Origin of the sequence: Nocardia sp. CDC160 (assembly GCF_035818795.1) — a bacterium.
Taxonomy (GTDB): domain Bacteria; phylum Actinomycetota; class Actinomycetes; order Mycobacteriales; family Mycobacteriaceae; genus Nocardia.
Genome location: NZ_JAYKYT010000004.1, coordinates 1 through 112,530 on the forward strand (window position 1 = coordinate 1; position 112,530 = coordinate 112,530).

The 112,530-nt window shown below is 67.1% G+C and carries 115 protein-coding genes (1 of these 115 only partly in view); 69 read left to right on the top strand and 46 right to left on the bottom strand.

The features are described 5' to 3' along the window. Positions 1 to 586 precede the first annotated feature (586 nt). From VMT40_RS21265 to VMT40_RS21275, 3 genes are read right to left on the bottom strand one after another with little or no spacing between them, the layout of a single operon-like run. The gene (locus VMT40_RS21265; protein ID WP_326360288.1) at positions 587 to 1,849 is read right to left on the bottom strand and encodes an acyl-CoA dehydrogenase family protein; all 1,263 of its coding nucleotides are present in this window, start codon (positions 1,847 to 1,849) and stop codon (positions 587 to 589) included. Between the two features lie 11 nt (positions 1,850 to 1,860). Further along, a complete protein-coding gene (locus VMT40_RS21270) occupies positions 1,861 to 2,859 on the bottom strand; it encodes a phosphotransferase family protein (protein WP_326360289.1) in 999 nt (332 codons plus the stop codon). Beyond that, the gene (locus VMT40_RS21275) at positions 2,856 to 3,128 is read right to left on the bottom strand and encodes a hypothetical protein (RefSeq protein WP_326360290.1); all 273 of its coding nucleotides are present in this window, start codon (positions 3,126 to 3,128) and stop codon (positions 2,856 to 2,858) included. Before VMT40_RS21275 ends, VMT40_RS21270 begins: the two co-directional genes overlap by 4 nt. 202 nt (positions 3,129 to 3,330) lie before the next feature. Here VMT40_RS21275 and VMT40_RS21280 point away from each other — a divergent pair, with 202 nt between their 5' ends. Genes VMT40_RS21280 through VMT40_RS21290 form a run of 3 tightly spaced genes read left to right on the top strand, consistent with a single transcriptional unit; the run spans position 3,331 to position 5,938 of the window. Beyond that, positions 3,331 to 3,663 (top strand): YidH family protein, encoded by a 333-nt coding sequence (locus VMT40_RS21280; RefSeq protein ID WP_326360291.1) that lies wholly within the window; start codon positions 3,331 to 3,333, stop codon positions 3,661 to 3,663. Beyond that, positions 3,660 to 4,040: a DUF202 domain-containing protein gene (locus VMT40_RS21285; protein WP_326360292.1), complete on the top strand. Its 381-nt coding sequence runs from the start codon at positions 3,660 to 3,662 to the stop codon at positions 4,038 to 4,040. The genes VMT40_RS21280 and VMT40_RS21285 overlap by 4 nt, the downstream gene beginning before the upstream one ends. Continuing rightward, positions 4,037 to 5,938: an alkyl/aryl-sulfatase gene (locus VMT40_RS21290; RefSeq protein ID WP_326360294.1), complete on the top strand. Its 1,902-nt coding sequence runs from the start codon at positions 4,037 to 4,039 to the stop codon at positions 5,936 to 5,938. The genes VMT40_RS21285 and VMT40_RS21290 overlap by 4 nt, the downstream gene beginning before the upstream one ends. An 11-nt stretch (positions 5,939 to 5,949) precedes the next feature. On the opposite strand, the gene VMT40_RS21295 is transcribed toward VMT40_RS21290, so the two are convergent. Then, the gene (locus VMT40_RS21295) at positions 5,950 to 6,627 is read right to left on the bottom strand and encodes a GAP family protein (RefSeq protein ID WP_326360296.1); all 678 of its coding nucleotides are present in this window, start codon (positions 6,625 to 6,627) and stop codon (positions 5,950 to 5,952) included. Between the two features lie 71 nt (positions 6,628 to 6,698). Then, entirely contained in the window at positions 6,699 to 7,298 is a 600-nt protein-coding gene (locus tag VMT40_RS21300) for a TetR/AcrR family transcriptional regulator (protein WP_326360297.1), read from the bottom strand. Positions 7,299 to 7,503: 205 nt separating this feature from the next. On the opposite strand from VMT40_RS21300, the gene VMT40_RS21305 reads away from it, so the two are divergent. Both VMT40_RS21305 and VMT40_RS21310 read left to right on the top strand, forming a co-directional pair. Next, positions 7,504 to 9,579, top strand: coding sequence for an alkyl/aryl-sulfatase (locus tag VMT40_RS21305; protein WP_326360298.1), 2,076 nt, complete (start codon positions 7,504 to 7,506; stop codon positions 9,577 to 9,579). Between the two features lie 164 nt (positions 9,580 to 9,743). Continuing rightward, the gene (locus VMT40_RS21310; protein WP_326360299.1) at positions 9,744 to 10,766 is read left to right on the top strand and encodes an alpha/beta hydrolase; all 1,023 of its coding nucleotides are present in this window, start codon (positions 9,744 to 9,746) and stop codon (positions 10,764 to 10,766) included. On the opposite strand, the gene VMT40_RS21315 is transcribed toward VMT40_RS21310, so the two are convergent. Continuing rightward, positions 10,767 to 11,582 carry a DUF2127 domain-containing protein gene (locus VMT40_RS21315; protein ID WP_326360300.1) on the bottom strand — a complete coding sequence of 272 codons (816 nt, stop codon included), beginning with the start codon at positions 11,580 to 11,582 and terminating at the stop codon, positions 10,767 to 10,769. A gap of 44 nt (positions 11,583 to 11,626) precedes the next feature. Continuing rightward, positions 11,627 to 12,820 (bottom strand): XRE family transcriptional regulator, encoded by a 1,194-nt coding sequence (locus tag VMT40_RS21320; RefSeq protein ID WP_326360302.1) that lies wholly within the window; start codon positions 12,818 to 12,820, stop codon positions 11,627 to 11,629. 191 nt (positions 12,821 to 13,011) lie between these two features. Here VMT40_RS21320 and VMT40_RS21325 point away from each other — a divergent pair, with 191 nt between their 5' ends. Next, entirely contained in the window at positions 13,012 to 13,317 is a 306-nt protein-coding gene (locus tag VMT40_RS21325) for a hypothetical protein (RefSeq protein ID WP_326360303.1), read from the top strand. Positions 13,318 to 13,436: 119 nt separating this feature from the next. On the opposite strand, the gene VMT40_RS21330 is transcribed toward VMT40_RS21325, so the two are convergent. Then, complete coding sequence (locus VMT40_RS21330; RefSeq protein ID WP_326310618.1) at positions 13,437 to 14,330, bottom strand: PAC2 family protein; 894 nt, start codon at positions 14,328 to 14,330, stop codon at positions 13,437 to 13,439. A 163-nt stretch (positions 14,331 to 14,493) separates the two neighbouring features. Here VMT40_RS21330 and metH point away from each other — a divergent pair, with 163 nt between their 5' ends. From metH to VMT40_RS21350, 4 genes are all read left to right on the top strand, one after another. Beyond that, positions 14,494 to 18,072: a methionine synthase gene (gene metH / locus VMT40_RS21335; RefSeq protein WP_326360304.1), complete on the top strand. Its 3,579-nt coding sequence runs from the start codon at positions 14,494 to 14,496 to the stop codon at positions 18,070 to 18,072. Between the two features lie 80 nt (positions 18,073 to 18,152). After that, positions 18,153 to 19,853 carry a serine/threonine-protein kinase gene (locus VMT40_RS21340; protein ID WP_326360305.1) on the top strand — a complete coding sequence of 567 codons (1,701 nt, stop codon included), beginning with the start codon at positions 18,153 to 18,155 and terminating at the stop codon, positions 19,851 to 19,853. Positions 19,854 to 19,925: 72 nt separating this feature from the next. After that, on the top strand, positions 19,926 to 20,603 hold the full coding sequence (locus tag VMT40_RS21345; protein WP_326360306.1) for an HAD family hydrolase: 678 nt from the start codon (positions 19,926 to 19,928) through the stop codon (positions 20,601 to 20,603). A 53-nt stretch (positions 20,604 to 20,656) separates the two neighbouring features. After that, positions 20,657 to 21,016, top strand: a complete 360-nt coding sequence (locus VMT40_RS21350; RefSeq protein WP_326360308.1) for an MmcQ/YjbR family DNA-binding protein — start codon at positions 20,657 to 20,659, stop codon at positions 21,014 to 21,016. A gap of 45 nt (positions 21,017 to 21,061) precedes the next feature. On the opposite strand, the gene VMT40_RS21355 is transcribed toward VMT40_RS21350, so the two are convergent. Then, the gene (locus VMT40_RS21355; protein WP_326360310.1) at positions 21,062 to 22,186 is read right to left on the bottom strand and encodes an epoxide hydrolase family protein; all 1,125 of its coding nucleotides are present in this window, start codon (positions 22,184 to 22,186) and stop codon (positions 21,062 to 21,064) included. A gap of 118 nt (positions 22,187 to 22,304) precedes the next feature. Here VMT40_RS21355 and VMT40_RS21360 point away from each other — a divergent pair, with 118 nt between their 5' ends. After that, on the top strand, positions 22,305 to 23,264 hold the full coding sequence (locus tag VMT40_RS21360; protein ID WP_326360312.1) for a helix-turn-helix transcriptional regulator: 960 nt from the start codon (positions 22,305 to 22,307) through the stop codon (positions 23,262 to 23,264). A gap of 1 nt (position 23,265) precedes the next feature. On the opposite strand, the gene VMT40_RS21365 is transcribed toward VMT40_RS21360, so the two are convergent. Next, positions 23,266 to 24,039 carry a toprim domain-containing protein gene (locus VMT40_RS21365; protein ID WP_326360313.1) on the bottom strand — a complete coding sequence of 258 codons (774 nt, stop codon included), beginning with the start codon at positions 24,037 to 24,039 and terminating at the stop codon, positions 23,266 to 23,268. Positions 24,040 to 24,391: 352 nt separating this feature from the next. Here VMT40_RS21365 and VMT40_RS21370 point away from each other — a divergent pair, with 352 nt between their 5' ends. From VMT40_RS21370 to hisG, 6 genes are all read left to right on the top strand, one after another. Then, entirely contained in the window at positions 24,392 to 25,285 is an 894-nt protein-coding gene (locus VMT40_RS21370) for a HalD/BesD family halogenase (RefSeq protein ID WP_326360314.1), read from the top strand. 14 nt (positions 25,286 to 25,299) lie between these two features. Then, positions 25,300 to 26,106, top strand: a complete 807-nt coding sequence (locus VMT40_RS21375; RefSeq protein WP_326360315.1) for a class I SAM-dependent methyltransferase — start codon at positions 25,300 to 25,302, stop codon at positions 26,104 to 26,106. A 52-nt stretch (positions 26,107 to 26,158) separates the two neighbouring features. Beyond that, a complete protein-coding gene (locus tag VMT40_RS21380) occupies positions 26,159 to 27,541 on the top strand; it encodes an NAD(P)/FAD-dependent oxidoreductase (RefSeq protein WP_326360317.1) in 1,383 nt (460 codons plus the stop codon). A 172-nt stretch (positions 27,542 to 27,713) separates the two neighbouring features. Then, positions 27,714 to 29,516 (top strand): choline/carnitine O-acyltransferase, encoded by a 1,803-nt coding sequence (locus tag VMT40_RS21385; protein ID WP_326360318.1) that lies wholly within the window; start codon positions 27,714 to 27,716, stop codon positions 29,514 to 29,516. A 43-nt stretch (positions 29,517 to 29,559) separates the two neighbouring features. Beyond that, on the top strand, positions 29,560 to 29,823 hold the full coding sequence (locus tag VMT40_RS21390) for a phosphoribosyl-ATP diphosphatase (RefSeq protein ID WP_033085388.1): 264 nt from the start codon (positions 29,560 to 29,562) through the stop codon (positions 29,821 to 29,823). 92 nt (positions 29,824 to 29,915) lie between these two features. After that, entirely contained in the window at positions 29,916 to 30,767 is an 852-nt protein-coding gene (gene hisG / locus VMT40_RS21395) for an ATP phosphoribosyltransferase (protein WP_326360320.1), read from the top strand. Here the strand turns inward: hisG and VMT40_RS21400 are convergent. Continuing rightward, positions 30,764 to 31,636 carry a RecB family exonuclease gene (locus VMT40_RS21400; RefSeq protein WP_326360321.1) on the bottom strand — a complete coding sequence of 291 codons (873 nt, stop codon included), beginning with the start codon at positions 31,634 to 31,636 and terminating at the stop codon, positions 30,764 to 30,766. The genes hisG and VMT40_RS21400 overlap by 4 nt on opposite strands. Before the next feature lie 111 nt (positions 31,637 to 31,747). Here VMT40_RS21400 and VMT40_RS21405 point away from each other — a divergent pair, with 111 nt between their 5' ends. Beyond that, a complete protein-coding gene (locus VMT40_RS21405) occupies positions 31,748 to 32,581 on the top strand; it encodes a tRNA (adenine-N1)-methyltransferase (RefSeq protein WP_326360322.1) in 834 nt (277 codons plus the stop codon). Positions 32,582 to 32,670: 89 nt separating this feature from the next. On the opposite strand, the gene VMT40_RS21410 is transcribed toward VMT40_RS21405, so the two are convergent. Both VMT40_RS21410 and VMT40_RS21415 read right to left on the bottom strand, forming a co-directional pair. Then, entirely contained in the window at positions 32,671 to 33,096 is a 426-nt protein-coding gene (locus VMT40_RS21410; RefSeq protein ID WP_326360323.1) for a hypothetical protein, read from the bottom strand. Between the two features lie 43 nt (positions 33,097 to 33,139). Continuing rightward, a complete protein-coding gene (locus tag VMT40_RS21415; protein ID WP_326360325.1) occupies positions 33,140 to 33,586 on the bottom strand; it encodes a hypothetical protein in 447 nt (148 codons plus the stop codon). 242 nt (positions 33,587 to 33,828) lie between these two features. Here VMT40_RS21415 and arc point away from each other — a divergent pair, with 242 nt between their 5' ends. Then, positions 33,829 to 35,589, top strand: coding sequence for a proteasome ATPase (gene arc / locus VMT40_RS21420; RefSeq protein WP_326360326.1), 1,761 nt, complete (start codon positions 33,829 to 33,831; stop codon positions 35,587 to 35,589). Positions 35,590 to 35,658: 69 nt separating this feature from the next. Here arc and VMT40_RS21425 read toward each other — a convergent pair whose 3' ends face one another. The 3 genes from VMT40_RS21425 to VMT40_RS21435 form a co-directional block, all read right to left on the bottom strand. Beyond that, positions 35,659 to 35,862 (bottom strand): hypothetical protein, encoded by a 204-nt coding sequence (locus VMT40_RS21425; RefSeq protein ID WP_326360327.1) that lies wholly within the window; start codon positions 35,860 to 35,862, stop codon positions 35,659 to 35,661. A gap of 110 nt (positions 35,863 to 35,972) precedes the next feature. After that, entirely contained in the window at positions 35,973 to 36,383 is a 411-nt protein-coding gene (locus VMT40_RS21430) for a hypothetical protein (RefSeq protein ID WP_326360329.1), read from the bottom strand. A gap of 136 nt (positions 36,384 to 36,519) precedes the next feature. Beyond that, positions 36,520 to 37,059, bottom strand: coding sequence for a dihydrofolate reductase family protein (locus VMT40_RS21435; RefSeq protein WP_326360330.1), 540 nt, complete (start codon positions 37,057 to 37,059; stop codon positions 36,520 to 36,522). Positions 37,060 to 37,133: 74 nt separating this feature from the next. Here VMT40_RS21435 and VMT40_RS21440 point away from each other — a divergent pair, with 74 nt between their 5' ends. After that, positions 37,134 to 37,778 carry a TetR/AcrR family transcriptional regulator gene (locus tag VMT40_RS21440; protein ID WP_326360332.1) on the top strand — a complete coding sequence of 215 codons (645 nt, stop codon included), beginning with the start codon at positions 37,134 to 37,136 and terminating at the stop codon, positions 37,776 to 37,778. On the opposite strand, the gene VMT40_RS21445 is transcribed toward VMT40_RS21440, so the two are convergent. Next, positions 37,754 to 39,280, bottom strand: a complete 1,527-nt coding sequence (locus VMT40_RS21445) for an aminotransferase class I/II-fold pyridoxal phosphate-dependent enzyme (protein ID WP_326360333.1) — start codon at positions 39,278 to 39,280, stop codon at positions 37,754 to 37,756. The genes VMT40_RS21440 and VMT40_RS21445 overlap by 25 nt on opposite strands. Before the next feature lie 124 nt (positions 39,281 to 39,404). Here VMT40_RS21445 and VMT40_RS21450 point away from each other — a divergent pair, with 124 nt between their 5' ends. The 8 genes from VMT40_RS21450 to VMT40_RS21485 all read left to right on the top strand — a co-directional run bounded on the left by VMT40_RS21450 (position 39,405) and on the right by VMT40_RS21485 (position 47,278). Beyond that, positions 39,405 to 40,241: a nitrilase-related carbon-nitrogen hydrolase gene (locus VMT40_RS21450; RefSeq protein WP_326310639.1), complete on the top strand. Its 837-nt coding sequence runs from the start codon at positions 39,405 to 39,407 to the stop codon at positions 40,239 to 40,241. Then, positions 40,238 to 41,659 (top strand): dihydropyrimidinase, encoded by a 1,422-nt coding sequence (gene hydA, locus VMT40_RS21455; RefSeq protein ID WP_326360335.1) that lies wholly within the window; start codon positions 40,238 to 40,240, stop codon positions 41,657 to 41,659. The genes VMT40_RS21450 and hydA overlap by 4 nt, the downstream gene beginning before the upstream one ends. Before the next feature lie 29 nt (positions 41,660 to 41,688). Next, positions 41,689 to 42,726 (top strand): TIGR03842 family LLM class F420-dependent oxidoreductase, encoded by a 1,038-nt coding sequence (locus VMT40_RS21460; protein ID WP_326360336.1) that lies wholly within the window; start codon positions 41,689 to 41,691, stop codon positions 42,724 to 42,726. Further along, positions 42,723 to 43,673 (top strand): ABC transporter permease, encoded by a 951-nt coding sequence (locus tag VMT40_RS21465; protein ID WP_326360337.1) that lies wholly within the window; start codon positions 42,723 to 42,725, stop codon positions 43,671 to 43,673. Before VMT40_RS21460 ends, VMT40_RS21465 begins: the two co-directional genes overlap by 4 nt. 109 nt (positions 43,674 to 43,782) lie before the next feature. Beyond that, positions 43,783 to 44,637 carry an ABC transporter ATP-binding protein gene (locus VMT40_RS21470; protein WP_326360338.1) on the top strand — a complete coding sequence of 285 codons (855 nt, stop codon included), beginning with the start codon at positions 43,783 to 43,785 and terminating at the stop codon, positions 44,635 to 44,637. Between the two features lie 29 nt (positions 44,638 to 44,666). Beyond that, the gene (locus VMT40_RS21475) at positions 44,667 to 45,407 is read left to right on the top strand and encodes an ABC transporter permease (RefSeq protein ID WP_326360339.1); all 741 of its coding nucleotides are present in this window, start codon (positions 44,667 to 44,669) and stop codon (positions 45,405 to 45,407) included. Beyond that, positions 45,404 to 46,546 carry an ABC transporter substrate-binding protein gene (locus VMT40_RS21480; protein WP_326360340.1) on the top strand — a complete coding sequence of 381 codons (1,143 nt, stop codon included), beginning with the start codon at positions 45,404 to 45,406 and terminating at the stop codon, positions 46,544 to 46,546. Before VMT40_RS21475 ends, VMT40_RS21480 begins: the two co-directional genes overlap by 4 nt. Positions 46,547 to 46,597: 51 nt before the next feature. Continuing rightward, the gene (locus VMT40_RS21485; protein WP_326360341.1) at positions 46,598 to 47,278 is read left to right on the top strand and encodes a TIGR00266 family protein; all 681 of its coding nucleotides are present in this window, start codon (positions 46,598 to 46,600) and stop codon (positions 47,276 to 47,278) included. A gap of 287 nt (positions 47,279 to 47,565) precedes the next feature. Here VMT40_RS21485 and VMT40_RS21490 read toward each other — a convergent pair whose 3' ends face one another. Then, positions 47,566 to 48,084: an NUDIX hydrolase gene (locus VMT40_RS21490; RefSeq protein ID WP_326360342.1), complete on the bottom strand. Its 519-nt coding sequence runs from the start codon at positions 48,082 to 48,084 to the stop codon at positions 47,566 to 47,568. 131 nt (positions 48,085 to 48,215) lie between these two features. Between VMT40_RS21490 and VMT40_RS21495 the strand changes: the two genes are divergently transcribed. Beyond that, entirely contained in the window at positions 48,216 to 48,596 is a 381-nt protein-coding gene (locus VMT40_RS21495; RefSeq protein ID WP_326360343.1) for a nitroreductase family deazaflavin-dependent oxidoreductase, read from the top strand. Positions 48,597 to 48,614: 18 nt separating this feature from the next. On the opposite strand, the gene VMT40_RS21500 is transcribed toward VMT40_RS21495, so the two are convergent. Further along, a complete protein-coding gene (locus tag VMT40_RS21500; protein WP_326360344.1) occupies positions 48,615 to 49,118 on the bottom strand; it encodes a nitroreductase/quinone reductase family protein in 504 nt (167 codons plus the stop codon). A 166-nt stretch (positions 49,119 to 49,284) separates the two neighbouring features. Here VMT40_RS21500 and VMT40_RS21505 point away from each other — a divergent pair, with 166 nt between their 5' ends. Then, positions 49,285 to 50,838, top strand: coding sequence for a glycosyltransferase family 39 protein (locus VMT40_RS21505; RefSeq protein ID WP_326360346.1), 1,554 nt, complete (start codon positions 49,285 to 49,287; stop codon positions 50,836 to 50,838). 23 nt (positions 50,839 to 50,861) lie between these two features. Here the strand turns inward: VMT40_RS21505 and VMT40_RS21510 are convergent, their stop codons facing one another. The 3 genes from VMT40_RS21510 to VMT40_RS21520 all read right to left on the bottom strand — a co-directional run bounded on the left by VMT40_RS21510 (position 50,862) and on the right by VMT40_RS21520 (position 56,127). Next, entirely contained in the window at positions 50,862 to 52,922 is a 2,061-nt protein-coding gene (locus VMT40_RS21510) for a CocE/NonD family hydrolase (protein ID WP_326360348.1), read from the bottom strand. 200 nt (positions 52,923 to 53,122) lie between these two features. Continuing rightward, positions 53,123 to 54,352: a PucR family transcriptional regulator gene (locus VMT40_RS21515; protein ID WP_326360350.1), complete on the bottom strand. Its 1,230-nt coding sequence runs from the start codon at positions 54,350 to 54,352 to the stop codon at positions 53,123 to 53,125. A gap of 11 nt (positions 54,353 to 54,363) precedes the next feature. Further along, complete coding sequence (locus VMT40_RS21520; protein ID WP_326361712.1) at positions 54,364 to 56,127, bottom strand: AMP-dependent synthetase/ligase; 1,764 nt, start codon at positions 56,125 to 56,127, stop codon at positions 54,364 to 54,366. Positions 56,128 to 56,458: 331 nt separating this feature from the next. Here VMT40_RS21520 and glnA point away from each other — a divergent pair, with 331 nt between their 5' ends. Beyond that, on the top strand, positions 56,459 to 57,895 hold the full coding sequence (glnA, locus tag VMT40_RS21525) for a type I glutamate--ammonia ligase (RefSeq protein WP_326360351.1): 1,437 nt from the start codon (positions 56,459 to 56,461) through the stop codon (positions 57,893 to 57,895). Here glnA and helR read toward each other — a convergent pair. The 3 genes from helR to VMT40_RS21540 form a co-directional block, all read right to left on the bottom strand. Beyond that, positions 57,880 to 60,072, bottom strand: coding sequence for an RNA polymerase recycling motor ATPase HelR (gene helR / locus VMT40_RS21530; RefSeq protein ID WP_326361713.1), 2,193 nt, complete (start codon positions 60,070 to 60,072; stop codon positions 57,880 to 57,882). The genes glnA and helR overlap by 16 nt on opposite strands. Positions 60,073 to 60,249: 177 nt before the next feature. Beyond that, positions 60,250 to 60,723 (bottom strand): nuclear transport factor 2 family protein, encoded by a 474-nt coding sequence (locus tag VMT40_RS21535; RefSeq protein WP_326360352.1) that lies wholly within the window; start codon positions 60,721 to 60,723, stop codon positions 60,250 to 60,252. A gap of 10 nt (positions 60,724 to 60,733) precedes the next feature. After that, the gene (locus VMT40_RS21540; RefSeq protein ID WP_326360354.1) at positions 60,734 to 61,138 is read right to left on the bottom strand and encodes a carboxymuconolactone decarboxylase family protein; all 405 of its coding nucleotides are present in this window, start codon (positions 61,136 to 61,138) and stop codon (positions 60,734 to 60,736) included. 125 nt (positions 61,139 to 61,263) lie between these two features. Here VMT40_RS21540 and VMT40_RS21545 point away from each other — a divergent pair, with 125 nt between their 5' ends. Beyond that, entirely contained in the window at positions 61,264 to 62,043 is a 780-nt protein-coding gene (locus VMT40_RS21545) for a helix-turn-helix domain-containing protein (RefSeq protein ID WP_326360356.1), read from the top strand. A gap of 28 nt (positions 62,044 to 62,071) precedes the next feature. On the opposite strand, the gene VMT40_RS21550 is transcribed toward VMT40_RS21545, so the two are convergent. Together VMT40_RS21550 and VMT40_RS21555 are read right to left on the bottom strand one after the other, a co-directional pair. Then, a complete protein-coding gene (locus VMT40_RS21550) occupies positions 62,072 to 62,512 on the bottom strand; it encodes a PIN domain-containing protein (RefSeq protein ID WP_326360358.1) in 441 nt (146 codons plus the stop codon). Continuing rightward, a complete protein-coding gene (locus VMT40_RS21555) occupies positions 62,509 to 62,715 on the bottom strand; it encodes a type II toxin-antitoxin system VapB family antitoxin (protein WP_326360360.1) in 207 nt (68 codons plus the stop codon). Before VMT40_RS21555 ends, VMT40_RS21550 begins: the two co-directional genes overlap by 4 nt. A gap of 352 nt (positions 62,716 to 63,067) precedes the next feature. Here VMT40_RS21555 and VMT40_RS21560 point away from each other — a divergent pair, with 352 nt between their 5' ends. The 3 genes from VMT40_RS21560 to VMT40_RS21570 all read left to right on the top strand — a co-directional run bounded on the left by VMT40_RS21560 (position 63,068) and on the right by VMT40_RS21570 (position 66,680). Then, positions 63,068 to 64,900 (top strand): hypothetical protein, encoded by a 1,833-nt coding sequence (locus tag VMT40_RS21560; protein ID WP_326360361.1) that lies wholly within the window; start codon positions 63,068 to 63,070, stop codon positions 64,898 to 64,900. A 113-nt stretch (positions 64,901 to 65,013) separates the two neighbouring features. Continuing rightward, positions 65,014 to 65,376, top strand: coding sequence for an arsenate reductase family protein (locus VMT40_RS21565; protein ID WP_326360363.1), 363 nt, complete (start codon positions 65,014 to 65,016; stop codon positions 65,374 to 65,376). Between the two features lie 284 nt (positions 65,377 to 65,660). Continuing rightward, positions 65,661 to 66,680 (top strand): Rieske 2Fe-2S domain-containing protein, encoded by a 1,020-nt coding sequence (locus VMT40_RS21570; RefSeq protein WP_326360365.1) that lies wholly within the window; start codon positions 65,661 to 65,663, stop codon positions 66,678 to 66,680. Between the two features lie 476 nt (positions 66,681 to 67,156). On the opposite strand, the gene VMT40_RS21575 is transcribed toward VMT40_RS21570, so the two are convergent. Beyond that, positions 67,157 to 67,609, bottom strand: coding sequence for a nitroreductase family deazaflavin-dependent oxidoreductase (locus VMT40_RS21575; RefSeq protein ID WP_326360367.1), 453 nt, complete (start codon positions 67,607 to 67,609; stop codon positions 67,157 to 67,159). A gap of 127 nt (positions 67,610 to 67,736) precedes the next feature. Between VMT40_RS21575 and VMT40_RS21580 the strand changes: the two genes are divergently transcribed. Further along, positions 67,737 to 68,426 carry a TetR/AcrR family transcriptional regulator gene (locus VMT40_RS21580; protein WP_326360369.1) on the top strand — a complete coding sequence of 230 codons (690 nt, stop codon included), beginning with the start codon at positions 67,737 to 67,739 and terminating at the stop codon, positions 68,424 to 68,426. Positions 68,427 to 68,447: 21 nt separating this feature from the next. Here the strand turns inward: VMT40_RS21580 and VMT40_RS21585 are convergent, their stop codons facing one another. Both VMT40_RS21585 and VMT40_RS21590 read right to left on the bottom strand, forming a co-directional pair. Further along, positions 68,448 to 68,798: a DUF4873 domain-containing protein gene (locus VMT40_RS21585; RefSeq protein ID WP_326360370.1), complete on the bottom strand. Its 351-nt coding sequence runs from the start codon at positions 68,796 to 68,798 to the stop codon at positions 68,448 to 68,450. Further along, positions 68,795 to 69,715 carry an AurF N-oxygenase family protein gene (locus tag VMT40_RS21590; RefSeq protein ID WP_326360372.1) on the bottom strand — a complete coding sequence of 307 codons (921 nt, stop codon included), beginning with the start codon at positions 69,713 to 69,715 and terminating at the stop codon, positions 68,795 to 68,797. Before VMT40_RS21590 ends, VMT40_RS21585 begins: the two co-directional genes overlap by 4 nt. 94 nt (positions 69,716 to 69,809) lie before the next feature. Between VMT40_RS21590 and VMT40_RS21595 the strand changes: the two genes are divergently transcribed. Then, complete coding sequence (locus VMT40_RS21595) at positions 69,810 to 70,538, top strand: TetR/AcrR family transcriptional regulator (RefSeq protein WP_326310667.1); 729 nt, start codon at positions 69,810 to 69,812, stop codon at positions 70,536 to 70,538. A gap of 17 nt (positions 70,539 to 70,555) precedes the next feature. Then, on the top strand, positions 70,556 to 70,873 hold the full coding sequence (locus VMT40_RS21600; protein ID WP_326360374.1) for a hypothetical protein: 318 nt from the start codon (positions 70,556 to 70,558) through the stop codon (positions 70,871 to 70,873). 3 nt (positions 70,874 to 70,876) lie between these two features. Here the strand turns inward: VMT40_RS21600 and VMT40_RS21605 are convergent, their stop codons facing one another. After that, positions 70,877 to 72,094: a DUF418 domain-containing protein gene (locus tag VMT40_RS21605; RefSeq protein WP_326360376.1), complete on the bottom strand. Its 1,218-nt coding sequence runs from the start codon at positions 72,092 to 72,094 to the stop codon at positions 70,877 to 70,879. Between the two features lie 132 nt (positions 72,095 to 72,226). Here VMT40_RS21605 and dop point away from each other — a divergent pair, with 132 nt between their 5' ends. The 13 genes from dop (at position 72,227) to VMT40_RS21670 (ending at position 86,402) form a co-directional block, all read left to right on the top strand. Then, the gene (gene dop, locus VMT40_RS21610) at positions 72,227 to 73,726 is read left to right on the top strand and encodes a depupylase/deamidase Dop (protein WP_326360377.1); all 1,500 of its coding nucleotides are present in this window, start codon (positions 72,227 to 72,229) and stop codon (positions 73,724 to 73,726) included. A 380-nt stretch (positions 73,727 to 74,106) separates the two neighbouring features. Continuing rightward, positions 74,107 to 74,301: a ubiquitin-like protein Pup gene (locus VMT40_RS21615; protein WP_033089305.1), complete on the top strand. Its 195-nt coding sequence runs from the start codon at positions 74,107 to 74,109 to the stop codon at positions 74,299 to 74,301. Next, positions 74,298 to 75,158, top strand: coding sequence for a proteasome subunit beta (gene prcB, locus VMT40_RS21620; RefSeq protein WP_326360378.1), 861 nt, complete (start codon positions 74,298 to 74,300; stop codon positions 75,156 to 75,158). The genes VMT40_RS21615 and prcB overlap by 4 nt, the downstream gene beginning before the upstream one ends. Beyond that, a complete protein-coding gene (gene prcA / locus VMT40_RS21625) occupies positions 75,155 to 75,925 on the top strand; it encodes a proteasome subunit alpha (protein ID WP_326360379.1) in 771 nt (256 codons plus the stop codon). Before prcB ends, prcA begins: the two co-directional genes overlap by 4 nt. A gap of 202 nt (positions 75,926 to 76,127) precedes the next feature. Further along, positions 76,128 to 77,486: a Pup--protein ligase gene (pafA, locus tag VMT40_RS21630; RefSeq protein WP_326360381.1), complete on the top strand. Its 1,359-nt coding sequence runs from the start codon at positions 76,128 to 76,130 to the stop codon at positions 77,484 to 77,486. A gap of 225 nt (positions 77,487 to 77,711) precedes the next feature. Next, a complete protein-coding gene (locus tag VMT40_RS21635) occupies positions 77,712 to 78,704 on the top strand; it encodes a helix-turn-helix transcriptional regulator (RefSeq protein WP_326360383.1) in 993 nt (330 codons plus the stop codon). A gap of 170 nt (positions 78,705 to 78,874) precedes the next feature. Continuing rightward, entirely contained in the window at positions 78,875 to 79,834 is a 960-nt protein-coding gene (locus VMT40_RS21640) for a helix-turn-helix transcriptional regulator (RefSeq protein WP_442790050.1), read from the top strand. A gap of 26 nt (positions 79,835 to 79,860) precedes the next feature. Then, positions 79,861 to 80,880, top strand: coding sequence for a 2-dehydropantoate 2-reductase (locus tag VMT40_RS21645; protein ID WP_326360384.1), 1,020 nt, complete (start codon positions 79,861 to 79,863; stop codon positions 80,878 to 80,880). A gap of 64 nt (positions 80,881 to 80,944) precedes the next feature. Continuing rightward, positions 80,945 to 81,226: a Sec-independent protein translocase subunit TatA gene (tatA, locus tag VMT40_RS21650; protein ID WP_326360385.1), complete on the top strand. Its 282-nt coding sequence runs from the start codon at positions 80,945 to 80,947 to the stop codon at positions 81,224 to 81,226. 119 nt (positions 81,227 to 81,345) lie between these two features. Continuing rightward, positions 81,346 to 82,320 (top strand): twin-arginine translocase subunit TatC, encoded by a 975-nt coding sequence (gene tatC, locus VMT40_RS21655; protein WP_326361715.1) that lies wholly within the window; start codon positions 81,346 to 81,348, stop codon positions 82,318 to 82,320. Between the two features lie 3 nt (positions 82,321 to 82,323). Next, the gene (locus VMT40_RS21660) at positions 82,324 to 85,017 is read left to right on the top strand and encodes a DEAD/DEAH box helicase (protein ID WP_326360386.1); all 2,694 of its coding nucleotides are present in this window, start codon (positions 82,324 to 82,326) and stop codon (positions 85,015 to 85,017) included. 112 nt (positions 85,018 to 85,129) lie between these two features. After that, a complete protein-coding gene (locus tag VMT40_RS21665; protein WP_326360387.1) occupies positions 85,130 to 85,840 on the top strand; it encodes a DUF4333 domain-containing protein in 711 nt (236 codons plus the stop codon). Positions 85,841 to 85,991: 151 nt separating this feature from the next. Then, positions 85,992 to 86,402, top strand: a complete 411-nt coding sequence (locus VMT40_RS21670; protein ID WP_326360389.1) for a hypothetical protein — start codon at positions 85,992 to 85,994, stop codon at positions 86,400 to 86,402. 18 nt (positions 86,403 to 86,420) lie between these two features. On the opposite strand, the gene VMT40_RS21675 is transcribed toward VMT40_RS21670, so the two are convergent. After that, on the bottom strand, positions 86,421 to 87,389 hold the full coding sequence (locus VMT40_RS21675; RefSeq protein WP_326360391.1) for a 5'-3' exonuclease: 969 nt from the start codon (positions 87,387 to 87,389) through the stop codon (positions 86,421 to 86,423). Between the two features lie 256 nt (positions 87,390 to 87,645). Here VMT40_RS21675 and VMT40_RS21680 point away from each other — a divergent pair, with 256 nt between their 5' ends. Further along, positions 87,646 to 88,776 carry a M24 family metallopeptidase gene (locus VMT40_RS21680; RefSeq protein WP_326360393.1) on the top strand — a complete coding sequence of 377 codons (1,131 nt, stop codon included), beginning with the start codon at positions 87,646 to 87,648 and terminating at the stop codon, positions 88,774 to 88,776. A gap of 31 nt (positions 88,777 to 88,807) precedes the next feature. Here VMT40_RS21680 and VMT40_RS21685 read toward each other — a convergent pair whose 3' ends face one another. Together VMT40_RS21685 and VMT40_RS21690 are read right to left on the bottom strand one after the other, a co-directional pair. Continuing rightward, positions 88,808 to 89,965, bottom strand: coding sequence for a serine hydrolase domain-containing protein (locus VMT40_RS21685; RefSeq protein ID WP_326360394.1), 1,158 nt, complete (start codon positions 89,963 to 89,965; stop codon positions 88,808 to 88,810). A 75-nt stretch (positions 89,966 to 90,040) separates the two neighbouring features. Next, entirely contained in the window at positions 90,041 to 90,463 is a 423-nt protein-coding gene (locus tag VMT40_RS21690; RefSeq protein ID WP_326360395.1) for a PPOX class F420-dependent oxidoreductase, read from the bottom strand. Between the two features lie 67 nt (positions 90,464 to 90,530). On the opposite strand from VMT40_RS21690, the gene VMT40_RS21695 reads away from it, so the two are divergent. Together VMT40_RS21695 and cbiE are read left to right on the top strand one after the other, a co-directional pair. Further along, positions 90,531 to 91,292, top strand: a complete 762-nt coding sequence (locus tag VMT40_RS21695; RefSeq protein WP_326360397.1) for an SDR family NAD(P)-dependent oxidoreductase — start codon at positions 90,531 to 90,533, stop codon at positions 91,290 to 91,292. Continuing rightward, on the top strand, positions 91,289 to 92,548 hold the full coding sequence (gene cbiE, locus VMT40_RS21700) for a precorrin-6y C5,15-methyltransferase (decarboxylating) subunit CbiE (RefSeq protein ID WP_326360399.1): 1,260 nt from the start codon (positions 91,289 to 91,291) through the stop codon (positions 92,546 to 92,548). The genes VMT40_RS21695 and cbiE overlap by 4 nt, the downstream gene beginning before the upstream one ends. Here cbiE and VMT40_RS21705 read toward each other — a convergent pair. The 3 genes from VMT40_RS21705 to VMT40_RS21715 all read right to left on the bottom strand — a co-directional run bounded on the left by VMT40_RS21705 (position 92,545) and on the right by VMT40_RS21715 (position 95,027). Continuing rightward, the gene (locus tag VMT40_RS21705; protein WP_326360401.1) at positions 92,545 to 93,054 is read right to left on the bottom strand and encodes a hypothetical protein; all 510 of its coding nucleotides are present in this window, start codon (positions 93,052 to 93,054) and stop codon (positions 92,545 to 92,547) included. The two genes, cbiE and VMT40_RS21705, sit on opposite strands and share 4 nt — an antisense overlap. A 314-nt stretch (positions 93,055 to 93,368) precedes the next feature. Then, a complete protein-coding gene (locus VMT40_RS21710; RefSeq protein ID WP_326360403.1) occupies positions 93,369 to 94,283 on the bottom strand; it encodes an STAS domain-containing protein in 915 nt (304 codons plus the stop codon). A 303-nt stretch (positions 94,284 to 94,586) separates the two neighbouring features. Continuing rightward, positions 94,587 to 95,027 carry a MarR family winged helix-turn-helix transcriptional regulator gene (locus tag VMT40_RS21715; RefSeq protein WP_326360405.1) on the bottom strand — a complete coding sequence of 147 codons (441 nt, stop codon included), beginning with the start codon at positions 95,025 to 95,027 and terminating at the stop codon, positions 94,587 to 94,589. Between the two features lie 111 nt (positions 95,028 to 95,138). Here VMT40_RS21715 and VMT40_RS21720 point away from each other — a divergent pair, with 111 nt between their 5' ends. From VMT40_RS21720 to VMT40_RS21735, 4 genes are all read left to right on the top strand, one after another. Continuing rightward, positions 95,139 to 96,266, top strand: a complete 1,128-nt coding sequence (locus VMT40_RS21720; protein WP_326360407.1) for an NADH:flavin oxidoreductase — start codon at positions 95,139 to 95,141, stop codon at positions 96,264 to 96,266. A 202-nt stretch (positions 96,267 to 96,468) separates the two neighbouring features. Then, positions 96,469 to 97,236, top strand: a complete 768-nt coding sequence (locus VMT40_RS21725; protein WP_326360409.1) for an SDR family NAD(P)-dependent oxidoreductase — start codon at positions 96,469 to 96,471, stop codon at positions 97,234 to 97,236. 91 nt (positions 97,237 to 97,327) lie between these two features. Then, entirely contained in the window at positions 97,328 to 98,212 is an 885-nt protein-coding gene (locus VMT40_RS21730; protein ID WP_326360410.1) for an alpha/beta fold hydrolase, read from the top strand. A gap of 37 nt (positions 98,213 to 98,249) precedes the next feature. Next, the gene (locus VMT40_RS21735) at positions 98,250 to 98,807 is read left to right on the top strand and encodes an adenylate kinase (RefSeq protein WP_326360412.1); all 558 of its coding nucleotides are present in this window, start codon (positions 98,250 to 98,252) and stop codon (positions 98,805 to 98,807) included. A 7-nt stretch (positions 98,808 to 98,814) separates the two neighbouring features. Here VMT40_RS21735 and VMT40_RS21740 read toward each other — a convergent pair whose 3' ends face one another. Beyond that, positions 98,815 to 99,264: a MarR family winged helix-turn-helix transcriptional regulator gene (locus tag VMT40_RS21740; protein WP_326360414.1), complete on the bottom strand. Its 450-nt coding sequence runs from the start codon at positions 99,262 to 99,264 to the stop codon at positions 98,815 to 98,817. 114 nt (positions 99,265 to 99,378) lie between these two features. On the opposite strand from VMT40_RS21740, the gene VMT40_RS21745 reads away from it, so the two are divergent. The 3 genes from VMT40_RS21745 to VMT40_RS21755 all read left to right on the top strand — a co-directional run bounded on the left by VMT40_RS21745 (position 99,379) and on the right by VMT40_RS21755 (position 102,299). Beyond that, the gene (locus VMT40_RS21745; protein WP_326360415.1) at positions 99,379 to 99,717 is read left to right on the top strand and encodes a DMT family transporter; all 339 of its coding nucleotides are present in this window, start codon (positions 99,379 to 99,381) and stop codon (positions 99,715 to 99,717) included. A 38-nt stretch (positions 99,718 to 99,755) separates the two neighbouring features. Then, positions 99,756 to 100,076 carry a DMT family transporter gene (locus VMT40_RS21750; protein WP_326360417.1) on the top strand — a complete coding sequence of 107 codons (321 nt, stop codon included), beginning with the start codon at positions 99,756 to 99,758 and terminating at the stop codon, positions 100,074 to 100,076. Positions 100,077 to 100,268: 192 nt separating this feature from the next. Continuing rightward, on the top strand, positions 100,269 to 102,299 hold the full coding sequence (locus tag VMT40_RS21755) for a phosphocholine-specific phospholipase C (RefSeq protein ID WP_326360419.1): 2,031 nt from the start codon (positions 100,269 to 100,271) through the stop codon (positions 102,297 to 102,299). Positions 102,300 to 102,338: 39 nt separating this feature from the next. Here the strand turns inward: VMT40_RS21755 and VMT40_RS21760 are convergent, their stop codons facing one another. After that, entirely contained in the window at positions 102,339 to 102,770 is a 432-nt protein-coding gene (locus VMT40_RS21760; protein WP_326360421.1) for a hypothetical protein, read from the bottom strand. A 78-nt stretch (positions 102,771 to 102,848) separates the two neighbouring features. Further along, positions 102,849 to 103,418, bottom strand: a complete 570-nt coding sequence (locus VMT40_RS21765; RefSeq protein WP_326360423.1) for a hypothetical protein — start codon at positions 103,416 to 103,418, stop codon at positions 102,849 to 102,851. Positions 103,419 to 103,421: 3 nt separating this feature from the next. On the opposite strand from VMT40_RS21765, the gene VMT40_RS21770 reads away from it, so the two are divergent. Beyond that, complete coding sequence (locus tag VMT40_RS21770; RefSeq protein ID WP_326360425.1) at positions 103,422 to 104,186, top strand: lytic transglycosylase domain-containing protein; 765 nt, start codon at positions 103,422 to 103,424, stop codon at positions 104,184 to 104,186. A gap of 93 nt (positions 104,187 to 104,279) precedes the next feature. After that, on the top strand, positions 104,280 to 104,684 hold the full coding sequence (locus tag VMT40_RS21775; RefSeq protein ID WP_326360427.1) for a ribonuclease domain-containing protein: 405 nt from the start codon (positions 104,280 to 104,282) through the stop codon (positions 104,682 to 104,684). A 3-nt stretch (positions 104,685 to 104,687) separates the two neighbouring features. On the opposite strand, the gene VMT40_RS21780 is transcribed toward VMT40_RS21775, so the two are convergent. The 5 genes from VMT40_RS21780 to VMT40_RS21800 all read right to left on the bottom strand — a co-directional run bounded on the left by VMT40_RS21780 (position 104,688) and on the right by VMT40_RS21800 (position 106,675). Beyond that, positions 104,688 to 105,116, bottom strand: a complete 429-nt coding sequence (locus VMT40_RS21780; RefSeq protein ID WP_326360428.1) for a DUF4189 domain-containing protein — start codon at positions 105,114 to 105,116, stop codon at positions 104,688 to 104,690. 124 nt (positions 105,117 to 105,240) lie between these two features. Then, on the bottom strand, positions 105,241 to 105,567 hold the full coding sequence (locus VMT40_RS21785; RefSeq protein WP_326360429.1) for a PTS sugar transporter subunit IIB: 327 nt from the start codon (positions 105,565 to 105,567) through the stop codon (positions 105,241 to 105,243). Between the two features lie 133 nt (positions 105,568 to 105,700). Further along, positions 105,701 to 106,072: a DJ-1/PfpI family protein gene (locus VMT40_RS21790; RefSeq protein WP_326360430.1), complete on the bottom strand. Its 372-nt coding sequence runs from the start codon at positions 106,070 to 106,072 to the stop codon at positions 105,701 to 105,703. Then, positions 106,044 to 106,262, bottom strand: a complete 219-nt coding sequence (locus VMT40_RS21795) for a hypothetical protein (protein WP_326360431.1) — start codon at positions 106,260 to 106,262, stop codon at positions 106,044 to 106,046. Before VMT40_RS21795 ends, VMT40_RS21790 begins: the two co-directional genes overlap by 29 nt. Positions 106,263 to 106,315: 53 nt before the next feature. Beyond that, on the bottom strand, positions 106,316 to 106,675 hold the full coding sequence (locus VMT40_RS21800; RefSeq protein ID WP_326360432.1) for a hypothetical protein: 360 nt from the start codon (positions 106,673 to 106,675) through the stop codon (positions 106,316 to 106,318). 33 nt (positions 106,676 to 106,708) lie between these two features. On the opposite strand from VMT40_RS21800, the gene VMT40_RS21805 reads away from it, so the two are divergent. The 4 genes from VMT40_RS21805 to VMT40_RS21820 all read left to right on the top strand — a co-directional run bounded on the left by VMT40_RS21805 (position 106,709) and on the right by VMT40_RS21820 (position 109,978). Beyond that, entirely contained in the window at positions 106,709 to 107,668 is a 960-nt protein-coding gene (locus VMT40_RS21805; protein ID WP_326360433.1) for an acyl-ACP desaturase, read from the top strand. 79 nt (positions 107,669 to 107,747) lie between these two features. Then, a complete protein-coding gene (ppgK, locus tag VMT40_RS21810) occupies positions 107,748 to 108,497 on the top strand; it encodes a polyphosphate--glucose phosphotransferase (protein WP_326360434.1) in 750 nt (249 codons plus the stop codon). A 168-nt stretch (positions 108,498 to 108,665) separates the two neighbouring features. Continuing rightward, positions 108,666 to 109,247: a hypothetical protein gene (locus VMT40_RS21815; protein WP_326360435.1), complete on the top strand. Its 582-nt coding sequence runs from the start codon at positions 108,666 to 108,668 to the stop codon at positions 109,245 to 109,247. Continuing rightward, positions 109,244 to 109,978: a cobalt-precorrin-6A reductase gene (locus tag VMT40_RS21820; RefSeq protein ID WP_326361716.1), complete on the top strand. Its 735-nt coding sequence runs from the start codon at positions 109,244 to 109,246 to the stop codon at positions 109,976 to 109,978. Before VMT40_RS21815 ends, VMT40_RS21820 begins: the two co-directional genes overlap by 4 nt. Positions 109,979 to 110,003: 25 nt before the next feature. Here the strand turns inward: VMT40_RS21820 and VMT40_RS21825 are convergent, their stop codons facing one another. After that, positions 110,004 to 110,612 (bottom strand): TetR/AcrR family transcriptional regulator, encoded by a 609-nt coding sequence (locus VMT40_RS21825; protein ID WP_442790051.1) that lies wholly within the window; start codon positions 110,610 to 110,612, stop codon positions 110,004 to 110,006. A 119-nt stretch (positions 110,613 to 110,731) separates the two neighbouring features. Here VMT40_RS21825 and VMT40_RS21830 point away from each other — a divergent pair, with 119 nt between their 5' ends. Next, entirely contained in the window at positions 110,732 to 111,772 is a 1,041-nt protein-coding gene (locus VMT40_RS21830; protein ID WP_326360436.1) for a Rieske 2Fe-2S domain-containing protein, read from the top strand. After that, positions 111,769 to 112,530, top strand: partial view of an NAD(P)H-dependent amine dehydrogenase family protein gene (locus VMT40_RS21835; protein ID WP_326360437.1) — the 5' portion only. 324 nt of this gene lie beyond the right edge of the window; the window shows 762 of its 1,086 coding nt (coding positions 1-762); the start codon lies at positions 111,769 to 111,771; the stop codon falls past the right edge of the window. Before VMT40_RS21830 ends, VMT40_RS21835 begins: the two co-directional genes overlap by 4 nt.

Here is a 112,530-nt window from a genome sequence, read left to right on the forward strand (position 1 = left end):
GCGGATCGGGTGGATCGCACCACGCCACATCGACCCCACCGGCACACCGCGGATCAACGAATCTCACCACGCGCCAGAGCAATTGGCGCGGACGCTGGTGCGCGCGCGGACCGAGCGGTTGGAACAAATCCCACGGTTATAGCCTCCACACCGGTGGGGCCTCTCGGGTTGCGTGCTGCCCGGCTGCTCGTGCGCGGCTGGCGTGCGCAAAACAACGAGGAAGCGTGGTCACCTCGCCTGCCCTACCGGACTTGGGCTGACGCCAGGTTGGGAGCCGTCACCTCACCTCCCAGCCCACAGACTGCACGCATCACCTCTCGAGACAACCCAAGAAGAACAGACCCGGAAAGCTCGTCAGCTGCAAGGTCTTTGACAATTCCATAGAGACGATGAACGGCCGCACGATGAGTGGGCTGGAACGTAAGTGAGGTGCCGTAGATGAGGGGGCTGGTAGGTGCGGTTTTTGCGGAAGTGGGCTGGTAGGTGAGGGGGCCTCGCAAGCTCGGCCACCCTCTCTCCCTCCTCCTGGCGTCTTTTTTCTTTTCTCTCTTTTTCTTTTCCTCTTTTGGCTCTTGTTCTTTTGTTGTTAGACGCCCTTTGGCGCTTGCTGGTGCATGAAGCCGAAGAGATACCCAGCCACTCTCCGCATCTGGATTTCCTCACTACCCTCGGTGATCCGATACCGCCGGTGATGCCGGTAGATGTGCTCGAAGGGCGTGTGCCGTGAATATCCCAGCCCACCATGTATCTGCATCGCCCGATCCGCGGCTTCACAGCACAGCCGGTTGGACCAGTAGTTACACATCGACACCTGGGCCGACTGCGTGAACGCCCCGTATCGATCCATGGCCCACGCCGTCCGATGAATGAAGCTCCGCAGCATCTCGCACTGCGTGCTCAACTCCACCAACGGAAACTGGATCGCCTGATTCGCCGCCAGCGGTGTACCGAAGGTCTTGCGCTGCTTGGCATACGCGATCGACCGGTCGATGCAGTATTGCGCGGCACCCAGGCTGGATGCGGCCTGGCGCAGCCGGTTTTCGTTGAAGAAGTGCTGGACCACCGCCAGCCCACGGCCTTCCTTGCCGAAGATGGTCTCGGCGGGCACTCGTACGTCCTTCAGGACCACATGCGCGTGGTCGGTGGGCATGTTGAAAGTCCAGAGGAACTCGGCGATCTGGAAGCCGGGTGTTCCGACGGGGACCAGGAAGGCGGTGATGCCGACGCCGTCGCCCGGTTTGCCGGAGGTACGGGCGAAGATCAGGTCGGCGTCGGCTCGGTGCATGCCGGTGTTGAAGGTTTTCTCGCCGTTGATGATCCAGGAGTCGCCGTCTCGGACGGCGGTGGTTTCCATGTAGGTGGCGTCGGAGCCGTGGGCGGGTTCGGTGATGCCGAATCCGAAATATTTTGCGCCGGTGGCCAGGTCGTCGATCCAGTCGGCCTTTTGGGCGGCGGAGCCGTATTCGTGCATGAGAAGCAAGCCGATGTTGTTGGCTACCACCGCGTGTTCGGTTTGGAGGTCGCAGTGTAGGCCCAGGCCGCGGCGGGCCAGGTGTTCGCGGATGACGGCCATATCGAGGTTGCCGCCGTCGCGGCCGCCGTATTCGGCGGGGTAGGCGTAGCGGAGGTGTCCGGCGGCGTCGGCTCTTCTGCGCGACTCCGCCAGTAGGTCTTCCCATTCGGCGTTCGGTAGGCCGCCGCGGTGCCAGTCGGTGCGGGCGTCTTCGCGGCGGTGGTCGAAGAAGCGGATGTTGTCGTTCGTCTGTTCCAGCGGGACTATTTCTCGGTCTATGAACTCGTCCAGTTCGGCCAGGTATTTCTGGAGGTGGTCGGGGAGTTCGAAATCCATGGTGGTCACCTCTATTGGGTGGAGCGGATCTGCATGAGCAGGTCCCATTCGATTTCGGGGATGCGTCGGCCGCTGGCGGCCATGACGATGCTGGGGACCGTTCCGTCCAGGAATGCCTCGGCCTGGGCGGCGAGCATGGTGCCCCAGGCCAGGGTGCAGGCCACCTTCCACCAGCGGAAGCGGTCGGGGGCGAAAGTGCCACCGGCGGCGGTGTATCCACGGAGGAAGGGGGTGCGGGTGGAGAAGCCGCCAAATTCGCGGTCGTCCATACCGAAGCGCCACATGCGCAGGGCGGACCAGGCGGCATCGCGCATGGGGTCGCCGTAGCGTTGGGTGCCTTCCCAATCCAGCACCGCGCGTAGGCCTTCGGGGCCGATGACGAGGTTGCCGTTGCGAATGTCGGTGTGCACCAGCGTAAGACGGTCGGGAGGACAGGGGAGATTGCGGGTCAGCCAGCGTAGCGCCAGGGCGAAGACCGGGCGGCCGGAGAGAAGGCGCGACACCTGTGATTCTGCTTCTGCCAGAAGGGCTTCGGCAGGGTCGACGTCGGCGCGGCCCGGGAGATCGGGGGATGCCTTGTCGGGGTCGATGGCGTGCAGGCTGCCCATGGCTCGGCCGAGCTGTTCGGCGATCAGGTCGCCATTGCCGGATTCCTGGACCAGGCGCAGGACGCGGCGTGGCACGGTCTCGCCGTCGAGCCTCTCGGACAGCATGAATGGTTCGCCGATGTAGCCGGTGTCGGTACACACGGCCAATACGTGGGGGACCGGCACGTCATGTTCGCGGGCCAGGTCGCGCACTCCCGCTTCCACATCGACGGGCAGCAGTTGGATGCTCGGGGGAACAAGGGTGGCGACCAGTCTCAGCACGCATCCACCGAGGTCGGCGTCGAAGGCGATATTGCGTCGCCGCGCGCCCGCCGACAGTGGCTGCACATCCGACACCGGCACCGGTCGGCCGATGTCGTCGGAGAGGAAGCGGGACAATCCCGCCGCGAGGTCGCCGGTCATTCGCGCTCCCACGCGTCATAGCCGGGCTTGGCGATCGCCAGGTCGGCGCGGACGATCGGGACCAGTGCCGCCCACAGCGCCTCGTCGTCGGTGACCTCGGGCGGGTCGGGCGGGGCTTCGAGGGTCAGCTCCCGTTCCAGCATCCGTGCCAGATGCGCGCCGACACGCGCCTCATGACGCAATTCGGGCGGTAGCGCGGGCAGGAGGGTGGTCTCCAGCAAATCCGCGAGTGCCGTCAGCAACTCCGGTGCCGTGGGCCGATACTGCATGGCGTGCCTCCGGCAGGAAATCCGTTGTTCGGCAGGTAAACCGGGATGGTACGGGACGGGGAAGCACGGTGGCCGTGAATTGCGGACCATTGCCTGCAGTTGTGCGATGATCGAAATTGCTGACCAATTGCTCTGAACGGACCGCGCTCGCGACACCGGACGGGTGGTGACAGTGGAGAGGCAAGGCCAGGACCCTGGTGAGGTGGAGCGTCCGCCGCTCGATTACCGGTTCACCCTCGCGAACGAGCGCACCTTCCTCGCGTGGATCCGCACCGCTCTCGGTTTGCTGGCCGCCGGTGTCGCGGTCCACACGCTGGTGCAGCCGTTCCATCATGCGGGTGTGCGGCGGGTGCTCTCGCTCAGCTGCATTGTGTTGGCGGTGGCGCTGGCCTCGGGCGCGTACACGCATTGGCGGGACGTGCAGGATCGGATGGAAGCGGGCGAGCCGCTCCGCAATACGCCACTTGTCCCGATTCTCGCGGGTGGTATCGCGCTGGTCTCGGTGTTCGCCGCGATCGCGACGGTGTGGCCGTGACCGCGGCACCCACCTATCCCGGCGAGCGTACGGCGCTGGCGTGGCGGCGGACGGCGGTGGCTGCCATGGGTACCGCGGTGTTGTTCGCCAACCACGCGTCGACCAGCGGCTGGCGTCCGGCGGCCATCGCGCCCGCACTGGCGGCCTTCGTGCTGCTGTGCGTCGCGGGATTGAGCTATGCGCGCAATCGTTCGCTACAGCAAGGCCGTTGGGGGAATGGTCCGCTCGTCATCGCCATCACCACGGTCGCGATCCTGGCGGTCACCGGGGTCGCCCTCGCCATTGGTCTCACCGATCCCGGTAAGCGACAAGCCCTTTCGACAGATGCGGTCCCAATCTTGTCGGACATTCCGGCAGTTATAGGAGGTAGGCAGTGAGTGCGGTAACCGAGCCCAGCAAGTTCATTGTCGAGCAGAATCAGCGTGCCCTGAAAGAACTTCCGTTCGCCAATAACGCCGACCAGGAGGACGCCGACCGTGGCTTCCTCGCCAAATTGGAACCCGGAATCATCAAGAACGACAAGGGAGCTGTGGTCTGGGACGATGACTCCTACGCCTTTCTACAGGGTTCCTGCCCTAGCTCGGTGCACCCGTCGCTGTGGCGTCAGTCCGGTCTGGTGGTGAAACAGGGCCTCTACGAGGTGGTTCCGGGGATCTACCAGATCCGCGGACTCGATTTGTCGAATATGACGATCATCGAAGGCAAGACCGGTGTCATCGTCATCGACCCGCTGATCTCGGCCGAGACCGCTAAGGCGGGCATGGATCTGTACTTTGCCAATCGCGGTAAGAAGCCGGTCACCGGCATGATCTACACCCACTCGCACGTCGATCACTTCGGCGGCGTGCTGGGCGTGATGAGTGTGGAAGACGCTGAGTCGGGCCGGGTTCCGGTGGTCGCGCCCGCTGGATTCCTGGAACACGCGGTGGCCGAGAACGTCTACGCGGGCACGGCCATGTCACGTCGGGCGGCGTACATGTACGGCGCGGCGTTGCCCAGGGGTCCGAAGGGGCAGGTCGGCGCGGGTTTGGGGCAGACCACCTCGACCGGCAGCATCGGTCTGATCGCGCCGACGCACGATATCGACCACACCGGGCAGGAGATGACGATCGACGGGGTGCGCATCGTCTTCCAGGTCACCCCGGGTACCGAGGCGCCTGCGGAGATGAATTTCCACTTCCCCGACTTCCGGGCGTTGTGCATGGCCGAGAACGCCACCCACACCCTGCACAATCTGCTCACCCTGCGTGGCGCGTTGGTCCGCGACCCGCACGTCTGGGCCAAATACCTCACCGAGTCGATCAACCTCTACGGCCGCGAGTCCGATGTCGTCTTCGCCTCGCACCACTGGCCCACCTGGGGCACCGAACGGCTCGTCGAATACCTGGAGCTACAGCGCGACCTCTACGCCTACCTGCACGACCAGACCCTGCGCCGCCTCAACCAGGGCTATGTCGGCAGCGAGATCGCCGAGATGATGGACATGCCTCCGGCCCTGGTCGATTCGTGGGCGGCACACGGCTACTACGGTTCGGTCAGCCACAATGTGAAGGCCATCTACCAGCGTTACATGGGCTGGTTCGACGGCAATCCGGCGCACCTGTGGGAGCATCCGCCGATCGAGAGCGCCAAGCGCCACGTCGAATTCATGGGCGGCGCGGACGAGGTGCTGCGCAAGGCGCGCAAGTCTTTCGACGAGGGCGACTACCGCTGGGTGGTGCAGGCGGTCAATTACGTGATCTTCGCCGACGAATCCAACACCGCCGCAAAACAACTCCAGGCCGACGCCTTCGAACAGCTCGCCTTCGGCGCGGAGAACGGCCCCTGGCGCAACTTCTTCCTCTCGGGCGCCTACGAGTTGCGCAATGGCAAGTTCGGCACCCCGACCCAGGAAATGCCGCAGACCATGGTGGCGGCGCTCACCATCGACATGGTCCTTGACGGCCTCGCGTTGCGCGTCGACGGACCCAAGGCCTGGCACGAGAAGGTCACCAGCGACTGGGTTTTCACCGACGAGAACCGCACCGTCCGGCTGCAATTGCGCAATGGCGTGCTGGTGCACTGGGATCGCCGCGACGGCGACAAGCTGCCCGCCCCGGACGCCACCTTCACCCTGACCCGACCCACCTTCATCGGCATTCTGCTGGCCGGGCAGGACCTACAGGCCGCGGTGCAGTCCGGCGCGATCAAGATCGAGGGCGATCCGTCCGGCTTCGTGAAGCTCGCCGGGATGTTCGATAAGCCGGACCCGGACTTCAGCATCGTCACCCCGTAATGCTTTACGCCCTAGAGCAGTCCGTCGAGGGCGTCCCCGAGTGACTTCGCGCCCAGGATCAGGAACAGCGCGGCCATGATGCCCGCGTGGTTGCGGACGGTCCACTGCCGCCATCGGTCGAGGGTGGCGTGGGCCGTCGAACCGCCGAAGAATTGCACGGCCAGCGGTGCCAGAATGCCCAGGGACGCAATGAGAACGAAGATCACCACCGAGAGGGTGCGGCCCAGGGCACCGGTATCGCGCTCGACCACCGACAGGCCACCGGCCGCAGTCTGAATGATGTTCTTCGGATTGCTCAGCACCAGTATCGCTCCCAGTGCCGCACACCGGCCCGGCCGGAACTCGTCGAGGCGACGCAGCCGAGGCGGCAGCTCGCCCCCGGTCTCCCAGGCATTGTGAATCCGGAACTGGCGCAAGGCCATCAAGAGCAACAGTATGCCGAAGCCGAGCCGGAACCACGACACCCAGGTCGCCGGGCCACCGTCGGGCCGATGCGCACCCGCGGCCGACCCCAATGCCGTCACCCCGAGCAGCAGGACCGTCACGGTGGCGATCCAGCCCGCCACGAAGGCCAGCGCATTGGCGCGGCCGCGCGGGGCGGCCAGCATGAGGATGATGGCGATCAGGGCCAGCGGACTGATGGCCACACCCACGGCGTGACTGAGCACTTGTCCGGTCATGTGGTGCATGCGTTCTCCTGGCGTGAGCGGGACCTCACCAAGAGTAGCCAGAAGGTTGCTTGATTCAGCTCAAGGGCGGGTCAGCGCTCCAGCATGGCCGTGAGGGCGCGGCGGATGGCGTCGGAGGCGGCGCGCTTGGACAGGCCGCGGCGGTCCATCAGGTGGTGGCGGTAGGGCCAGCCGACGGTGGCGTCGATGAGGTCCAGGAGCTGCTCGCCCTCGTTGCGGGCCAGTTCGGGGGCGAAGGCGCGGCCCAGGGCGTCGCGAATGCGCTTGTCGGTCAGGCGCATTCGCTCGTCGACCGCCGGGGTGCGCAGGGATTCGATCAGACCCAGGACGCGCGGCTCGCGTTGCAGGGCGAAGATCGCCTCGCTCTGGCGCACCACGGCATCGATGCGCTGTTCGAGGGGTAGTGCAGGGTCGGCGTCGGTGATGAGTTTCTCCACCTCCTCGGACTGCTGGTCCACCGCCGCGGTGATGAGCGCGGTACGGGTCGGAAAGTGCACGAAGATGCTGCGTTCGGACACTCCCGCGCGGTCGGCGATGCCGCGGGTGGTCGGGTCGTACTCACCCTCGTGCACGGCCGACAGCAAGCCCTCGATGATGGCCCTGCGGGTCTGTTCGGGATTGCGCCGCCGCCGCGGGCTCTCGCTCTTGCCTTCGCCCTTGCCCTCGCTCATGGCAAGAATCCGATCACACGCGTCCCGGCCGCGTGCGCGCAGGTCCGGCGGACGGTGGTGGGGGCTATGAGCGACGTCATGCACCCACACTATTGCAGAGTGACTGCAATAGTGGTGTATCGTCGGCTGCAGGACAGAAGCGATAGCGAATATTTAGCTAGCGGCCGTTCTGTCGCCCCATCCATCGCATGACAGGAGAGCGCCGATGACCGACGAGGACCTCACGAACACCGGAGACGGCCGGAAGCCCGGCGGATTCCAGGTGTCCCGACGCGGGGTATTCGGGGTGGGCGCGGCCGTGCTCGCCGCAGTCGGGGTGGGGGCGGCGGTCGCGGGCTGCGACAGCGACTCCTCGGGCGGTTCGGCGGCCGAGCAGACCACGAAGAACTCGGTCGATCCCAGCGATCACATCGTCGATCAGCACAAGCAGGCCCAATCGTCGCTGCCGTTCAACGACACCCAGGACTTCGCCGACACCGACAAGGGCTTCATCGCCAAGCTCGAACCCGACGTCTTCAAGGATGCGAAGGGAAACACGGTCTGGGACAACGATTCCTTCGGCTTCATCCAGGGCAGCGGCCCCAACTCGGTGCATCCCTCGCTGTGGCGGCAGTCGCAGCTGGTGGTGAAAGAGGGCCTCTACGAGGTGGTTCCGGGCATCTACCAGATCCGCGGCCTGGACCTGTCGAACATGACGATCATCGAGGGCAAGACCGGCATCATCGTCATCGACCCGCTCATCTCGGTGGAGACCGCCAAGGCGGGCCTGGATCTGTACCGCGCGCACCGGGGCGACAAGCCGGTCACCGCCATGATCTACACCCATTGCCACGTCGACCATTTCGGCGGCGCGCTGGGCGTCATCACCGCCGAGGACGCCTCCTCGGGTCGCGTACCGGTTTACGCGCCCACGGGTTTCACCGAACACGCGGTGGAGGAGAACATCTTCGCCGGAACGGCCATGGCGCGCCGCTCGGCCTACATGTACGGCGCGGCCCTGCCGCGCGGCGAGAAGGGCATGGTCGGCGCGGGCCTGGGCATGACCACCTCCACGGGCACGGTCAGCCTCATCCCGCCCACCCACGACATCACCCACACCGGCCAGGAAGAGACCATCGACGGCGTCCGCGTCGTCTTCCAGGTCACCCCGGGCACCGAGGCCCCGGCGGAGATGAACTTCTACTTCCCCGACTTCCGCGCGATGTGCATGGCCGAGAACGCCACCCACACCCTGCACAATCTGCTCACCCTGCGCGGCGCGCTGGTGCGTGACGCGCATGTCTGGTCACAGTATCTGACCGAGACCATCAATATGTTCGCGGGCATCTCCGATGTCGCCTTCGCTTCGCATCACTGGCCCACCTGGGGCGGCGACAAGCTCACCGAATGGCTGACGCTGCAACGCGATACCTACGCCTACATTCACGACCAAACCCTCCGCCTGCTCAATCAGGGATACACCGGCATCGAGATCGCCGAGATGATCCAGATGCCGCCCGCCATCGAGCAGAAGTGGTACAACCACGGCTACTACGGTTCGGTCAGTCACGACGTGAAGGCCGTGTACCAGCGCTACATGGGCTGGTTCGACGGCAACCCGGCGCACCTGTGGGAGCATCCGCCGGTCGAATCCGGCAAGCGACACGTCGAGGCCATGGGCGGTGCGAGCGGTGTGCTGAAGGTGGCCCGCAAGGCCTACAACGACGGCGACTACCGTTGGTGCGTCCAGGTTCTCAACTACCTCATCTTCGCCGACCCGAACAATGAGAAGGCGAAGATGTTGCAGGCCAGCGCCTTCGAACAGCTCGCCTACGGTTCGGAGAACGCCACCTGGCGCAACTTCTTCCTCTCCGGCGCGTACGAGCTGCGCAACGGCAACTTCGGCACCCCCACGAAGGCCAACGCCGCCAGCATGATCAGCGCCCTGAGCGTCGACCAGGTCTTCGACTCCGCGGCCTTCCTGGTCAACGGCCCCAAGGCCTGGGACCTGAACCTGGTGGCCCACTGGATCATTCCCGAGGAGAACAAGACCTACCGGACCGAGCTACGCAATGGCGTGCTCATCCACTACGTGGTCCCGGAAGACTTCAAGGGCCCGGCTCCCGACGCCACCTTCACCCTCTCCCGCCTGGAGCTCATCGCGGTCATGACCGGGGCCAAGGACATCGTGAAGGAAGTCCAGTCCGGCGCGATCAAGGTCAGCGGCGACGCCCTGAAACTGAAGCAGCTCAAAGACGTCATGGACAAGCCGGACCCCAACTTCAATATCGTCACCCCGTAGTCCCGGCGAGACGTCGCGGCGTGGCGGAGTTACCGAGGGCGCCACGCCGCGACGCATATGAATAGACACCCGGGTTACAGCGGTCCCGCTATGGCAGAGTCGATCTCACCGTCGAATCGAGCTGGGGAGCGACTGTGCGGCATCGAATGCGGAATCTGTGTGCGATGGGTATCGTGCTCACGGCCGTCGCGCTACCGGTGACCGCCGCGGCCGATCCGTGCGATCCGATCGTCGAAACCGGTGCGCTGCTGGCGAATCCGGTGACCGCCGACGGCTCGACCGTGCACGGCGTCGACGTCGTCGACGACCGCGATCTCGACCTGCACGTCTACTCGGCGGCCATGGACAAGGAAATCCTGGTCAAGGTGCTGCGTCCCGCCGACACCTCCCGGCCACGGCCCACGCTGTACCTGTTCAATGGCACCGACGCGGGCCTGGACGAGAAGAGCTGGCAACACCAGACACCGGAGGTCTTCGACTTCCTGGGTACGAAGAACATCAATGTCGTTCAGCCCATCGGCGGCCTGGCCAGCTACTACACCGATTGGCGCGCACCGGATCCCAAACTCGGGGTCAACCGGTGGAAGACCTTCCTCACCGAGGAACTGCCCCCGCTCATCGACGCGGGCCTCGGCGCGACCGGGAGCAATGCGATTGCGGGCGTGTCGATGTCGGCCACACCCGTCCTCAACCTGTCCTTGGCCAAGCCCGGATTGTTCAAGGCCGCAGCCGCTTACAGCGGGTGTGTCCAGACCAGCGATCCGGTCGGCCAATCGTTCGTGCGGCTCGTCATCGGGCTCGAGGGCGGCAATGCCGACAATATGTACGGCCCGCCCGGCGATCCGCTCTGGGCCGAGAACGATCCGTATCTGCACGCGGACCGACTGCGCGGCCTCGAACTCTTCATCTCCAGCGGCAACGGCCTGCCCGGCCCCTACGACGGGCCCGACAGTCCCTACCTGGAGGGCGGAGGGCTGGACGTCTGGCTCAGCCACGTGATCTACGACGGCACGACCGAAATCGCCACCGGCTACTGCACCCGCAACCTCGCCGCCCGCCTCGCCGACCTCGATATCCCGGCCACCGTCGACCTGCTGCCCAATGGCATGCACTCCTGGGGCGTCTTCCGCGACGAGCTGATCAAATCCTGGCCGGTACTCGCCAAGGGCCTGGGCGTTCCCGCCTGATCAGGGCCGACGCCGGGTGACGATGCGCTCGGTGCGCTGCTGCGCGTTGCGCTCCTCCGCCTGCGCGGCCACGGCGGCACGCTCGACGGTCATGAGGCTCTCGGAGTGATGCTCGGCGTAGTACTTCGCCGCACCGCCATTGAGGCCGAAAAGCCGCTTGCTCCAGAGCAACCAGACAACGGCCGCCACATTGATCACCAGCGCGCCCGCCCGCAGGAAGGTGATCTTCTCGGTGAGCTCGTAGATCTCCAGCGGCAGGAAGATGGAGGTGGCGATGACCGCGAAGTACTCACCCCAGCGCTTGACCAGCCACAGGCCGACCGCCTCGATGAGTTCGATGGCCGCATAGGCGAACAGGCCCACCGCGATCCACACCAGAACATTCGGCGACAGCGTGAACGCCTTGTCGATGCCGCGAATGATCTTCGAATGATCCGGGTTGAACCCGATCTGATCGGCCAGCTGCCGGATCAGCGGAAGATCCTTGTCCCAGTTGGCCTTCCAATGCTCACGCGAACCGCGCAGCTTCAACACACCCGCGCCCAGCAGAATGAAGACGATGCCGCGAATTACCCGCTCCGCGGCCAGCAGTCGCATGATGATCCGGTCGCGCAGCAGATGCCCGCGCGGCACCTCGGGCGCGTCGTCGGCGGGCCCGCTGCGGCGCGGCTCGCCCGGCACGAAGTCGCCGCAGCGCAGGCAGCGCCAGGATTCGCCCGCCGGGGTGGCGACGTGGAGACGTGCCGCGAGCTCGGGCTCGGTGGGGGCATAGGTCTCGTGCCCTCGGGCAGCGCAGGTCCACAGACTGAAGTCCATGCGCTGGAGCGTACCCAACGGGGGAGACGGAAACCGGCTGGAACTCAGCCCGCCGCGAGCGACCGCAGCTGATCCAGATAGGTGCGGGTGCGCGGGTCACCCGGGAAGCGCTCGATCATCTCGCGCGCGGTCTCGCCCGCGATCCACATGAGCGACGGCAGCGAGCGGCGCTTACCGGTGAAGGCCCGCATGCCCTCGTCGAGTGCGAGCTCCAGATTGCGATCGCGCACCGCGACCACCGCCAGGGTCAGATGCGCCTCGGACACGCGCATGGGTTTGCGGATGCTGCCGTCGGGCCGGGTGGCGTTCAGGATCACCTGGCGGGCAAAGCTTTCCGCCCGACGATCGTCTCCGGCAACCCGACAGCAGTCCATGGCGTAGAAGTCGAACTTCTGCGGATCGACGACGAAATGATTGTCCAGATTGGCGGGATGCTCGATGGTGTCCAAGATCGAACGACCCTGCGCCAGGGCCTTTTCCACCTCGCGGCGATCCCCGAGCCGAGCCCACGCCTTGGCGCGCTGGGCGGCCAACTGGACGCCGACGCCCAGGCGGCCGGTGGTGGCGTGCGCGGCCTCGGCCGCCTCGATCGCGCCCTTGTAATTGGCCTGCGTCAATGCGAACCAAGCGGCCATTTCGGCTCCCCAGCCGATGATTTCGGCGTGCTCGGCCTCCTGGCCCAGCGATAGCGCGGCCCGCCGGGTGGCCTCGGCCGCGGTCCGCCACCCCAGGTCGTAATCAACGCAACCGACCAGTAGGGCAACCCATCCCGCGAGGACGAGGACTTCCCGATGCTGCGCCAATGTCAGTCGGCCGTCCAATAGGGACGTGATGCGGCGCAGCCATGCCGTGCCCTCGGCATGCAACTCGTGTGGATCCGCGCACGGATACTCCGAACACAGCCTATCTGCGGTGATGCGTATGGCATCGAGCGTGGAACCCGACACATCGGACATGCGCAGTCGCCCAATGAATTCCAGCGTGTCCATCCCGGTCGCCGAGAGCATCTCGTCATCGCGATTGGGCCGGGACTTGGGGAAGAACGCCGCCGTCACCGTGTCGAAAGCGGCCGCGATGATCGGGGCGTAGAAATCATCGGGCCGCGACTCGCCCGACTCCCACCGCCGCCAGTTGCGCAGAAGTGTGCTGTCGGTTGGCAGATTGTGACTCGACTTGGCGCGCATGGCCCGGACCGCATCGGCCTGTGACCACCCCCGAGCATCCCGTTCGGCACGCATTCGGACAGCCCAGACAGGTCGATCGTCACCGGCGGACACGCTCTGTAGTATCTCACCAGTTAACGCCGGATGGACCCGGATAGGGCATCTGGATGTCAGTGGGTTGACATCTGCAATTGCATTCGTGATTACGCCAAGCTGTTCCACAGGGCACACTTCATGACAGCGATCCCAATCCAACGGAGGTTCGGGTGGAAGCGTTGATCTATGGGTACGTGCGTGACGATCTGGCCGATGGCTGTGGCGAAGAGCTGGAGAACGCGATGTGCGGGCTCGCGCAGTCGGCCGGACTCTGCTTCGCCGCCACGTTCCATGAATCGACCCCGGGCGATGGCACCGCGTTCGCGGAGTTGACCGCCGAACTCAAGCGTGCCGACGCCCATCATGTGGTGGTGCCGTCGCTCGATCATCTTGCGGGCCAGACCATTCCGCGCGATCTCCTGATCGCGAAGCTGGCACACGAGGCCTCAGCGCAGGTCTGGACCGTCGAGCACTAGCTCGGCGGCCGCCCCTCGAACCCCGAAGAAATGCCGCACCCGCGTCGAGTACGCGGGTGCGGCAATGGTTTTCGGGACAATTCGGGACAATGGCCCCGAATCGGACTGTCGGGCTTCGCTCAGAGGCCGAAGCCGCCGCGACCGCGACGGCGCAGGTACTTCTCGAACTCGGCCGCGATGGCGTCACCGTCGATCTTGGCCATGGCGTCGTTGATATCGACCTCGGCGTCGCCGCGCTCCTCCAGCGAGCGCACGTACTCCGCGATTTCCTCATCGCCAGCGGTCATTTCATTGACCGCGCCCTCCCACTCCTCGGCCTGCTCGGGCAGCCCGCCGAGCGGCACCTCGACATCGAGCACGTCCTCGACCCGGTGTAGCAGCGCGATAATGGCTTTCGGATTCGGCGGCTGGGATACGTAGTGCGGCACCGCGGCCCAGAAGGAGATGGCCGGGACGCCCGCGCGCACGCACGCGTCCTGCAACACCCCGGTAATACCGGTCGGTCCCTCGTATCGGGTCTGCTCCAGGTTGAAGCGTTCCGCGGCTTCCTTGCTGTATGCGGTCCCCGTCACCGGAACCGGCCGGGTGTGCGGGGTGTCGGCCAGGAGCGCGCCGAGGATCACCACCGTCGACACGCCGAGCTGCTCGACGAATTCGAGGATGTCGTTGCAGAAGCTGCGCCACCTCATATTCGGTTCCACTCCGCGCAGCAGCACGACATCGCGATCACTGCCCGGGGGCGAGCACACCGACAACATGGCCGACGGCCACTGAATCTCGCGGGTCACCCCGTCAACCTGGCGCACCGTCGGCCGGTTGACCTGATAGTCGTAATAGTCCTCGGAGTCGAGCTCGGCCAGCGGCTGCGCGTCCCAGATCAGTTCCAGATGCTCGACCGCGCCACTGGCGGCGTCGGCGGCATCGTTCCAGCCTTCGAAGGCGGCCACGAGCACCGGATCCCGCAGCGTAGGCAGGTCCGATTCGGGTGGCACCGGGGATTCACTGGCGTTCACCCGGTCAGCCTACGGTGTGCCACCGGCCGGTGTGCATGCGACGCGCAATCGCGGTGCGGGCGGCGCCGCGCCCGCTTCACCCGCCGGTATCGAACCGGACGACAAAGTAGATACGGCCACACCGACGCGGGGATTGTCCTAGGTTCCCACTACTCTTGAGTACATGTCTGTACGCAGCCGCGCCGAATTCGACACCACCCTTTTGGACACGCTCAGGCGGCGTGTCGTGATCGGGGACGGTGCGATGGGCACGATGCTGCAGGCTGCGGATCTCACCCTGGACGATTTCCGTGGCCTCGAGGGATGCAACGAGATCCTCAACGAAACCCGCCCCGACGTGCTGCGGCACATTCACCGGTCGTACTTCGAGGCCGGTGCCGACGCGGTCGAGACCAATACCTTCGGATGCAACCTGCCCAACCTGGCCGACTACGACATCGCGGATCGGATTCGCGATCTGTCCGAGCGCGGCACCCGCCTCGCCCGCGAGGTCGCCGACGAGATGGGCAAGTCCGCGGACGGGACTCCCCGGTATGTGCTGGGGTCCATGGGCCCGGGCACCAAGCTGCCGACCCTGGGTCACGCGCCCTACGCCGCGCTGCGCGACGCCTACACCGAGGCCGCGCTCGGCATGCTCGACGGCGGCGCGGACGCCATTCTCATCGAGACCTGCCAGGACCTGCTGCAGGTCAAGGCCGCGGTGACCGGTAGCCACCGGGCCATGCAGGCCGCGGGCCGCCGGATTCCGATCATCACCCACGTGACCATGGAGACCACCGGCACCATGCTGGTCGGCTCCGAGATCGGCGCCGCGCTGACCGCGCTCGAGAAGCTGGGCATCGACATGATCGGGCTCAACTGCGCGACCGGTCCGGACGAGATGAGCGAGCACCTGCGGCATCTGTCCAAGCACGCGCAGCTGCCGGTGTCGGTGATGCCGAACGCCGGTCTGCCGATTCTGGGCGCGAAGGGCGCGGAATACCCGCTCACCGCCGAGGAACTGGCGGTCGCGCTCTCGCAGTTCGTGTCGGAGTTCGGGCTGTCGCTGGTCGGCGGCTGCTGTGGCACCACCCCCGAGCACATTCGGCAGGTGGCCGAGGCGGTGCGCGAGGTCGAGCAGGCCAAGCGCAACCCGGTGCACGAGCCGAGTGTCTCGTCGATCTACAGCGCGGTGCCGTTCGAGCAGGACGCCTCGATCCTGATGATCGGTGAGCGCACGAATGCCAACGGCTCCAAGGCCTTCCGCGAGGCCATGCTGGCCGGTGACTGGCAGAAGTGCCTCGACATCGCCAAGGATCAGACCCGCGACGGCGCGCACATGCTCGACCTGTGCGTGGACTACGTGGGTCGCGACGGCACCGCCGATATGGCCGAGCTGGCCTCGCGGCTGGCAACCGCGTCGACCCTGCCGATCATGCTGGACTCCACCGAAACCCCGGTGCTGAAGGCCGGTTTGGAGCATCTGGGTGGCCGCTGCGCCATCAACTCGGTGAACTACGAGGACGGCGACGGCCCGGATTCGCGCTTCCAGCAGACCATGGCGCTGGTCGCCGAACACGGTGCGGCCGTGGTGGCCTTGACCATCGACGAGGAGGGCCAGGCGCGCACCGCCGAGAAGAAGGTGGAGATCGCCGAGCGGCTCATCGCCGATATCACCGGCAACTGGGGTCTCGACGAGTCCGACATCATCATCGACACGCTGACCTTCACCCTGGGCACCGGCCAGGAGGAGTCGCGTCGCGACGGCATCGAAACCATCGAGGCCATCCGCGAACTCAAGCGCCGTCACCCGAATGTGCAGACCACACTGGGTCTTTCGAACATTTCCTTCGGCCTGAACCCGGCCGCGCGGCAGGTGCTCAACTCGGTGTTCATGCACGAATGCGTCCAGGCCGGACTGGATTCGGCCATCGTGCACGCCTCGAAGATCCTGCCCATGGCCCGGATTCCGGAAGAACAGCGCGAGGCGGCGCTGGATCTGGTTTACGACCGCCGCACCGAGGACTACGACCCGCTGCAGAAGCTCATGGCCCTGTTCGAGGGTGTCTCGGCGGCCTCGTCCAAGGCCTCGCGGGCCGAGGAGCTCGCGGCGCTGCCGCTGTTCGAGCGGTTGGCCCGGCGCATTGTGGACGGTGAGCGCAATGGCCTCGAGGCCGATCTGGATGCGGCCATGAAAGAGGTTCCGCCGCTGCAGATCATCAACGAGACGCTGCTGTCGGGCATGAAAACCGTTGGCGAGCTGTTCGGTTCGGGTCAGATGCAGCTGCCGTTCGTGCTGCAGTCGGCCGAGGTCATGAAAACCGCTGTGGCGCATCTGGAACCGCACATGGAGGCCACCGACGACTCGGGCAAGGGTCGCATCGTGCTGGCCACCGTCAAGGGTGACGTGCACGATATCGGCAAGAACCTGGTCGACATCATTCTGTCCAACAATGGCTACGAGGTCGTGAATCTCGGTATCAAGCAGCCGATCTCGGCGATCCTGGATGCCGCGGTGGACAAGAAGGCCGATGTCATCGGCATGTCCGGGCTGTTGGTGAAGTCCACGGTGGTCATGAAGGAGAACCTCGAGGAGATGAACGCCCGCGGCGTGGCCGCGCAGTTCCCGGTGCTCCTCGGTGGCGCTGCCCTGACGCGCGGCTATGTCGAGAACGATCTGACCGAGGTCTACGAGGGCGATGTGCACTACGCGCGCGACGCCTTCGAGGGCCTGCACCTGATGGACGAGATCATGAACCGCAAGCGCGGCGGCGGTCTGGACCCCAACTCGCCCGAGGCCATTGCCGAGGCCGAGAAGCTGGCCGAGCGCAAGGCCCGCCACGAGCGGTCCAAGCGGATCGCCGAGGAGCGCAAGGCCAAGGAGGTGCCCGTCGAGGTGCCCGAGCGCTCCGATGTGGCCGCGGGCCTGCCGGTGCCGACGCCGCCGTTCTGGGGCACGCGGATCATCAAGGGCCTGGCGGTGAACGAGTACTCCGGGCTGCTCGACGAGCGCGCGCTGTTCCTGGGCCAGTGGGGCCTGCGCGGCCAGCGTGGCGGCGACGGCCCCTCGTATGAGGAGCTGGTGGAGACCGAAGGCCGTCCGCGCCTGCGGTATTGGCTCGATCGCCTCATCGCCGAGGGCGTGTTGCAGCACGCCGCGGTTGTCTACGGGTATTTCCCGGCGGTTTCCGAGGGCGACGATGTGATTGTTCTCACCGAACCGAAACCCGATGCGCCGGAACGCTTCCGATTCACATTCCCGCGTCAACAGCGCGACCGGTTCCTCTGCATCGCCGATTTCATTCGCTCCCGCAAGGAGGCGATCGAAACCGGTCAGGTGGATGTGATGCCATTCCAACTGGTCACCATGGGTCAGCCCATCGCCGACTTCGCGAATGTGCTGTTCGCCGAGAACAACTACCGCGACTACCTCGAGGTGCACGGCATCGGCGTGCAACTCACCGAGGCGCTCGCCGAGTTTTGGCACCGTCGCATCCGGGAAGAGCTCACACTGGAAGGACATTCGGTCGCTGACGAGGATCCCGCCGATGTGCTGGATTACTTCAAACTCGGATACCGTGGCGCACGGTACTCGTTCGGTTATGGCGCCTGCCCGAACTTGGAGGATCGGGCCAAACTCGTAGAGCTGCTGGACGCCGGTCGGATCGGCGTGATCCTGTCGGAGGAACTGCAGCTGCATCCGGAGCAGTCGACGGATGCGTTCGTTCTGCTGCATCCGGAAGCCAAGTACTTCAACGCTTAATATCTTCACCAGGGTTTCCGGGCTTTCGCGCAGAGTTGCAGGGCGCTCGGCGCGAAAGCTTGCAGGAGGGGCATAACCACATGAGCTCAGACCGGCTGATTGCGGGGCGGTACCGACTAACGGATCCGATCGGCACCGGTGCGATGGGGGTCGTGTGGCGCGCGACCGATGTGCGACTGCGGCGCACCGTCGCGGTCAAGCAGCTGCTGCTGACACCGGGGCTGACCCGGTCGCAGGCCGTGGAGGCCAGGATGCGGGCGATGCGTGAGGGGCGCATCGCGGCGCGCCTGCATCACCCCAATGCCGTCACCGTGTTCGACGTGGCGGAGGAGGACGGCCAGCCCTGGCTGGTCATGGAGTACGTGGACGCCGTGAGCCTGGCGGCGTTGATGCGGGAGAAGGGCAGGCTCGCACCGACCGAGGTGGCCCGCATCGGGGCCAAGGTCGCCGAAGCGCTTGCCGCCGCGCACAAGGCCGGGATCGTGCACCGAGATGTCAAGCCCGCCAATATCCTTGTGGCCGACGACGGCACGGTGAAGATCACCGACTTCGGCATCTCGCGGGCCACCGGGGATGTCACCGTGACCTCGACCGGGTTCCTCGCCGGAACGCCCGCCTATCTCTCGCCGGAGGTGGCGCGCGGGGAGAACCCGGAACCGGCATCCGACGTATTCGCCTTGGGCTCAACGCTTTACGCCGCCGTGGAGGGCAAGCCGCCGTTCGGTGAGGGTGACAACCCGCTCGCGGTGCTGCACTCGGTGGCGCGGGCGCAGGTGCCGCAGCCCGTGCACGCGGCCGCGCTGGGGCCGGTGCTGATGGATCTGTTGGCCGCCGAGGCGGGGGACCGGCCGACCATGGCGCAGGCCGCGGACCGGCTGCAGGCGGTCGCGGAGGGCCGTGCGCCCGCCGCGCCGATCCCGGCGACCAAGGTGCTGCCGTCGGCGGAAGCCGCTGCGGCCGTGGACAGTTCGGCCAAGACCACGGTGCTGTCGACCTCGCGGACCGGTGCGCCGAGCAATGCCGAGGACGCGACCGTGCACGTCACCATGACCAAGGGCGCGGCGGGCGGGCCGCGCGGGACGGTGCCGAACGTGCCGCCGACCGGCCCGGCAGGCGTGAAAATCGGTGGCGGGGAGCGGAATCCGCGCCAGCTGGTGCTGATCGCCGCGGGTGTCGTCGGCGCGCTGATTCTGGCCACGGTCATCGCCATCGCGGTGAGCCGCACCGGTGGTGGTGATCACACCCAGGCGGGCGGAGGCAGTGTCACGACTCCGGTCTCCGCGCCGGTGACCTCCGCGCCGGAGAACCAGGGTCCCGCCGACGTCGGCACCCAGCAGCCCAGCCGGGAGGGCCAGGCGGGCGGTGCGACCCACGCACCGACCACGACCACACCGCCGCCGTCCTCGTCGGCGGCTCCCAGCTCGTCGGCGCGACCGACCACCACGCCCCCGGCGTCGACCACGCCGTTCGGTCCGCCCCCGGCGGCCTCGGTGACCTCGTTCATCCAGAGCTACTACGGCATGCTGCCGGGCAATGTGAGCGGCGCGTGGTCCATGCTGTCGCCCAGTTATCAGTCCGCCACCGGCGGGTACAACAGCTACGCCTCGTTCTGGGGCAGCATCTCCTCGGTCAGTGTGGGCGCGGTCACCGCCCAGGGCGAGAACCGTGCCGTCGCCACGCTCACCTATGTCTCCAAGAACGGTCAGGTCAGCACCGAGAACCGATGGTTCCAGGTGGATTCCTCGACCGGGCGGCTGCTGATCGCCGCGTCGGGGGTCTGACTCCGAACCGATAGTCTGAACCGGCCCCGTCACGGCGGGGCCGGTTCGGGTGTCTGTGGAAGGAGTGCGCGGGTGGTGGCGCGGTTGGATGCGGTGTTGTGGGACATGGACGGCACGCTGCTGGACTCGGAGAAGCTCTGGGACTTGGCCTTGCGTGAGTTGGCGGGCGAATACGGTCGCGACCTGACCGACGAGGTCCGCCACGCCCTCATCGGAGCCTCGGGCCCGAACGCCTTCCGCATTCTGTTCGAGGGACTGGGCATCGACCACACCCCCGACACCGTCGCCCACGGTGAGGCCTGGATGGAGCGCCGCGTCACCGAGCTGTTCCACGGCCCGGTCCCGTGGCGGCCCGGTGCCCGCGAGGCCCTCGAAATGCTGCGCGCCGCGGGCATTCCCATGGCCCTGGTGACCAATACCAAGCGCTCCCTGACGGAATTCGGCCTCAATACGATCGGCCGCGAGTTCTTCGGTGCGACCGTGTGTGCCGACGAGGTGCCGCACGGCAAGCCCGCCCCCGACCTGTATCTGCGCGCCGCCGAGCTCCTGGGTGTGGCACCGGAAAACGCTGTGGCGATCGAGGATTCGCCCACCGGGTCCATCGCGGCGCAATCCGCCGGATGCACCCTGCTGGTGGTCCCGTGCGAGGTCCCGGTCCCCGACGCCCCGGGCCGCACCTTCCGTGAGAGCCTCGTCGATCTGACCCTCGCCGATCTCGAAGACCTCCTGGTCACCCGCGCCGTCTCCTGACCCGCTTCCCATTCGTCCAAGTGCGGTCCGGCCGGGTGGCTTAACCTGCGCATATGGACAGCGTTCTGGAGCGACTGCGCGGCGTGTGCGTCGGACTGCCCGAAGTGACCGAGCGGCTCAGCCACGGCGAGCCGTGCTGGTTCGCGGGCGGTAAGAAGATGTTCGTCATGTTCGCCGACCATCACCATGACGATCGCCTCGGATTCTGGTGCGCCGCACCGCCCGGCGTGCAGGAGGAACTGGTGGCGGGTGAGCCGGAACGGTTCTTCCGGCCGCCGTACGTCGGGCATCGCGGATGGTTGGGCGTCTACCTGGACGTGCCCGTCGACTGGGTCGAGATCGGCGAGATCGTGACCGACGCCTATCGCACCGTCGCCTCGAAAAAGCTGGTGGCGGCCCTCGATACGAAATAGAACCGGCCCGGCGAGTGGGCCGGGCCGGTCGGGGATTTCCAGGGATCAGCGCAGGGGAGTGAAGAAGGTGCGCAGGTCGGCGGCGAGGTTGGTGGGGTCTTCCATGGCCGGGAAATGCAGGCCGCGTTCGAATTCCGTCCAGTGGGCGTCGGCGGGGGCCGGGACGACGCGGCGGACGGTTTCGTCCGCGCCGAAGATGGCGAAGCCCTGGGGGACGGCCGGGGGTGCGCCCCATTCGGTGGAGTGGGACTGTTCGTAGAGGGTGTGGGCGGCGCTGACGCCCGACGCGGTGAACCAGTACAGGCTGACCGTGGTGAGGAGTTGGTCGCGGTCGATGGGGAGATCGGTCCAGCTCTCGAATTTCTCGGCGATCCAGGCCGATTGGAGCAGCGGGGAGTCGACCAGGCCGTAGCCGATGGTCTGGGGGCGAGAGTTCTGGATGGCGAGGTAGCCGGAGCCCTCGCGGCGGAAGGCATCCATGCGGTCGAGGATGACCTTGTCGATGGGGTCGTTGGGGTCGAGGCGGTCGGCCATGCCGGGCAGGAAGGTGGCGACATTCGCGGCGGTCATGGGGTCGGTGACCACGTGGACCCCGGTCACGTGCTCCCCGTCGAGTGCCGCCACCAGACCGGACACCCCGCCGCCGACATCGCCGCCGTGCACGCCGTAGCGGTCGTAGCCGAGGCGGGCCATGAGTTCGATCCAGGCTCGGGCGGTGCGGGCCATGGTCCAGCCGGTGGCCGAGAGCGGGGTCGAGAGGGTGTAGCCGGGGAGCGAGGGGGCGATCACGTGGAAGGCCTGGCCCTCGGCCGGATCGGTGAGCAGGGGGATCAGGGTCAGGAACTCCGCGATGGAGCTGGGGAAGCCGTGGGTGATGAGCAGCGGCTGGGCGTCCGGGCGCGGCGAGCGGACGTGCAGGAAGTGAATGGTCTGACCGTCGATCTCGGTGGTGAACTGGGGGAAGGCATTGAGCTTGGCTTCCTGTGCCCGCCAATCGAATTCGGTGCGCCAGTAGTCGGCCAGCTCACGCAGGTTCGACTCGGGGATGCCGCGCTCCCAGCCCGTGCCGGGGAGCTGGGCGGCCCAGCGGGCACGGGCCAGGCGGTCGTGCAGGTAATCCAGCTCGGACTGGGGGACATCGAGGCGGAAAGTGCGAATCTCGGTGCTCATCAAGGTATTCCGTTCACTAGGAAGAATCTCTCCCGAGGCTCTTCATCTTGCGCTTGATAGCAAAGGTAGGAGCCATTGCGGAACGGTTCGTTCCGCAATTCCCGAATACGATCGAAGAATGTTGGAAACCTCCGCCCGCCTGCTGCGGCTGCTGTCGCTGCTGCAATCGCGGCGCGACTGGACCGGGGCCGATCTCGCCGCCCGGCTCGACGTCACCCCGCGCACTATTCGCAAGGACATGGACCGGCTGCGGGAACTCGGCTATCCGGTGGAAGCCCGGCCCGGCGTGGATGGTGGCTACCGCCTCGGGACGGGTGGGGCGCTGCCGCCGCTGCTGCTCGACGATGACGAGGCGGTGGCGGTCGCGGTCGGATTGCGCACCGCCGCAAGCGGTTCCGTGCTCGGCATCGAGGAGACCTCGCTGCGGGCGCTGACCAAACTCCAGCAGATTCTGCCGTCTCGGCTGCGGCATCGGGTGAGCGCGTTTCAGCATGCTCTACCCGTTCCCGTGCGCGGACCGCGCGTCAGCCCGGACATTCTGACCGCCGTCGCGGCTGCCTGCCGCGACCATGAACGACTGCGGTTCGACTACCGCACCCACGCGGGTTCGTCCGCGCGGCGCTCGGCCGAGCCCTATCGTCTGGTCAATCACGCTCAGCGCTGGTATCTGCTGGCCTGGGATCTCGACCGCGGCGATTGGCGCACGTTCCGGGTGGATCGCATGGACCCGCGGACTCCGACCGGTCCGCGCTTCACGCCGCGCGCACTGCCGCCCGATCGGGAGATCGCCTCGTATATCGAACGCGGAGTCGGCGAGGCGACGTGGCGGTTCCGTGCCCGCGTCATCGTTCACGCCCCCGCCGCTCACGTCCGCGCCCGCATCCCGATCCCCATCGACGTCGAAGAACTCGGCGACGACCACTGCGCGTTCACCCCCGGCTCCGACCATGCCGAGATGCTCGCGCTGTACCTGGGCCTGCTCGACGCCGACTTCGAGATCGTCGACTCACCGGAATTGGTCACGGCCCTACGGACTTTGATCGGCCGCTACCAGCGCGCCGTCGCCAGTGCGCCCTGACTCACATCGCGCGGTAGTGCGCGTCCAACACCGGCACGGGATCCAACTCCGAGATCTGATGCCCGGCATTGCAGTGATCGCTGAGATCCTTGCCATCGCGCGCCTGCACGATTCGCAGGTCGTCGACGACATCGCACAGGGACTCCGCCACCTTGGCCGCGTGCCGATACCCCGGCGCGTCCCGATCGGCCACCACCCACACCCGCCGCGCACCGCGCAGCCACTCGGCGTGATCCCGGTGCCACCCGTTCGCGCCACCCGCATTGCAGGTGGCCGTCAGCCCCGCGTGCGTCGCGGTCAGTACGTCGGCCTCGCCCTCGCACACGAAAATGTCACGCCCAGCGCGCACCGCGTCGATCACCTCCGGCAGATGGAACGGCACATGCGCGAATCCACCGTATTCCCAACCGTTCTCGGTCCGCCGCTGCTGATAGAAGCTCTTCACGTAGCCTTGCCGATGCAGGGTCTGCACCCGGAAGACACATCCGGCCGCGCTGCCATCCGGCCACCGGTAGATGTACGCGGCAACCCGCCGCGGCCTCCCGATCGGCGGCCCGAAATCCGGCTTGTGCACCGAAAGCGGCAGTCCCGCAGCCAGTATGGCCCGATCCGCCAACCCGGGCTCACTCGTCTCCCGGGTGAGCGCTCCGCGAGGCACCGGCGGCCCATCGAACAGATCCCGCACCCGAAGCCCCAACCGCTCCAACACATCCTCATCCGAGCACCCGGCAAAACACCGCACCACGGTCCGCTGCCGCTGGCGGTTGTAGACCACCCCTAGCGAGGGTCGATGGTGCCGCCCATCCGCCTCGTGTACCGGACACAAGTAGGTGGTCCACTCACCCCCGCGCTTCCCCGGCCCGGACACTCGATTCAATGTCCGGGTAATTGTCTCCCAAGACCCCTGACCATTCATGCGCCGGTCCTCTCACTACCGGTGTACCCGCATTGACGCAATTGTCAAACTGCGCGAATTCGCCTGTGGCGGTGCATATTCGGATGCAAGAACGGATGCGCGAACGGCCCGTGTGACACACGGAAACTCACGGCTCGCAGGAAAAGTGAGTGTTCACAATTCGAGGAAGAACCCGGGCGTGTCGCGGCGCGTGGCGGCAACAATGGGCGGCATGGTTGCGGTTGGGGGTTGGGCGGACGCGTCGGATGTGGATGGAACCGGGCAGTCGGTGCCTGGGGTGGATGGGGCGCGATATCCGTTGAACTCACCGGGGAGCGCGGGGTGGGAGGCCGCGGTCGCGGCGGCCCGGGCCGAACTCGCCGCGGACGGGTGTTGCGTCCTGCGTGGCTTCATTCGACCGGAGTTGTTGCCCACCTTGCGAAGTGAGGGCGTGGCGCTGGCTCCGCACGCGTACTACACGGTCGAGGACGTCAACGCCTACAACATTCCGCTGGATTCGCCACTGCCCGAGGATCATCCGGGACGCATCGTGCTGCGGCGCGGAAACGCCTTCGTGGCAAGGGATCTCATTCCCCGCGACGCGCTGATCCACCGGCTGTACATGGACGAGCGGTTTCAGCGGTTCGTGGCCGACTGCTTCGGGCTGGCGGAACTCCACGAGTACACCGATCCGCTGGCGGGGTTGTGCCTCAACGTCGTCGCGCCGGGCAACTCGCATCCCTGGCACTTCGACACCAACGAGTTCACCGTCAGCATGCTCACCCAGGCACCGGAAAGCGGTGGGGTGTTCGAGTATTGCCCGGGGATCCGGTCTCGGGAGGCGGAGAACTTTTCGGACGTGAAGGCCGTGCTCACCGGGGAAGGGGAGCGCTTCGTCAAGCGGCTGGAGCTGCGACCCGGTGATCTGCAGCTGTTTCAGGGGAGATTCTCGCTGCATCGGGTCGCACCCGTGGGTGGGTCGGTGCAACGACATTCGGCGATCTTCGCCTACAGCGATACGCCCGGACTGATCGGCACGGCCGAGCGGACCCGGCAGCTGTTCGGGCGGGTGACGCCGGATCATGTGGCCGTCGGCGAGGTCCGCGGCGACTCACTGCTCGACTGAGAGGGGACCAGCGCGTGCCGGTTTCGTTGCACAGCTCCACCGGGAAAGCCTCGTTCGACGACATCTACGACCGCGACGATCCGCGCGAGTATTACGCGCGGATGGCCGAATTGGATTATCAGATACCGGAATTGGCGAAACCTCATTTTCAGCGACTGCTGGCGGAATATCGAACCGCGACCGGCATCGCCGCACCCACCGTGCTGGATATCGGCTGCTCCTACGGCGTGAACGCGGCACTGTTGCGCCTCGACACCGGCATGGCCGAACTGGCCGAGCACTATCGCAGCACCGGTGACACCGAGAAACTCATCGACCGCGATCGAGAGCTGCTGGCCTCCGACGACCGCCTGCCCGGTGTCCGATTCGTCGGTATGGACGCCTCCCGGCCCGCCCTGGACTACGCGCGCGCCGCGGGCTTCCTCCAGGACATCGTGCACGCCGACCTGGAATCCGGCGACCCCACCGAGGCGCAGCGCCGCACCCTGGCCGGGGCCGATCTGATCATCTCCACCGGCTGCGTCGGCTACATCACCGAGCGCACACTCTTACGGGTCGCGCACGCGCACGGCGGAAAACTGCCGTGGATGGCCCATTTCGTGCTGCGCATGTTCTCCTACGATCCCATCGCCGCCGCCCTGGCCACCCTGGGCTATCGCACCGAACGCGCGCCCGGAATGTTCCGTCAGCGGCGTTTCGCCTCGGCGGACGAGCAGGCCCGGGTGCTGAACGCCTTGGCGGACAAGGGCATCGACACCACCGAATACGAATCGGACGGTTGGCTGTACGCGCAGCTCCACATTTCCCGTCCGAAAAAATGAAAAGACATGCCGGATTCACCTGCGAACAGCGCCGAATTGTTACGGTGAGGTCGTGGCACCAGCGAAGATCGTAATTGTCGGCGGTGGTTTCGCGGGCGTGGAGTGCGCCCGCTATCTGGAACGCCGCGTCAAGCCCGACGAGGCGTCGGTCCAACTCATCACGCCCGATGCGGGCCTGCTGTATCTGCCGCTGTTGCCGCAGGTCGCCTCCGGCACGCTCAATCCGCGCTCGGTCTCGGTGTCGCTGCGGCGGGTGCTGCGGCGCACCGAGGTGATTCCCAGCATGGCGGTCGGCGTCGATCCGAAGACCAGGCAGGTCATCGTGCGGCGGCACTCCGGTGAGGAATGCGCCTACGAATTCGATCACCTGGTCCTGGCCCCCGGCAGCATCACCCGCATCCAGGACGTGCCCGGGCTGAGCGAGCACGGATTCGGGATGAAGACGCTGTCGGAGGCCATGTACCTGCGCGACCACGTGCTGCGCCAGCTCGACGTGGCCGCCGTCACCGGGGAGGAGGATATCGACCGCGAGCGCCTCAATTTCGTCACCATCGGCGCGGGCTACGCGGGCACCGAGACCACCGCGGTGCTCAACAAGGTCTGCCAGGCCGCCGCCCGCCGCTACTTCCCGCAGGCCGAATCGACCATGGTGCGCTGGCATCTGGTCACCCACGGCGACCGGATCATGCCGGAGCTGGGTGAGCGACTGGGCCACGACGCGAAAAAGATTCTGGCCGAACGCGGCATCGAACTCATTTCGGGCGCCTCGGCGCAAGAGGTCACCGCGCGCGGTGTCACGCTCACCAATGGCCGATTCATTCCGACGCGCACGGTGCTATGGACGGCCGGGGTCGCGCCCAGCCCGCTGGCCGGACACCTCGGGGCCGACACCGATCACGGGCGCATTGTCGTCCACCCTGATTTCAGCGTGCCCGGATTGCAGGGGGTGTGGGCGCTCGGCGACGCGGCCGCGGTCCCCGATCTGGCCTCGGGCCCGGACAAGGTATGCCCGCCCACCGCGCAGCACGCCATGCGCCAGGGCAAGCACATGGCCAAGAATCTGCTCGCCACCCTGCGCGGGGGAGAGGTGAAGCCCTACCGGCACACGGACCTGGGGCTGGTGGTCGACCTCGGCGGCCGCGATGCCCTCGCCCGCCCGCTCAAAATCGGATTGCGGGGCATCCCAGCGCAATTCGTGACCCGCGGCTATCACCTGGGCGCGCTGCGCACGATCGTGGCGCGCACCCGGGTCGCCTTCGACTGGACCGTGCACGGACTCAGCGGCGACGACTTCCTGCGCATCGGCTACGGCGACTACCCGGTGCACACCATCGGCGGATTCGAGCAGACCGGATGCTATCTCAGCCCCGACGAGGTGGACGTGCGTTTGAAGACCCTGTGCGAGCCGGGATCCTCCGGCACCTGGCTCGCATGAAAACTGTTGTGGCGCAGTAAAGCAGCTCCCGTTCCCGGCGTGTCAGGATTCGCTCGAATCGCTGGCGCGCCGACCGGTTCGATGGCAAGAATGGGGGCGGTGACCGCTCGGGGGGCGGTCGCCCGTGTGCAAAGCCAGGCCACCCCTGACCCATCGACACCGAGGACACCCCTTGAGCGACAGCACCTTCGCATACGACGAGCAGCTGCCCCGCGTCCCGCTGCCCACGCTGGAGGAAAGCTGCACCCGATTCCTGCACTGGTGCGCGCCGCTGCTGACCTCCGACCAGTACGCCGCCACCGCGGCCGCCGTGGAGGACCTGCTGCGCCCCGACAGCCCCGCCCGCACCCTGCAGGCCGACCTGGAACGCTACGACCGCACCCCCGGCGTCGGTAGCTGGCTCGACGAGTTCTGGCCCTCGCGGTATCTGGGCCGCCGGGACCGAATCGCGTTGAACGCCAACTTCTTCTTCCTCTTCCGCGACGACACCGTGCTGGCCGCCTCGACCAGCGCCGACCAGAGCGAACGGGCCGCCGCGCTGATCTCGGCCGCGGTCAACTACAAGCTGCGCCTGGACAAGGAAGAAATCCCGCCCGCCACCCAGCGCGGGATCCGACTCAATATGGCGCAGAACAAGTTCCTGTTCTCCGAGACCCGCATCCCGAACACGCCGCAGGACACCGTGCGGGTGCCCTACAGCGAGGAATGGCCGGGACATTCGGAGGCGCGGCACATCGTTGTCTTCTACCGCGGCAACATGTTCCGGATGGACGTTATCGGGGCGGGCGGTGCGCCGTACACGCCCGAGGATCTCGTCGCCGGGCTGCGCGCCGTCATGAAGGCGGGCGCGCGCCGCGCGGCCACCAATGCCGCGCCCGGGCATCTGACCACCCTGGCCCGCGCCGACTGGGCCCCGGTGTACGCGGCGCTGCGGCCCACCAATGCCGCGGCCTTCGACACCATCGAGACGGCGCTGTTCTGTATCTGTCTGGAGGACTTCGCCCCTCGCGACACCCTGCACGCCTGCGATCAGCTGCTGCACGGCGACAGCGGCAATCGCTGGTTCGACAAGTCGGTGTCGTTCATCGTCTTCGCCGACGGCGAGGCGGGCATCAATGTCGAGCACTGCGGGCTCGACGGCACCACCATCCTGTCCTTCGTCGACACCCTGCTCGAAGCGCCGGTGACCGCGCACGCCGAGCAGTCCGGGGCGCAACCGCAGGGCCTGCCGGCCACCGAGCCCATCGAATTCGTGCTCGGTCCGGAGGCCAAGACCGAGATCGCCTCCGCCGCGGCCTCTTTCGCGCAGTACGCCGCCGACAACGCCACCACCACGGTGTCGTTCGACTTCGGCACCCAGCGGGCCAAGAGCCTGGGCATCTCCCCGGACGCCCTGGCGCAGCTGAGCTATCAGCTCGCGCACAAGCGCAGCAAGGGCCTCAATGGCGCGACCTACGAATCCATCGCCACCCGCCAGTTCCGCAATGGCCGCACCGAGGCCATGCGCGTGATCACCCCGGAAATGCTGGAATTCGTTGCGGCCATGGAGGATCCGGCGGTCGACCGCGATCGCAAACTGGTGGCCGCCCGCACCGCCGCCGAGGCGCACGTGCGCCGCGCCCAGGAATGCCAGCGCGGTGAGGCACCCGAGCAGCATCTGTGGGAGCTGCAGTGGATCCAGCGTCGCCGCGGCGCGCAGCTGGGGGCGACCGCGCCCATGGCCTTCTATGACAGCCCCGGCTGGATCATCACCCGCGACGACTACCTGAGCACCAGCTCCGCGCCGTCGGTGAACATCCGGTTCTTCGGTTTCGGCTCCACCAGCCCCAAGTGCATCGGCATCGCCTACGTGCTGTTGCCCGACCGCTGGAACCTCTACCTGGCCACACCCAAGCACGTCGCCCCGGCCATGCACGAGTTCGCCGAACAGCTGCGCGGGGCGGTGGCCGAACTGACCGAACTGCTCACCGTATAACCGATTGCGGGGAGTGTGCGCCCGTCTGAGAGAATCACTCCCCGTGAAATCTTTCGAAGCCCTGTTCGCCGAGCTGCAGGATCGTGCCGCCAACCGCCCCGAGGGGTCGGGCACCGTCGCCGCCCTGGACGCTGGCGTGCATGCGCAGGGCAAGAAGGTGCTCGAGGAGGCGGGTGAGGTCTGGATCGCCGCCGAGTACCAGAGCGATGAGGAACTGTCCGAGGAGATCTCGCAGCTGCTCTACTGGGTGCAGGTGCTGATGGTGGGCCGCGGCCTGCGGCTCGAGGACGTGTACCGACATCTGTGACGCGCCGGTGCGCCGCGCTCCCCGTGAGCGCGGCCGCCGTCGGATCGTCCCCCTGTCGTCACAGTCTTCCCTCCGTTCCGAAAGGACCTCCCATGCTTCGCGTCGCCGTCCCCAACAAGGGCGCACTCTCCGAATCCGCCGTCGGCATCCTCTCCGAGGCGGGCTACCGCAAGCGCACCGACTCGCGTGAGCTGAGCGTGCTCGACCCTGCCAACCAGGTCGAGTTCTACTTCCTGCGGCCCAAGGACATCGCCATCTACGTCGGCTCCGGCGAGCTCGACCTCGGCATCACCGGCCGCGACTTGGCGCTGGATTCCGGTGCGCCCGTGCAGGAACGGCTCGCGCTCGGCTTCGGCCGCTCCACCTTCCGCTACGCCGCCCCCGCCGGGCGCGACTGGAAGGTCGAGGACCTCTACGACAAGCGCATCGCCACCTCCTACCCGAACCTGGTGCTGCGGGACCTGGCCGCGCGCGGCATCGAAGCCGAGGTCATCCGCCTCGACGGCGCGGTCGAGATCTCCATCCAGCTCGGTGTCGCCGACGCCATCGCCGATGTGGTCGGGTCCGGGCGCACCCTGCGCCAGCACAATCTGGTCGCCTTCGGTGACTCGCTGTGCGCGTCGGAGGGTGTGCTGATCGAGGCCAAGGGCGCGGATCAGCACGACAAGGCCCGCAACCAGCTGGTGGCGCGCATTCAGGGCGTGGTGTTCGCCCAGCAGTACCTGATGCTGGACTACGACTGCCCCAAGGCGCTGCTCGAGGAGGCCGTGAAGATCACCCCGGGTCTGGAGTCGCCGACGGTGTCGCCGCTCACCGATCCCGAGTGGGTCGCCGTGCGCGCGCTGGTGCCGCGCAAGAACGGCAACGAACTCATGGATCAGCTCGCGGACCTCGGTGCCAAGGCCATCCTCGCCACTGACATCCGCTCCTGCCGCGCCTTCTAGTCCTCCGGTAGCAGGGCGGGCTCCGGACGGGGCTCGTCCTCACCGGACGGGAAAGGCGGTGGGGTGCCGCCGAATTCCGGGCATAGTCGCTTGAAATCGCAGTACTGGCACATCCACCCCGGACTCGGCGGGAACTCCCCGGTCTCGGCGGCGGTCACGATCGCCGCCCAGAGCGCGGAGAGGATCCGCTCGAAACGGAACAGCTCCTCGGGGTCGGGTCGGTAGGTGAGGGTGACACCGTCGGCCAGGTACATCAGCCGCAGTTCGGCCGGTGCCCGGCCCTGGGTGCGGAGCAGGACCAGCGCGTAGAACTTCAGCTGGAACAGCGCCCTGGTCTCGTAGGCCAGGCCCGGGGCGCGACCGGTCTTGTAGTCGATGACGGTGAGCTCGCCCGCGGCCGAGCGGTCCAGCCGGTCCACGATCCCGCGCAGGGGCGTGCCGTCGGGCAGCTCGGCCTCGATGAAGGTCTCGCAGGATTCGGGATCGAACCCGGTCGGGTCCTCGAGCCGGAAGTAGACGCCGACCAGCTTGCGGACCTCGGCGAGGAAGCCGTCGAGCTCCTCGGCGGGGACCAGGCCCGCCACCTCGGGCCGGGAGTCACGCACACCGGCCCAGGCGGGCTCGATGAGCGCGAGGGCCGCCTCGACATCGCGTTCGGCGGCGGGCAGGCCGAACAGGGCCTCCAGCACGGCGTGCACCACGGTGCCGCGCACGGCGGCCAGCGAGGGCGGCTCCGGAATCTGATCGATGACGCGCAGCCGGTACTTCAATGGACACTGCTTGAAATCGATTGCCCGCGAAGGAGACAGCGCGGGGCCCCGCGGGGCGAAGCGCTCTGTCTCCGGGGTACCGATCACGTCAACCGACATACCTGGCAGGCTAAACGCAGGCACCGACAAGGTGCGTGCGATCGAGCCGCAGCAAAATCGCGGCAACGCACGACGACGCGAATTCGCGACAACCACGCAGAACGGAGAAGCATGACGGCCAGACGGACCGGTCCTTTCGAGATCGGTGACCGGGTACAGCTGACCGACGCCAAGGGGCGCAAGTTCACGGTGATCCTGGAGGAGGGCAAGGAGTTCCACACCCACGCCGGGCACATCAAGCACGACGACCTCATCGGCGCCGACGAGGGCTGCGTGGTCACCTCCGCCAAGGGCACCCCCTACCTGGCACTTCGTCCCCTGCTCACCGACTACGTGCTGTCCATGCCGCGCGGCGCGGCGGTCATCTACCCGAAGGACGCCGCCCAGATCGTGCACGAGGGCGACATGTTCCCCGGCGCGAAGGTGCTCGAGGCGGGCGCGGGTTCGGGCGCGCTGACCTGTTCGCTGCTGCGCGCGGTCGGACCCGAGGGCAAGGTCATCTCCTGGGAGATCCGCGAGGACCACGCCGAGCACGCGGTCAAGAATGTCGAGCGCTTCTTCGGCGAACGCCCCGCCAATTGGGAACTCACCCTCGGCGATGTCGCCGACTACTCCGGCGAGCAGGTCGACCGGGTGATCCTGGACATGCTCAAGCCCTGGGACGCCCTAGAGACGGTTTCCAAGGTCCTCATCCCCGGCGGCGTCTTCCTCGCCTACGTGGCCACCACCACCCAGCTCTCCGAAGTGGTGGAAGCCCTGCGCCGCCAAGGCTGTTGGACCGAGCCGACCGCCTGGGAATCCATGGTCCGGCCCTGGCACGTGGTCGGCCTGGCGGTGCGCCCCGAGCATCGCATGCAGGGCCACACCGCGTTCCTGGTGAAGGCGCGCCGCCTCGCCGACGGCGTCACCGCCCCCAAGCCGCAGCGGCGTCCGTCCAAGGGCTGACGCGAAACATATCTCTCGACGCGAGAACCCCCGCCGAAGCTCGACGGGGGTTCTCGCGTATCAGCTTGCGCGCGGGCGGTTTTCCCCGCTCAGCAGGGCGCCTTGCCCATCGCCAGGATGGTGCAGGCGGTGCTTTCGGACAGCTGCCAGCCCGCGTCGGTGTGCTGCCAGGTCATGGGCACGCCCGGCATGGTGCCGTGCGGGGAGGAGATGGCGACCGAGGCATCGGCGTTGTCGCCGTTGGCCGCAACGCCCGAGACGGTCCAGCCGATGGTGCCGTAGTTGGCCAGGCCCTGGTTCATCTTGTCCAGGTTGGCGATGCGCGCGCCGCCATTGACCATGAGGTTCGCCTTGTCCGCAGCGGGAACCGACGGGTCGGTGAAGCGGGTCAGGGTCGACTGCAGTTCCTCGGCCGAGGGCGCGGGGGTGTCGGCTCCCGCGAGACCCGCGCCCGCGGTGAGCGCGACGGCGGCCGTGGCGACGGCCAGAGACAGACGAATCGAGCGAGCGAGCATGAACGAACGTGCCTTTCGTGAACTTTCGTGAATCGAGCGGTTGTTACTGGCAGGCCGCGCGGGCCATGCCGAGGATGGTGCACGCCCCGGCGTCGGACAGCTTCCACGCGCCGTCGCTGTAGGCGAAGGCCATCGGAACGTCCGGCATGGTGCCGTGTGGCGAGGTCACCGACACTTTCGCGTCGGCCTTGGTGCCGTCCTGTTTGATTTCGCCGACGGTGAACCCGACCTGGTAATGCGCCAGACCCTGGTTCATGGTGTCGATATTTCCGAGACGCTTGTCCCCATCGACGACTAACTTGGCCTTGTCGGCAGCCGGTTTGGCCGGGTCGGCGAAGGCCGTGAGGATGCCCTGCAGTGTCTCCGCGGTCGGCGCGGGCGCGGCGGCGGCCGTCGATGATGTGGTTTTGGAGGACGAAGAACCCTTGTCGTCCGAGCTGCAGCCGGTCAGAGTTGCCGTAACGGCGGCGAGGGCCGCGACGGTAGCCACGGAAACATGTAGCGTCCGCGTGACGTTGCGCATACCAGGGGTACGACTGGTGGGAAGGAGCATCAACGGCACCTTTCGGCTCGGTCCGGTGTTAACTCACCGGAAACAGGTTAGGGCAGGCTAACATGCCTGCTCGGCAGGTCGGCCGCAGCCTAGATGTGATCACGACGAAACCATGTCGGAAAGCGGGAACGGTTAGAGCCCGGTAGCGTTGATAGACCGGGACTGGGAGGAGCAGCATCATGAGCCCCATCGAACATTCGGATTCGGCAGCCTGGAGGGAACTCGAGGCGGTACGTGCCGAGGCCGCTGCACTCCGGAGGCAACTCGCCGACACGCCGGATCGCACACGGGAATTGGAAGCGCGCATCGATTCGCTGACGATTCGCAACACCAAACTGATGGACACCTTGAAGGAAGCGCGCCAGCAACTGGTCGCTCTCCGTGAGGAAGTGGATCGCCTCGGCCAGCCACCTTCGGGCTACGGCGTCCTCATCGGCGTGTATGACGATCAGACGGTCGATGTGTTCACTTCGGGGCGCAAGATGCGGCTGACGTGTTCGCCGAATATCGACACCACCACCCTGACTTACGGTCAAACCGTGCGCCTCAACGAGGCGTTGACCGTGGTCGAGGCGGGCAGCTTCGATGCCATCGGCGAGATCGGCACGCTGCGTGAGATTCTCGACGACGGGCGTCGCGCCCTGGTCGTCGGGCATGCCGACGAGGAGCGGGTGGTCTGGTTGTCCGGACCGCTGGCCGCGCTGGTCGACGTGGACGATCTGGAGGATCCGGATCGCCCGATTCGCAAACTGCGGCCGGGTGATTCGCTGCTGGTCGACACCAAGGCCGGATTCGCCTTCGAGCGGATTCCCAAGGCCGAGGTCGAGGATCTGGTCCTAGAAGAGGTGCCCGACGTCAACTACGAGGACATCGGCGGCCTCTCGCGCCAGATCGAGCAGATCCGCGACGCGGTCGAATTGCCGTTCCTGCACAAGGATCTGTTCCGCGAGTACGCGCTGCGGCCGCCCAAGGGCGTGCTGCTCTACGGCCCGCCCGGTTGCGGTAAGACGCTGATCGCCAAGGCCGTCGCGAATTCCCTCGCGAAGAAGATCGCCGAGGCGCGCGGTGAGGATGCCAAGGAGGCCAAGTCCTTCTTCCTCAACATCAAGGGTCCCGAGCTGCTCAACAAGTTCGTGGGCGAGACCGAGCGCCACATTCGGATCATCTTCCAGCGGGCTCGCGAGAAGGCGTCCGAGGGCACTCCCGTGATCGTGTTCTTCGACGAGATGGACTCGATCTTCCGCACCCGCGGTTCGGGTGTCTCCTCCGATGTGGAGACCACCGTTGTGCCGCAGCTGCTCTCGGAGATCGACGGCGTCGAGGGCCTCGAGAACGTGATCGTGATCGGTGCCTCCAACCGCGAGGACATGATCGACCCCGCGATCCTGCGGCCCGGCCGCCTGGACGTGAAGATCAAGATCGAACGCCCGGATGCCGAAGCGGCGATGGACATCTTCTCCAAGTACCTCACGGAGACGCTGCCCCTGCGCTCGGAGGATCTGGAGGAGTTCGACGGCGATCGCAGCAAGTGCGTGCAGGCCACCATCGAACGCGTGGTGGACCGCATGTACGCCGAGAGCGAGGACAACCGCTTCCTGGAGGTCACCTACGCCAACGGTGACAAGGAAGTCCTGTACTTCAAGGACTTCAACTCCGGCGCCATGATCCAGAACATCGTGGACCGGGCCAAGAAGTACGCCATCAAGTCCGTCCTCGAAACCGGCAACCCGGGCCTGAGTATCCAGCATCTCTACGATTCCATCGTTGACGAGTTCTCCGAAAACGAAGACCTCCCCAACACCACGAATCCCGATGACTGGGCCCGCATCTCCGGCAAGAAGGGCGAACGCATCGTCTACATCCGCACCTTGGTGACGGGCAAGAACGCCAGCGCCAGCCGCGCCATCGACACCGAGTCCAACACCGGCCAGTACCTGTAGGCCGGGAAACTACAAGGGGCTCGCATCCTTTCGGATGCGAGCCCCTTGCTTGTCGCCAGTGCTGTTGCCCTAGCGGGTGAACCCGCCAGCGATGCCCTGATCAGTTTGCGTTGCCTGATCCTGTGCCTGTTTGGACTGGTCGATCTGTTGTTGCTGTTGCTGCTGAACCTGGTTCAGATCGTCGGAGATGTCCGCATGTGCGGTTACAGCGCCGAGGGAGATCGGTGCGGCAACGGCGATGAGCGCTGCCGCAAAGCTCGTTCTGATGTTCATTCCCACCCTGCTTTCACATCGAGTTTCGTACTTGTCGATCTCGTGCGTCGAGTCATGGACTCTCGAAAACCGTAGAGCGCCAAGGTGATAGAAAGCAACGGGTGCGTCGGTCAGCTGATTCCGGGGATGAAGCCGGGGTAGACCCAGTGGCTGACGCCGCCGCCCGGGGCGCTGGAGCCGGTGATGTTGGGGAAGTTGGCCTGCAGGCGCTTGAGCTTGTGGGGGTTGCCGTCGGCGTCGGCCTGCCAGCAATCGGTGTCGACACCGTGGAATCCCGCGCAGACGACCCGGGTGGAGTTGCCGTAGGGCGAGGTCAGGCGAGGCTGGTTGACGAAGGGGTTCCAGTAGTCCAGGTCGGAGGGCGTGAGGAAACCGGTCGCGTCGTGGACGTAGATCGGGCTACTCGGCGACTGAACCGGCCAATCGTCGGCCGCGGCGGTTCCGGTGCCGAGAGTGAAAGCGGTGCCGACGGCGGCCGCGGCGAGTGCGAATCGGGTAGTGCGTCGGGCGAGCGTATTCACATATCCCTCCAAACAACGTCGATTGATGTATCGCATCGATGAGCCAATCGCTTGGCCCCGGGCGACTGTAACCGACTCTGTGGTATCGGTGATGGTGATCACATCGCCATCACCGTGAGTTTGGTTGGGTCGGTTGTTATTTGGCGGGGGTGTAGATCTGGTTGATCACGCCGGTGGTGAAGGTTTCGGCTGAGGTGAGCTTCAGGTCGATGGGGTTGTCGAGGTTGTCGAACCAGCGGGCGCCCTTGCCGAGGATGACGGGGTGGACGAAGAGTTGGAGTTGGTCGAGGAGGTTGGCGCGGAGGAGGGACTGGACGAGGGTGAGGCTGCCGGTGATGGCGATGTCGCCTCCCTCGGAGGCTTTGAGGGCTTTCAGTTCCGTCGGGATGTCGCCGGTGATGATTTCGGTGTTGTTCCAGGTGGCTTCGGTCAGGGTGGTGGTGACTACGTACTTCTTCTGGTTGTTCATGAATGCGGCGAACTCGTCGTCGCTGGTGGGCCAGTGGGCGGCGAATTCCTCGTATTGCACTCGGCCGAGGAGCATGGCGTCGGAGGTGGCCATGGCTGCGCCGATGGCGGCGCCCATTTCGTCGTTGAAGTAGGGGAAGTGCCAGGTGTCGGGTGCTTCGGCGACGCCGTCGGCGGAAACGAAAAGGCTGGAAATGATTTTGCGCATGGGATTTCTCCATCAGGCGTGAACCGTACAGTACAGTTCTGTGGTGAACTGAACAGTACGGTACACTCTGGAGCGTGTCAATCGAGAGCAGTGCGGCCGAGCAGGCGCGTCAGCGCATTATGGAAGCCGCGATGGAGGTGTTCCTGCGCGACGGGTACGTCGGCGCGAAGACGGACGAGATCGCCGCTGTCGCAGGGTCTTCGAAGCAGACGATCTATAAGCGGTTCGGCAGCAAGGACAAGCTGTTCGAACACATTGTGCTGGATCGGCTCGAGGGGATCGACAAGATCTTTCGCGAGGCCATCGGTGAACTCGCCGCCACCGACGATGTGGAGTCGACGCTGCGCGATGTCGCCCACCGATTCGTCTACCTGCTCACCAGAACCGCGCAACTGCGCGTCCGGCGATTGGTCATCGCCGAGGCCGGACGTTTCCCGCACCTGGGCCGCGCCTATTTCGACGCGGGGCCCGAACGCGTGCACGCCATGCTCGCCTCCTGTTTCGCACAGCTGACCGAGCGCGGCCTACTGAACGTCGACGACCCGGACCTGGCGGCGAATCACTTTACGTGGCTGGTGGTTTCGATCCCGGTCAACAAGGTCATGTTCTGCGGTGACGACACCGAGTTCAGCGCCGCGGAACTCGACCGATACGCCGATTCTGGGGTCGAGGTCTTTCTCGCCGCGTACCGGCCTCAGGGGCGACGGGCACGGCGGTAGGTCGGTCTCGCCTCGGCGGCCGTGGCGAGATGGTGTGCGACCTCGGGGATTTCGGCGTCGCGGAGGGCGGCGACGGTGAGGCGGAGGTGGTCGGTGTGGGGGTGATCGGTGACCTCGAAGGGGCCACCGGGGGCGGCCTTGATGCCCGCGGCGGCGAGGGAGATGAGGGCGGCGTTCTCGTCGGCGACGGGGAACCAGAGGTTGATGCCGTCGCCGGTGGGGAGATGAATATCGTGGCGGGACAGGGACTTTCGGAGCGACTCGGCGCGGGCGCGGTAGATGGTGCGGGCGGTGGTGACGGTGGCCCGGGCGGCGTCGTCGGTGAGCATGTGGAGCAGGACGCGTTGAAGCAGGCGAGAGGACCAGCCGGGGCCCAGCATGCGGCGTTCGAGGAGCGGGTCGAGGTAGGCGGCGGGGCCGCCCACGGCCGCGAGTCGCAGGTCGGCACCATGAGATTTGGAGTACGAGCGGATGTGGACCGTGCGGGCGGGTAGGCGGGTGGCCAGGGAACGCAGCGGGGCATGGGTGATGCCCGCGCTGTGATCATCCTCGATGATCAGGGGTGCGGCACCGGCGACCACGGCCGCGTCGGCCAGGACGTCGGCGAGTTGGCGGACGCGTTGGGCCGTGAGCGAGGCCCCGGTCGGATTCTGCGCCCGAGGTTGCAGCAGCACCGCGACGGGGGCGTGGGCGGCCAGCGCGGCGGACAGGCGGTCGGCGAGCATGCCGGACCGGTCCACCTCCACCGGCACGGGGCGGGCGGCCAGGCGGGCGAGCATGTCCAAAAAGGGTGGGAAACACGGGTTTTCGACGATCACGGCATCGCCGAGGCGGACATGGGCGGCGAGCAGCCGGTCGACGGCGTCGAGCGCGCCGTCGAGCACGGTGAATCGCTCGGCGCGCGCGGGCCAGTCGGCGCGCACGGCGGCCTCCAGTTCGGGCAGGACGGCCTCGCCGAGATAGGTGGCCGAGAGATCGTCGCGGCTTTCGCCGCCGAGCGCGCGCAGGGCCGAGGTCAGATCGGGCAGCAGCGCCGGATCGGGGGTGCCGCGCGAAAGATCGATGCGAAAAGCGTTGTCGGACTGCGGATGCAGCCGCTGATAGCGGCCGACGGAGGGTGTGGTCCACAGGTGCGGCAGGTCCTCGACAAACGTGCCCGCTCGACCCCGGGCCACAATGGCCCCGGCCGCGGCCAGCGCGCGCCACGCCTGATTGACGGTGGCGGGGGAGACCCGCAACTCCCGCGCCACCTCGCGGACCGTCGGCAGGCGGGTACCCGGCGGGAGCGCGCCCGAGCGAATCCGGTGGCTGATCACCGCGGCGATGCCGGTGGCGGTGCGGTCGTGCACGGCCCTCGCCAAGGCGGCCGCGGCATCGTTGGCGGCGGTGTGGTGCACGGCGACGGCGGGATGCGCCGGGGCCGTGGTGTCGGTCGGGTCGGCGGTGTCGTTGGAGATGGCATCGTCCCCGGCCGCGTGGGGTGGTCCGAGTTCGGTTGTCACAGTGCGATTCTGCGTGCCTGGTCGGAGGGTTCGTCAGATCCGGGTCGGAGGATTTACGGTCACGAAATCGTTTCCATCAACTTGTAACACAAGCGGATTCGTTTCAGGTGCAGTATCACAAGGCATGGCGATTGTTCGAGCGGCGCTGGTGCAGACGAGCTGGACCGGCGATAAAGAGTCGATGATCAAGGCGCATGAGGACTATGCGCGGCAAGCGGCGGCGGCCGGGGCCAAGGTGATCTGCTTCCAGGAGCTGTTCTACGGACCGTATTTCTGTCAGTTGCAGGACACCAAGTTCTACGACTACGCCGAATCGGTGCCGGGGCCGACGGTGGAGCGGTTCGCGGCGCTGGCGCGGGAGCTCGGGCTGGTGATGATCTTGCCGGTGTACGAGCAGGAACAGCCGGGGCTGCTGTACAACACGGCGGCCGTGGTGGATGCCGACGGCACCTATCTCGGAAAGTATCGAAAACACCACATTCCACATGTGAACGGTTTCTGGGAGAAGTTCTACTTCCGGCCCGGCAATCTCGGCTGGCCCGTCTTCGATACCGCGGTCGGCAGAATCGGCGTCTACATCTGTTACGACCGGCATTTCCCGGAGGGTTGGCGCGCGCTCGGACTGGCGGGCGCGGAGATCGTTTTCAATCCCTCGGCGACCTCGCGCGGTCTGTCGAGTTATCTGTGGAAGCTGGAACAGCCCGCCTCGGCCGTCGCCAACGAGTACTACATCGGGGCGATCAACCGGGTCGGCATCGAAGAGTACGGTGACGACGACTTCTACGGGACCAGCTATTTCGTCGATCCCGAGGGCAAGTTCGTGGGCGAGGTCGCCTCAGACACCGCACCCGAACTGGTGGTGCGCGACCTCGACATGGACCTGATCAAGGTGGTGCGCGACCGCTGGGCCTTCTACCGCGACCGGCGACCGGACGCCTACGGAAAGCTGGTGGAGCCGTGAGCCGGACCTTCATCCACGGCGGAACAGTGGTGTCCGCCACCGGATCTCAGCCCCTCGACGTCCTGATCGACGGCGAAACCATTGCCGCCGTGGTGCAACCGGGCTCGACCGCGCTGGGCACCGACCTGGCCGCCGCGGCCGACACCGTCATCGACGCCACCGGCAAATACGTCATCCCCGGCGGCGTCGACGGCCACACCCACATGCAGCTGCCCTTCGGCGGCACCGAGGCCTCCGACACGTTCGAAACCGGCACCCGCGCGGCCGCGTGGGGCGGGACGACCACCATCGTGGACTTCGCGGTCCAGAAGCCGGGGGAGCGGGTCCAGGACTCCCTCGCGCTGTGGCACGAGAAGGCCGCCGGAAAGTGCGCCGTCGACTACGGCTTCCATCAGATCGTCGGCTCGGTGGACGCCGAATCCCTCAAGGGCATGAGCGAATTGGTGTCCGAGGGCGTCACCAGCTTCAAACTGTTCATGGCCTACCCGGGCGTCTTCTACTCCGACGACGGCCAGATCCTGCGCGCCATGCAAACCGCGGGTGATCTCGGCGCGGTGCTCATGATGCACGCCGAGAACGGGATAGCCATCGATGTGCTTGTGGAACAGGCGCTTTCGCGGGGCGAGACCGCGCCCTACTACCACGGCGTGACCCGGCCCTGGCAGATGGAAGAGGAGGCCACGCACCGCGCGATCATGCTGGCGCAGCTGACCGGCGCGCCGCTGTACGTCGTGCACGTCTCGGCCAAACAGGCCCTCGAACAGATCGCGGAGGCAAGGGGCAAGGGGCAGAACGTCTTCGGCGAGACCTGCCCGCAGTACCTGTACCTCTCCCTCGAGGAGAACCTGGGCGCACCGGGTTTCGAGGGCGCGAAATGGGTGTGCTCGACCCCGCTGCGCGCCCGCGCCGAGGGCCATCAGGACGAGCTGTGGCGCTACATCCGCACCGGCGACGTCACCACGGTGGCCACCGACCACTGCCCGTTCTGCATGAAGGACCAGAAGGAACTCGGCATCGGCGATTTCAGCAAGATCCCCAATGGGATCGGCGGCGTCGAACACCGCATGGACCTGATGTTCCAGGGCGTCAAGGACGGCCGCATCTCGCTCGAGAAGTGGGTGGAGGTGTGCTGCACCGCGCCCGCGCGCATGTTCGGGCTGTACCCGCGCAAGGGCGTCATCAGCCCGGGCGCGGACGCCGACGTGGTGATCTACGACCCCAACGGGCACACCAGCATCGGCCTGGGCAAGACCCACCACATGAACATGGACCACTCGGCCTACGAGGGCTTCGAGATCGACGGCCACGTGGACACCGTCCTCTCGCGCGGCCGCGTCCTCGTCGACGATGGGCAATACCTGGGCAGCGCCGGACACGGCCGGTTCCTCAAACGCGGCCTGTCCCAGAACCTCATCTGATCACCCGAGCAACGAGGGGAGAGTGCCACATGGATATCGGTGTGGTGCTGCAGTGCACACCGCCCGCCTCCCGGGTGGTGGAGCTGGCGAGAATCGCCGAGACGCACGGGTTCTCGCACGTGTGGACCTTCGATTCGCACCTGCTGTGGCAGGAGCCGTATGTCATCTACAGCCAGATCCTGGCCGCCACCCGCAAGGTGGTGGTGGGGCCGATGGTGACCAATCCGTCCACCCGGGATTGGACGGTCACCGCCTCCACCTTTGCGACGCTCAACGACATGTTCGGCAATCGCACGATCTGCGGGATCGGGCGCGGTGATTCGGCGGTGCGGACCTTGGGTGGGCGGCCCGCCACCCTGGCGACCCTGCGCGAATCCATCGGGGTGATCAAGGAATTGGGCAATGGCCGCAGTGCGCGGGTCGGCGACACCATCATCCGATTCCCGTGGGCGCAGCACTCGCGGCTGCCGATGTGGGTCGCCGGATATGGCCCGCGCGCACTGGATCTCACCGGCGAGGTGGCCGACGGGTTCATCCTCCAACTCGCCGATCCGGACATCACCGCCTGGACCATCGCCCGCGTGCGCGCCGCCGCCGAGCGCGCGGGCCGTGACCCGAAGGAGGTGACGATCTGTGTGGCCGCCCCCGCCTACATCACCGACGGCACCATCGGCGCGCTGAAACACGCACGCGAGCAATGCCGTTGGTTCGGCGGCATGGTGGGCAACCACGTCGCCGACATCGTCGCCCGCTACGGCGCGGACTCCGAGGTACCCAAGGCGCTCACCGATTACATCGCCGGACGCCGCGGCTACGACTACAACGAGCACGGCCGTGCCGGAAACACCCACGCCCAGTTCGTTCCCGACGAGATCGTGGATCGCTTCTGCCTCCTCGGCACACCGGACGAACACCTCACCCGGTTGCGTGAACTGAAGGCCATGGGCGTCGATCAGTTCGCCGTCTACCTGCAGCACGACGCCAAGACCTCGACCCTCGAGGCCTACGGCGAATCCGTGCTGCCCCGCCTGGCCGACCCGATCGAGGCGACGGCGAGCACGCTATGACCGCCACGACGGTGACCCGGGCGGCGGATGCCGTTGAGGTGCAGGTACTTCCGGCCACCCGCAGGTTCGCGGGCGGTGGATCGCGGGTGTTGCGGCTGCTGTACCCGCTCGCGGCGTTCGCGCTGGTGATCGCGGCGTGGGAGCTGGTGAAGGCGCTGGTGCCCGCCAATGGCGTGAGCGTCGGGGGCCAGCGCGTGCTCCCGCGCACCACCGACGCCGCGCTACCGCACTCCTGGGCGGTGCTGACGGTGCTGGGGGAGCGGGACGGCAAGACCACGGTCGGTGCCACCCTGCTGCGCACGGCCGGTTTCACCCTCGAACTCGCGCTGCTGGCCCTCGGATTGGGCACGGTGGTCGGCATCGCGCTGGCCGTGCTCATGCAGCGGTTCTCGTTCGTGGAACGCGGGCTGCTGCCGTATGTGATCGTCTCCCAGACCGTTCCGCTGATCGCGCTGGCACCGCTGGTCGCGGGATGGGGCGGAAAGATCAATATCGCCGGACAGCCCTGGCAGCCGTGGATGAGCATCGTGGTGATCGCGTCGTACCTGGTGTTCTTCCCAGTAGCCATTGGTACCCTGCGCGGATTGCAGTCTCCGGCAAAGGCTTCGGTCGAGTTGCTGCACAGCTGCGCCGCCGGATGGTGGGCCACGCTGCTGCACCTGCGGTTGCCCGCGGCCGTGCCGCACATCCTGCCCGCGCTGCGACTCGGGGCCGCCGCGTCGGTGATCGGCAGTGTGGTCGCCGAGATCTCGACCGGTACCGCGGGCGGGATCGGGCGGCAGATCATCGTGTTCTCCCAGCAGTCCACCGGCAATGCCGCCCGGCTCTACGCGGCGGTCATCGCCGCGGCGCTGCTGGGCGTGGTGCTGACCGGGCTGGTCGCCGCGCTCGAAGGACTGCTACGCCGCTATGCCCGCCCGGGCCATACCTCGGGAGCGCGGCGTTGAACCGAGCTCGACCCCGAAACCCAGCCCTACCGCCCCGCACCCTCATCCTTGCCAGTGCCGAACGGGCCACGTGCCCAAGCGATATCGGCTGTTCGCCCGGAGGTACCCCGTGACCGTGGAGGCATCCGCGTCCCTACCGAAACCCGCCACCGACGCCGTGCCCGCCATCGAGCTGCGGGCGGTCGGCAAGATCTTCGGGGCGGGCGCCGTCACCGCCCTGCAAGACATCGACCTGACCGTCGCCGCGGGCGAATTCGTCTCACTCATCGGCCCCTCCGGGTGCGGCAAATCCACGCTGCTGCGCATTGTCGCCGACCTCGAAGAGCCCAGTGCGGGAACCGTGGTGGTGCACGGTAAGACAGCGCGCAAGGCCCGACTCGATCAGGACTATGGGATTGCGTTTCAGCAGGCCGGACTCCTCGACTGGCGGACCGTGCAGGAGAACGTCGAGCTGCCGTTGCAGCTGCACGGCGTGGGAAAGCAGGTAAGGCGTGCACGCAGCGCCGAACTGCTGGAGATCACCGGCCTGACCGAATTCGCCCGCCGCTTCCCGGCCGAACTGTCCGGCGGCATGCAGCAGCGCGTGGCCATCGCGCGGGCCCTGGCCCGCAAACCGCCCCTGCTGCTCATGGACGAGCCCTTCGGCGCACTCGACGAGATGACCCGGGAACGCATGCAGGGCGAACTGCTCCGCATTGCCGAAGAGACCGGCGCCGCGGTGCTTTTCGTGACGCACTCCATCCCCGAGGCCGTCTTCCTGTCCGACCGCGTCGTGGTCATGTCACCGCGCCCCGGCCGGATCACCGACATCCTCTCCACCGGCGGCTGGGACCGCGACAGCGACGACGATGTACGGTCCAGCGAGAAGTTCTTCTCCGCCGTGGCCGCCGTCCGCGCCGCCCTGCATGAGGGGCATGGCGGCGCGGGCACGCCGAAAAGCACTGCGGGACGGGACATGCGATGACCGGTGTCCTCAGAACCTGGTTGCCACCAGTGCTTTTCGGCGTTGTCCTGCTCGTCCTGTGGCAGGTGCTGACCGTCGCGGCGGGGGTGCCGACCTTCCTGCTGCCCTCACCCAGCGCGATTGGAAAAGCGTTCGGGGACAACCATCACGCGATCCTCGAAGCGGCCGTCGCCACCGGGAAGAACGCCCTCGTCGGTCTACTCGCGGGTGCGGTGCTCGGCATCGCCGCCGCCATTGTCGCGGTCCGATTCCAGGTCGTGAACGGCATTCTCGGCGCCCTGGCGGCCGGTGCCGCCGCCGTCCCGATCGTGGCCCTGGCCCCGCTGCTGAACTCCATGTACTCCACGACCACCGACCTGCCCCGCCGCCTGGTCGCCACCATCGTGGTCTTCTTCCCCGTTTTCGTCAGCACCGCACGGGGATTGCGGCAGGTCCCGCGCGTGCAAGCCGACCTCATGCACGCCTACGCCGCCACCGGCTGGCAGATCACCCGCACGGTGCGCCTGCCCGCCGCGCTGCCCTACCTGTTCACCGGGCTGCGCATCGCGGCACCCGGCGCGGTGATCGCGGCCATCATCGCCGAATACTTCGGCGGCCTCCAGCACGGTCTGGGCAGCCGAATCACCTCCGCCGCCGCCAATACCGCCTACCCACGCGCCTGGGCGTACGTCCTGGCCGCCATGCTCCTCGGCCTGGTGTTCCTGGCCGCCGTGCTGCTGCTCGAGCAGCTCACCCGCAGACCCCGCACCATCCTTGGGAGATCGAAATGAGAAGTACCGCACGCAGATTCCGTATCCGGGCCGTGCTGGCCGCCGCCACCCTGGCGGTGGCGGCACTGTCCGGATGCAGCACCACCGACAACTCCACCACCTCCGACGGACTCACCAAGGTCAAGCTGCAACTGCAGTGGTTCAAACAGGGCCAGTTCGCGGGCTATCTGGCCGCGGTCTCCCAGGGCTTCTACAAGGAGCAGGGCCTCGACGTCCAAATCCTCGACGGCGGAACCGATATCGTCCCCCAGACCGTCCTCGCCCAGGGGCAGGCCGACTACGCCATCGCGTGGGTACCCAAGGCCCTCGCGTCCCGGGAGGCCGGGGCGGGCATCACCGACGTCGCCCAGATCTTCCAGCGCTCCGGCACCAAACAGGTGTCGTTCAAGAGCGCGGGCATCTCCGGCCCGGCCGACCTGAAGGGCAAGAAGGTCGGAAACTGGGGCTACGGCAATGAATTCGAACTCTTCGCGGGCATGACCAAGGCGGGGCTCGATCCGTCGAAGGACGTCACCCTCGTGCAGCAGCAGTTCGACATGAACGCCTTCCTCGCCCACGACATCGACGCCGCGCAGGCCATGTCCTACAACGAATACGCCCAGCTGCTCGAGGTGAAGAACCCGGCCACCGGAAAGCTGTACACGGCAGATGATTTCGCCACCATCGACTGGAACGACCAGGGGGTGGCCATGCTCCAGGACGCCATCTGGGCCAATACCGAGAAGCTGAAGGACAGCAAATACGCCGACCAGACGGTGAAATTCATCGCCGCCTCGCTGAAGGGCTGGGCCTTCTGTCGCGACAATGTCGAGAAGTGCCGCGACCTCACCGTCGCCGCCGGATCGACCCTCGGCGCGAGCCACCAGCAATGGCAGATCACGGAAGTCAACAAGCTGATCTGGCCGTCCCCCAATGGAATCGGGATGATCGACAAGACCGCCTGGGACCGCACCGTCGCCATCGCCAAGACGACCCGCAACCAGGAGGGCAAGACCGTCCTCACCAAGGACCCCGACACCTCTGCCTACACCGTCGAATACGTGACCAAGGCGCTGGATCTGCTGAAGTCCCAAGGCGTGGACGTCACCGGAACCTCGTACGTCGCACAGCCGGTCACCCTCACCGAAGGCGGCAAATAGCGCGATCGTGAGGTTCGCCCCCGCGCCGGTCCGCGCTGTTAATCTCGCGGCATGAAGGTGGAGCTGCGGCACAATCCGTCGTCGACCATCGCTCGATGCTTCCTGGCCGGGGGCGAACCCATGCGCGTCGAAACCGGGGCCATGGTCGCCCATTCGGCGGGAGTCTCCTTGGCCGCCAAGGCCGAAGGCGGCATCCTGGCCGGGCTCAAGCGGTCGGTGCTGGCGGGGGAGTCGTTCTTCGTGTCCACGTTCACCGCACCGCCGCAGGGCGGGTGGGTGGATGTGGCCCCGGCACTGCCCGGCGACATGCTGGCCCTGCCGATCACCCCCGAGCGCCCCTTCTTCATCAGCCGCGGCGGGTGGATCGCCAACTCGCACGGGGTCACGGTGGAGGCCAAGTGGGGTGGCCTGGCCAACTTGTTCGGCGGCGAGGGCGGTTTCGGATTGCGCGCGCACGGGCAGGGTGAGGTGGTGCTCGGGGTATTCGGGGCCATCGATGTCATCGATCTGGGTCCGGGCGAACCGGTCACCATCGACACCGGGCACGTGGTCGCCTACGACCTGGCCATGACCTTCACCATTCGCCGCGCGGTGTCGGGCCGCTCGCTGCAATCGCTCAAATCCGGCGAGGGGCTGGTCTTCGATTTCACCGGACCGGGACGGGTGCTGCTGCAGACCCGTAATCCGGGAGCCTTCGCCGCATGGGCCGGTTCGAGTGCGTCATCCGGCTAGGTCTGTGATGTAAGTCACCTTGAAAAGCGCATTCGGTCGAATGTGACCCGTGCATGATTCACATGCCGACATGTCGTTGGTAATAGATGAGGAGTAGCACGTGGGAACTGGATCTGCTTCCGACTTCCTGGCCGAGGTTCTGATCAAGACCATCCAGGGACTGTTCTCGGGCAGTGGCGCCCCCGGTTCGGCCAGCCACTGACGTTCGATAGGCCGCTGGGCCACCGAGCTACGACAGCCCATCGAGTCGCGCGGGATTCGATGGGCTGTCGCCATGTTCGAGGTGGTTACCGCAGCAGGTCCGGGATGAGACTGCGGGTGTCGGGGACGAACGGCCAGGTCGGATCCTCGAGATGCGAGCGCAATTCCTCGTCGGTCCACCACCATCCGTCCACGATCTCCTCCGGCTGATGCCGGATCGGGCCGTCGTAGCGCAGTTCGTAGGCGAACAGATGACAACGCATCGGCCGCCCGGCCCACTCTCCGTCCCAGGACGCGCTGACCAGCGGCACTGGGCGCGCATCGCCCGGACCCAATTCGATGCCGAGCTCCTCGCCCAGTTCCCGCACCGCGGCCTCGGCCGGATCCTCACCCGGGCCCAGCACCCCGCCCGTCAGGCAGTCGTGCATACCGGCGAAGACGGCCTTGGTGTCGGTTCGCTTGTGCACGTACACCTTCGAACCATCGCGCGAACGCACCAGCACGCCCGCGCTGGCATGCCAGATGCCCTCGGCGTACACCACCGCGCGCTCCTGCGCGCCGATCTCGCGACCGGCGGCGTCGTAGACCGCGATCATCTCCGGCATGGGCCGGGTTCTCCTTCCCGTCGCGCCGCGTCACCCGGCGTCCTCGACGCCACCCTAGCGATGCCGAGCGTGGACGGCCGTGGCGGCGTAGCGTCAGGGACGCAACCGTTTTCGTCAGGGAGGACGAGACCATGCCGCTGCCCCAGACCCTCGCGAAGATCAATCGCAAGATCAGCAATCCGGTGTTGGGCGTGATGGCCCGCGTCGCGCCGTTCTTCGGCGTCGTGATCCACAAGGGCCGCAAGTCCGGGCGGGTGTATCGGTCGCCGGTCATGGTCTTCGAGCGCGACGGCGGCTACCGCATCGCGCTGACCTACGGGCGGGATGTGGACTGGCTCAAGAACATTCGCGCCGCGGGGACCTTCGAATTCGAGACCCGCGGGCAGACGGTGACGCTGGCCGATCCGGTGGTCGGGCACGACGCGTCGGCCTCGTGGGCCCCGCCGCTGGTACGGCAGGTGCTGGTGGGCCTGAACGCCGAGGACTACGTCCAGGCCCGCCGCGTCGACTGAAGCGCCGGTGGCGCGGGGCTAGTGCACCGTGAGCCGGATGATCACGGTGCCCTTTTGCCAGCTCTGGTAGGCGTCGGCCTTGTTCGGGTTGCCCTGGGCGTCCAGGCCGATGCCATTGAACTTGGCCCACTGCTTGTTGTCGCGCGCGATGACGTCCGAGAGCCGCACCACCGATTCGGCGTCGGTGAGCACCTCGGCGTCGGCGGTCCGCTTCGGGCCGCCGAAGGACACCGCGAGCGGGGTGCCCTTGCGAATGTTCTTCACCCACGCCCACTTGCCGGTACCGATGAGGATGTCGCCGTCGTGGCGGGTATAGGCGACCGGGATGTCGTAGACCTTGCCGGATTTACGGCCGACCACGTGCAGCACACAGAGCCGCTTACCGACCTGCGGGCCCAGGAAGGGCACCTTGAGCAGGGTGCGCATCACGGTATTGAGCTGCTTCTGATACGAGCGGAGCGGCTCCGGACCGCTCGTGGTCGGGGTGCCGTAGGGGTTGGTCTCCGGTGTTTGCTCGGTCATGCCGGGCCTCCTTCGCTGAAACGCGTTGCGCGGCAGTCACACCGGCATCGAGTATAGGCCGCGGGAACCGGCGACGAGGGCGGTCCGCGCCATATCGCCGGTTTGCCGAAAAGAAGCTGTAGATTCCCTTCTGTCCGGAGCGTGTCCCGCCGAGCAGGAGTGCGCAGTGACCGATGTGGTGGATCGCCCGGCCCCGCGGCCCGGTTCGGGGCGGCATGCCAAGGTCGAGGACCGCCCGCCCATGGCGTGGTGGACGGTGGCGGCGGTCGCGGTGCCCGCGGCGGTGGTGCTGGTGCTGTCGGCCTCGCGCTACGGCTACTTCGGCGACGAGCTGTACTTCCTGGCCGCCGGGCGGCGACCCTCGTTCGGGTACGCCGACCAGGGGCCGGTGCTGCCGCTGCTGGCCCGGTTGATGGACACCATCGCGCCCGGATCGTTCCTGGTGCTGCGGCTGCCGTCGGTCGCCTTGACCGTGACCGCGATCGTGCTGTGCGCCATGCTCGCCCGCGAATTCGAGGGCGGGCGCTGGGCCCAACTGCTGGCCGCCCTCGGTTACGCGAGTTCACCGTTCCTGCTGCTGCAGGGCACCATGCTCACCACCAATGCCGTAGACACCGCGCTGTGGGTGATCATCACCTGGCTGCTCGTGCGCTGGGTGCGCACCCGCGACGACCGGCTGCTGCTGGCCGCCGCCCTCGTGACTGCGGTGGACATGCAAGTGAAATGGCTGATCCCGTTCTTCTGGATCGCGGTCGCGGCGAGCAGTCTGCTGTGCGGGCCGCGCGAGCTGGTGCGGCGGCCGCTGCTCTGGGTCGGCGGGGCCATCGTGGTGGTCGCGACCATTCCGGAACTGCTGTGGCAGGCACGGCATGCGTGGCCGCAGTTGAAGATGGGCGGGGTGATCGGGGCCGAGCAGGGGATTCTGGGCGGGCGGCTGCTGTTCGTGCCGATGTCGGTGAGCCTGGCCGGGTACCTGGGGGCGCTGCTGCTGTTGTGGGGGCTGTGGGTGCTGCTGCGGTGGGAATCGTTGCGGCCGTATCGATTTCTGGGTGTGGCGTTGCTGCTGTTGTACGCGGCGTTCCTGCTCACGGGCGGACGGATCTACTACGCGGCGGGCATGTACGCGGTCATGATCGCGGCGGGGGCGGTGGGCGTGGTCGGGACGGCCGAGCGCGTGAAACCGCTGTGGCGGCGGATGCTCGTCGCCTTCGTCGCGATATTGGGCTTGGGCGCAACGGCTTTCACCCTGTACTCGACGCCGTGGCGGCCCGCCGACCAGGTGCGCCCGCCCAAGGACGACGCCGAGGCGGCCATCAATATCGGCGTCTACGGGTCCTTCGGCTGGCACGAGCTCACCGACGAGGTGATCCGCGCCTACCGCGACCTACCGCCGCCGGAGGCGGCGCACGCCGTCATCATCACCGACACCTATTGGCAGGCAAGCGCTCTCGACGAGCTCGGCCGCAAGGAGCTGCCGCCGATCTACAGTCCCAGCCGCGGCTTCGGCTATTTCGGCACGCCGCCGGACAATGCCTCGGCGGTCATCGCGGTCGGCGGCTACGAGGCGGTGCTGCGCAGCCAGTTCGAGCACGTGGAACCGGTCGGCAAGGTCAACACCCGGCTCGGGTTCAAGGGCAATACCCAGGACGTCACCATCTGGGTGTGCACGGGTGAGAAGAAGCCCTGGGCGCAGGTGTGGCCGAACTGGATGCACCTGTAGCGCAAACAGTTCGGCCGACACACTCAGTGGGTGAACGACCCTGCCGGTGCGAGCGGCACGACCAAGGCCGAGGGGTAGAGCGCGTTTCGCTGGATTTGCTGCGAGGTGCCCAGCAGGCGGCCCAGATCGGCGGGGTTCGGAATTGTCGAGGGGAAGGTGCCCGAGGTGATGCGCAGCCGCAGTGCGTGGCCCGGCTCGAGGCGGTGGAAGGCGGGGCGGATCTTGACCTCCATCTTCACCACGTCACCGGGGGTGAGCAGCTGTTCGTTCTCCTTCAGAACGGTGTGTTCGGGCGCGTAGACGGTGCCGTCGGCATCGCTCCAGGTCTTGGCCGGATCCAGGGTGCGCTGGCTCGCCAATTGCGAACCGCCCGTAATGTTCACGGCCGTGCCGTCGGGCGCGACATCGTCGAGCCACACCTGGAAGGCGGCGTCGGTGCCCGTCGAGTTGGCGTACAGGGTGACACTCGACGGCCCGGCCAGCATGGTCGGCTCGGTGACCGGGTCCATGGTGTAGCGCAGGCCCGCCGTCGGACCCTGCACCCATTCGGTGCACGGGTTGGAGACGGTGAAGACGCGGAAGACAAAGTCGAACAGGCCCGCCGCGTACTGGCCCAGGGACTCGCGGTTGCAGATGTTGTCGATGCCGGTGTAGTCCAAGTGATCCGAGGCATCGGTGGACCCGGGCTTGTCGGCGACCAGTCGGTCGCCGTCGAAGTAGCGCTGCTGGATGGCGGCCTGCTCGAACGGGTAGCGGGCCGTGTCGGCGGCATTGTTGTTCGTGTCGATCACGTGCAGCGGGTTGGCGGTCTCGTCGACACCGTTGTGAATGTCCTTGAGCCACCGGTCGAACCAGGCCAGGGTGATCAGATCGGTGTCCATGCGTGAGCCGGGGCCCAAGCCCAGGCCGACGTGATACCAAGGGCCCATCAGCAATTGGTAGCGCCCGTCGGCCTTCTGATTCGCGGCCATGGGTGCGAACTGGTCGCGTCCGGCCGAAAGGTTCTGCAGCTGCGCGTAATTGCGCACCGCGCCCTCCTGGTACAGGTCCCACCAGCCGTCGACCTGGTACATGGCGATGCCCTTGTCCACCAGGTTGTGCAGGTCGGTCTCGAACCGTCGGTCCTGCCACCAGGAGTTGTCGTAGGCGGTCGAGCCGCCGGTGTAGGCATCGAACAGCAGTTTCACGGTGCTGGTGTCCGGGCCGACCACCGCGGCCAGGTGATCGGCGAGGGACTTCAGGAACAGCTGCGGCGAGACGACCGCGCTCACGAACGGCCCGATCAGGCTCAGATAGGGGACCATCAGCGAGATGACCGTGAGCAGCAGCGGGCTCATCATGCCGTCGTGGTTGAGCACCTCGTCGAAGATGTTGTTCGGCACCGCGAACGGGACGATCGCCTTCAAGGGCGAATCGGGGCCGACGGTTTCGGCGGTCCGCATGGCCGACAGGCCCGGGAACGAATAGCCGTACATGCCGACCTTGCCATTGGAGCCGGGCAGTTTCGCCGCCCAGTCCACCAATTCCGCGCCGTCCCTGCCGTCCTGCTTGGACGCCGGACTCCACGCGCCGGTCGAGCCGCCGGTGCCGCGCACATCGGCGGTCACCTCGATATAGCCGTGCCGCACCAGCATGTCCTGCATGGAGGTGGCCTGGTTGATGATGCGACGGGCGTCCTTCAGCTGATCGGGCAGCTGAATGTGCAGCTCGTCGATGACGCTGGTGATCGCGGCGGTCAACGCGCTGGTGACCGCGCCGTAGGTGGTGAAGTTGACGACCACCGGGAAATCGCCCGCGGCGCGCTGCCCGGTCGCCGGATCGGTCGGATAGCGCACCTCGGCCTGCAACTGCGTGCCGTCGGACATCGGAACGATCTGTCCCAGTTGATATCCCACGCCGTACTTCTCCGGGGTCGGCTGATAGTCCGACGGGAGACCGAAATTCGCGGGCGCGTTCGGCACCGGCCCCCACACGGGCGCGGCCCCGGCGGGCGTGGTGGCGGTGACGGTCATGGCCAGGACCGAGAAACCGGCCACGGCCCAGGGCGCGAGACGGCAGCGGCGCGGCCGGATGGAGCTGTTCAACGATCTACCTCTGCGGATGTAGGGAGGCCGTGTGCGCGCCGACTGCGTCCCCATGTCAGGACTTTGATGCGAACCGCACGACCTCGTCGTCGGGATTGAGCACACCGCACAGCGCCGCCGCGTCGCTACCGGCAATAGCCAAGACTGTGCGATGGCCCATTGTGCATCCGACCAAACCGTCGGACGGTTCGCGACGCGGATTACGGTGCGAACGAAGCGGATTCCAGGCGGCGGGCAATGCGGGCCGCGGACAGGGTCATGGCATCGGTCGGGCGGTGCGGGTCCAGGCCGGTGAGCTCGTGCACCCGGGCCAGGCGGTAGGTGACCGTATTGCGGTGAATATTGAGCAGGCGCGCGGTGGCCAGCTGGTTGAAGCCGGTGTCCACGAAGACCTCGAGGGTCTCGGCCAGCAGCGGCTGCGCATCCAGCGGTGCGAGCACCGCCGCCAGGCCGACGCGGGCCGGACCACCCGCGGCTACCGTGTATTCGAACATCAGATCCGGGCGACGGCAGACCGCGTGCGGGCGATCCAGGCAGCGACCCAGTTCGGCGAGCACGCGGGCCTCGGCGAAGACCTCGGGCACCTCGGCGCGGGCACCGGCCACGGCGACCCCGACCCAGAACGGTGCGGGCGGACCGGTTTTGGGCAGCGGGGCCTCGCCCGGTTGTGCAGCCTGCCCTAGGGCGGGGCGGGTGCCGTGCACGGGGAGCCGACCCGAGAGCGCGGCCAGGGTGGCCGTGCCGTCGTCGCCGGGGTGCAGGGGGAGCAGGGCCGTCCAGCCGCCGCTGTCCAGTCGCAGGAACACGCCCGTGATGGCCTCGACGCGATGCCGCAGCTCGCTGGTGTCCACGCTCTTGGCCGCGCCGAGCCGGAACACGGCCACCAGGAACGCATCCGGCACGGCGATGGCCGGTTCCTCGGCCCACTCGATGGGATCGCGCCCGGTCAGCAGGGCATCGGCAATGGCTCGGCGACGCTCCAGCAATTCCCAGCGCGGATCGTGCGCCCGCTGCACGCAGGCGGTGGCGATGCGGGTGGTCATCAGGGTGACGTACTGCAGCAGTGAGATCGCCGCGTCATTGAGCAGCTCGCGTTCGGGCCCGGTGGCGGTCGCCTTCAGCTGCGACCAGATGTACTCCGCGCCCACGCTGTAGCGGCTCAGCACGTCCTCGAGGGTTTCGCCGTCGCGCACCCGGCTCAACGCGATCTGCACCAGTTCGTGGGTGTCCTCGGCGGAGGGCGTGCGTCCGGTGCGGATGTAATCGAAGAACAGGTCCACATTCAGCTTGGTACCGCGCTCGAAACCGCTGGTGACCAGCGGTTCGGGCAGGGTGCGGTAGGGGCCGACGGCCTCGGGGACGGACTCGCGCGCGACGACCGCGCGCCGGTACAGCTCCTCGAGCGCTCGGTCCCGCAATCGCGCGTGCATCAACTCTCCTACTACCCGTACAGCGATTCGATAGTAGCCGCGTAGTCGATAGCTATCGGTTTGCGCCTGAGTTTGCCGGTTGCCGTGAGGTGATCGCTGCCCGGTGCCCACACGTCCGGCAGCACCGCGAACTTCTTGATCTGTTCGACCCGCGAGAGCTTGGCGTTCGCGGCGTCGATGCCCTCTTGCAGGGATTTCAGCACCGTCGGGTGCTGGGCCAGGGCCGCAATGCTCCGGTCGGTTAGCTGGTGACGCTCGGCGAAGGCGGCGGCCAGATCGGGGTCCAGGCAGATGAGCGCGGTGTTGTAGGCGCGGCCCTCACCGATGGCGACCACCGTGCCCGCGAGCGGGGTGTTCTCGGTGATCGTGTTCTCGATATTGGTCGGCGACATGTTCTTGCCCGCCGCGTTGATGATGAGTTCCTTCTTGCGATCGACGATCTCGAGGAACCCCTCGTCGTCGAGCCTGCCGATATCGCCGGTGTGCAGCCAGCCGTCCGCGTCGAGGGTCTCGGCGGTCTTGTCGGGGGCATTGCGGTAGCCGCGCATGACCATCTTGCCGCGCACCAGCACCTCGCCGTCCTCGGCGATGCGGACCTCCGCGCCGGGCAGCGGGCGGCCGACCGTGCCGATCTTGATGCGGTCGGGGCGGTCGACGGTCGCGCCCGCGGTGCATTCGGTCATGCCGTAGCCCTCGCACAGCGGCAGGCCCAGGCCGAGGAAGAACTCGTGGGTGTCCCGCGGGATGGGTGCGGAACCGGTGACGGCGATGCGGAGGCGATCCATGCCCAGCTGGGTGCGAATGGTGTTGAGCACCAAGCGATCCGCCAGCCGGAACTGAAGGGTGTCGAGAATGCTCTGGGAGCGGCCGTCCGAGGCCGCGCGCGCTCGCTTGCGGCCGGTCTCGATGGCCCAGCCGATGAGTGCCCGTTTGACCGGGCTGGCCTCGGTGGCGAAGCGTTCCTCCAGCGCCGCTTTGACTTTCACCCATACCCGGGGCACGCCCAGAAAGACCGTCGGATGCACTTCGGTGAGCGCGGAGGCCACCTGCTTGAGATCCGGGCAGGTGGTGATCTGGCCGCCGGTCAGCATCGACAGGTAGTGCGCGAACCAGCGATTGGCGGCGTGCGCGTCGGGCAGGTAGGAGACCACCTTGTCGGCGGGGGAGCCACCGCCGAATTCGTCCACCACGCGGGCGTTCTCGAGGAAATTGGTGTGGGTCAGCTCCACGCCCTTGGGTGGGCCGGTGGTGCCGGAGGTGTAGACGATGGTCAGCAGATCCTCGGGATCCACGGCACGCCAGGCGGATTCGAAATCGAAGCCGTCGTTCTCGGTCGCCTCGATCTCGTCGAGCGTGACGCACCCCTCGAGCGCCCCGTCCACGCAGATCACCTGCTCGACCGTGATGCCCTGCGCGGCGGCCTTCGCGACCGCCTCGAGCACCTGTGGCGCGAACTGCCGCTCGCAGATGACGGCCTTGTTGCCCGCATTGCCGAACTGGTAGACCAGCAGATCCACCGGATTGGTGTTGTACACCGAGAACGGGGTCGCGCCGGTGTGCAGGATCGCGGTGTCGCACAGGTGGAATTCGGGCCGATTGGTCATCATCAGGGCCACGGTGTCGCCGCGTCCGATGCCGCGCGCCGCCAGCCCCGCCGCGATCGCGCGCACCCGATCGCCGTATTCGCGCCAGGTGATGGTGACCGCGCCGCCGAGCGTGCGCAGCGCGACCTCCCCCGGATAGCGGGCCACATTGGCCTGGAACGCCTCGACCATCGTGCGCGGGGCCGTTCCCGCAGCCGGTGTAGAACTCACGACAACTAGCACACCGCACAAAGGATGGCCGGGGCCATTGGCAATGACGAAGATCTGCGGCGGCTGATTTGTGCACAGTGACAAAAATGGGGGAGTTGGGAGGCTGGGATCGGGCGCGCGGGCCGCCGGGAGATCATCCGGGTCAACGGAAATTAACGAATGATCTTGTTGGACAAGCTCATTCGGGTCCGTGGGTTATGCCCGCGACGTATCGTGTTAGCACGAACAGGACCGCCGGACCCCGACCGGGCCGTCCGATCGGGTAGGCGTGAACGGCCACGAGGAGCGAGCGGTGATCACCCCTACCACCAGTGGAGTACAGGACTACATCAACGCCGAGGAAGTCGAATACGTCGACATCCGATTCTGCGACGTCCCCGGCATTCAACAGCATTTCTCGATCCCGGCCAGCATGTTCGGCCCGGATCTGGTCGACAACGGCATCGCCTTCGACGGCTCGTCGGTGCGCGGATTCCAGGCCATCCACGAGTCCGACATGCTGCTCCTGCCGGACCTGCGCACCGCGCAATTGGATTCGTTCCGGACCGCCAAGACCCTCAATATCAGTTGTTTCGTGCACGACCCGCACACCCGCGCCGCCTACAGCCGCGATCCGCGGAATGTGGCCCGCAAGGCCGAGGAATACCTGCGCTCCACCGGTATCGCCGACACCGCCTATTTCGGGCCCGAGGCCGAGTTCTACATTTTCGATTCCGTCGTGTACGACACCACCATGAACCGGGCCTTCTACGAGGTCGATTCGGCGTCGGCGGACTGGAATACCGGCGAGAAATTCAATGCCGACGGCACACCCAACCGCGGCTACAAGATTCGCCCCAAGGGCGGGTATTTCCCGGTCGCGCCCTACGACCACGATGTCGACCTGCGCGACCGGATGTGCACGAATCTGATGGCCGCCGGATTCGAATTGGAGAAGGGCCACCACGAGGTCGGTACCGCCGGACAGGCCGAGATCAACTACAAGTTCAATACGCTGCTGGCCGCCGCCGACGATCTCATGCTCTACAAGTACATCGTCAAGAACACCGCGTGGGAGGGCGGCAAGACCGTCACCTTCATGCCCAAACCGCTCTTCGGCGACAACGGGTCCGGCATGCACGTGCACCAATCGCTGTGGAAGGACGGGTCACCGCTGTTCTACGACGAGGCCGGATACGCCGGGCTCTCGGATCTGGCCCGCCACTACATCGGCGGACTGCTGCACCACGCGCCCTCGCTGCTCGCTTTCACCAACCCGACCGTGAACTCCTACAAGCGTCTGGTGCCCGGCTACGAGGCGCCGGTGAACCTGGTCTACAGCCAGCGCAATCGCTCCGCCGCCGTGCGCATCCCGGTCACCGGCACCAGCGCCGCCGCCAAACGCCTCGAATTCCGCTGCCCCGACTCCTCGGGCAATCCCTACCTGTCCTTCGCCGCCATGATGATGGCGGGCCTGGACGGCATTACCAACAAGATCGAACCCGCGCTCCCGGTCGACAAGGACCTCTACGAACTCACCCCCGAGGAGAGCGCCGAGGTCACCCAGACCCCCGGCAGCCTCGAGGAGGTCATCAACCGCCTCGAGGACGACCACGAATACCTCACCCAGGGTGGGGTTTTCACCGAGGACCTGATCGACACCTGGATTCGCCTCAAGCGCGAGTCCGAGATCGCCGAGATCAACGTCCGCCCCCACCCCTACGAATTCGAGCTCTACTTCGACGTGTAGGCCTCGAGGCGCTGGAGTCCGGCGAGGGACCGGGGGAGCGGGCCCTCGTGCAGGACGCCCAGGCGCTGGGTGGCGCGGGTCAGGGCGACATAGAGTTCGGCCGCGCCGCGGGGGCCGTCGGCGAGGATGTGCTCGGGTTCGACCACCAGGACCGCGTCGAACTCGAGGCCCTTGGTCTCCGAGGCGGGGACCGTGCCGGGCATGCCGGGCGGGCCGATCACGATGCTGGTGCCCTCGCGGCCCGCCTCGTCGCGGACGAAATCCTCGATGGCGGCGGGCATCTCGGCTCGCGGCAGCTGGCGCGACCACGGCTGGACGCCGCAGGCGCGCACCGACTCCGGCGGCTGCACATCCGGTGCGAACTCGGCCAGGACCGCCGCGGCCACGGCCATGATCTCGGCCGGGGTGCGGTAGTTCACGGTGAGCGAGCGGTACTGCCAGCGGCCGGGGACATACGGGTCCAGCATGGTGCCCCAGGAGACCGCGCCCGCCGCCGAACGGCGTTGCGCGAGATCGCCGACCACCGTGAAGGAGTGGCTGGGGCAGCGGCGCATGAGCACGCGCCAATCCATCTCAGAGAGCTCCTGGGCCTCGTCCACCACAATGTGGCGGTAGGTCCAATCCCGGTCCGCCGCAGCGCGTTCGGCGAGTTCGCGGGTGTCGCGTTCGACGAAACGCTCGGCCAGGTCCTCGCCGTAGAGCATATCGGTGGCGAAGAGGTGATCCTCGTCGTCCATGTGGTCGGCGCGGCTCACCAGCAGGTCGAGAACGCCTTCGGCATAGGCGATCTGCGCCTTGCGCTCACGCTCGGCGGCGGCCTCCTCGGCGGTGGTGTCGCGGCCGAGTAGATCGACCAGCTCGTCGAGCAGCGGGACGTCCGAGACCGTCCATGCCTCGCCGTCGGCGCGGTACAGGGCCGCGTCCGCACCGGCCGCGTGCAGGCGCTCCTGCGACGAAAGCAGTTCGGACAGCAGTTCTTCCGGCGTGATGGTCGGCCACAGCTCCTCGATCGCGGCCGCGAAACCCTCGTGCTCGGCCAGCTCGGCGCGCAGATCGGTGCGCATGTTCTCCCATGCCTCGCGGTCCTCGCGCGTCAACCAGCCCTTGCCGATGCGGGCGATGGCGCGTTCGGTCAGTGCCCAGGTGAGGACCTCGAGGAACACCGCGCGGGCCTCATTGTGGGGACGGCCGCTCTCGCGGGCCTCCTCGCGTGCCCAGCCCGCGATATCGGCGTCGATTCGCACTGTGACATCGGTCAATTCGAGTGCGATCGGGTCCTGCGGAACCCGTTGCCGGTCCGCGACAGCGGCTTTGAGCACATCGAGGATTTTCAGCGAACCCTTCAGCCGTGCAGCCTCGGGGGAGTCCTCGCCCGCGGCGTGCAGGCCCGGCACGAGATCGGCGGTGGTGGTGAACACCACATTCGTCTCGCCGAGTGAAGGCAGCACACGGCTGATGTGCTTCAGGAAGGCAGTATTCGGGCCGACCACCAGCACACCGTTGCGTTCCATCTGCTCCCGCTGCGTGTACAGCAGGTACGCCACGCGGTGCAGCGCCACCACCGTCTTGCCGGTGCCCGGGCCGCCCTCGATCACCAGCACGCCCGGATGATCGAGGCGGATGATGCGATCCTGCTCGGCCTGAATGGTTGCCACAATGTCGCGCATGCCCTCGCCGCGGGGTGCGTTGACCGCCGCCAGCAGCGCGGCGTCACCGCGCTCGTGGTCACCTGGGCGGCCGAACACCTCATCGGTGAAATCGACCACCTGCCGCCCGCGCGTATGGAATTGGCGACGCCGCCGCATGTGCTCCGGGCTCGCGGCGGTCGCGATATAGAACGCCTGCGAGGCGGGCGCGCGCCAATCCTGCAGCAGCGGTTCGAATTCGTTCTCCTCGTCGAAGATGCCGATGCGGCCGATGTAGGTGCGCGCACCGTCCACACCGTCGAGGCGGCCGAAGCACAGGCCATTGTCGGCCACACCCAGCCGCCTGATCTCCCGGGCCAGCGTCCGCGCCTCGGCATCGCGTTCCACCAGCACCGTCGCGTTGCCGCGCACGGTCAGGGTCTCGTTGTAGCGGCCCTGTACCCGCGCGCGCTCGGCGTCCAATCGCGCGTAGAGCCCCGCGACATACTCCTGCTCCGACCGCAGCTCGTTCTCATACCCCTGATCCAGCACCGGCACCACACCTTCCCAGTTCGCGATCCCCACCCGCGCGCCCCGCTGTTTGCGCAGGTTGCGGCCTTAGGACAGCGATTGTGCGCCATGACCCGGGCCTTGCGGCAAGCCCCCCGGTGTGTTATAAGGTTGAATGGGAAGGAAAGAGGTCCTTCCCATTCTTGTATCCCCGTTTTCTTACGCGGCTTCCGGGCGCTGTCCGCCCGAGGCGATCATGATGATGTCCTTGTTGCCGTCGGCCCACTGCGCCGTCATCACCACATTGTCGATTTTCCAGTCACCCTCGACCAGGTGCAGGCCGATGCGGTAGGTGCCACCCAGGGTCCAGCGCGGGGAGCCGAATCGGTTGGGCAGCAGGTGGATCGCCTGGAAGACCGCGGTCAGTTCGGCGCGGTCGCCGTCGACGGTCACCAGGTGATTGCCGAGCAGGTGCTGGGTGGCTTCGAAGGCACCGAGGAGCTTCTCCCAGTCGCGGCGGATCAGATCCGGAGTCACGGTCGCGGGCTCGCCACCCCAGACGCTCGAATAGTCGAGTGTCACTTCGTCGGCGAAGACGCTCGGGAAGGAATCCCAGTCCTTGATGTCGATGAACCAGAACAGGCGGGTGGCGGCCTCGATGATGTCGGCGCGCTGCTGAGCGGTGGCGGGCATGGCAATTCTCCTACTGTGCAATGGAATTGGCGGGAAGCAGATCGCGCGCGGCCAGGACGCCGCGGGCGATGGTCATGGCGGAGAGGACGCGGGGGAAGCCCGCGTAGGGGAGCGCCTGCAGGATCGCCTCGACGATCTCGCCGGGCGCGACACCGGCATTCAGCGCGGAACCGATATGCGCCTCCAGCTGTGGCCGGGTGTCGCCGAGAGCGATGAGCGCGCCCAGGATCACCAGCTCGCGGCGACCGGCATCCAGGCCCGGCCTGGAATGGATATCGCCGTAAGCGAATTCGACCGCGAATCGGTGCAGGTCCGGCGCGATATCGGCCAGTTCGTCATACACGCGGCTCCGAACCCCTCCCGCCCCGCCGAGTTCGGCCTGGCGGGCGGCACCCCGCTGGAATCTCTCGTTCATGACTCAGAGCCTGCGCGCGCCGCGGATCTCGAACCAGTGCACGCGGTGCCTCGTACTGTCAGGGCCACTCAGCGCTGCGGGTGGCAGTTCCGCCAAGGCACTCAGGCCCGTGTCAGAATTTCGGCATGGCGGTGCGTGAGGACCTGGCGGAGTTCTTGAAGTCTCGACGCGCCCGGGTCGATCCGCAAGAGTCCGGGCTCCCGCCGTCGGGTCTGCGTCGGGTGCCGGGGCTGCGACGCTCGGAACTCGCGCATTTGGCGGGCATCAGCGCCGAGTACTACCAGCGGCTCGAACAGCGCCGGGCCGCCAATCCCTCGGCGGAGGTGCTGGACTCGCTGGCCGCGGCGCTGCGCCTCAATCCCGTCGAAACCGCGCACCTGCACCTGCTGGCCCATCCGCCGCGCATCGTCGAAACCGCCGCTCCCACACCACGTCCCGAGCTACTGCGCATGCTCGACCTGATCGACAAGGCACCGGCGGTCGTCATCACCGACCTGTTCGACGTATTGGCCGCGAATCCTTTGGCGCACTACGTCTTCGGCGCGATGGCGGACAAGAACATGGCCCGCACCCTGTTCTTCGACCCCGCCGCCCGCGACTTCTACGGCGACTGGGACGCCGTCGCCGCCGCGACCGTCGCCCAACTCCGCCGCGTCGCAGGCCGCTACCCCAACGATCCGGCCACCACCGCCCTGATCGACGAACTCGCCACGGGCAGCCCCGAATTCGCCACCCTCTGGCGCAGCGGCGACGTCGAGATCCGCACCCACGGCGGCAAACTCATCCACCACCCCCACTCCGGCGACCTCAGCTTCTTCTACGAGAACCTCGAACTCCCCGGCGACCCCCGCCAACGCATCGTCACCTTCACCCCCGACCCCGGCACCATCCTCCCCGCGCTGTAGAACGACCGGTCGACTCCGACACTTCTGGTCAATCCACGGATCCGCGCGGCACGATCCAGCGGTGTCGCAATGCCGGGAACGCGTCGGCGATGAGTTCGAAATGTCTGTCGTAGTGGAGAACCGTGGCGTCATAGTGCACCGCGGTCGCGGCAATCAGAAGGTCGGTGGTCTGTGCCGAGCGGCCGTGGCCGCAGGCCCACAACTGACGGCGAATCGTGCGAACCAATCGGTCGATCGCGGGATCCATCGGGAGAAAGCGGAACACGCCCGTATAGATGGTGATGATGCGTTCCAGGTCCTCTGGGTTGCGGGCGCTGTAACAGGCCTCGTCCAGGGTGACGGCATTCGCGCACAAAACGCCGACCGCGGCGTTCACACGGTCGAAGGCGGCGCGCACCTCGGGGCACGTCTGAATGCGGGAGACCGCGCTGTGGTCGGCCAGATACAGCGCGAGGTTGGCGGCCGTCATCGCGGCTGCGACGACTCGGTCTGCTCGGTCTCGGTTAGGAAGGGGGCCGCGTCGGCGAACCAGGCGATGGCATCGTGCTGCTGACGTTGCTGAACCAGCAGGCGCAGCGCGGTGCGGACGGTCTCGGTTTTCGTCGCGCCGCCGGTCACCTTGCGGGCCTGCTCCATGAGATCGTCCGGGATGTCGATCAGGGTTTTCGTCATAGCCACCTCCCTGGATATACAAATCGCCTCCCAAGTATATCTCGCTGCTTGCGGGGCGGGGATGGCCGAAAGTGAAAAGGGCTTCGACGCGCCGGGGGCGGATGCGGGACTGCCGGGCGTGTTGTCGTTAGATTGGGGGCCGAACGGATCGTCCGCGACGCGAGAACTGCCCGCAGGGAGGCGGGTTCGCGAAGCGGTGCGGGAATACCGTTGTGACACAACGTGCCACGCGAGATTTCACGCGTGGTCATGTGGGGTGGGTTGAAACTATGACCTTGACCTCACTGGCCACGCGCGATGGTGGTGCGGTCATACGATCCGGGGCTGACATATGCGGGAAGGCGAGTAGGCCATGGATCGAAATGCGTTCGTCGAAGTGATGAACGACGCGAGCGGCATGCTGGAAGCCGGGCTGGCCGAGGAGGCGCTGGCCAGGTTGACGGCGTTCGACGACGGACTCGACGCCGCGCCCGAACCCAAGGACTACGGCTGGATCGTGTCCTACCGCTTCCGATCCGCCTTCGCCGCGGGCGATTACGCCCAAGCCCTGCACCTGGCCGAACACGGACCCGCGCGCTTCCCCGCCGACATCCCGCCCGCCACCCTCGCCACCATGTACTCGATGGCCGTCGAGGCCGCCACCCAGCAGGGGCTCGCCGACAGCGCCATCCTCATGGCCGACCGCTGCATCGAACTCAGACGCGGGCATGGCGAACACTCCGAGGTCCTGATGGCCGCCATGACCGCCTGCACCCTGCTCGGCGACCTCGAAAGACACGACCTGGCAAGCAGATACGCCCAGCTCCTCATCACCGAGGGCGTCGGCCACGACGACTACCGCGGCTACGGCTACTACGCCCTGTGCGCCGCCATCGAATCCGGCGTCGGCGCCCACCTCATCGACACCCTCAGAGCCGGACGCGAATGGCTCGAGAGCCAAGACAACGAATTCGCCCGAGTAGCACTGGAATACCTCGAAACCGCCCCGGCCCTCCGCGACCCCCTCGCCGTCAACACCGACCTGGCCGACCCGCTCGGCAACGGCCACCACCCCACCGACCCGCTCAGCGGCCGTGCGCCACAGCCGGAGTCACCAGGCGAGGAAAGACAACCCGGTCGACGAGGCGACATCGCGTCCCGCCCGCTGCCGAACGGCTTCCCGACGCGAGGTGGTGCGGCGCAAGATGCCTTCCCACCGCCGGGCCCGGGGTCGGATAGATATGGACCGGTGGGGGCGCGACCGGATCGCTTCGACCTGCAGCCTTCGTCGAACGGCTTCGTCCCGCTGGCCCCACCGGATGGTTTCGCGTCCCCGTCGGGGGAAGCCGACGACTTCGCGCCGACGCTGGCAGCGGATCACTTTCCCCCGGACACATCGGCGCAGGACGGCTTCCCGTCGGCGGTGCCGGACGGATCGCGGGGAGTGGGGGCGAACGACTTCGGGTCGCGGCCAGGGGGCGGGGAGGGCGGCGAGTCCAGACCGGGCGCGCTGGGTTCCGGTGGGTCGCTGGCGGATTCGGGCGGGGTGCTCGATTCCATGCAGACGCAGTACCTTCGGGTCGGGGATGGTGTGCCGCAGGCCACCGGCGGGGCGAAGCAGCCGCCTGCCGCGCAGCTCGCGGGTGGGGAGACCGCGGACGCGCTCATGGATGCGAATCGGCCCGGAATCGCGGCGGCGGCCTACCGGGCGCTCATCGACGATGCGATATCCACGGGGCAGCCGGATCCGTTGATCATGGGCAAGGCCACCCTCGGTCTGCTCACCGCGTTGATCTTCGACAACCGTGTGGGCGAGGCGCATTCGGTATGGGTGGATGAGCAGGGGCCCACCTATCTCGGCATCTGGTCGCTGGAAAATGGTCAGACCTCTGTCCATGATGCGATTGCCTACAACCTGGTCGCCGCCTTCCTGCACTCGCTGAGCACCGGCGATCCCAATGCCGCCAACCACGCCGTCGATGCCCTCATGACCCGAAACATCGAGTGGGCCTACGAGAACGACACCCAGGCCGTCCCCGCCATGATCAACACCTGGCGTCGCCACCTCCTGGAAATCCACAGTGGCGAACCGGCTCCCGAATACCGCTGGCAGCTCACCCAGGCCGAACAACGCTGGGGCCACCCCGTCCCCGAAGGCGGCCTCTACTGGATGCGCCCCTACCGCTGGATCGTCGACTGGGTCTGAACCGCGGTGGCCGGTCGGCCGCACCCGTCGGCGTGCGGAACGTGCGTGGCTTTCCGCGTCGGATTGCGGTGGCGGTGCGACCGGTCCTACTGGCCGCGCCCTAGGCTGGGCGCATGGCAGCGACCGAAATCTGGCACAACCCGCAGTGCTCCAAGAGCCGCACGGCCAAGCGCGTCCTCGACGAATCCGGCACCGACTACACCGAGCGCCGCTACCTCGACAACCCGCCCACGGCCACCGAAATCCGCGCCGCCCTCACCAAACTCGGCCTCGAACCCTGGCAGATCACCCGCACCGCCGAAGCCGAAGCCAAGGAACTGGGCATCTCCAAGTGGGCCAAAACCCCCGCCGACCGAGACCGCTGGATCGAGGCCCTCGCCACCCACCCCCGCCTCATCCAACGCCCCATAGTCTTCACCCCCGACGGCCGCGCCTTCGTGGCCCGCGACGACGACTCGCTCAACGAAATCCGCTGACTCGAGGATCGCTCGGGCAGCGGCTTGCCGGTGGGGCGCGCCTGCGGAGCGTCTTGCGCGCCGCGAAGGCCGGTTCCGAGTTGATCATGGGCCTGAGCGCGCCCCTGAGTCGGCGCAATGGCAGGAAACTGCCCTGCGGCGGCGATGCGGGCGTGGATAGGCCCATCACTCCCCCTGACCGGTAGCTTCGGCCAGTCCGAAACCGGCTCTGCCAGTGAGCCTTCCGGCAATCATACATATACTCTCGAGTTGTTAGTTGTCGTGTCACCCAGTAGTCTGGCCCGGTGATTCTGCGGCGTGAGAACCGAGACTTGGCCAAGCTGGCACGGGACCCGCGTGCCGACGAGTACCCGATGCCGATGGTGCCCACGGGCTGGTACGCCGTCCTGCGCAGTGCGCAACTGCGGCCGGGGAAGATCGTGAATCTGCACTATTTCGGTCGTGCGCTGATCGCGTTCCGGGGTAGCGACGGGCGGGCCACCGTGCGTGACGCGCACTGCCCGCACTACGGCGCCCATCTCGGAGCCGGGGGTCGAGTCGTGGACGGGCAGGTGGAGTGCCCCTTCCACGGCTGGCGGTTCGACGCGGAGGGTAGCTGTGTTTCCGCGCCTTTCGCGGCGCGCACGCCCCGGGTAACCCTCGGTGGTCTGCCCGTGCACGAGCACAGCGGGTTGATTTTCGTCTATACCGGTGCGGGAGAACCCGATTGGCGGGTGCCCGAGATTCCCGAGGCCGCCGACCCGGCCTTCGCCCGACCCATCGACGATTCCCGGCAGGCGCGCATCCACATCCAGGAGATGCGCGAGAACATCGTCGACGAATCCCACTTCCACTACATTCACGGTCAAACCGAGCCGCCCGTCCAGGAGCTGCTACCCGACGGCCCCTTCGCCGAAATCCACAGCCGCTTCGCCAAATCCATCCTCGGCTACCTGGTCGACAACAGCTTCGACGTGTTCATGTACGGCCCGGGCGTCATGGTGGTGCGCACGGCGGGGCCGATGATCACCTTGACCGCGATCGCCCTCACCAACCCGATCGACGACATCACCAGCGAGCTGCGAATGCTGTACTACATCCGCCGCCCCACCGGAATCCCGCTCGGCACAACGGTTCTCAAGCTGGCCTTCCGGCTGGTTGCACTCCGGGAGGTCCGTGAGGAACTCGCCATCTGGGACCACAAGATCCATCGCCCCCGCCCGGTCCTGCTTCCCCACGAGAAGGGCATCAAGACGCTACGCCGGTGGTACGCGCAGTTCTACCAGTCGCAACCAGCGGACGAGGTGGCCTCCGCGCCGTCATAGCCCGCGACGAAGACTCCCTCCGCGAACCTGGCGGCCCGAGTTGATCATGGGCCAAAGCCTGCACAAAGGCGTCGACGCGGGCAGGAAACTGCCTTCCTGTCACGCTTTGTGCAGGAATCGGCCCATCGCGTGAATCCGACACGCCCGGATGCCAAGCGCACGCGGGCACGGCTGCCAAGACCATCGGCCAAGAGTCCGAAAACGCCTGTGCGATGGCTCATTGCGTGACGAGCTGGCCTCGTGCCGGGAGACGAGCGGGCGACCTGGATGTGGAGTACATCGAGAGTGGCGATGGTGACCACCTTGCCCGGATCTCCGGTCGGGTCGACGAGGCTGCGGAGGACGCCCGCGATGAGACTGGAGGGGTGGGGCGGGTGGTGCGGGTGTTGCCCGGGCGGCTACTACCGCGACGTTGCGGGGTTGGGCGGCACGGCGGTGTGCCGGGTAGCGCGTGGCGGGCCGTTTCGAGGGCGGGGTCAGGAGAGGCGGAAGACGGGGAAGCCGGGGGCGATGGCGGTTAGTTCGGCGTCGGTGGCGTTTTTGGTGAGGCCCTCGAAGAAGCGGCCTACTTCCCAGCCCCAGCGGTCGAGGTAGGCGCGGAGGATGGGGAGTTTGTCGGCGTCGGGGAGTTCGGTGGCGGTGAAGGGTTCGTGTTTGCGGCCCAGGCGGAGTTCGCCGGTGCCTGCTACGCGGAGGTTGCGGACCCATTGGGTGTGGCCGCGGGGGGCGACCAGGTAGCGGGTGCCGTCGTCGGTGGTGAGGACGTTGACGAGGGTGGTGCGCCATTCGCCGGACTTGCGGCCGCGCACGGCCAGCAGGCGGGAACCGGCGATGCTGATGCCGAGCTTGGGGATCAGGTTGGCGATGCGGTTGAAGATCGGATCGAGGCCGGTCGGGCCGATGTAGCGGGTGGCGGCGGTGTCGTTCATGGCGGTTTCTTTCTCTCTTGGAGAGCGGTGCTCTCTGTTGAGACCAGTGTGCTCGCACTGGGGCCGCGAAGTCAAGAGCAGTGCTCTCGAAATTTGTCGGTGATCCGATTCGTGGCAGACTGTCGGCATGAGCGTCCCTCGCACCGCCCGCGAACGTGCCCGGGCCGAGATCACCCGTGAGATCACCGATGCCGCACGTCGGCAGCTCGCCGAAGCCGGGGCGGCCGCGCTGTCGCTGCGGGCCATCGCGCGTGAGCTCGGCATGGTGAGTTCGGCGCTGTACCGGTACTTCCCGAGCCGCGACGAATTGCTGACCACGCTGATCATCGAGGCCTACGAGGCCATCGCCGACACGGTCGAGCGCGCGGTCGCGGCGGGGGACACCCCGCGGGCGCAGTGGCGGGGCCTCGCGAACGCGGTGCGGGACTGGGCGATCGCGCATCCGCACGAGTACGCGCTGGTGTACGGCTCGCCGGTGCCGGGCTATCACGCGCCGCAGACCACCATCGGCCCCGCCTCCCGGGTGCCGATCGCGGCGCTGGGTGTTGTGAACGCGGCCTGGAAGTCCGACAGCCTGGTCCTGCCCGACGATGCCGTCGGCCCCGAACTGGCGGCCCAATCCGCCGCCATCGCAGCCCAAGTCACCCCCGGGCTCCCCGAGATCGCGGTGGCGCGCGCCGTCATGGCGTGGACGCAGCTCTACGGCACGGTGACCTTCGAGCTGTTCGGCCAACTCGACAACAGCATGGATCCCGCCGGACCCTTCTTCGCCTACTCCGTCGAAGCCATGGCCGATTTCATCGGCCTCTCGGAGTAACCGAACCGGAATTCGGCTGCGCTACAGCGCAAATGGCGGCGCACCGATTCCGGAGATCCGCAGGTTGCCCCACGGATCACGCTCCTGCAGGACTCCCGGCGAAGGCGCGCTACCGGGCACGGTGAGAAACACCTGCCCACGCCCGGGATCGGGCAATTCCGCCCCGTCGACGGCGGAAACCCGCCCGTACCAATGGAATTGGCCGTCTGTGGGGTCGAGGTGACCGGTCAGCGCCACCTGGACCGCCACCTCCACGCCCGGCGCGTCCAATAACGCGGGGCCCGAATAGTCCGGTGCCGGTTCGGGTTCGAGGAAATCCGCTCGCGGGTCGACCGCCGCACCCCTCGTGCGCCGGGCCCGCCGGAACCTCACAGCAGCCCTCGCCGCCGCCAGATCCGCTTGCCGAGCGGGCCGATGAGGCCCTGTTTGTCCAGGAACGCACCGAGATTCGCGGCACCCAACCCGAGTGCGCGCCGCGAGTGCGGATTGTTGCGCGCCATCCGGCGCGCGGCCCGCCCGTCGGCGATGCCCGCGCGGGCGTACATGTGCCAGTTGGTCATGAGATGCACGAACAGGGGAGCGGCGACCGCGACACACAGTCGCGTGTACCGCAATTCGGCCTTCGACATGGTCGGCACGCGGTGCGCCAGGGCATCTCGCGCGAAGCCGATGTGTCGCGCTTCCTCGGTCACGTGAATGCGCATGGCCCGCGACACCAGCGGTTGCAACTGCGGATCGTCGAGGGTGCGCCGCTGCAGCGCGTCGAAGATCTCCTCGCCGACCAGCGCGCCGACCCACACCATCGACCCCTGCAGGAACAGTTGCAGGGCGCTGATCGTCCACCGCTCATACCGATTCGGCCAGTACGGTCGCGCCTCGATGCGGTCGATGAGCTTGCCGAACATCATCATGTGGCGGCATTCGTCGCCCATCTCGGTCAGCGTGTAGTGCGAATGCCGCGAGGTCGGATCGCTGGACATGAGTTCGCGCAGCAGTAGCCGGTTGAGCAGGTTCTCGAACCAGATGCCCACCGACAGCACATTGGCCAGTTCCTCGCGGGAGAGTTCGCGTCGCTGCTCGGGTGTCATCGATTCCCACAGCGGCGTGCCGTAGAGCGAGATCACCTCGGGCGGCAGGAAGAGCTTGTCCGGATCCAGCGGAGCGTCCCAGTCGAGATCGACCACCGGGTCGTAGGACTTCTTCACCGACCCGGTCAGCAAGCGCGCGGCAAAGCTCTCGCGGGGATCGAGTGTGGCGGGTGTCGTGGTGGTGACGGCGTTGTCGCCCATGACAGCTCCTGACTCTTTACTGATACAGGCTGTTACACTCAGATTAGTGGTACATGTTGTCTCGGTCAACGATGGAGTGAGTATCGTGAGGCGAGTGACCGGCACCCGACGCAGATCCGCGCACCCCGCCCCCGGGGACAGCGAGCGCGCTACCGACGGCCGCAGCACCCGATGGAACGGCCACAAGGCCCAGCGTCGCGCCGACATGCTGGACGCCGCCCTGGCCGTCATCGAGGAGAACGGCACCGAGATCTCCGTGCAGCAGATCGCAGATCGCCTGCACGTCCCGCGCCCGGTCGTCTACCGGCACTTCGACGGCCGCACCGACCTCGACGACGCCATTCGCCGCCACATCCTGGAAACCCTGATGGCCGAACTGCTTCCGCGCCTGCACTCCCAGGGCACGGTCCGGGAACTGGTCCGCGGCATGGTCGGCACCTACGTCGGCTGGGTCGAACGCCACCCCAACCTGCACCGCTTCCTGGCCGCCGCCGACCCGCACGGCGACCCCTCCCACGCCCTGGCCGGAGCCCGCGACCGCATCGGCGGACAGCTCGCCGACCTGTACGCCGACACCCTGGAGCGCTTCGGCATCGACCGAAATCGCGCTCGCCCCATGGCCTTCGGCACCGTCGGGTTCGTCGACGGCGTGGTCAACAGCTGGCGCGCCGCACCGACCCTGACCTCCGACCAGGTCGAGGGCATCCTCACCGAATCGGTGCTGGCCCTGCTCGAGGGCAATGCCCGCAGCTTGGATGTGCCGCTCACCCGCGATACCGTGGTCGCCGATCTGCTCTCCCGCGCCGAGACCGCACGGGCCTGACCCGACCGAGGACCCCGATGACCGCTCGCCCGCTGGCTCGCCTGGCCGCGCTCACCGCGCTTGCGCTCGCCGCCTTGGCCCCGACGGCCGCCGCGGGCGCGGACACCGCACTGCCCGACGGCCTGCACTGCGACACCCTCGACTGCCGCAACGACACCGACCAGGACTACGTGGTCTCCGGCACCATGCAGTGCGAGTACAGCGATGCGGACGGCGGCGGCACCTCCGGTAGCGAGCAGTTCACCGATATCGTTCCGGCGCACAGCCTCACCCGGCTCCTGCCGTGTATCGACGGTCAGTCCCCGTACCTGCGTTCCATCGACGACGTCGAATAGCGCTCACGCGCCCGTGAGGGCCCGATAGCTGCGGTTCCACAGCCACTCGACCGGCCCGCGCTCGAAGCGACGCAGCCAGAAGTGCGCGAAGGCCAGCATGAGCGCGCAGACCAGCACGTAGATCCCGGCCGTGAACGGCACCCGCGAATTGGCCGACACCAGGCTCGCCAGCCCCAGACCCCAGCCGTAGCACAGGAATCCCGACACCAGGTTCTGAAGGATGTAGCAGCTCAACGCCATTCGCCCCACCTCGCTGAACCGGCGGCCCACCCAGCCCGGCTCGGGCCGGTGCGCGTAGACCTCGGCGACCAGCGCGAGAATGCCCAGCGACACGATCGGTGCGGTGCCGTAGCGGGCCAGCACGATCAGATCACCGCCGACCATCCCCAGCGCCAGATCGACCGGTGCCGCGACGGCAAACCCGATCACCATGAGCCACTTGCGGATTCGCGCACCCTCGGGTCCGAAGATCCCGGCCCGGAACAACCGCGCGCCGAGCAGGAACAGCGCGATCGACATCGGGAAGATGAGCAGCGGCTCGAGCCGGAACATCAGCAGATGCTCCCACCGGAACGCCACCAGATCCCAGAACGAGCCATCCACATAGGGATTGGGATCCAGCGGCTTGTGCCCGCCCGAATCGCCCTTGGGCCCGAACGCGATCGCCACCGCGAACAACGACAGCAGCGTCAGATGAATGCTCGCCTGCGCGATCAGCCAGCGCCGCTGCGCCTTCGGACTGGTCGCCAGAATGAACGCCACCACCAGCCCGGTGACCGCGTACCCCATCAGCACATCGAATTCGGCGACGAGGAAGAAGTTCACCAGCCCGTCCACGAACAGCAGTCCGGCCCGCACCGGATACCCGCCCGGCCACACCCGCCCCGCCTTCGCGGCCGATCGCTGCTGAATAGCCAGCCCGATCCCGAACATGATGGTCAGCAGCCCCAGGAACTTGCCCTGCGCCAACTGCTGCAAGAACTTCTCGATCCACAGCCACGCCCCGTGCGGTTCGTCACTGCGCGTGACGTAGCCCAGCAGCCCTTCGACATTGGTGAAGATCCAGATATTGGTGCCCAGCGTGCCCAGGATGGCGATGCCGCGCAGCACGTCCAGCGCGCTCAACCGGCTCGAACGCGGTTGCGGGGACACGGGATTCGGGTCGTCGGCGACGGCGGTGACCGGGTGTGACGGGGGCTGCGCGGAAGCCGATTCGACCATGTCGGTCATTGTGCCGTCGCGCCGGTCGGGGGCGGATCGCCCGCGAGAACGACCCGGCGTACGACTCGCGAATGACACCAACCCGGACAGTCCACCCGCGTCCGGGCGCGCCTTTCGCCTAGGCTCGAACCCATGCAGCGCATCATCGGAATCGAGGTCGAGTACGGCATTTCCACGCCTACCGAGCCGTCGGCCAACCCGATTCTCACATCGACCCAGGCGGTGCTCGCCTACGCCGCGGCCGAGGGCGTGCCGCGCGCCAAGCGCACACGCTGGGACTACGAGGTGGAATCGCCCTTGCGTGACGCGCGCGGTTTCGATCTGGGACGGCTCAACGGGCCCGCCCCGGTGATCGACGCCGACGAGGTCGGGGCGGCCAACATGATCCTCACCAACGGGGCTCGCCTCTACGTCGACCACGCGCACCCGGAGTACTCCGCGCCCGAGGTCACCGACCCGCTCGACGCGGTCATCTGGGACAAGGCCGGTGAACGCGTCATGGAGGCCGCGGCCCGCTACGCCTCCAGCGTGCCGGGCGCGCCGCGCATGCAGCTGTACAAGAACAATGTCGACGGCAAGGGCGCCTCCTACGGCACCCACGAGAACTACCTGATGAACCGCGAGACCCCGTTCAACCAGATCATCGTGGGCCTGACGCCGTTCTTCGTCTCGCGCCAGGTGGTGTGCGGCTCCGGTCGCGTCGGCATCGGCCAGTCCGGTGACCAGCCCGGCTTCCAGCTGTCCCAGCGCGCGGACTACATCGAGGTCGAGGTCGGCCTGGAGACCACGCTCAAGCGCGGCATCATCAACACCCGCGACGAACCGCACGCCGACGCCGACAAGTACCGCCGCCTGCACGTCATCATCGGCGACGCCAACCTCGCCGAATGGTCCACCTACCTCAAGGTCGGCACCACCTCGCTGGTGCTGGACCTGATCGAGGCGGGCGAGGACCTCTCGGATCTGCAGCTGGCGCGCCCGGTCACCGCCGTGCACACCATCAGCCACGACCCGAGTCTGCGTGCCACCGTTGCCCTTTCGGACGGGCGCGAGCTGACCGGCCTTGCGCTGCAACGCATCTACCTCGACCGGGTCGAAAAGTTCATGGACCGCACCGGAAACGACGATCCGCGCGTGCAGGACGTCATCGAGAAGTGGGCCCACGTCCTGGATCTGCTCGAGCGCGACCCCATGGAGACCGCCGACCTGCTGGACTGGACGGCCAAACTGCGCCTGCTCGAAGGCATGCGCAACCGCGAGGGCCTGTCCTGGGCGGCCCCCAAACTGCACCTGGTCGACCTGCAGTACTCCGACGTCCGCCTGGACAAGGGCCTCTACAACCGCCTGGTCGCCCGCGGCTCCATGCAGCGCCTGGTCACCGAGCAGCAGGTGACCGACGCCATGACCAACCCGCCCACCGACACCCGCGCCTACTTCCGCGGCGAATGCCTGCGCCGCTTCGGCGCGGATATCGCGGCGGCCAGCTGGGATTCGGTGATCTTCGACCTGGGCGGCGACTCCCTGGTCCGCATCCCCACCCTGGAACCGCGCCGCGGCACCAAGTCCCACGTCGGCAAACTCCTGGACGGCGTCCACACCGCCTCGGAACTGGTGCAGCAGCTGACGCACTAGCGAATTCGCGCGTAGCGAACACCGAAGGGCCCGGGAGAACCTCTCGCGGGCCCTTCGCTTCGGGGTGTGGCTACTGCGCCTTCGGCTTCGGAGGTGTGGCATCCGGACCCTTCGGACTTCAGGGGTGTGGTAGCTGGACCCTTCGCTTTCAGGGGTCTGGGGACTGGGTCCCCAGATCTCCTTCCTCGGGGGTTTGGGGGCTTGCTCCCAAGTGAATATCCGGGGTCCGGGGGTGTCCCCCGGGAGGCTGCCGAGAGATCGCGGCAACAGCACAATGGCGTTTAATCCGGCATGTTCCCCGCGCCGGTGGGTAGTGTTGACAGCACGAGCATCGGATCTTCTCCGGTGCTCGCCGATGATCACAGAGGAGGTCGGCTGCTATGGCACAAGAGCAGACCAAGCGCGCCGGTGGTGGCGACGAGGACGAGGGCCCGGTCGGTGACGGCGGGGCGGGACAGGAGCGTCGCGAGAAGCTGGCGGAGGAAACCGACGACCTGCTCGACGAGATCGACGACGTGCTCGAGGAGAACGCGGAGGACTTCGTCCGTGCGTATGTTCAGAAGGGCGGCCAGTGACCCAAGGTGACCCCCTGCGGCTCCAGTTGGGGTTCGCCCAATCCTCATTCTCCGAGTACCTGCGTTTGCACGCCCCGGAACTGTTGCCCGGCAACGGAATCCGATCCGACGGCAGCCACCCGAATCCGGGTGCGCCGTCGGATATCGCTCCGCACGGCACCACCATCGTAGCGGTCAGCTACCGCGGCGGTGTGCTGATCGCCGGTGACCGCCGCGCCACCCAGGGCAACCTGCTGGCCAGCCGCGACATCGAGAAGGTGTACATCACCGACACCTACTCCGCGGCCGGTATCGCGGGCACCGCGGGCATGGCGATCGAGATGATCCGCCTGTTCGCGGTCGAACTCGAGTACTACGAGAAGATCGAGGGCGTCCCCCTCACCTTCGACGGCAAGTCCAACAAGCTGTCGAAGATGGTGCGCGACAACCTCCCCGCGGCCCTGCAGGGCCTCGCGGTGGTGCCGCTGCTGGTCGGCTACGACCCGGATGCTCAAGATCCGGACAAGGCCGGGCGGATCGTGTCCTACGACGTGGTCGGCGGACGCAGCGAGGAGCGCTTCGGGTACACCGCGGTGGGGTCGGGTTCACTGTTCGCCAAGTCGTCGCTGAAGAAGACCTATCAGCGCGGGATCGATCAGGATCGCGCGCTGCGGATCGCGATCGAATCGCTCTTCGACGCCGCCGACGACGACACCGCCACCGGCGGTCCGGACACGATGCGCAACATCTATCCGACCGCCATCGTGATCGACTCCGAGGGCGCCGAGGAAGTCACCGAGGAGCGCCTCAAGGAGATCACGACGGCGATGGTGGAGGAGCGCGCCGCGCTGGCGGCAGAGGGGATCGGCGAAGCATGACACTGCCGTATTACGCGTCGGCCGAACAGATCATGCGCGACAAGACCGAACTCGCGCGCAAGGGCATCGCGCGCGGTCGGTCGGTCGTCGTGCTGGTCTACGACAAGGGCGTGGTGTTCGTGGCCGAGAACCCCTCGGCCACCCTCCACAAGATCAGCGAGTTGTACGACCGGGTCGGTTTCGCCGCCGTCGGCAAGTACAACGAGTTCGAGGCGCTGCGCCGCGGCGGCATCCTGCAGGCCGACCTGCGCGGCTACCAGTTCGACCGGCGCGACGTGACCGGCCGCTTCCTGGCCAACCTCTACGCGCAGAGTCTCGGCACCATCTTCACCGACCAGCTCAAGCCCTACGAGGTGGAGATCTGCGTCGCGGAGGTGGGTTACCCGGAGCAGGAGTCGAATTCGGTGCTCTACCGCATCAACTTCGACGGATCCATTGTGGACGAACGGGAATTCGTGGTGATGGGCGGCAACACCGACCCGATCACCACCGCCCTCAAGGCTTCCTACAAGCCCGGCATGGACCTGCATTCGGCCATCACCACGGCGGTGGCCGCGCTGCAGAAGGCCGTCCCCGAGGGCGACAAGGACAAGACCCGCACCCTGAGCCCCGGCTCGCTCGAGGTGGCAACCCTGGAACAGGGCCGCCCCCGCCGCGCGTTCCGCCGCCTCCAGGGCGCGGTGCTGCAGGAGTTGGTGACCGGCAAGCCCCCGAGCGCGAAAGCCGCGGCCGAAGCCGAGAAGCCGTCGAGCGGAGACCCGTCGTAGGGCCCGCGTCGGCTTGGGCAAATCCCGCTATTCGGGATAAGGCTCCTTTGCACTCTCAATAGCAGAGTGCAAAGGAGCCTTGCTTTTTCGCAGGCTGAGACGCGTCCAACGTTGCATCCCGTGCGAAATCGTTGTGAATACGTTTGCATGAGCTGTCCGACAAGCCGGTTACCGGGCACTTCCGAGCTGTAATGTCGATAGGGTGCAGCGACGAATCATGGGGATCGAGACCGAATTCGGGGTGACGTGCACGTTCCACGGTCACCGTCGGTTGAGTCCTGACGAGGTGGCCCGGTATCTGTTCCGCCGGGTAGTTTCCTGGGGCCGTAGCTCGAACGTGTTCCTTCGTAATGGTGCCCGGCTCTACCTCGATGTCGGTTCCCATCCGGAGTACGCCACGGCCGAATGTGACAGCCTGGTGCAGTTGGTCACTCATGACCGCGCCGGGGAACGGGTCCTCGAGGATCTCCTCATAGACGCCGAGCAGCGGCTGGCCGAGGAGGGTATCGGCGGGGACATCTATCTGTTCAAGAACAACACCGATTCGGCGGGGAACTCGTACGGGTGTCACGAGAACTTCCTCGTGGTGCGGGCCGGGGAGTTCTCGCGGATTTCGGATGTGCTGTTGCCGTTCCTGGTTACCCGGCAGTTGATCTGCGGGGCGGGGAAGGTGTTGCAGACGCCGAAGGCGGCGACGTTCTGTCTGTCGCAGCGGGCCGAGCACATCTGGGAGGGCGTGTCGTCGGCGACCACGCGGTCACGGCCGATCATCAATACCCGCGACGAGCCGCACGCCGATGCCGAGAAGTATCGGCGGCTGCACGTGATCGTGGGCGACTCGAACATGAGCGAGACCACCACCATGCTCAAGGTGGGCACGGCCTCGCTGGTGCTCGAGATGATCGAGGCGGGCGTGGCGTTCCGAGACTTCGCGCTGGACAACCCGATTCGCGCCATTCGCGAGGTGTCGCACGATCTCACCGGGCGGCGTCCGGTGCGGCTGGCAGGCGGACGCCAGGCGAGCGCGCTCGACATTCAGCGTGAGTACTACGCCCGCGCTGTCGAGCACCTGCGCAATCGCGACCGCGACCCGCAGGTCGACGCGGTGGTGGATCTGTGGGGCCGCACCCTGGATGCCGTCGAGGCGCAGGACTTCGCCAAGGTGGACACCGAGATCGACTGGATCATCAAGCGCAAGCTGTTCCAGCGGTATCAGGACCGCTACAACATGGAGCTGTCCGATCCCAAGATCGCCCAGCTGGATCTGGCCTACCACGACATCAAGCGCGGCCGCGGCGTCTTCGACCTGCTCGCCCGCAAGGGTCTGGCCAAGCGGGTCACCGAGGACGATGCGGTGGATGCCGCGGTCACCACGCCGCCGCAGACCACCCGGGCCAAACTGCGCGGCGACTTCATTACCGCCGCCCAGGAGGCCGGACGCGACTTCACCGTCGACTGGGTCCACCTCAAGCTCAACGACCAGGCCCAGCGCACGGTCCTGTGCAAGGACCCGTTCCGCTCGGTCGACGAGCGCGTGGATCGCCTGATCGCTTCCATGTGAGGGCCCCAACTCTCGGGGACTCTCAGGGGCTTCGCCCCCGAACCCCCTGGAGAATTTCGGGGCTCCGCCCCGGACCCCGGCACTCGGGCTTGCGGGCCGCGAACCAGTTCGGTTCGCGGCCCGCTCGTTTGTTCGGGGGGCTGAGGCTGTCCGCTAGGGGCGGTTAGGGGGAAATAGCGACCGCCCATGCGCCATGTTGGCGGTGCGCCCATTACTCTCTATCGGGTGGCGATATCCAAGGTCGAGCGGTTGATGAATCTGGTTATCGCGCTGCTGTCCACCCGGCAGTTCCTGACCGCGGAGCGGATCCGGGACAGTGTGGCCGGGTACGAGGAGTCCGCGAGCGACGAGGCGTTCAGCCGGATGTTCGAGCGGGACAAGAACGAGCTGCGCGATCTGGGCATTCCGCTGGAAATCGGGCCGGTGAGCCGGTATTCGAGTGTCGAGGGCTACCGCATCAACCGGGACGCCTACGAGCTGCCGGACATCGATCTCACCAGCGAGGAGGCCGCCGCGGTGGCGGTGGCCGTGCAGTTGTGGGAGTCGCCGGAGTTGGCGGCGGCCGCCGAGGGCGCCATGCTCAAGCTGCGCGCGGCCGGAATTCACGTGGAGCCCGACGCCGGGGTGTCGGCGGTGCCCGCGGTTCCGGCGCGCACGCGCGGCTCGGAGCCGGTGCTGGGCAAGCTGCTCGCCGCGATCGATGCCGGACGGTCGGTGAAGTTCAAACACCGTCAGTCCCACGGGGATCCGGTGGAGCGCGATGTGCAGCCGTGGGGTGTGGTCACCCATCACGGCCGCTGGTATCTGGTCGGGCACGACAATGTGCGCGACGCGCAGCGGGTGTTCCGCATCTCCCGCATCGACGAGGACGTCACCGAATACGGTCCGGCCAATGCCGTGCACAAACCCGAGGATCTGGATCTGCGGGCCGTGGTCGCCGAGGTCACCGCGCAGACCCCGATCACCGGCTCGGCGACGGTGTGGGTGGCCGACGGGCGCGGTCAGGAGATCCGTCGCCTCGGCCCGATCATGGAGGAGCGCGTCCTGGGTGGACGCAAGGGTTCGATCGTGGAGGTGCCCATCCGTTCTCGCGACTGGCTCGCGCGGCTCATTACCGGCCTCGGCGCGGACGCCCTGGTGCTCGCGCCGGAAGACCTGCGCGACAATGTGATCGCGCGCCTGAAGTCGGTGCTGGAGCGGACGGAGGTCAGCGCGTGAGCGACGCGGCACGGAAACGCCGGGGCGACAACATCTCCGACGGCAACCGCAAGGCCTCCGACGGCAACCGCAAGAACGATGGCGGCCGCGCCTCCGACGGCGCGAAGGAACGGCGGGGGAGCGCGGCCACCACGACCCGGCTCTCGACGCGGCTGGCCCGACTGCTGAACATGGTCCCGTACTTCCAGGCCAACCCGGGCATCAGCGCGGCCGAGGCGGCCGCGGAACTCGGCGTGTCCACCAAACAGCTGATGACGGACCTGAATCAGCTGTGGATGTGCGGCCTCCCGGGCTACGGCCCCGGCGATCTGATCGATCTGTCCTTCTCCGAGGAGAGCATCGAGGTCACCTTCTCCGCGGGCATCGACCGCCCGCTGCGCCTCACCTCCCTCGAGGCGACGGCCCTGCTGGTGGCGTTGCGTTCCATCGTGGACCTACCCGGCATGGTGGATCCGAGCGCGGCCCACGCGGCCATCGCCAAGATCGAATCCGCCATCTCCGGACGGGAATTCGAGGGCCCGACCCAGCCGGTGCCGGTCGAAGCGCCCGCCGTGGCGACCGTCCGGTCCGCCGTCGAGCGCAATCACGCACTGCGCCTGGTCTATTACTCGGCGAGCCGCGATGTGGTCTCCGAGCGCGTCGTGGATCCGATCCGAATCGTGCTGGTGGACAACAACAGCTATCTCCAGGCATGGTGTCGGCAAGCCGAGGGCGTCCGCCTGTTCCGCCTCGACCGCATCGAGGAGGCCACCGAACTCGACGAACCGGCCCGCCCGCCCGCCGACGCGGCCGCCGACGAGACCTCGGCCCTGGATCTGTTCGTCGATGATCCGGCGGTTCCGCTGGCCCGCTTGCTGATTCGCCCCGATTACGCCTGGGTGCTCGAGCAGTACCCGATGCACAAGGTCACCACCCACCCGGACGGCAGCGTCGAGGCCACCATGCGCTTCGCCACCCTGGACTGGATGGCGCGGCTGCTGCTCGGCTTCGGCGCGGGCGTGACCGTGCTCGGCCCGGCCGAACTGGTGACGGCCGTGCGCGAGCGCTCCGGCTCGGCGCTGGCGGCGTACGCGGCCGCCGCCGAGGACGACGCCTTCGCCTCCGGTCTCGAGGGGGTCGGTCCCGCTTGAGGCCGTCTTCGACATCGACACCGCGGGTGACGGTGCTGGGAGCGGGCAGCATCGGATGCTATGTCGGCGGCAGGCTGGCCGCGGCGGGGGCGGAGGTCACCTTTGTGGGTCGCCCGCGCGTGCTCGAGGAACTGCGTACCTTCGGGCTGCGCCTCACCGACCTCGACGGCGACACCGCCCACGTCGAACCGGACGCCTTCCACACCGCGACCGAACCGACCGGCGACACCGACCTGGTGCTCATCACCGTGAAATCCGCGGACACCGCCACCGCGGCGGCCAAACTGGCCAGTCTGGTCAAACCTGGGACCGTGGTCGTCAGCCTGCAGAACGGCATCGGCAACGACGCGGTCATCCGCGATGTCCTGCCCGCCTGCGTGGTGCTCGCGGGCATGGTCATGTTCAATGTCGTGCACCACGGGCAAGGCCGCTTCCATCGCGGCACCGCGGGCACGGTCGATATCGCCGACGATCCGGCCCTCGACCGCTTCGGCCCGCTCTTCGCCGAGTCCGGTCTGGGTTTCAAACGACACCCGGACCTGCTGCCGATCCAATGGGCCAAGCTGCTGCTCAACCTGAACAACCCCATCAACGCGCTGTCGGGTCGCCCGCTGCGCGAGGAACTGGGCACCCGCGACTATCGCCGCTGCCTGTCGCTGGCCCAGCGCGAGGCCCTCGCGGCCATGGCCGCGGCCCGCATTCGCCCCGCCCGGCTCACCCCGCTGCCCCCCGAGGCGATGGCCCGGCTGCTCACCGTCCCCGACGGCGTCTTCCGCCGGGTCGCCGCCAAGGTGCTGGCCGTGGACCCGGTGGCCCGCTCCTCCATGGCCGATGACCTGGCCGCCGGGCGCAAGACCGAAATCCCTTGGCTGTGCGGAGAAATCGTGAGCCTCGGGGCCATGGTAGGAATACCCACGCCGGTGAACCAGAAGCTGATCGACCTCGTGACAGCGGCGGAGAACGGCGACCGACGCACCTGGTCGGGCCCGGAATTGCTGGAACAGCTGACCCAGGCCGCGCGTGACGGCGCGGCGAACAAGGGTTGACAACAAGGTTCGCCATATGCGGGTCCGGTAGCATCGGACTCACCAATTCTTTGGAGGTAATGGAATGACAGGCGCCATCAGCCCGTGGCACTTGCTGATCGTCGTGCTGATCTTCTTGCTGTTCTTCGGTTCGAAGCGCATGCCCGATGCCGCCCGCAGCCTGGGCCGCTCGATGCGCATCTTCAAGACCGAGGTCAGCCAGATGCAGGCCGAGGGCAAGACGGGCGAGGCCGCTCCCGAGGCGCAGGCGCAGCCCGCGCAGCCGGTTACGCCCCCGGCGCAGCTGCCCCCGGCCCAGCCGGTGCAGCAGCCCGCGCCGCAGCCGAACGACCAGCAGAAGGCCTGAGGCCACGTTTTGTCCGGGGTGAGTGATTCTCATCCCGGGTAAGTCGTTGTCCGGGTCCGGGTTGCCGTGAGGCTCCGGTTTGTTGGCCGCAAGGCGGAGGCAGTCAGACACACATGCGTATGCGCATCCCGTTCGATCCCCGGCGCAGCAAGCGCCGCACCAACCCCGACGGCACCATGTCGCTGGTGGAGCACCTCTCGGAGCTGCGCCGTCGACTGCTGATCGCGTTGGCGTGGATCGCGATCGGCACCCTGTTCGGGTTCTTCTGGTACTCGCATTCCCTGTTCGGGATCGAGAGCCTGGGCGAGATCCTGCGCGGCCCCTACTGTGATCTGCCCGCCTCCTCGCGCGCGAATCTCAGCGCCGACGGCGCCTGCCGACTGTTGGCGACCGCGCCGTTCGAGCAGTTCACCCTGCGGTTGAAGGTCGGCACCACCGCGGGTGTGGTGGTGGCCAGCCCGTTCTGGCTCTACCAGCTGTGGGCGTTCATCACGCCCGGCCTCTACGCCAAGGAACGCAAGTACGCGATCTCCTTCGTGGCGGCGGGCGCGGCGCTGTTCATCACCGGCGCGGTGCTGGCGTACTGGGTTGTCGCCCACGCGCTCAGCTTCCTGATGACCATCGGCAACAACGTCCAGATCACCGCGCTCTCGGGTGCGCAGTACTTCAGCTTCATCATCAAGCTGTTGGTGATCTTCGGCGTGAGCTTCGAAACGCCTTTGCTCATCGTGGGTTTGAACTTCCTGGGAGTTTTGACCTATCAGCGGCTCACCAAGTGGCGGCGCGGGTTGATCTTCGGCCTGTTCGTGTTCGCGGCCATCGTGACCCCGCAGGACCCGATCTCCATGCTGTCGCTTGCGCTCGCGCTGACCCTGTTGTTCGAGATCGCGGTGCAGGTGGCGCGCTTCAACGACAAGCGCCGCGCCCGCAATGCCGAGAACTGGGACAACCTCGCCGACGACGAGGCCTCCCCGCTCGACACCTCGGTCGGCGGCGTCGACGCGGCGAGCCCGGTCCCGGCGGCCGAACCGGTGGCCGCCACACCGCTGCAGAAAACAACGAGAGACGTGTCGGATTACTCCGATACGCTCTGACAAGTGATCTCAAGGTCGCTTACTGGCGAACTGGCGGCATTCGCCGCCGAACTGAAATTCCAGCTCGATCCGTTCCAGCGGCAGTCGTGTGAGGCGCTCGAGGGCGGGCACAGCGTGCTCGTCTGCGCGCCCACCGGCGCGGGCAAGACCGTGGTGGGCGAATTCGCCGTCCATCTGGCGCTGGCCTCGGGCGGCAAGTGCTTCTACACGACGCCGATCAAAGCGCTGTCGAATCAGAAGTTCGCCGATCTCACCGAACGGTACGGTCGGGACGAGGTCGGCTTGCTGACCGGCGACCAGTCCATCAACCCGGACGCCTCGGTGGTGGTGATGACCACCGAGGTGCTGCGCAACATGCTCTACGCGAGTTCGGATGCGCTGCGCGGGCTTTCGTACGTCGTCATGGACGAGGTGCACTATCTGGCCGACCGGTTCCGCGGCGCGGTGTGGGAGGAAGTCATCCTGCATCTGCCGCCGGAGGTGCGCCTGGTCAGCCTGTCGGCGACGGTGTCCAATGCCGAGGAGTTCGGCGCGTGGATGGAGACCGTCCGCGGTGATACCGCCGTCATCGTGGACGAGACCCGGCCGGTGCCGCTGTGGCAGCACGTCATGGTCGGCCGCCGCATGTTCGACCTGTTCGACTCCCGCTCCAGCGATGCCAAGGTGATCGTGGACGAGGATCTGCAGCGCTACATCAAACACCGCGAAGCCACCGACCGGATGGACAACTGGGCCGTTCCGGGGCGCGGGCGCGGTGGGCCGCGGCGATCGTTCCGGCCCATGCCGCGGCCGGAGGTCATTGCCAAGCTCGATGACGAGGGGCTGCTACCGGCGATCACCTTCATCTTCAGCCGCGCGGGATGCGATGGGGCACTGGCCCAATGCGTGCGCTCGCGGCTGGACCTCTCGCGCGAGGACGACCGCGAGGAGATCGACGCCATTATCGAGAAGCACACCGGGGATCTGCCGCGCAGCGACCTCGAGGTGCTCGGGTACTGGGAGTGGCGCGAGGCGCTGCACCGCGGCTTCGCCGCGCACCACGCCGGGATGCTGCCCGCCTTCCGGCACACGGTCGAGGAGCTGTTCGTGCGCGGGCTGGTGCGGGCCGTCTTCGCCACGGAGACACTGGCTCTGGGCATCAATATGCCCGCGCGCACCGTCGTGCTCGAACGGCTGGTGAAGTTCAATGGCGAGAGCCACGCCGAGCTGACGCCGGGGGAGTACACGCAGCTCACCGGGCGCGCGGGGCGGCGCGGCATCGATGTCGAGGGGCATGCGGTCGTTTTGTGGCAGCCCGAGGTCGATACCTCGGCGGTCGCGGGTCTGGCCTCGACACGGACGTATCCGCTGCGGTCCTCGTTCCGGCCGGGCTACAACATGTCGATCAACCTGGTCGATCGGATGGGTGCGGTGGAGTCGCGGGCACTGCTCGAGCGGTCCTTCGCCCAGTTCCAGGCCGACCGGTCGGTCGTGGGGTTGGTGCGTGGCATCGAACGCAATGAGGCCCAGCTGCGCAAGCTGCGCTCACAGCTCGGCGACGAGAGCTTCTTCGAGTACATCCAACTGCGCGAACGCATTCGGGAACGCGAACGCCACATCGAACGCCAGGGGCGCACCGATCGGCGGCAGGCCGCGGTCGCGGCGCTGACCTCGCTGCGGCGCGGGGATGTGGTGGCGATTCCGTCCGGACGCCGCCAGGGTCTGGCGGTCATCCTGGAACCCGATGCGACACCGGGCGATCCGCGACCGCTGGTGCTCACCGAGGACAAGTGGGCCGGGCGCATCTCGGCCGCCGACTTCCCGACCCCGGCCGAATCGCTGGGTCGGCTGCGGCTGCCCAAGCACGTCGATCACCGCACCGCGCGGGTGCGCCGCGATCTGGCCTCGGCGCTGCGCAGCACCGGCATCACCGCGCCCCGGCGCGGCCGTCACGGCGGCAAGTCCAAGGCCGCCGACGATCGCGAGCTGCAAACCCTGCGGCGGGCACTGCGCAATCACCCGGCACACGCGCGGCCGGATCGAGAGCAGTTGGCGCGCATCGGCGAACGCTACAACCGGGTCGAGCGCGAGACCGAGCAGCTGCGTCAGCAGGTGGCGGCCACCACGAACTCCCTCGCGCGCACCTTCGACCGGATCATCGGGCTGCTCGAGGAACGCGGCTACGTCGAGGACGGCGAGGTCACCCAGGACGGTCGCCGCCTGGCCCGCATCTACGCCGAGGCGGATCTGGTTGTGGCCGAGGCGCTTCGACAGGGACTGTGGCGCGGGCTCGGCCCGGCCGAGTTGGCCGCGGTGGTGTCGATCCTGGTCTACGAGTCGCGGCAGGAGGGCGGCTACCTCGGTGCCTCCGGTCCGACCGCGCCGATTCGGCGGGCCGTGGACGCCACCATCGGCGTGTGGTCGCAATTGCGCGCCGACGAGGCCCGGCATCGGTTGCAGCCCACCCGCGAACCCGACCTCGGTTTCGTCACCGGCGTCTACACCTGGGCCCGCGGCGACGATCTCGCCGATGCCCTGCTCGCCTCCGGCGATCGTGGAAATCCGCTCTCCGCCGGTGATTTCGTGCGCTGGTGTCGCCAGGTCATCGACCTGTTGGATCAGATTCACAGCACCGCCGACGATGTCGAGGTGGCGGCCACGGCGAGCAAGGCGGTGCGGGCCATTCGCCGGGGTGTCGTGGCCGTGGACGCGGCGTAGTAGAAACGACTGTGCTTTGATTCTTGGATGTACCGACCGCAGCGGGAATACGAGCATGTTCCCGCTCGGGGGGCTAGCGTGAGTACAACGAATTGCGAGTGGAGGCAAGCACATGAGCGGCCCGTACGGACCGAATGACGCCCCTGCCGGGGGAGGCAACGATCCGACGCAGCAGTGGGGTGGGCAGCAGCCCGCGCCCGGCGCCGGACCGACTCAGCAATGGGGCGGCCAGCAGCCCGCCCAGCCGACCACGCAGTGGGGCGACCCGTCGCAGCAGCAACCGCAGCAGCAGTGGGCGCAGAGCCAGCCGCAACAGCCGACCCAGCAGCCCTGGGGACAGTCGCAGCCGCAGCAGCCGGTGCAGCAGTGGGGGCAGAGCCAGCCGCAGCAGCCCGTGCAGCAGTGGGGGCAGTCGCAGCCGCAGTGGCCGCAACAGGGTCAGCCGGGACAGCCGGATTGGAGCCAGCAGTCCGGTCAGCAATGGCCGCAGCCGACGCAGCCGTCCGGCGGGAAGAAGAAGACCGGTGTGATCATCGGGATCGTGGCCGCCGTCGTGCTGGTGCTGGCCGCGGTCGGTGGCGGGTTGGCCTGGCTATTGAGCAAGGACCAGCTCGACAACAAGGCGGTCCAGACCGGTGTGCAGAAGGTGCTCAAGGATTCCTACGGCATCGACGATGTGCAGGACGTGAGCTGCCCGTCGGGTGAGAAGGTCCAGGTGGACAAGACCTTCGACTGCACGCTCAAGGTCGGTGGCGAGAACAAGAAGGTCACCATCAAGATCACCAAGGATGACGGCACCTACGAGGTCGGCCGCCCCAGCTGATCGGGAGCGAGTTCCTCGACAACCACGGTGGGTCCGTAGGCGATCAGGGGATCGCGTACGGGCCCTTCTGTTTGCGTTGGGTTAGCTCGCTGGTGTGCAGGGGTACAGTGGGCGACAGTTCAGTTCGCCAACGAATCGGGGGGGCCGATACATGAGTGCATTGCAGGTGGTTGGTCGGGGCGCGACGGCAGCGTCGGTGGCGCTCGGCGCGGTGTTGTCGGCACCGGTTGCCAGTGCGGACGGGTCGTCGACGCCGGTCGCTATCGACTGCACGACATTTCAGGCGGTGGTCGAGCCTGCGCGAATGCTGATCGCCTGCGGTGACGGCACCGTCACGGTCAAGGACATCACCTGGACCAGTTGGGGGCCGACGACCGCCGAGGGCGACGGCACGGAATACCGCGTTGTGTGCCAGCCCAATTGTGCCGGGGGCCATGAGGTCCACCAGCCGACCCACGTCACGCTGCGCAAGGTCTCCGAGCCCGGCGACTACTTCGGCGAAGCGGTGATCACCGACCTCAACGGGAATCCCGAAACCTGGCCCATGGCATCGCCGCGCTGACCGCGCCGGGGCGTCGGTTCAGCGTTTGGCCATGGCGGTGATGAGGCGCTTGACCGGGCTCTCGGCGTTGTAGGCAATGGCCAACTGCGCCAGGCGATCCGGATCGGCGGGGGTGTGGGGTAGTAGGTCGGGGCCGGAGTAGTCGACCTTGGCGTCGCGCACCACCCGGACCACGGGGGCCGCGGCCTTCAGATAGTCGTCGGCGGCAACGAGTTTCGCGCGCACGCCCTTGGCGAGGTCGGAGTCCGGGTCGGCGGCCGCTGCCCGAAGCGCCTCCACCGAGCCGTATTTGGAGATGAGCTGGGCCGCGGACTTGTCGCCGATGCCCGCCACCCCGGGCAGGCCGTCGGAGGCGTCGCCGCGCAGAGTGGCCATATCGGCGTAGGCCGGGCCCGCATTCTGCTCCGGCACACCGTATTTCGCCGCCACCTCGGCCGGACCCCACAGTTCGGCCTTGGCCAGACCACGACCGACGTAGAACACGCGCACCGGCGGAGCGGGCGTATCGCGCACCAACTGCAGCAGATCCCGGTCGCCACTGACGACGATCACCTCGTCGACGCTCTCCTGCGTCGCGAGGGTCCCGATCACATCGTCGGCCTCGAGTCCCTCGGCCCCCGCCGTCGCGATCCCGGCCGCCTCCAACACCTCCATGATCATGTCGACCTGCGGCGTCAACGTATCCGGCACCTCTTCGAGCTCCACCCCGTCGGCCGACACCCCACCCTCCTCGGCCACCCGATGCGCCTTGTACGAGGGCACCAGATCCACCCGATACTGCGGCCGCCAATCCAGGTCCAAACACACCACCAACCGACTCGGCGCATGCTGCTTGACCAGCGCCGCAACCATATCGGTGAACCCACGCAACGCATTCACCGGCCGCCCATCCGGCGCGGTGATCTTCTCGGGAATCGCATAGAACGCCCGAAACCACAAACTCGCCCCATCGAGCAGCAACAACGGACCGGCGGCAGGGTTGCTCATAGCCCCCGACCCTACCGGCACCACCCGACAACCCGGCGCATAGCGACCTCGATGTGGCCTTCCGTGCGGTTGCGGGTCGAGGGGGTCGCTCGATCGTGCCGGTGCGGTGAAAGCCACAGTTCGCATTGGCGCTGGTTGAAAGGCGGTGGGACGCACTGGCGTCGACGCGCGGCGTGGAAAAATCGCGCCCCGTTGGGGGTGCGAAGTTTGTCGGTGGCTGGAGGGTGGCGGGGATTGGGGAGTAGCGTCGGGTGCCATGAGCTCTCATGACGAGTCACGGTTCGCGGCGGAGGTCTACGGGGCGCGGTTGGAGCGGGCGGCGGAGTTGACCCGCGCTGCCCACCTGGACGCGCTGTTGATTACACCGGGGCCTGACCTGCGGTTTTTGCTTGGGTCGCGGGCGCAGTCGTTCGAACGGCTGACGTGTTTGGTGATCCCGGCCAGTGGCGAGACACCGTCGGTGGTGATTCCGAAGCTGGAGTTGGCTTCGTTGAAGGGGTCCGCGGCCGGAGAGCTCGGGCTACAGGTCATCGACTGGGTGGACGGGGTGGACCCGTACCGCATCGTCAAGGGTGTGCTCAATGCCGGTGCGCGCGTGGCGGTCACCGATGTGATGCCCGCGCTGCACCTGCTGCCCATCGCCGATCAGCTTGGCTCGCTGCCGGTTTCGGCCACCCCGCTGCTGCGTGAGCTGCGAATGGTCAAGGACCCCAGCGAGGTCGAGGCGCTGCGCCGCGCGGGCGCGGCGATCGACCGCGTGCACGCCCGCATGGGTGAGTTCCTGCGCCCCGGCCGCACCGAGGCCGAGGTGGGCGCGGATATCGCGGCCGCCATTGTCGAGGAGGGCCACACCGAGGCCGATTTCGTCATCGTGGGCAGCGGCCCGCACGGCGCGGACCCGCACCACCTGGTCTCCGAGCGCGTCATCGAGGCCGGTGACGTGGTGGTCATCGATATCGGCGGCCCCGTCGAGCCCGGCTACTTCTCCGACTCCACCCGCACCTACGTCCTCGGCGAGCCCGACGAGGAAATCGCCGCCCAGTTCGCCGAACTCGAAAAGGCCCAGGCCGCAGCCGTCGCCGCGGTCCGCCCCGGCGCCACCGCCGAATCCATCGACGCCGCCGCCCGCGACGTCCTGGTCGCCGCCGGTCTCGGCGACTATTTCGTCCACCGCACCGGCCACGGCATCGGCCTCTCGGTCCACGAGGAACCCTACATCGTCGCGGGCAACGACCTGGTCCTCGAGCCCGGCATGGCCTTCAGCATCGAACCCGGCATCTACTTCCCCGGCAACTGGGGCGCCCGTATCGAAGACATCGTCATCGTCACCGAAGACGGCTGCGAGTCCATGAACAAGCGCCCGCACGGCCTAACCCGCCTGGGCTGACCACGACGTGCTCCGAGGGCTGTGCGCGACTTCAGGCGCTGGCGTCGAAAGTGGCTGTGTAGTGCCAGAAGTCGCGCATGGTCGAGTCGGGGATGGGGCTGTCCATGCCTACCTGGGTGAGGAGGATGGCGATGGTGCCTGTTGAGGGGATGAGGTGGGCGGAGGTGCCGGAGCCGCCTACCCAGCCGTAGCGGCCTGGCACGTTCCAGGGGTCGATGGGGGTGATGTCGACCGCTGAGCCGAAGCCCCAGCCCTGGCCTTCGAGGAAGAGGTCGCCGTGGGTGCGTAGGGCCGGGGTGGTGTGGTCGGTGGTCATGAGGCGGATCGAGTTGGCGGACAGGAGTTTTCGGCCGTCGGGGGTGGCGCCGTCGGCGAGGAGCATGCGGGCGAAGCGCAGCCAGTCGTCGGCGGTGCCCGCGAGGCCGCCGTTGCCGAGGGGGAAAGGTGGCGGGGTGGTCCATTGGCCGTCGGGGCCGTCGGCGAGTGTGAGGCCGGTGTCGCTTCGGCGGTAGTAGGAGGTCAAGCGGTCGCGTGCGGACTCCGGGACCGTGAAGCCGGTGTCGGACATGCCGAGTGGTTCGAAGATTCGCTCGGCGAGGAAGTCGGGGAGGGAGCGGCCGGACGCGCGGGTCACGAGTGCGCCCTGCAGGATCGAGCAGGTGTCGTAGAGCCACGCGGTGCCGGGCTGGGCGAGCATGGGGACCTGCGCGAGTGCCTTGAGCCAGTCGTCCATGGGCGGGTAATTGTGTGGCGCGCGGCCGTCGGGCTGCACGCCGAACAACGCCTGGATGGCGGGAAGGGAGAAGTCGGAGGCCCAGCCGTAGCCCGCTTGGGAGCTGAGCAGGTCGAAGACCGTGATCGGGCGATGGGCGGGCACCACCTCGTCGATCGGGCTGTTCGGGGTACGCACCACCATCGGGTGCATGAGTTCGGGCAGCCAGGGGCCGATGGGATCGTGCAGGCCGAACACCCCGTCTTCGACGAGCATCAGCACGGCCGCCGCGGTCAGCGGTTTGGTGATGGAGGCCCACCGGAATATCGAATCCCTCGCCATGGGCGTCGTGCCGTCGGCGTGGGCGAGACCGACGGCGGCGGTTTCGATCCGGTCGCCGCGGGCGATCAGCCCCACCGCGCCCGGGACGCCGCCGTCATCGACGTGGGCCTGCAACACTTCTCGAAGCGTGGACATGGATCAACCCTCTCTCGTGCGCGTTCGAGAAATGGGACGACCCGTGCGCCGCAAAGTAATCGGTCTCGACCGGGTTCAGTTGGCCACGGCGTCGGTCTTGAAGACGCTGCTCGCGAGGACACGCTTCACCTCGATGGCGATCACCACGCGGGTCGGGTTCTCGCGCGGCTGGCGGTAGCGACCCGCGTAGCGATCGACGGCGTCAGCAACCGAGTCGGCGTCCTCGAGGATGGTGGCGGGACCTTCGAGGGTGATCCACCGCGGCCCGTCGACCTGGCTGACCGCCGCATAGCCCGAGCGACGCACATTGTTGACCTTGACCGAGCCGTTGTTGGTGATGATCCGGGCGATCCCGGCCTCCGGATCCCAGGTGAACCCGACCGCGACCACGTGCGGGGTGCCATTGGCGCGCAGGGTGGTGAGGGTGGCCAGGTGACGCTCGGTGACGAAGTCGGCGGCGGCGGGCGATAGCTCGGGGCGTGCGGCGGTGCTGGTCATGATCAGACGCTAGCAATCCGGACGCGGACGCACCGGACGGCGGTGCCGTGGTGGCAAACTGTCCGCCATGGGTTTCGGATCGCGGGACGTCGACAAGGGCGTCGTGCTGGTGCTGGGTGGGCGCAGTGAGATCGGGTTGGAAGTGGCGCGGCGGCTGTCGCCCGGCCGGGTGGTGATTCTGGCCGCGCGCCGCAGCGACCAGTTACAGGAGCAGACGCGCGAGCTGCTCATCGCCGAGGCGGCGGCGGTGCACTGCGTGGAGTTCGACGCCGACGATATGGCGAGTCATCAGCCGCTGCTGGAGAAGATCGTCGCCGAGCACGGACGCATCGGGGTCGCGGTGGTGGCGTTCGGGATTCTGGGCGATCAGGCGCGGGCCGAGGCGGATCCGGCGCACGCGGTCGAGATCGTGACGACCGACTATGTCGCCCAGGTCAGCGTGCTCACCGCGCTCGCGAATCTACTGCGGGAACAGGGTGACGGCCAGATCGTGGTGTTCAGCTCGATCGCCGGTGTCCGGGTGCGGCGCGCGAACTACGTGTACGGGTCGGCCAAGACGGGTTTGGATGGATTCGCGACCGGGTTGCAGATGGCCTTGCACGGCAGCGGAGTTCATCTGCTCATGGTCCGGTCGGGTTTCGTGATCGGGCGCATGACGGCCGGAATGGAACCGGCTCCGCTGTCCAGCACCCCCGATCAAGTGGCCGACGCCGTGGTGGCCGGACTGTATCGGCGGGCGCGAGATGTGGCGGTGCCGCGCCGGATTCGCTTGATGTTCCTGGCCATGCGCTATGTGCCGTACTCGCTGTGGCGTCGGATGCCGCGATGATCGACACTCCACTGCCGTCGACCCCGATTCCGGTGATCGGGATCGGGGCCGACGGCTGGGACGGGCTGGGCGGCCCCGCCCGTCGCGAGATCGCGGCGTGCGAGGTATTGTTCGGCTCCGCACGACAATTGGCGTTGATACCCGAGGACGAGACGCGTGCCGAGCTGGTGTCGTGGCCGTCGCCGCTGGTGCCCGCGCTACCGGGGCTGCTCGAACGGTATGCCGGGCGACGGCTCGGCGTGCTGGCCAGCGGCGATCCGATGTTCTTCGGCATCGGCACCACGCTCACGAAACTGGTTGGCGCGCAGGCGCTTCGCGTGTTCCCGCAGCCTTCGTCGGTGTCGCTGGCGTGCGCGCGGCTGGGGTGGGCGCTCCATGAGACACCGGTCGTGAGCGCCGTCGGGCGACCTGTGGAGACGGTGCTCCCGGAATTGGCGGACGGGCGTAGGGTTCTCGTGCTCAGCTCCGACGAGCACACTCCCGGGCAGTTGACGAACCTGTTGGCGCACAATGGCTTCGGCAACTCCACAGTGACCGTGCTGGAGCAGCTGGGCGGGCCGAGTGAACGCCTCCTGACCGGCGTCGCCGCGCACTGGGACCATTCGCTCGGCGACGCCCTCAACATCGTCGCCATCGACTGCGTCGCCGATCCTCGAGCCCAGCGGCTCACCCGAATTCCGGGCCTACCCGACGCGGCGTACGGCGGTGACGGCCAGCTCACCAAGTCCGAGGTGCGCGCCCTCACCCTGTCCGCGCTCGCCCCCGCGCCGGGGGAGCTGCTGTGGGATGTCGGTGGCGGTTCGGGCACCATCGCCATCGAATGGTGCCGCACGAACCCCGCCTGCCGCGCCATCGCCTTCGAACGAATCGAGTCCCGCCGCAAGCAGATTGCCGAGAATGCCATGAGCCTGGGCGTCCCGCAGGTCGAGGTGCGCGGTCCCGCACCCGGGTCGTTCGCGGAAACTCCCACGCCGGACGCGATTTTCATCGGCGGTGGGCTCACCCAGGAGGGCATGTTCGACGCCTGCTGGCAGCGGCTGCGCCCCGGCGGCCGTCTGGTCGCGAGCGCGGTCACGGCCGATTCCGATGCCCTGCTGCTGAGTCTGGCCGAACGCCACGGCGGTGCGTTGCGTCGCTTCCAGATCTACCGCGCCGAGCCGCTGGGCGGATTCACCACGTTCCGTCCGCAGCTCCCGGTCACCCAGTGGTCGGTGGTGAAACCGGTACCGCCGCAACCCAAACCGTCGCACCGCTAATACGGCAGCGCGAGCGGACCGGGCTCGAACACCGTCACCAGCACGACAAGATTGCCGTACGGGGCCGACCCGTTGGCCATGCGGTGCGCCATCTTGGCGAACGACATCCGCCACCGGTACTTGGCCTCGATCTCGGCCTGCACCCGCGGCACGAGGGTCCCGGCGCTGATCAGCCGCGCGTGGCCCTGCAACTGCCGCGACCCGACGACGGGATTGCCTCGCCAGTCGCCGGGCTGCACCAGCACCCGCCCGTCGTGGGCGAGCTGCTCGGATTCGGCGGAGTAGGAGGAGGTCCGGAAGGCGATCCCATTGTCGCCGATCGGCACCACCAGTCGCGGCACGGTCACCAGTTGTCCCGGTCCGACGACCCGGGTGACCAGAACGGTCTTGGCCTCCTGCCACATCGCGGCCGCCGCCGACAGTTGCCGAGGGGCTGGTGCGGGTTGCGGCGTCGAGCGGGCGAACTGGGTGCGCGCCGCCGCGGGGTCGATCATGAGGTCCGTCATCGCCTGCGATCCTTCCGTGCCGAAATCCAAACTGGCTCGGTGTCGGGCGCGGAGCGAACCGGGAGTCATACCCGCACAGCGGTTGCTGTGTATTCGCTCACGAGGCGACGCGACCTTCTCACCGTGTGTCCGGCCCAACACCGGGCGCATGCACGACACACATGGTGGCCCACTGAGTTTCGCCACAAGCGCACCGGCGGCCACCCTGCCCCAACACTTCTCGACCGACGCGAGTCGGTCCCCTTCGATAGTCCAGATATTCGTACGCTTCGGCAACGACACTGGTCAGGAGGGTGCGGGACAGGGTGGCCGCGCTAGACGACGTCGGTGGTGCGCGTCACCTCGTAGCCGAGAAGTCGCTCGGCCTCTTCGATGCCGCCCTGCAGGTCGCCGACAGCATTCATTTTGGACAGGTCCAGCCCGATCGCGACCAGGGTCAGGGCGATCTCGGAGGACAGTCCAGTAATGATCACGCTCGCGCCCATGAGACCGGACGCGTCGACGGTCTGGACCAGGTGATTGGCGACCGTGGAGTCGATGGTCGGGACACCGGTGATGTCGATGACGACCACCTTGGCGCGATTGCCGCGAATGGCGCTGAGTAGCTGTTCGGTGAGCTGGCGGGCGCGCTGGCCGTCGAGCACGCCGATGATCGGCAGGATCAGCAGTTGCTCGCGCACCTGCAGCACCGGCGTGGACAGCTCCCGAATGGCCTCCTGCTGCTGGCGGATGATGCGCTCGCGCTCCTCGACGAAGCTGACGCCCACGGTATTGGCAATCCGGTTGGCGGCGGGCTCGTAGGCGTCGAGAATCCGGTTCAGCAAATCGAAGTCGGATTGGTATTTCTCGAAAAGGCTGCGGGCGAGAACGTCTCGCAGGAGCAGCACGATACCGAGCACCTCATCGGTTTCCACGCCGCGGGGGATGATGCGCTCGGAGAGATTGCGCGCATAGTTTTGCAGCGCTTCCACGCTACCGGTTTCCAGCACCTCGACATAGTTGTCGTAGACGGTGGTGGCTTCGGAGAATATCTCCTCGGAGGACATGGCCGTCAGCAGCCGGGCGTCGGTGATCCGCCGCGCCCACTTCTCCCGCAGTGCCGTGCGGTTCTGCCGCAGATGCTGGACCAATTCGGGTAGTAGCGCCGTACCGGGCCGCAGGCCCGCTGTGCCGTCGGGATCGGGGACGGCCTCGGAGTTGTTCGGGCGGACGGGAGTTCCGGCAGTCATTACCTATGCCCTTTCCAATCACGGCAACCGCTAGTTATCGAAACCAATTGCCGCGACGGTTTATCGCCAGGAGATCCACCGTCCGCTTTTTCGACCCGGTGATCTCGAACCGAGCAAACCGTACTGCGATTTCACCGTCCACACCACATGTGCGAGCAAACTCGCGCGATTCGCGCCGAAATCCCCGCCGCCCAGAGCGGGCAAACCACACGGTACGGGAGCTTTTGAACGCGGCGTCAGGTGGACGACGCGGGTGGGACGCGCACAACCGGGTGAACGGTCTGCCGAATATGGTTCAGCGCCCTACTGATTACCGGAGGGCGGGTGGAGGAGGAAGGCTCGTTCGAGGAGGGTGGCGAGGGCGGCTCGGTCGTCGTCGTCGAGTTTGTTCAGGCCCTCGTGGGTGGTGTGCATTTTCGCGCGGATCGCGTCGGTGATCCGTTCGCCCTCGGGGGTGATGACCAGGGTGGTGACGCGGCGGTCGGAGGGGCTGGTTTCGCGGCGGACGAGGCCGCGCTTCTCGAGGCGGTTGATGATGCCGGTGATATTGGAGGCGTCGCAGGCCATGGTGTCGGCGAGGGCGCGCATGGCGAGGGGACCGCGGCGCAGGACGGTCAGTGCCTTGCCTTGGCTCGCGGTGAGGTTTTCGCTGGCGGCCGCGAGGGTGAAGTCGCCGTAGAAGACGCCGAGCGAGAGCGAGAGCAACTCCATGAGCCGGGCGGTGTCGACGGGAGCTGCTGGCATGAGAACCACCCTATCGGCAGATGCTTGACTATCTCAAGTATCTGCCGCTAGCGTCGGATTGCTTGAAGTTCTCAACCATCGACATTGGCAAGTAACTGCGAGGAGCATTCCGTGACCGTCACCGCTTCCGACACGTCCCGCGCGGCCCGACTGCTGTCACGGCCGATCACGGTCAATGGGCTGACGGTCCCGAATCGCATCGTCATGGCTCCGATGACCCGAATGTTCTCTCCCGGCGGCGTTCCCGGTGACGATGTGCGGTCCTACTACGCGCGTCGCGCGGCCGCGGGTGTCGGCTTGATCGTCACCGAGGGCACCTATGTCGGCCACGAGTCGGCCGGGCAGAGCGACCGGGTGCCGCGGTTCCACGGTGAGGAGCAGTTGGCGGGCTGGGCCAAGGTCGCCGCGGACGTGCACGCCGCGGGCGGCACCATCGTGCCGCAGCTGTGGCACATCGGCATGGTCCGCAATCCCGGCGAGGCGCCCTTCCCCGACGCCCCGCCCGTCGGCCCCTCGGGCATTCGCGTGGACGGCACCGAAGGCCGAGGCAAGGCGATGACCCGAGGCGATCTCGACGATGTCATCGGCGCGTTCGCCGACGCCGCCGCGGCCGCCGAGCGCATCGGCTTCGACGGCGTCGAATTGCACGGCGCGCACGGCTATCTGCTCGACCAGTTCCTCTGGGAGCGCACCAACCGCCGAACCGATTCCTACGGTGGCGATTCCGTGGCCCGGACCCGGTTCGCGGCCGAGATCGTGGCCGCGGTCCGGGCGGTCGTCTCGCCCGATTTCCCGGTGATCTTCCGCTACTCGCAGTGGAAGCAGGAGGCCTACAGCGCGCGCCTGGCCGAGACGCCGCAGGAGTTGGAGGCGATCCTGGCCCCGCTCGCCGCGGCCGGTGTGGACGCTTTTCACGCCTCCACCCGCCGCTATTGGCTGCCGGAGTTCGAGGGCTCGGACCTGAACCTGGCCGGATGGACCAAGAAGCTCACCGGCACAACGACTATCAGCGTCGGCTCCGTCGGCCTCGACGGCGACTTCCTGCGTGCCTTCAGCGGGGAGGGCGCCGCCCTCGGCAGCCTCGACAACCTCCTCGATCGCCTCGAACGCGATGAATTCGATCTGGTCGCCGTCGGCCGCGCCCTGCTCCAGGATCCGGAGTGGGCGGCCAAGGTTCTCGACGGACGCATCGACGAGCTGAAGCCGTATGACGCCGCGGCGCTGAAGACCTTGAGCTAGCGCCGCGGGTCGTCCGGTGACACATCGGACGATCCGCGCATCGGTTCTCGTCATTGTGCACAGCCCCGGTGCCCGGAATCTTTGTTGTTTGCCGATGGTCTGCGACGCGGGGGCTCACTAGCTTCGTATCGGCTGCCCGGAGAAATTCCGGCGCTACCGCGACGAGCCATGTGGGCCGTCCCGTTCGAGAGGACCAATCACCGTGGAGATTTCGGGCTCCGCCGCCATTGTCACCGGAGGTGCGTCCGGGCTGGGTGCGGCTACCGCCAAGCGCTTCGCCGACGCGGGCGCGACCGTCTTCGGCCTGGATCTGGCCCAGTCGATCGAGCGTGCGGGTGACAGCGTCCCCGCCGGTGTCACCCTCATCCCGACCGATGTCACCAGCGGTGACGAGGTGGCCGCCGCGGTCGCCACCGTCGTGGAATCCGGTGTGCCGCTGCGCATTGTCGTCAACTGCGCCGGTGTGGGCTGGGCGGGACGCATCCTGTCCAAGAACGGCCCGCACGATCTGGAGCTGTTCCGCATTGTCCTGACGGTCAATCTGCTGGGCACGTTCAATGTGATGCGCCTGGCCGCCGACGCCATCGCCAAGACCGATCCGGTCGACGAGTTCGGTTCGCGCGGCGTCATCATCAACACCGCCTCGGTCGCGGCGTTCGAGGGTCAGATCGGGCAGATCGCCTACTCGGCGTCCAAGGGCGGCGTCTCGGCGATGACGCTTCCCGCCGCACGTGACCTGGCGCAGTTCGGAATTCGCGTGAACACCATCGCTCCGGGAACCGTCGACACCCCGATGCTCGCCCATGTCACCCCGGAGGTCCGCAAGGGTCTCGAATCCGGAATCCCATTCCCCTCGCGTCTGGGTCGCCCGGACGAGTACGCGCAGCTGGCGCAGTACATCACCGAGCACGACTACCTCAACGGCGAGACCGTCCGGATGGACGGTGCCCTCCGTATGGCTCCGCGCTGATCGCGTTCGGCAGCATGACGGTGGGTCGGCCGTCGGTGTGGAACGACGTTGTTTGACCTGTTGGGGGCTGGTTTCGCCTAGGGTGGTGCGGGTGAGTGCTGCCGCGTCGCGAACGATTGCTTTGCCGCACTGCCGGGTGAGTTACGCCGAGTACGGTGCGGAAGACGGAATGCCGGTGCTGTATTGCCACGGTGTGCCCGGAACACATTTGGAGGGTGAGGCTTTCGATGAAGCCGGGGCCGCCGCCGGGGTGCGGGTGGTGGCGGTGGATCGGCCGGGGATGGCGGAGTCGTCGCTACCGGCGGGGGAGCGGGTGGCCGATTGGGTCGACACCGTTGTCGAGCTGGCGGATCGGTTGGGGTTCGAGCGGTTCGGTGTCATCGGGGTCAGCGGTGGCGGGCCGTACGCGCTGGCCATCGCGGCGCGGCTGCCGGAGCGGGTGACGGGGGTCGCCGTGGTGTCCGCGCCCGCACCTGCCGGTGAGCAGGCCGATGCCGCCGAGTTGGATCCGGTGGCCCGTAAACGGCGGCGCGGGCTGAATGTGTTGCGGCGCATACCGTTTCTGGTGCATCCCATGGCCATGGAAATGTCGATGGTGATCCGCAGACAGCGGGGCGTGGCGGGACTGGTCGCCCAGATGGCGAGCGTGGACCGCGAACGCGTCGAGGGCGATGCCGAGCTGACCGCCAAACTCGAGGAGAACCTGCGCCGCAGTTTCGAGCAGGGCAGTCGCGGTTTCGCCACCGACATCCGCCTGGTCTTCACCCGAGACTGGGGCTTCGCCCTCACGGATGTGACGGTGCCCGTGCAGGTTTGGCACGGCGACGCCGACGGCAATGTCCCCGCCGACGATGCCCACCGCCTCGCCGCGGCGCTCCCGCACGGCCGCCTGCATATTGTGCCGGGAGCCGGGCATCTCCTGTTCGTCGACCGCCCCGCCGACATCCTCGCCTCGATGGGCGGCGAGCAGTCCTGACCACGACCCCGGGAGCGACGAAATGGCAGGTGCCCCCATGCGTTTGGTGATCCTGGGACCCAATGGCTCGGGCAAGGGCACCCAGGCGAAGCTGCTGAAGGACGAGCTCGGCATCCCGCACATCTCGACCGGCGAACTGCTACGCGCGGCCGCGCGCGACGGCACCGCCCTGGGCCGCGAGGCCGCACCCATGGTCGAATCCGGCGGGCTCGTGCCCGACGACCTCGTGCTGAAGATGCTCGATGAACGACTGGCCGCGCCCGACGCGGCACAGGGTTTCATCCTCGACGGCTACCCCCGCACCCTCTCCCAGGCCGAAGCCCTCGACGAACTGCTCACCGACCGCCCCCTGGATCGAGTGATCGAACTGGACGTGGCCGACGAGGTCATCCTCCAACGCTGCGCCGCCCGATTCGCAATCGAACACCGCCGCGACGACGACCCCGAGGTGGTTCGATCGCGACTGGCGTTGTACCGCACCAACATTCCGCCGATCATCGCCCGCTACCGACAGCGCGGCATCGTGGCCACGATCGACGGCACCGGCGAGATCGAGGAGATCTTCCAGCGCATTCGCGCGGCGCTATCGAAGTAATTGCGGCTCAGGCTGTTTCGCGGGCCGTGGCCAGAATGGCGGCAATGGCCGGATCGGTCGCCGCCACCTCGTCGAGTGCGGCACTGAGCGTTTCGTTGTAGGTCGCGCTCGCCTCCTGATACCGCCTGCGACCCGCGTCGGTGATCACCGTGTACACCCCGCGCTTGTCATCCGGGCACAGATCCCGATACGTGAACTCCGCCGAGTTCAACCGACCGACCAGCCGCGTGACCGAACTCTGATTGAGCCCGAGCTTGTCGGCCAACTCCTGCATCCGCAGCTCATCGTTCTCGGCCTGATCCAGAAAGCTCAACGCCCGATACTCCGACAGCCCCAGCCCGTGCCGCCGCTGCAGCGCGGTCGACAGTCGGTTCTCCACATGCGCGTGCAACAGCAGCATCCGGTTCCACACTGTCGAGTCCGTGCCGACTTTCCCTGCGCTGACCTGCGATGGCATCGATCACTCCTCGAACTGATGATTCGGTCTTGACACAAGTTTACTTGTACATGCATGCTTTTCAACGTCCGAAGTACTTGCACATACATACAACTACTGGGGAGATCGATACCCATGGCTTGGGTCTACCTGCTCATCGCATCCGTCTTCGAGGTCGTCTTCGCCCTGGCAACCAATGCCACCCACGGCTTCACCGTCCTCGGTCCGTCGCTGCTGACCGCCGCGGCGGCCGCGGGCGGCATCTTCTTCCTGAGCCTGGCGCTGAAGTCTCTCGATGTCGGTGTCGGCTACACGGTGTGGACCGGCATCGGCTCGGTCGGCACCGTGGTGTTCGGCTCGGTCGTCTTCCACGAGGCCATGACGCCCGCGAAGGTGCTGGCCTTCATTCTCATCATCGGGGGAGTGCTCGGCCTGAAGATCGCCGACAAGCTCACCGGCGCACGGACCGCCTGAAATCCCTTCCATCCGAAACTGTTTCGAGGAGCATCGTCATGTCCTGGATCTACCTGCTGATCGCCGCGGTCTTCGAAATCGCCTTCGCGCTGGGCACCAATGCCACCAAAGGCTTCACTCGGCTGTGGCCGTCGGTGTTCACCCTGCTGGCCGCCGCGGGCGGAATCTTCACGCTGAGTCTGGCCCTGCGCACCCTGGATGTCGGTGTCGGGTACACGATTTGGACCGGCATCGGCTCGATCGGCACCGTCGTGCTGGGCGCGCTGATCTACAAGGAGAAGATCACCGCCCCGAAGATCGTCGCCTTCGCCTCGATCATTGCCGGGGCGCTGGTGCTGCGCCTTGCCGCCGGAGCCTGAACCAGCCGCCGGAGCCTGAACCGCGGGAGGGACGCTTCTCGGGAGCGTCCCTCCGGTAACGGTCGAGCGGTTGATTCATGCCGCATTCATCTGTAGCAGTACAGTCTTTACCTTCGCGTCAGAGTCGGGCCGGAAGTCGGACACGATGCGATGCCACCGTTTTGGCGATCTTCGCTGGAACGGGAGTACGTGTTGTCACCTTTGAATCGCCGCAGCTTTCTCGGCGCCTCTGCTGCTGCGGCGGCCGGTGTGGCCGCCTCGGGTTCGTTGCCACCCACGAACGCGAGTGCCGCCACCGGCACGATCGCGGATGTCAAACACGTCGTGATCCTCATGCAGGAAAACCGTTCGTTCGACCACTATTTCGGCACCCTCAAGGGCGTGCGCGGCTTCGGCGACAAGGCCACGATCCTGCTGTCGGGCGGCAACAGCGTCTTCAACCAGCCCAATGGCACTGGGCGGCAATACCCTTGGGCGCTGAGCGGCAAGGGCGGTTCGGCCGCCCAGACCGCCGCCCAATGCGACGGCGACCTCCCGCACGCCTGGGCCGATCAGCACGGAGCCTGGAACAACGGGCATCTCGACGCCTGGGTGTCGGCCAAGGGCAGCGTGCGCACCATGGGTTACCTAGGGCGCAGCGATATTCCGTTTCACTATGCGCTGGCCGACAACTGGACCATCAACGACGCCTATCACTGCTCGGTGCTCAGCGCCACCGGCCCCAACCGCACCTACCACTGGAGCGGCATGATCGACCCGGCCGGGACCGCAGGAGGACCGGCCAATGATGGCGGTGACGAGTCGGGCCTGCGCTGGCAGACCTATGCCGAGGCGCTGCAGACCGCGGGCGTGAGCTGGAAGGTGTACCAGAACGCCGCCGACAACTACGGCGACAACGCCCTCGCCTACTTCACCCAGTTCACGAACGCCGCACCCGGCAGTCCGCTGGCGGTCAACGGCATGGGCTCGGTGCCCGCGACCACCGGCAAGACCCCGGATGACATTGTGGCCGCGCTGAAGTCGGATGTGGTCGGCGGCAAGCTGCCGCAGGTGTCGTGGATCGTGCCCGATCAGGGCTCGTCCGAACACCCCGACGCCCCGCCGAACGATGGCGCGCACTTCATCCACAATGTGATCAACGCGCTCAACGCCGATCCGAACGTCTTCAACTCGACGGTCCTGATCCTCAACTACGACGAGAACGACGGACTGTTCGACCACGTGCCGCCGCCGGTGCCGCCCGCCGGGACCGCCGACGAATTCATCAATGGCGTCCCCATCGGCCTGGGCTTCCGGGTGCCGTTGATCATCATCTCGCCGTGGACGCGCGGCGGTTGGGTGAGTTCGGAAGTGTCGGACCACACTTCGGTGCTGCGCTTTCTGGAGACCTGGACCGCCGCCCTCGGCAAGAAGGCCGTCTGCCCCAATATCAGCGCCTGGCGGCGTCAGGTGTGCGGCGACCTGACCGGCATGTTCAATTTCGCGTCCCCGGTGAACGGACTGCCGACGCTGCCGGACACCAGTGCCGTGATCGGACCGGCCACCTGCTCGGCCCAAACCAATCCGAAGCCGACCTCGAATGCGTTGCCCGCCCCCGAATCCGGCACCCGGCAGGCACGGGCGCTGCCGTATCAGCCCAACGCCTATCTTGACCACTACACCTTCGGCACCAACGGCGAGGCCCGCGCCTGGATCAATTTCGCCAATGTCGGCGGACCCGCGACGCGTGCGGTGCATTTCTCGACCTACGCCAATGCCTTTCGCGGTGGCGGGCCGTGGCAGTACACGATCGGCGCGGGCGGCACCGCCAGCGACTTCTACGAGGTGGGCACCGGCTACGGCAATGGTGCCTACGACCTGACCGTGGTGGGCCCCAATCGATTCCTGCGCCGCTTCCAGGGCAATGTGACCACCGCGGGCAAGACGGTCGGCGTCTCGACCTCGTATTCGAACGCGCCCAATACCGGCAAGCTCGCGATCTGGTTCGCCATGACGAACTCGGGCACCTCCTCGGTCACCTTCACCATCAAGGCCAACCAGTACCGCACCGACGGGCCCTGGACGTATGCGGTGGCGGCGGGCAAGACCGTCAGCGACTACTTCAACGCCATTGCCTACAACAACGGCTGGTACGACTTCACCGTCACGGTCAGCTCGGATTCGGCCTGGTCACAACGGTTTACCGGACACCTCGAGACGGGCGCGGCCAGCGTCAGCGGCTAGCCGCCGATCGCCCGGACAACTCACAGCGAAGAGAAAGCACTACCTGGTGGAACCGTCGGACACGAACGAACTCGGGCGCAATGCCTCGACCGAGACGCCATTCATCGAAAAGCCCCGCCTGAATCTGGGGAGGCACCTGCCGCGCGCCATGGCCGTCACCGCGCTGCTGACGCTCACGGTCGCGGCCGTGGTCGCGGTGGAATCGCGGGGCGACGACAAGGTGGGCAATGTCAAGGCGTCCTCGTCGACCACGGAAGACACGACGACGCAATTGGATTCGACCACGCAGGTGAGCGAGGTCGCCGATGTGTCGGAGACGCCGAGCGATGTGCCGGTGCCCGAGGATACCGCCGGTGACGGCGCGAACCAGGCCACCGATGACGGCTCGGGCGGGACGACCGCGACCGATACGCCGGTCACGACCACCGACACTCCGGTGACGACGACGGACACCCCGGTGACCACGACCACCGATACGTCCACCTCCAGCGCGCCGAGCGTGTCGATCAGCGTGAACGCCAGCGCGAATCTTGGAATGCCGACCGATTCCTACAGTGTGGCAACGACTTCGGAGACACCCGTTACGACCACGACGGATCCGGCTGCAGCGAACACGATCACGGTGACCGTCACGCCGAGCACCACCGACACCACGCCGACCACGACTCCGACGAGCACGACGACGGTTCCGCCGGTCACCACGACGACACCGGTCACGACCACCACGCCGATGATCACGACCACGCCGGTCACCACGACGCCGTCGACGACCACCCCACCGTCCACGACGACCCCGGTCACCACCACCGTCACGCCGACCCCGGTGACGACCGTGCCGAAGACGACGACGCCAGTCACGACGAGCCCTCGCTGCAATACGCCTGTCGCACCGGCGAATAAGCCGCTGTCCAAGCCCGAGCAGATGAGCTTCCCCGCCACCGCCCCGCAGCAGCCGGTGACGACGACCACGGCCGCGCCGAAGCCCGCACCGCCCAAGCCCGCCACGCCGAAGCCGACTACCGCCCAGCCCACCACACAGCCGAAGCCGACTACACAGCCGAAGCCGACGACCGCCAAGCCGCCGGTGACGACCGCGCCCGCGACCACCTCGGCGGTCAAGCCGTGCGGGTAGACGCTCGCCTCGTACTGGCGATTTCGATTGCCGCGGTGTCGGTTTCGGTCGCGGGCTGCGGTACCGTCGACCGGACCCCCGATCCCGCACCGCCCGGTGCCGGTGGCCCGGTCCCGGCGATTCGGCTCGACGCGGTCGAGCACAAGCTCGACCAGCTCCGGGACTGGTCCCAGGCCAGCTCCTCCAAATACGGCATTCCATTGCGCGCACTCCAGGCGTACGGATACGCGACCGTCGTCATGGCCAAGGCGCAACCGAACTGCCATCTCGGCTGGACCACCTTGGCCGGAATCGCCCGCGTGGAAAGCAATCACGCGCGGTTCGGCGGCGCGACCATCGCCGCCGACGGGTCGGTGCGACCCGTGATCCGCGGCGTCGCACTCAATGGCACGGGCGGCAATGGGGTGATCGTCGATCCGGGTGCCAGCGCGAGCACCGGACACACGGTGTACGCCCGGGCGATGGGGCCGTTCCAGTTCATTCCGGACACCTGGAAACGGTGGGGTGTTCGTGCCGACGCCGACTACAACGCCCTCGCCGAGGCCCTCGAGAACGCCAAACCCGCTGCCAGTACCGCGCTTTCGGGAAGCCCGGACAATATCGACGATGCGGCCCTGGCCGCCGCGCGCTATCTATGTGCCTCGGGCGGCGATCTGGCCACGGCCCACGGCTGGCGTCAGGCGATCTTGGCCTACAACCACTCCGGTGTCTACGTCGATCAGGTCCGCAGCGCGGCAACCGGATACGACGCCTGAGCACCGTGGCCGGTGGGTCGCGGTGGCCGGGAATTTACTCGCGGGAAAGGTCGTGGTGACGCCGGGTTCAGACCGGCCGTGTGTGCTCGAAGCATGACGACGCTGAAGGTTGTGTGGCACAACGCGATTGCCGTCGGGGTCACGCTGCTCGCGGCGGCCGCCCTGTTCCTATCGGGTACGCCGGTCGCGCAGCACCCGGCTCCCGGGGCGGTCGCCCAGATGCACCTGGTGGCCGGGTCGATTCCGCAGCGGGCCTGGACCACCCTGGATCTGATCGATCAGGGCAAGTGGCCCCCGGCCGATTGCCCGGGCACCCACGGCGGCACCGTCTGGCGCAACCGCGACGGCCAATTGCCCAGCGGCGTCCGCTATTTGGAGTGGGACGTCAACTGCAAGATCCCCGGCCAGTCCCGCGACGCGGAGCGCATTGTCACCGGTGACGACGGCTCGGCGTGGTACACCGACGACCACTACGCCACCTTCACCCGAATGCGCTGACCGCTACCCCGAATTCGCGGTGCACTCCGAGTGCACGACCTGCGGTCCCGGCTGCCCGGCGCTCATCGACACCAGGTCCGGCGGCCCGAACGCGCCCATGGCCGCGCCCTCGGCATCGCCCTGGGTGCGGCCGACACCGCCCATCAGCGTGTCGTTCTTGACGGCGATGGAGCCGCAGCCATCGACGAAACGCGCCAGCACCTGGCAATGGTCGGTTTCGCAGAATGACAGGGCCGCCGCATCCGCCTCACCCCAGTCGGGATAGTTGACGCCCCACATGGCGGCCACCTGATCGCCGAGAATCTCCCCGGCCATCGACCCGTAGTAGTGGCCGTCCGGTCCCGCTTCCGCGGCCGCGACACCGGTCCCGCAGGTCACGACCGCGACGGCGGCGACGATCGACATGCCGAAAGCCTCGAATGATCTGCTCATGAGCCTTCTCCCTGTGGCGAGATTGCAGCACCTGAACGATCCGGACATTCCCTCAGGCACGGTACCGCGCACTCGTTCCACAGGTCCCGACAATCCGGACAATCGAGCTGTGACCGGCTCTTTGCTAATGGTGATCCACCAATGCGAACACCGTCGACAGAATTGCCCGCCCATCCGCCGACGAATAGTCCCGAGCGGTAATGCGAGCGACCGGGGTGCGGGTGTCCGCCGCGGTCGTGACCGTCGTCCTCAGATGCCTGACCTGGGGCGCGAGCAGAATGCCATCCACCTCGGAATCGACATGACCGTGCAACTCTCCCAATCCGGCCGCGTGAATGGTGACCTGCACCCCGCGCTCCTGCCCGGCATGCTGAATGGCGTCCATCACCGCCACCGTGGCCGGTTCGTGTGTTTCGTGCTGATTGTCGGAATCGACAAGGAGAATATTCATAGCGCACAACCCTTCTCGCAGAATCCCGGGTGAAAGATTGAGGAGCGCGCATGCTTCGCAACAGGTTTCGGCGAAGTGCGCCAAAGTCGCCCTCTCAGAATAACTCCCGCACCGCGTCCCGGGGAGAGGCGATTCAGGGCTGAGCGGTCATGTGATCGGTGATGGCGGCAATGAAATCGGGCAGGTCGGCGGGGGTGCGCGAGGTGATCAGCGTCCAGCCCTGCTGATCGTCGTGCACGACCGGCGCATCGAGCCAGGAGGCTCCCGCATTGAGCAGATCGGTGCGCAGCGACGGATAGGAGGTCAGGGTCTTCCCGGTAACCACCGCGGCGTCGATCAGCAGCCAGGGCCCGTGGCAGATCGCCGCGATCGGAATACCCGCGGCAGTCAGCGAGCGGGCGAGTTGCCTTGCGCTGTCATCGATTCGGAGTTTGTCGGCATTGACGGTACCGCCGGGGAGCACCAACAGGTCGTAATCATCGGGATGCGTCGTCGAGAGCGGCATCGGGCCGCACGATCTCGGCGGGCTCCAGGTCATGGCGGAAGGTGTGCACCCCGTCCTTCTCCGGTGCCGCATGCGTGACCAGCGCCCCGCGCGCCCGCAACTGTTCCCGCGGAACCATCAACTCATCATGCTCAACTCCAGTATTGGAGGTGAGTATCAGCACGCGCACACCCTCGAGTTCTGCCGACATACCAACTCCTTTCATCATCCCCTCGCCGTACCCGCCCCCGCGCCCCCGAACCCTCACGGCTCCACATCGGGCTCCTCCGCCGCGAGATACCGAGCAACCGATTCATCATCAAGATCATCCCCATACCCAACTTCCCCCACCGGCTCCCACTCATCCGCCGCCTCGGCCCCCTCTTCCAGGGGATCCGCGTCGAGCGCATCCTCATCGAGCTGCTCGGCCGTCGGAGGTGGTTCGTCCGCCCAGTCGATCTCGTCATCACCGTTCATACCCACCGCATTAACCCCGATGGTGTCTTTTACGCCCGGCATTCTCGGTGGGCGCGCCACACCGACGCGCATCTGCCGAACAGGACCGGTCTCGTGGTCTACGGTTGTGCCCGTCATACCTCTCGTTCGGTCTTCTTTCGCATCCATCGATTTCTGCTCGTCGACATCCGAAGGGCGTTCATGGCAATCGATTTGACTCAATTGGAACTGTTGTCGGAATTGGAGCCGGTTGTCGGTGAAAACCTGGACCGACACCTGGCCACGGTCAGGGACTGGAACCCCCACGACTACGTGCCCTGGGACGAGGGCCGCAATTTCGAAGCGATGGGTGGTATCGACTGGTCACCCGAGCAGTCGCGACTGTCCGAGGTGGCCAAGGTCGCGATGATCACCAATCTGCTCACCGAGGACAACCTGCCATCCTATCACCGCACGATCGCCGAGAACTTTTCCCAGGACGGCGCGTGGGGCACGTGGGTGGGGCGCTGGACCGCCGAGGAGAACCGCCACGCCATCGCCATGCGCGACTACCTCGTGGTGACCCGCGGTGTCGACCCGGTCGCCTTGGAGAACGACCGCATGGTGCACATGACCCGGGGCGTGCATGCGCCGCACGAGTTCGGCGGGGTGCTCGATCAGGTCGCCTATGTGACGTTCCAGGAACTCGGGACGCGGGTCAGCCATCGCAGTACCGGACGGGTCTGCGGCGATCCGATCGCCGATCGCATGCTCGCCCGCATCGCCACCGACGAGAACCTGCACATGATCTTCTACCGCAATATCACCGCCGCCGCCTACGATCTCGCCCCCGATCAGACCATGGAATCGGTGACCAAGATCGTGCAGAATTTCGCGATGCCCGGACACGGCATGCCGAACTGGCGCCGCAACGGCGTGCTGATGGTCAAGCACGGAATCTACGATCTGCGTCAACATCTCGACGAGGTATTGATGCCGGTGCTGAGGTTCTGGAATGTGTTCGGCCGCACCGACTTCACGGCTCGCGGTGAGAACAGTCGCGAGGAACTCGCCACCTACCTCGAGAAATTGGGACGTGATGTAGCCCGTTTCGAGGAACAGCGAGCCCGCCTGCTCGAGCGCGAGGCCGCCCGCACCGGCACGGCCGCCGCCATCGGCTAGCGCGGACCGGCCGCATCGAATGGCCCGTGATCGTCCAGTCCAGCAGGGGCGGTGGCGGGCGGGCGGTTAGGCTGGCGGGATGCACGCGCTCGGAATCGATATTGGTGGCACGGGCATCAAGGCGGCTCCCGTCGATGTGGCGGTCGGGACGCTGTTGGCCGAACGGAAGCGGATCGAGACGCCGCATCCGGCGGGACCGGATGCGGTGGCGGAGGTCGTTCGCGAGTTGGTCGCGGCCTTCGATTGGTCGGGTCCGATCGGCGTGACCTTTCCCGGTGTGGTCGTGGGCGGTGAGACCCGCACCGCGGCCAACCTCGATGCCGCGTGGATCGGCATGAACGCGCGGGAGTTGCTGGGCCGGGCGGTCGGGCAGCCGGTTCGGGTGCTCAACGACGCGGATGCGGCGGGCATCGCCGAGGTGACCTTCGGGGCGGGGAAGGGAGTCACCGGGACCGTGCTCATGCTCACCTTCGGCACCGGGATCGGCAGCGCCCTGTTCACCGACGGAAAACTGGTGGCCAACACCGAGTTCGGGCATATCCACCTGCACGGCCACGACGCCGAAACACGGGTGTCCGAACAGGCACGCGAACTGCACGACCTGAGCTGGGGCAAATGGGCGGGCCGAGTCCAGGACTACCTGCGCTACATGGAAGCCCTGCTGTCGCCGGAGCTGATCATTATCGGCGGCGGGGTCAGCAAGAAGGCCGACAAGTTCGTTCCCTTGCTCGAGGGCATCCGGGCGACGATCGTTCCCGCCACCCTCCGCAACGACGCCGGAATCGTCGGCGCCGCCATGGCCACAACACCCGCGTACGCCACCGAATGACGCCCGCGTACGCCACCGAATAGCGAGGGACTCCGCGCGGGTGCGCGATTGAGCCATTCGGATGGCACCGGTGAGTCATTCAGACTGAAACATCGCTGCGTCAACGGTAGGGTGACCAGCTGGAATCCGAGAGTTGTCGGGTTCGGTACTCGCTCTATTGGGAGATTCATGAAGTACACGAAGTTCGTGGCCACCGCGTTTATTGCCGTCGCGGCCACCGGGGTTGCCGCCGGGACCAGCTATGCCGCGCCCGCGGATCCGGCTCCGGCCGTGCAGGAGCAGGCCGCGCCGCAGGTGAAGGGTAGTCAGCAGGGCGTCGACTATGTGGTGCAGCTGGCGCAGGACGGCGGCAGCATCATTACGCAGGTGACCGGTGGGCGGATCACCGTGAACGCGGCGACCAAGTCGATGGAGGTGCGCAATGATGATGGCGCGCTGGTCACCAAGCTGAACTTGTCGAGCGTGATCGATGGGAAGAATGTCGATCTGGCGGCCGCGGTGGACAATGACGGGCGGGAGGTCACGCTGACGCCGATCAACGCACCGATCACGAATGTGAAGGACATCAGCTCGCAGGAGTGGTTCTTCTCCGAGTTGCAGCATGCGGCGCTGGGTGGCGTGATCGGCGCGATCGTCGGTGCGCTGTTCTTCGGTATCGGGCTGCCGTTCGGTGCGCTCATCGGTCTGCTGATCGCCGGTGGGCAGCCGCTCATCGATTCGGGCTCGGCGTACTTCAGTGGGCAGCCCTGAAAACGCTGATTCTGGGCGGGACCCGGGAAGCCCGGGAACTGGCCGACATCGCTTCCGGCGAGCGGGGATTCGAGATCGTGTCCTCGCTCGCCGGGCGCGTACGCGAACCCGTGCTGCCAGTCGGTGAGGTTCGCGTGGGGGGATTCGGGGGAGTCGACGGGCTGCGGGAGTGGCTGGCGGAGAACGGGATTCAGGTCGTCGTGGATGCCACACACCCGTTCGCCGGGGGGATCACCGCTAACGCGGCTGCCGCGGCGGCCGCTCTGGGGCTACCGGTGTTGCATGTGCGGCGGCCCGGGTGGGCCGAGCAGGCGGGGGATAGCTGGATTCGGGTGCCGGATCTGACTGCCGCGGCGAAGGCGCTCGAGGGACTGGGGGATCGGGTCTTCCTGACCATTGGCCGTCAAGGCGTGGCCGCGTTCGCGGATTCGGACGCCTGGTTTCTCATACGCGCCATCGATCCGCCCGAGGGGCCGGTGCCCGAGCGGCGCGAATTGCTTTTGGCGCGAGGACCTTTCAGCGTCGAGGAGGAAACCGCACTGCTGACCGAGCGGCGCATCGATGTCATGGTCACCAAGGACAGCGGGGGAGCACTGACCGAGGCCAAGCTCACCGCCGCCAGGACACTCGGTATCCCGGTTGTCATGATCGACCGTCCTGCCCTGCCCGCAGGCGCGGAGCAGGTGGAAACCGTGCAGGCCGCTTGGGATTGGTTGCGCTCGCAGCGCTGACTACGCGTTGCCGACGCCGTGACGATCACCGGTCGAGGTAGGCGACGATGCCGCCGATCAATGCCTCCAGGGCGTCGTCGAGGTCGCCGTAGGTGCCGAGGGTGCGTTCGGAGGTGATGCCGCGCATGGCGGCGGGGATGAGGGCGGCGACCTTGCGGACCTTGACCGGGTCGAGGTTCAGATCGGCGAAGGCGCGTTGACAGGCGTTGTCCCAGTTGGGTTTCCAGGAGGCGAGTTCGGCGGCGGTGCGGGGGTATTCGCGTTCGAGTTCGGCGTGATCGCGGGGCAGGGCCGCGCGCAGGGTTTCGATGGCCAGGGACTCGGGTTGACGCAGGCCCGCGGCCATGGCGTGGACGAGGGTGGAAACCCGCTGCGCCAGTGTGCCTTCGCGTGCGATGGCGGCGGGCAGGTCGCCGCGTTTGTCGGCGGTGTGGCGCAGCACCGCGGCCCACAGGCCATCGATATCGCCGAATTGGTATTTGATCACGCCCCAGGTCGCGCCGATATCGCGGGCGATTCGATTGCCCGAGACCGCGGCCGGGTCACCGGTGGCGAGCGAGGCGATGGCCGCCTCGAGCATGCTCTCCCGGGATTGGATGCCGCGTCGATTCGCGCGTCGAGCTCCCGCCGCCACCTCTGTCACGAAGCCAGATTGTAGCCCTCGACCTGCGAGATCAAGTTTCATAGAGGGCTCTTGTATTTTGTGTCGGCGGCTTCTACGGTGATTCTCACCGCGCTGCCCGGAGGATCGAGATGGCGAAACCACCGCTGCCCATGCGGCCGACAGGCTGGTTCCAAGTGGCCTGGAGCGCCGAGATCGGTGTGGGGGCCGTGCACACCATGACGTACTTCGGGCGCGAAATGGTCGCGTGGCGAACGGCTTTGGGGCAGATCGCGGTATTCGATGCCTACTGTGAGCATTTGGGGGCGCACCTCGGCTACGGCGGGCACGTCGAGGGCGAGAATCTGGTGTGCCCGTTCCACGGGTGGGAGTGGAATCGGGAGGGGCGCAATGTGTGCATCCCCTACGAGAGCCACCCGAACAAGGGCCGCCGCATTCGCAGTTATCCGGTGGTCGAGCGCAATGAGGCGGTGTGGATCTGGTTCGACATCGACGGCCGCCCACCGTATTTCGAGGTTCCCGACCTCTTCGCGGCCTTCGGTGACGGTAAGACCGCGGACGACTACTATCCTCCGGTCCCGGCGGCAACCCTGTACCGGCCGGGACTCGAACTGCACCCGCAATATGTGCTGGAGAACGGAGTCGACTTCGCGCACTTCAAATTCGTGCACAAGACGCCGTTCGTGCCGGAATTCACCCGCCACGACTTCTCCGGGCCCGTCTCGTATGTCGACTTCACCATCGCCTTCGACGCCGGGGTGACCCAGGACGACGTGCACAGCGGCGTCGAATCGATCAACGCCGGGCTGGGCTGCTCGATCACCAAGAGCTGGGGGATGGTCGACAACCGCACCATGCCCGCGGTGACACCGGTGGACGAGTACACCTGCGATGTTCGCTTCACCGTGTGGATCGGCCGCAAACGCGGCGAGGACGGGCCGGAGATCACGCCGTACGGAAAGGCGATGGCCGACTACGTGATCGGCCAGTTCGAGGCCGACATCGCGATCTGGTCGCACCAGCGGTATTCGGACCCACCTGCCTTGTCGCGCAAGGAATTCGAGGGATTCACCTCCTTGCGGGCTTGGGCGCGACAGTTCTACCCCGAGGCGGCCGACGCCGCGCCGGAACCTCCACACGACGGCATCGATCGAAGGGCCCGTACCCGATGAACTCCGCAGACAAGATCCGCGTCTTCCAGGTCGCGACCGGCAATGTCGGCAGCGAGATGATCGGCCGCATCCGCAATCATCCCGACCTGGAACTTGTTGGGCTGCACTGCTACTCGCCGGACAAGATCGGCCGCGACGCCGGTGAGATCGCCGGGATCGACCCGATCGGAGTGGTCGCGACCGGGTCCGTGGACGAGATCATCGCCGCCCGGCCCGACGTGCTGACCTTCCACGGCGTATTCCCCGACGAGGACCTCTACGAGAAGGTCCTCGAGGCCGGGATCGATGTGGTCACCACGGCGGATTGGATCACCGGCTTCCATCGCGACACCAACCATCCGCACCCGTCCGGGCGCAAGGTCAGCGAGATCATCCAATCCGCTTGCGAGCGAGGCGGTTCCACCTTCTACGGCACCGGCATGAATCCTGGCCTGTGCCAGATCATGGGCATCGTGAACAGCGCCGATGTCGCCGATATCGAGAACGTCACCGTCATCGAATCGGTGGATGTCTCCTGCCACCACTCCGTCGACACCTGGAAGGCGGTCGGCTACGGCCGCCCGGTCGACGATCCGACCATCCCGGATTCACTGCACAGGTACACCGCGGTCTTCGCCGACGCCGTCTACCTGATGGCCGACGCCTTCGGCCTCGAACTCGACGAGGTCGCCTTCCGCTACGAACTCGGCGCGTGCACCAAGGACATCGACCTCGGCTGGTACGCCCTGCCCAAGGGCTCGCTCGGGGCCAACTACATC

Excerpts from the sequence above, each read along its gene's own strand:
- VMT40_RS21265 (WP_326360288.1), bottom strand. The coding sequence starts at position 1,849 with ATGGATTTCGAACTCCCCGACCACCTCCAGAAATACCTGGCCGAACTG.
- VMT40_RS21270 (WP_326360289.1), bottom strand. The coding sequence starts at position 2,859 with ATGACCGGCGACCTCGCGGCGGGATTGTCCCGCTTCCTCTCCGACGAC.
- VMT40_RS21275 (WP_326360290.1), bottom strand. The coding sequence starts at position 3,128 with ATGCAGTATCGGCCCACGGCACCGGAGTTGCTGACGGCACTCGCGGAT.
- VMT40_RS21295 (WP_326360296.1), bottom strand. The coding sequence starts at position 6,627 with ATGCACCACATGACCGGACAAGTGCTCAGTCACGCCGTGGGTGTGGCC.
- VMT40_RS21300 (WP_326360297.1), bottom strand. The coding sequence starts at position 7,298 with ATGAGCGAGGGCAAGGGCGAAGGCAAGAGCGAGAGCCCGCGGCGGCGG.
- VMT40_RS21305 (WP_326360298.1), top strand. The coding sequence starts at position 7,504 with ATGACCGACGAGGACCTCACGAACACCGGAGACGGCCGGAAGCCCGGC.
- VMT40_RS21310 (WP_326360299.1), top strand. The coding sequence starts at position 9,744 with ATGGGTATCGTGCTCACGGCCGTCGCGCTACCGGTGACCGCCGCGGCC.
- VMT40_RS21315 (WP_326360300.1), bottom strand. The coding sequence starts at position 11,582 with ATGGACTTCAGTCTGTGGACCTGCGCTGCCCGAGGGCACGAGACCTAT.
- VMT40_RS21320 (WP_326360302.1), bottom strand. The coding sequence starts at position 12,820 with ATGCGTGCCGAACGGGATGCTCGGGGGTGGTCACAGGCCGATGCGGTC.
- metH (WP_326360304.1), top strand. The coding sequence starts at position 14,494 with ATGTCTGTACGCAGCCGCGCCGAATTCGACACCACCCTTTTGGACACG.
- VMT40_RS21340 (WP_326360305.1), top strand. The coding sequence starts at position 18,153 with ATGAGCTCAGACCGGCTGATTGCGGGGCGGTACCGACTAACGGATCCG.
- VMT40_RS21350 (WP_326360308.1), top strand. The coding sequence starts at position 20,657 with ATGGACAGCGTTCTGGAGCGACTGCGCGGCGTGTGCGTCGGACTGCCC.
- VMT40_RS21355 (WP_326360310.1), bottom strand. The coding sequence starts at position 22,186 with ATGAGCACCGAGATTCGCACTTTCCGCCTCGATGTCCCCCAGTCCGAG.
- VMT40_RS21360 (WP_326360312.1), top strand. The coding sequence starts at position 22,305 with ATGTTGGAAACCTCCGCCCGCCTGCTGCGGCTGCTGTCGCTGCTGCAA.
- VMT40_RS21370 (WP_326360314.1), top strand. The coding sequence starts at position 24,392 with ATGGTTGCGGTTGGGGGTTGGGCGGACGCGTCGGATGTGGATGGAACC.
- hisG (WP_326360320.1), top strand. The coding sequence starts at position 29,916 with ATGCTTCGCGTCGCCGTCCCCAACAAGGGCGCACTCTCCGAATCCGCC.
- VMT40_RS21400 (WP_326360321.1), bottom strand. The coding sequence starts at position 31,636 with ATGTCGGTTGACGTGATCGGTACCCCGGAGACAGAGCGCTTCGCCCCG.
- VMT40_RS21405 (WP_326360322.1), top strand. The coding sequence starts at position 31,748 with ATGACGGCCAGACGGACCGGTCCTTTCGAGATCGGTGACCGGGTACAG.
- VMT40_RS21410 (WP_326360323.1), bottom strand. The coding sequence starts at position 33,096 with ATGCTCGCTCGCTCGATTCGTCTGTCTCTGGCCGTCGCCACGGCCGCC.
- arc (WP_326360326.1), top strand. The coding sequence starts at position 33,829 with ATGAGCCCCATCGAACATTCGGATTCGGCAGCCTGGAGGGAACTCGAG.
- VMT40_RS21425 (WP_326360327.1), bottom strand. The coding sequence starts at position 35,862 with ATGAACATCAGAACGAGCTTTGCGGCAGCGCTCATCGCCGTTGCCGCA.
- VMT40_RS21435 (WP_326360330.1), bottom strand. The coding sequence starts at position 37,059 with ATGCGCAAAATCATTTCCAGCCTTTTCGTTTCCGCCGACGGCGTCGCC.
- VMT40_RS21450 (WP_326310639.1), top strand. The coding sequence starts at position 39,405 with ATGGCGATTGTTCGAGCGGCGCTGGTGCAGACGAGCTGGACCGGCGAT.
- VMT40_RS21460 (WP_326360336.1), top strand. The coding sequence starts at position 41,689 with ATGGATATCGGTGTGGTGCTGCAGTGCACACCGCCCGCCTCCCGGGTG.
- VMT40_RS21465 (WP_326360337.1), top strand. The coding sequence starts at position 42,723 with ATGACCGCCACGACGGTGACCCGGGCGGCGGATGCCGTTGAGGTGCAG.
- VMT40_RS21480 (WP_326360340.1), top strand. The coding sequence starts at position 45,404 with ATGAGAAGTACCGCACGCAGATTCCGTATCCGGGCCGTGCTGGCCGCC.
- VMT40_RS21485 (WP_326360341.1), top strand. The coding sequence starts at position 46,598 with ATGAAGGTGGAGCTGCGGCACAATCCGTCGTCGACCATCGCTCGATGC.
- VMT40_RS21490 (WP_326360342.1), bottom strand. The coding sequence starts at position 48,084 with ATGCCGGAGATGATCGCGGTCTACGACGCCGCCGGTCGCGAGATCGGC.
- VMT40_RS21495 (WP_326360343.1), top strand. The coding sequence starts at position 48,216 with ATGCCGCTGCCCCAGACCCTCGCGAAGATCAATCGCAAGATCAGCAAT.
- VMT40_RS21500 (WP_326360344.1), bottom strand. The coding sequence starts at position 49,118 with ATGACCGAGCAAACACCGGAGACCAACCCCTACGGCACCCCGACCACG.
- VMT40_RS21515 (WP_326360350.1), bottom strand. The coding sequence starts at position 54,352 with ATGCACGCGCGATTGCGGGACCGAGCGCTCGAGGAGCTGTACCGGCGC.
- VMT40_RS21520 (WP_326361712.1), bottom strand. The coding sequence starts at position 56,127 with ATGGTCGAGGCGTTCCAGGCCAATGTGGCCCGCTATCCGGGGGAGGTC.
- VMT40_RS21535 (WP_326360352.1), bottom strand. The coding sequence starts at position 60,723 with ATGCCCGCCACCGCTCAGCAGCGCGCCGACATCATCGAGGCCGCCACC.
- VMT40_RS21540 (WP_326360354.1), bottom strand. The coding sequence starts at position 61,138 with ATGAACGAGAGATTCCAGCGGGGTGCCGCCCGCCAGGCCGAACTCGGC.
- VMT40_RS21545 (WP_326360356.1), top strand. The coding sequence starts at position 61,264 with ATGGCGGTGCGTGAGGACCTGGCGGAGTTCTTGAAGTCTCGACGCGCC.
- VMT40_RS21550 (WP_326360358.1), bottom strand. The coding sequence starts at position 62,512 with ATGACGGCCGCCAACCTCGCGCTGTATCTGGCCGACCACAGCGCGGTC.
- VMT40_RS21555 (WP_326360360.1), bottom strand. The coding sequence starts at position 62,715 with ATGACGAAAACCCTGATCGACATCCCGGACGATCTCATGGAGCAGGCC.
- VMT40_RS21560 (WP_326360361.1), top strand. The coding sequence starts at position 63,068 with ATGGATCGAAATGCGTTCGTCGAAGTGATGAACGACGCGAGCGGCATG.
- VMT40_RS21565 (WP_326360363.1), top strand. The coding sequence starts at position 65,014 with ATGGCAGCGACCGAAATCTGGCACAACCCGCAGTGCTCCAAGAGCCGC.
- VMT40_RS21575 (WP_326360367.1), bottom strand. The coding sequence starts at position 67,609 with ATGAACGACACCGCCGCCACCCGCTACATCGGCCCGACCGGCCTCGAT.
- VMT40_RS21580 (WP_326360369.1), top strand. The coding sequence starts at position 67,737 with ATGAGCGTCCCTCGCACCGCCCGCGAACGTGCCCGGGCCGAGATCACC.
- VMT40_RS21590 (WP_326360372.1), bottom strand. The coding sequence starts at position 69,715 with ATGGGCGACAACGCCGTCACCACCACGACACCCGCCACACTCGATCCC.
- VMT40_RS21600 (WP_326360374.1), top strand. The coding sequence starts at position 70,556 with ATGACCGCTCGCCCGCTGGCTCGCCTGGCCGCGCTCACCGCGCTTGCG.
- VMT40_RS21605 (WP_326360376.1), bottom strand. The coding sequence starts at position 72,094 with ATGGTCGAATCGGCTTCCGCGCAGCCCCCGTCACACCCGGTCACCGCC.
- dop (WP_326360377.1), top strand. The coding sequence starts at position 72,227 with ATGCAGCGCATCATCGGAATCGAGGTCGAGTACGGCATTTCCACGCCT.
- VMT40_RS21615 (WP_033089305.1), top strand. The coding sequence starts at position 74,107 with ATGGCACAAGAGCAGACCAAGCGCGCCGGTGGTGGCGACGAGGACGAG.
- prcA (WP_326360379.1), top strand. The coding sequence starts at position 75,155 with ATGACACTGCCGTATTACGCGTCGGCCGAACAGATCATGCGCGACAAG.
- VMT40_RS21640 (WP_442790050.1), top strand. The coding sequence starts at position 78,875 with ATGGTCCCGTACTTCCAGGCCAACCCGGGCATCAGCGCGGCCGAGGCG.
- tatA (WP_326360385.1), top strand. The coding sequence starts at position 80,945 with ATGACAGGCGCCATCAGCCCGTGGCACTTGCTGATCGTCGTGCTGATC.
- tatC (WP_326361715.1), top strand. The coding sequence starts at position 81,346 with ATGCGCATCCCGTTCGATCCCCGGCGCAGCAAGCGCCGCACCAACCCC.
- VMT40_RS21665 (WP_326360387.1), top strand. The coding sequence starts at position 85,130 with ATGAGCGGCCCGTACGGACCGAATGACGCCCCTGCCGGGGGAGGCAAC.
- VMT40_RS21670 (WP_326360389.1), top strand. The coding sequence starts at position 85,992 with ATGAGTGCATTGCAGGTGGTTGGTCGGGGCGCGACGGCAGCGTCGGTG.
- VMT40_RS21675 (WP_326360391.1), bottom strand. The coding sequence starts at position 87,389 with ATGAGCAACCCTGCCGCCGGTCCGTTGTTGCTGCTCGATGGGGCGAGT.
- VMT40_RS21680 (WP_326360393.1), top strand. The coding sequence starts at position 87,646 with ATGAGCTCTCATGACGAGTCACGGTTCGCGGCGGAGGTCTACGGGGCG.
- VMT40_RS21685 (WP_326360394.1), bottom strand. The coding sequence starts at position 89,965 with ATGTCCACGCTTCGAGAAGTGTTGCAGGCCCACGTCGATGACGGCGGC.
- VMT40_RS21690 (WP_326360395.1), bottom strand. The coding sequence starts at position 90,463 with ATGACCAGCACCGCCGCACGCCCCGAGCTATCGCCCGCCGCCGCCGAC.
- VMT40_RS21695 (WP_326360397.1), top strand. The coding sequence starts at position 90,531 with ATGGGTTTCGGATCGCGGGACGTCGACAAGGGCGTCGTGCTGGTGCTG.
- cbiE (WP_326360399.1), top strand. The coding sequence starts at position 91,289 with ATGATCGACACTCCACTGCCGTCGACCCCGATTCCGGTGATCGGGATC.
- VMT40_RS21705 (WP_326360401.1), bottom strand. The coding sequence starts at position 93,054 with ATGACGGACCTCATGATCGACCCCGCGGCGGCGCGCACCCAGTTCGCC.
- VMT40_RS21710 (WP_326360403.1), bottom strand. The coding sequence starts at position 94,283 with ATGACTGCCGGAACTCCCGTCCGCCCGAACAACTCCGAGGCCGTCCCC.
- VMT40_RS21715 (WP_326360405.1), bottom strand. The coding sequence starts at position 95,027 with ATGCCAGCAGCTCCCGTCGACACCGCCCGGCTCATGGAGTTGCTCTCG.
- VMT40_RS21735 (WP_326360412.1), top strand. The coding sequence starts at position 98,250 with ATGCGTTTGGTGATCCTGGGACCCAATGGCTCGGGCAAGGGCACCCAG.
- VMT40_RS21740 (WP_326360414.1), bottom strand. The coding sequence starts at position 99,264 with ATGCCATCGCAGGTCAGCGCAGGGAAAGTCGGCACGGACTCGACAGTG.
- VMT40_RS21745 (WP_326360415.1), top strand. The coding sequence starts at position 99,379 with ATGGCTTGGGTCTACCTGCTCATCGCATCCGTCTTCGAGGTCGTCTTC.
- VMT40_RS21750 (WP_326360417.1), top strand. The coding sequence starts at position 99,756 with ATGTCCTGGATCTACCTGCTGATCGCCGCGGTCTTCGAAATCGCCTTC.
- VMT40_RS21775 (WP_326360427.1), top strand. The coding sequence starts at position 104,280 with ATGACGACGCTGAAGGTTGTGTGGCACAACGCGATTGCCGTCGGGGTC.
- VMT40_RS21780 (WP_326360428.1), bottom strand. The coding sequence starts at position 105,116 with ATGAGCAGATCATTCGAGGCTTTCGGCATGTCGATCGTCGCCGCCGTC.
- VMT40_RS21785 (WP_326360429.1), bottom strand. The coding sequence starts at position 105,567 with ATGAATATTCTCCTTGTCGATTCCGACAATCAGCACGAAACACACGAA.
- VMT40_RS21790 (WP_326360430.1), bottom strand. The coding sequence starts at position 106,072 with ATGCCGCTCTCGACGACGCATCCCGATGATTACGACCTGTTGGTGCTC.
- VMT40_RS21795 (WP_326360431.1), bottom strand. The coding sequence starts at position 106,262 with ATGTCGGCAGAACTCGAGGGTGTGCGCGTGCTGATACTCACCTCCAAT.
- VMT40_RS21800 (WP_326360432.1), bottom strand. The coding sequence starts at position 106,675 with ATGGATGCGAAAGAAGACCGAACGAGAGGTATGACGGGCACAACCGTA.
- VMT40_RS21805 (WP_326360433.1), top strand. The coding sequence starts at position 106,709 with ATGGCAATCGATTTGACTCAATTGGAACTGTTGTCGGAATTGGAGCCG.
- ppgK (WP_326360434.1), top strand. The coding sequence starts at position 107,748 with ATGCACGCGCTCGGAATCGATATTGGTGGCACGGGCATCAAGGCGGCT.
- VMT40_RS21815 (WP_326360435.1), top strand. The coding sequence starts at position 108,666 with ATGAAGTACACGAAGTTCGTGGCCACCGCGTTTATTGCCGTCGCGGCC.
- VMT40_RS21830 (WP_326360436.1), top strand. The coding sequence starts at position 110,732 with ATGGCGAAACCACCGCTGCCCATGCGGCCGACAGGCTGGTTCCAAGTG.